A 115343-nucleotide genomic window follows, 5' to 3' on the forward strand; every position below is an offset into this window, starting at 1 on the left:
CCACAGGGCTTTGATTGGCGCTTGTGCCACAGCCTTAAAATTTAGGCATAGCGCAGCCAATACGACCAACGTCGTTATTTTTTTGAACATAGTTTTAATAGTTTAGATGGTGTTCAAGCTAATTTTGCTAAAGCAAAATTGATTTGAATATCATTTTTATAGATTTAGTTTGGTTTTGAAAAGTTGATTTTCCTTCGTATGGCTATCTTCCTCTTTATACTTGTGCTATTTCCGTCATTGCGAGGTACGAAGCAATCTCTAAAAAACAAACGGCAGCTAAATTCAATCTTAACCGCTGCTCAAACCGCCGCCGTTTGCCCCTTTCCTCTCTCCTTTTCAAGGAGAGATGCCGAAGGCAGAGAGGTTTAGCTCTTTCTACAAGAACCAATGCATAGCAAACTCATTGATATAAATAAAATATCATACTACACATCAATAAATGCCGAAGGCAGAACTTGCTCCGATTCGGAGGAGGTTTACTCCGGATTACGCTTCACCAAACTGATCAGTGCGGTGTACAAATGGATAAATCTGTTTTTCATAGCCCATATTTAATATCCTTGCGCTCAAAAATTCATTTAAAAAAGACAAAAAAAGCCCCTAAGCACCCATTTTTTAAGGGTACTAACGGTAAACCGTATTGCTTATTAGGAAAAAGTTGCCTACCTTGGGAATTGCGAAAACACCATACGTAGAAGCAGCACTTTTGCCTGTAAGCAACAGGGGCTGCCAAGCTAAATATAACCTTCTGGATTCAATGTGCGCTCTCTTCACATTGCCTCTTTTTTTGTGGCCTATATCAGCTTGTATTTTTTTCTACGTAGGGGAACGGATCACGTTCTTTAACAAGAGTAATTGGGAATAGCCACGGCCTACCTCCTGGAGGTAACGGCACTGGGCGGCATTAAATAGTTTCGTTTTCATAAACGGTTGATATTTGGTGGTGTAAAACGAAGCCTACCCTAAGGCAAAAGAAGATAACCTGATTGGTAAAAGCCAATAAGGCGAACTCTACTGCTTTCGAAACTAGTACCGCTAAGAACCTGCTTAGAAATTAATCTAAGTTCCCCGAAAGACTTCCGTAAAGCTCGCCCTATTGAATAAGTATGCGAAGATACAAAATCCAATAGAAAGCGAACTTACGATCAGCTCATGGGGAAATTAGCGGTTTCGTTTCATGAGTGACATCGTTAAAGCAAGGCTTGTACCCTACTCTTTTTTGTCGCTATAAGTAACTGATAACAAATATAATTAATTGATTATTAAAATCAAAATATTGACTAAAAAAATCATCTATGAAAAATTTTAACAGAATAAAAGTAGTATTGGCCGAGAAACAGATGTCTAATAAGACGCTTGCCGAAATGCTTCAAAAAAGGGGCGAAACGGTATCTAGGTGGTGCAACAACAAGCAACAACCCTCTATTGAAGAATTGTACAATATCTCGGTTTGCTTAGATGTGGATATTAGGGATTTGTTAAATAGTACGAAGTAATTTTTGTTATTTGACACCTTTGAAATAATCTCAACTTTAAGGATACTTTCCTTTCTGATCTTGATAAATCCTACCATAAGAAAACTTTTCTTTTGATGCTAATGCTCTTCAAAAGAAAATTACTTCATTGGGTTCCATCCCTTAAATTCCTTATCTTTAGGTAGCATTTACATCGCCTTTGGATGAGGCACTTCTCATGAAAGCTTATGTCATTCCTAAAGCAAATTAAGGATATTACCATCACCAATGGGGATTGGTCCATCATACGGACTGATTTGTTAACCTTGGAGGGTTTGGTGCAGCAGATAGAAAGCCTGCCTTATACAGGTAAAGGTTTAGTAAAGGACGAAGTAATTGAAAACACCTGTTTTCCTCCTTTTTTACAGGTATTTTATTACCTTGTTTTTCAGTTGCGGCGCATTCCCGATGAAACGTTATTTTTTGAAGAGTACCTTAAATGGTTAGCGCCTACCGAGCTTACAGAAACCACCTTTACCTACAATGAACAAATATATAGCCGCAGTGGCTTACAGGCCAGGGCTTTGCGTACCTACCCTTCTTTGGTCAGAGATCTCCATTTTTATTATTTCTTATTGGCTTCGGGCAAATTCGAAAGTGTAGATTTTTCGATGTGTGCCGATTATGGCGAGGGTTTGGGTGTTTTGGTGACAAAAAACAAGGTCAGCTATGCGGTGTCTATATTGATCGATACCGATAGAGGGGCTGCATTTAAGGAAATAAAGGAAGGTCGACATGATTATCGCCATGTGACAGAAATTAAGCTTGCGGTTGGTTTTAATAAGCTGGTTAAAAAGGGGAATATTTACCTGTTGGGGGAAAAGCAATTGGCGTATTTGCTGGAGGAGATCAAGCGGATAGCAGTTGGCAGATAACAGTTTTCAGTTACCACTTTTCAGTTAGCACGTTTCAGTTACCAGTTTTCAGTTACCAGTTGACCAATAATCAGTTAAACAAATCACCAATCTTCAATAAACAATTAACCAAATAACCAGTTAAGCAATTAACCAATCACCAATCTTCCAACCAATGAACCATTGAACCAATGAACGCACAAACCTTCCAAACGCACTGCTGGCTTCTATTCCCATTTTGAGTAACACAGGGGAGAATTTTCATCGAAATAAATTGAGATTTCAGCAAAATGTCACGCCAAAATAAAGTTAACAGCCAATTAAACAAGCAGATACCTAAATCCCTATATTTACGCATAACATTTGCGCTGTCTTAAAGGATAATGCGAGAGGAATCATGGACATCAACTATCTTATCGAAAGTGGCTTATTAGAGCAATATGCCAAACATGAGTTAAGCGGCGAACAAGCCGTAGAAATTGAGGAACTTTTACAAACAAGTCTAGAGCTTGGAGAAGCCTTGGAAAAAATATACCTCCGACTGGAGCGCAACGAACACGGGGAAAATAATGATTAATGGTTAATGATCAAGGTTCAATGAACAGTTAGATAATTAACTAGCACATCCGAGAGGCGTGCTTGGGAATGGAATGCTGTAACAACAGTTAACCAATTAAACAAATCACCAGTTAACCTACCTGCATAAAGATCCTTCGTTACACTCTGGATGACAAATAGTCCAAAGTTCTTACTTCGCAGCTGCTTCGCGTTTTGAACGGAATGACTAATTCCCAATGAACTAATGAACTAATCCCTAACCACTTACTGCTAAAAAATAATTTAAAAGTGCAACAGGAGATCCTTCGCTGCGCTCTGGATGACAGGTAAACAGCGTTCCCGTTAACTAACCACTAGCTACTAACCACTAGCTACTAACCACTAGCTACTAGTTCCTAATTCCTAGCTCCTAGCTCCTAGCTCCTAAAAAAACACAAAAGGCCACGAAATTCGCAGCCTTTTATGTTTTTGTCTCGGTGGGTTGTTATTTTAAGAGCATGTCAATTTGTATGGGTAATTTTTTCTCGAGAATGGCCCCTTCAAAACCAATGGTCCTGAATTGAAGCTTACCTTCCTGATCCAACACCGCAATGGTAGGGATCACGGTAAAGCCCACCTTCTCTCCTATGTTCTTATCATTATTAAAATAAATAGGGAATGTGTATTGCGTATTGTCTTTGGCCCATTTTTGGGCATCTTTAATCGTATTATTGGCACCGCTATTCACCACCATAAACTTTACTTTAGGGTGGTCCTTATAACGATTGTATACCTGTTGGAAATAAGGCATTTCCTGCATACAAGGCACACACCAGGTGGCCCAAAAGTTCAAAATCACTACCTTGCCCTTTAAATCGGCAGCAGTAACAGCTTTGCCTTGTAAATCTACCAAACCAGTCAGTTCGGGCATAGGCTTGTTCAATACCTTTTTGCCAATTTCTTGGGTAAGTTGTTGCAATTCCAACTGCTCCAATTGCTTTACCTTTTTTTCAAACTCGGCAAGTGGTTGGTTAGCGGCTAAAAAATTCTTCTTGGCGGCTTTAAGCGCTACCGTGTCCGAAGGGTTCTTGAGCAATACCTTCCAAAGCGCATCAAAGGCCTGTTGCGGTTGCTGCGTACTTTCCAATACTTGGGCAGCATTTAGCAAGGCCGTGCGGTCGTTACCAGTATTTACAGACTCCTTAGCCAACTGAACGGCTGCAGCACTTTTACCCAACCTCAAGTTATTAATGGCTGCTAGCGCCAACAGTTCTGCTTTAGCATCGGCCACAGCTTGCTCACGTACCGTATCAGCCACAAAAGAAGGGATATAACCATACTCAGGGAAGAACCTGATGATGCCTACAGGCCATTGGTTCACCTTTGCCAAAGATTGTTGGATATAACCCAAAGCGGCACCAGGCGCCAATTGCTTTTGGGTAAGGGTTTCGGCAATTTCCTTATAAGTTTTGGGCAAATATGGACTTTCCTGCTTCAGCATTTTGTTGGCGTGGTAAATGGCCTTGGCCGAGTCGCCAATGCTCACATAAGTTTCAAACAACGTACTGTGTATGGCGTTAGAGCCATCCTTTTTAGGATCATCGCTTTGCCCCAATAAGGCCTGTAACTTCTGGATTTTTACTTTAGGATCCTTCTCTCTGGCAATGATACTCACGGTAAGGTCTTTACCCAAATCAGATTGCGGAAAACGTTCTCTAATCACCCTGCGTACCGAATCCACACGGGTTTTCTCGCCAATCATCAAATAAGCCATGGTTACCGAATTCATATTCCCTTGGCTGGTTGGATCTGACTCGAGCTTTTGGGCAATAATTTTATGGGCTTCTTCCCGATAGGCCAATCTTTTCGCAGGATCGGTATCGCTGTTCATCAGCACATTTAAACGGGCTACTTTAGCTTCGTAGTTATCGGGATAGTCACTCAGCTCCTTGTTCAGCAAAGCCAAACGCAAAGGTGCCAAGGGCACCGACTTTGGCTTTTGAGCCGAAAGGCTGTAGGATTCGTGCAGGTAACCACTTTTCACCCTTTTTTGGTCATCGGCATAAATCGCCAAATGGTAATGGGTTTCTTTATCAGGTTGGTCAATTTGGGTACCACTTTGCAGGTAAAAGGTAGCAAAGGTGGCATAACGCTGTACCACAAAACTGGCTTTCCAAAGGTTCCCCTCTTTTTTTAAAAGCATGCGCCAAGGCAGGTCGTAAAAGGTAGAATAGGTAAACACGGCCGTGATGTCCTTGGCATCAGCGCCAATCAGCGCACCTTTGGCACTAGGGTCATAGGTAATGGTCACCGTTTGTCCCCTTTGGGGCTTTTGAGGGCTGATTTGTACCGCATTTTGTGCTTGTACCTGCGCAAAGGCAAGTACAAGGAACAATATATTTAAAATAGATTTCATCTGAACAACTATTGGTTATAACCTGGGTTTGGGGTGAGGTTCACGTTAGATCTGATGGCTTCCGTTGGAATAGGAAACAGTTGAGCGGTAGATTTCCAAGCAGGTTTGGTTAACGGTAAGATATCATCGGCACGGGTTTTTCCAGCAGCACCAGTAGTACTTGGCCAACGCTTCAAGTCAAACCAACGGTGTCCCCATTCACAAAACAGCTCTACCCTACGCTCCTGCTCCACTTTGGCCATGCCGGTAGCAATACTAGTAGGACTGGCAAGGTCAGTCAATCCTGCCCTGCGTCTAATGACGTTCAGGTCATCCCTACCCAAATCATATTTCTGTTGCTGGATACGGGCTTCGGCACGAATTAAAAAGGCTTCTGAAAAGCGCAACACCATCGAATACTCGGTAGCCGGCGAACCTACGGTACCTACCCTTACTTTGTATTTGTAGGGATAGTATAAAATATTGGTTGGCGTGGCGGGTGCCGCATAGGTATTGATCCAGTAGGCTAATCTTCGATCACCTGTTTCGAAAGCAGGGATAATGCCATAGGTATCTTTGGTCATGCGGTACAAAGGCGAACTTACGGGCACAATGGTATTGCCTTCCCAAGTGTTACGGCCCAAAGAGAGATTCACCACCTGCAATTGCCAAACGGTTTCGTTGCTATTCTTTAAAAAAGCTTTAGAAAGATGTGCGGCATTAGCAGGATCGGCATTGTCCAACAGGCTGTAGCCGGTAGTGGCAATCACGTTACTGGCTTCAGTTTCGGCCAAGGCATTTTGTCCAGTGTACAGGTAAGCCCTGGCCAACATCAACGTAGCCGCAACTTTGTTAGGTCGGGTACGTTCGCCATTGCCAGCGTAGGTATTCACCAAAAGGTCTTTCGCTAACTTCAAATCATTAATCACCGAAGCATACACCTCGGCTTTAGGCGTTCTAGGCAGGTTGGTGTTTTTTCTTACATCAGCGGTTAAAATCAAAGGCACATCGCCAAATAAATTCACCAAATAAAAATGGCAGAAAGCCCTGATGAAATAGGCCTCACCCATTACTTGGTTTTTCACTGCTGGCGATAACTCGGTAGATTTCCCTGCACCTTCGATAATGGCATTGGCACGATAGATATAATTGTAAGGCTGCGACCAAAAGGTAGCCACATAGGGATTACCAGGTTGGATCGCATTGTTCTTAAACTCATCAAAGTTGGCAAAGGTAGCAGCGTAAACGAAATCATCAGCACTCATCGAACCTAAAAAGGTAGTGAGTACGTTAGCAAATTGATAGTTCACGGCATTCATATCGGCGTAAATCCCTACTACTGCAGCCGTTGCCGTAGCATCACTGGAAAATACAACTTTAGACGCCAATTCATCTTTAGGATCTGCTACCTCTACAAACTTCCTGCAGGCAGAGAGGTTAAGTAACAGAGCGATGGTTGATATATAATAAACGAATTTCATGTTCTTAATGTTAAAGGTTAAAACGATACTTGTACACCAGCGGTAAGGGTACGCAATGGCGGCAAGGCATAGCCCTTGGTTTCTGGATCGAAACCGTCATAATGGGTAATGGTAAACAGATTTTGTCCCTGCACGTAAACCGAAAGGTTACTGATGAACGATTTATGGAGCAGTTGACCAAAATTATACTTCAGGGAAACATTTTTTAACCTGATGAACGAGGCATCTTTCCAATTGGCGCTCGATAAGCGATAGTAGCTTTGGTAGGCATTGTAAATGGCCTGGCCCGAGGTAGCACTGGCTCCTGGAATATCGGTAAGGTCACCTGGTTTTTGCCACCTTTTTAAAGCGCTCTCGTCTTTGTTGATGCGCACCCCGTTGGAATAGCTTAAGTAGCCATAATTAATGCCTGGACCTTCTTGTTTCACAAATTGCAGGAAGAAATCTAAGCTGAAGTTTTTATAGGTAAAGCTATTTTGAATACCACCAAATGCCTTAGGTGCGGTATAACCTAACATTACTAAATCGGCAGGATCGCTAATGGCATTATTACCGTTTACATCCCTAAATTGCGGCACGCCATTTTGTGGATTGACACCTGTGTACTGAAAACCCCTTACGATGCTTAAAGGCTGCCCTATCTCGTAAACGGTTGCATAAGCAGACCCCTCGAAATCAGGATATTTCAGCAGTTTATTTTTAGAGAAAGTTAAATTGAACGAGGTATTCCAAGTAAAGCTTGGCGTATGGATGTTTTTAGAAGTGAACTCGAACTCAATCCCTTGGTTTTGTATTAAAGCTGGCAAGTTAGAAATGAAACCCGTAAAACCTGATTGTGGCGAAAGACGAAAAGGGATCAATTGATTACTGGTTCTGTTTCTGTAGATATTAGTGGTGAGCAAAAAGCGGTCTTGCAAGAAGCCCAACTCTAAACCTAACTCTGTTTTTTTGGTCTCTTCCCACACAAATAAAGGATTGGCAAAACGGGTTGGACTGATACCGCCTGAGCCGCCATAAGGATATCCAGTAGGGCTCCAAGTATCCAGGTAATTGTAATCGCCAATTTGATCGTTACCTACAATACCCCAGCTGGCACGCAATTTACCAAAGCTTAAAAATTTAAGGTTGTCGGCTACAAAGCCTTCATTGCTAAATAACCAAGCACCCCCAATAGAACCAAAGTTTCCGAATTGCTTTTGCGGACCAAAGCGAGAAGAACCATCTCTACGGAAGGTACCGTTAAGGATATATTTTTGATCGAAGTTATAAGTTAACCTACCGAAGATGGAGTTGTAACGGTATTTGGCATAATTGTAAGTTCTTGGCGTAACTACGGTAGCAGCTGTAATGTTTTCCAACATGCCATCGCTAATGTAACCACTACCATTTACCGATTGGCTTTCGGTAATGCTGTGCTGCCAAGTAGCACCTGCTAAGGCAGTTAACTTGCCTTTACCAATGTTTAAACTATACTCTGCCTGTGGCTCTATAATGTAAGAGTTTTGGGAACCATTGCCATAGTAGGCCAAACTGCCAGTGTAGGTTTGTGGGTTAAAGCTCAGCTTTGGATAAGTTTGGATCTGATTGGTATTATAGCGGTTAAAACCTCCCGTTACTCTTAAAGTAAGGTTGTCTAACACCTTGTAACTTAGGTTAAGGTCGGCCAAAATATTTTGTGACTTAAACTTATTGGTACGGTGCAAATAGGCCATTGGGTTTTGGTCGTTACCATACCAGTAATAAGAACCATCTGGATTATAGATTGGATAGTTAGGGGCAATGTTAAAGAAGCTCGTTAAATCGGTTGGCAGGGTGTTGTTCTCGTCGGTAAGGTATTTTACGGAAGTAATTAACTTCAATTTTTGATCTACCGAACTGTGGTTTAAGGCTAAGTTTAAAGCACCTTTGGTATAACCTAAATCGTTAGGAAGCACCGTTTTCTCGTTCCTAAAAGTTCCGCCAATTAAAAAGCTGGTTTGCTCGGTACCGCCTCTTACGGAAGTACTGATTTCGGTTAAGGGTGCCGAATGACCAATCAGTTTATCCAACCATTTTTGATCAACGTTTTGGTCCCATACCAATAAATCGGGTGCGTTAGAAGTAGTTGGGGTAATGTTATCGTTCACAAATGCTTCTCTGCGTAGTTGCAGGTAATCGGCAGTGCTCAACATTTTTACGGGGTTATTGGTTTTAGATACCCCCGTATAAGCATTTACGCTGAATTGTACCTTGCCTGCTTTCCCTTTTTTAGTGGTGATGAGGATCACCCCATTGGCGGCTCTTGACCCATAAATAGCGGTCGCATCGGCATCTTTTAAGATATCAATCTGTTCAATATCTGCAGGGTTAATGCTGTTTAAAGGACTTTGGTTGCCGTTGGCGCCGGTATATTGACTTAAGGAAGTTGAAATAAAAGGCACCCCATCTACAATGTACAAAGGATCTAATCCTGCTCCGATAGAGTTCTCGCCACGGAGTCTTACTTTATAGCCAGAACCTGGGTAACCTGTTACGGCAGAAATGTCTAAACCTGCGACCTGCCCTTGCAAAGCAGCCAATGGATCATTTACTGGGCGTAGGCCAATATCTTTGGCACTAATGGTACTTACCGACCCTGTATTGGCTCTTTTGGTCGTAGTTCCATAACCTACCACCACCACGGCATCTAAAGTACCTACATCTGGTTTTAAGGAAACATTCAGTTCGGTTTTACCAGCACGTTGTTCTACAGGGGTATAACCGATAAAACTGAACACTAAAATATCATTCGGATCGGCATTAATGGTAAAACGTCCGCTCTCGTTAGTCACCACGCCATTGTTGGTGCCTTTAATTTTTACGGAAGCTCCTGGAATAGGCTGTCCGTTTTCATCAGTTACTTTACCGCTAATTTGTTGTTGCTGTGCGGTTTGGTTAAGGGTCTTCGCTTCTTGGATCAGGATACTATTATTGACCTGTTTGTAAGTCAATCCAGTACCTGCCAATAACTCATCTAAAGTTTGGGCTACAGTTCGGTTGGCTTCGCTCAGGTTTAGGTTTTTAATGCTGGCTATTTCCGCTTTGCGGTAAGCAAACCTAAAGTCTGTTTGTCGTTCTATTTTGCTGAGTGCGGTTTGCAGGCTGGCATTGTTAAGGCCTACCACAATCACATCAGAAAGACGCTGTCCATACACCCACGATGCTTTTAGGGAAGTAATGGTGAGCAGCGCAGTGATTAATATTAAGGTATTTACCTTCATAAGAAAGACTAGTTTTTTGAAAAATATAGGAGTACAGCGCTCCCTTACGCGGTTTGCAAATGGCGTAGAATTATAATACATTGCGTTGGTTTTAGTAGTTAGAAAAAATTGATTAAGACCGTTTGATAAGTCCTGGTGGCCGCCAGGGCTTATTTTTTTATCTTCTCTAGTGGTTTAAGGTGGCGAGTGTAGGTATTTCATTTGCTGGTTTAGGTTAATAAAATTAGTTACAGCCTGCTCCGCTGAGGGTCAGGGTTTGCTGGGCGTTAACGGTTAGTTTGGTATTGGTAATATCGCCGATCACATTAAGCATCTGCGTCAGTTCGTTGCGTTCTAAAAAGGCGGCCGTAAATTTACATTGGCGCAAGGCTGGATTATCAAAATGCACCTTTAATTGGTAGCGTTTGGCCAGCAGGTTGGCAGCTTCTTCTAAAGTCACATCGTCCATAATGAGGTCGTCTGCTTTCCAAGCAATGGCTACCTTAGGATCGATATGGTCTTGTTTTAGCAAAGGCTGTATGGCATTGGCTTTCCAAGAGAGTTGTTGGTTTTGGGTTAGTAAGCCCAAGGTTTGCCCCTCTTTTTGCACTTTTACCTTGCCACGGGTTACCGTTACGGTTATTTGCGATTGATCTGCCGAGGATTTGATGTTAAAGGCAGTACCCAATACGGTGACGGTTAGCTTGCCTGTACTGATCACAAAAGGCTGCGCTTCTTTATGTTTTACGTCGAAATAGGCCTCACCTACTAGGGTTACTTTTCTTTCTTTCAGGCCTTCAAAACTATCAGGATAATCGATGCTACTGTTAGCGTTCAATTGTACCGAGGTACCATCAGGCAATTTCACCCATTTTTTGCCTGTTTGGGCAAGGGGCTTACTTTCTGCCTTGTTGATGACCACTGCTTGAGGTTGTGTTGAAGGGTTGTTGGAGCGTTGCAACCATAGGCCTACACTGGCTACCAATAAAATGGCAGCAGCACTATAGGCCCACCAGCGTTGGTTTGATCTCGGCTTGAATTGGCCCGCTTTACGAATGCCCTGATAGATGTTGGCTTTGTGCGACTCACTTAAATTGCTTTCGAAATGGTTTTCTTGCTCTGCAAGTTCCATTGCTGCCAACCATTCACTATCGTTATGGCCATCCTTAATCAAACTGATCACCTGCTCAATTTCCGCTTTGCTACACTGATTAAGTATATATTTCAGGAAGAGTTGTGTAATGGTGTTGTTCACTGTGTTGGAGGTTATTTAAAGTAATACACTTTAAAAACTCCTTACATTGACAACCTTTTAAGAAAAAAATAAAAAAAAGCTGAACAGCAGGGCGCCACTTTTGGCCAAGTAGGCTTTGATATGCTTTAAAGCCCTTACCATTTGCGTGTTTACGGTGCTATACTTAATCCCCAATTTATTGGCGGTTTGTTGGTACGAGTGTCCTTCTTGATGGCACAGGTCGTAAATGATGCGTCGTTTTTCGGGCATTTGCGATACTGCGAGCTGTATGATGGCGGCCGTTTGTTTCTCTGCCACTAGTGCTTCGGTATTTTGTGATAGATCGATGGCCGATTGGGTAATTTCTTCCGTCAACTCCTGCTCCTTGGCTACCCTCCTCAACGCATTTAGAGACTTATTTCGTGCAATGGCGAATAAATAGGGTTTAAGCGGTTTCGTGGGATCAAGCAAATCAGCAGCAGTCCATAATTTAATGAACACTTCTTGTACTACATCATCAGTTAACGGGGTTGATTTTAAGATGCTGAGCACGTAGGCATAGACTTGATTGACGTGCGATTCGTACAATACAGCAAAGGCCGACTGGTCTTTGGCTTTCAGTCGGGCAATAAGCTCTGGTAATTGTTGGTGGACGAATCGCATACTCTACAAATTTAGTAGATTATTCTTAAAAGAGGTTAAGGTAGTCAATTTTAGTTAAAAACAGGTAGCATTTAACATGAATCAACAAATTTTGACAATTACCATGAGGAATATAAACTTCTAGTATGCTATGATCTTCACCCCTTTTCTTCATCAAATCTTTATCAAAGAAAAGCCTTTGCATAGTGCAAAGGCTTTCTGTTTTGACGCCACGGGCGGATTCGAACCGCCGTAAAAGGTTTTGCAGACCTGTACCTCTCCACTCGGCCACATGGCTATATTGCGTTGTATTCATACAAAGATAGAAATAAATACGACTAATTTAGTAGTCTTTTATTTTTATTGATGTTTTTTGGTGTCTGTATGGAACGAGGAAACAATGATCAATTACCAATCATCAATTAACAATGATCGTCAGTGGGGACAACAACTAACCAGTTAAACGATTTAAACAGTTAACCAGCATTGGAGATCCTTCGCTACCGAAGCGTCGGTACAAGTAACGCTCTGGATGACAAGCAATGTCCAAATATCCCTCCACTCCTATCGGGATGACGGTGTAGGAACGGAACGAGTAATTAACCGATTAAACAAATCAACGACTAACCAGTTAAACCATTAACCAGTAAAATACACCCCGCCCGTTGGGCACCCCTTTAAAAGAGGGGAATTTAGGACACTAGTTATCTAAATACGAACTACTAGTCGCTAAACAAAAACACCCCATAGACAAAACCTACAGGGTGTTTTAATTTAAGCTAATGCTTATGATTATGATTTGCTTACAGCAGTTGCTTTATCAATCAAGAATGACAATGAAGCTCTGTGCGCTTTAGTTTGTTCGTCGGTGCTGGTAGCGGTAGCTAACTGACCTTTGATTTTTTGTAAGGTAGATAGTGCAGCAGCTTTGCTGGCATTATCGTAACCCGCTGGCGCTGCCACAATCGCGGCAGCAGCTTTAACGTATTCTGTTTGTAGGTTTTGACGGTATAGATTCACGTTTCCTTTCAAGTCAGCAGCGAAGATATCATCCGTTAAATCATTCAATACGCTTGCCACCGAGTAGGTGTTGCCGTATAAACCACTGTTGTTGATTCTGCTTAAGGTACTAGGGTGTAACAATTGGGCCAAAGTGCTTAATTGCAAGCCTAAGAAGGTGCTTTGCGGTTTGATATCCTCGTTATTACCAAAGAAACCAAATCCTCTACGTTGAATTTGCAGGTAAGGGAATAAAGCTTTATCTGCATCAAAAGCATTAGGGGCAAATACATAAGTACTCAACAATGCCAATGCTTTCTTTTGGTAAGCTTCTGGTACTGGTGTAAAAGGAGCCGTAGTGGTTTCTTGCCCTACAAAGCTACGGTCTACATATACCCCGCCAATGTAACGGCTTAATGCGGCGGCCATACTGGCACGCTGACCGTTTAACTGCTGATATTTACTGCGCAGATTTTGGTAGCTCTCCCCTGGTTTTGCAAATCTTTCTTTCAATTTAGGGATCATGCTATTGATCAATTTGAAACGATCTTCGCCATAAGTTACCATATCGTTGGTTTGGTCGTTCACGTTCACTCTTGGATCAATACCACTGCCTGGGCTACGCATATCATCTGCATCGTTACCAAAAGCCAATTGTGGATCGGTACTTCTACTTAATATTTTGTTCAAGCCAGCCTCTTCATCTTTCTCTTCAAATGGTGTATAACCATATTCTATCGCCCATAAATCGTAAGGACCTGCTTTGGTAGTGTAATAATCACCTTGTTTGCTACGGTCGCTGCTTACGTTAATGGCTGGATAATCCATTACCGAACCTTGTAAACCAATTTTACGGGTTAAGGCCTTATCGTTCATTTGTGCTGGGCTCAACATTTGGCTAGCTTTCATGTTGTGGTTTAAGCCTAAGGTGTGGCCCATTTCATGCATGATCAAATAGTATAAGAACTGTTTGTGCATTTCTTTAACGGTTGCTGCTCTAGCGGCTTCAGATACGTTGGCATCCAACACCTCAATAGCGGCTAAACCCGTTTGGTATTGCATGCTTAATTCTTGTGCCAAAGAACAAAAAGCCATGTGGTTTTTATCATTATGGTTGTGTGCTCCTTGTTGGGTTAAGGCTAGTGCTTGTACTGGGTTTTCCCAAGGCAGGTTCATGGCCATAGATGGTCCACCGTTGTACAAGTCATCTTGTACGGCAGTACCTGCACCAGATTTCCACTCTACGGTAATATCAGCGCCTAAAATTTGTCCTGTTAAAGGGTTGTAAAAGCTTGGGCCAATAGCACCATAAGACGGATAGGCAGAAGAAACCCAACGAATGACATTATAGGAAATATCAGAAGGATCCCAAGTGGCATTATCAGGCATTTGTTTCATGACCACCGCATTTTTGAAACCCGCTTTTTCAAAGGCCTCGTTCCATTTTTCGCCAGCTTCTTTAATGATCGAGCGGTATTCTACAGGCGTGGTATTCTCAATCCAGAAAACAATTGGCTCTACAGGTTCACTTAATTTTGCGTTAGGATTTTTCTTTTTCAAATACCAACGGCTGATGAAATCTTTGTACGGTGTAGCACCTACAGAAGTCAGGTTATCTACCTCGGCACCAAAATAACCCACTCTAGGATCATCTTTACGAGGTCTGAAATCATTTTGAGGAACTTCTAAGAAAGAGTGCTGCATTTTCACGCGAACATACCTCGCATCGGTAATATCTTTACCACCACCATTAAATGGCATTGGGTTATCGTAGGCAAGGTCTACTACCACATCGGTATTGCCGTTAAAAGATTTTACGGTTTGGTATTTTGATTTAGCAGCGTTTAAACTACCCAAAACAAACATGGCACCAGGAGGCACACCGGGAGGCGTTGTTGGTTTTACTGGATCAAGCTTGTCGCTCAAAAACAGGCCATCTACCGAAATAAGGTAACCGCCTTCGTCTTTTGCACTAAATTTATCGACAAAAAACACGGCATCCGATACGTCTACGTTGGCCGCTTTGCTTACTGGATTGGCAGGATCGTAATAGAATGCGGTATTCTTCTCCAAAAACTCGATTTTGTCATCCACCTGTTTAATGCTGAACAGTTTGGTGTTTCTGATCATGTTTTGGTTAAGGAACAACCTGGTAGGACCACCCATCGAAAAACTCTGATAGATATAATCTTTGTTCAGTTGATCTTTTTTCACATACAGTTGTAGGCTACCTGTAACGGTGTCTCTGTACAGCGTAAACAGTCCGTCGATTTTTTTGCTCGATTTGGTTTTGTCTGCTACGGTTGGTTTTGGAGGGGTTGGTGGTGTGGTCACCTTTTTGGTGGAATCGGCAGGTTTGTCTGCCTTTTTTGTTTCCTGAGCACTAGCGGTGAAAGCAAATAGCGCCGCCGCAGGAATTAACCATAAATGTTTCTTCATTTTTAAGTTAGTTAATGTGTGTTGATTAAGCGTGAGCAGAATTGTTTTAATTACAACTTTTCTGATTAGCAAGTTAATTAATTAGCGGCAAATATTAAATATCAAACACTAATTATATTGTAGAGTGGTTAAACCGCATTACTTAAGTTCAAATTCAGAAAAGATCAAAAGTATTGTTTGGCAGCAACGGTTTTCTTTAAATTGACTAGGCATAATCACAAAATGAGATATTTTTTCATCAAAATAGTTTTAGCTATCATAATGACGCACTTTATTTTAAAGCCTTGCTTCGCCTAGTTTTATTGATTATCATTCAGCAGCTCGTATATTTCTGCCAAATGGTTGGGCTTTGTATTAGAAGTTACTGAACCCGTTGATGAGCAACTGAGTGGCGATAGAAAGGTGCAAAATTTACGGTCAACTATCTTACGACAAAATTCTCATTTAACCATTTGAGCTGGTTATAGCCTTTGATAAATTTTAGCCGAAGTTCTAAGATTTTTTCTTGTGCATCTATCAACTTATTTTCCCTACTGTTAATAAGGAACAATGAGCTTTCTCCGTTATTATACTTGGCTTCTTCTGCCTTTACCAAGCGCTGATAGTTGTCAATATTTTGAGTCGCAATCTCTATTTGGTTACGATAATTGAGTACTTCATTTTTATAAGTATTTAGCTTTGTATCAACTTCCTGACGCTTATAAGCAATATCCAACAGGTTTTGCTGCACTTTGCTTTTCGCAATTCGATAATCGCCCCTAGCCTGTCTTAAAAAAATAGGTATTTCTAATTTTAAGCCATATTGATAGTTGTTTTGGAACAATGGAAAAAACTCAGACCTGTAGTTTTCTTTATTAAAGAAATTATAGGTAAAATCTAATTTTGGTAAAAGACTTTGAAATTTAAGTCGTCTTTCGCTTTCCAAAAACTCCTGTTTTCCTAAATAGTATATTACCGATGCATGGTTACCTACAGACTGTCTATTCAGTTGGCTCAACAACTGGGCATAGTTGGTATATGCTATGTTGTTCAACAATGTTTCTTTAGGGATAATACCTTCGGATATGTCATAAGGTTGCTGATTTTCTTTCCATAAAAATAAAGATAGCTCTTGGGTGGCTTTTACAAATTGTAGGTAAGCATCTTTTTGTTCTAATTCGAAACTTTGTAATTGGGATAAAGCCTCGGTGGTATCTATAGCTGCACGCTCTCCATATTGGTAAGTCTTTTTGGTTAGTGCTAAACGATCTTTGTTGATATTAACCGCCTTGCTTTGCAGCATAAATATTTCATATTCCTTTACCCAATTCCAATAAGCATTGTCAGCAGCTAAAAGCAAATCGTTGGTAAGCACTAGCTGCTCCGCCTGGGTCATCTGCAAACCAATTTTGGCTTGGTCAAGCAGTGCTCGACGTTTGTCATAAAGAAAATTTTTGGCTAAAGGAATGGTTAGTCCAAACTGGTACAGTCCACCACGGGTATCGCTGTTGTTGAGCTTTTGCCCATCAATATAATGATAACTTCCGTTTACCTCAATGCCATACCAAGTAGGAATGCCCAAACCTACATTGGTTTCTTTATAGTAATCAATTCCATCAATAGTTTTAGCACCTTTTTTAGCCTCCACTACGGGATCAAAATTGCCTCTAGCCTTACTGATCTCGGCTTTAGCTATTTCATTCTGCAAGCGATACCTAAAGGCTAGTGGATGGTAGCTTTTAACTGCAGCTAAAAACTCTTCATGCGAAAGTTGCAGGGCACTTTGACCGAAAGTAGATTTAACTACACAAATTACCAGGAAAAATAGGATAAATCTATATTGTATCTTCATTTCTACTTTGTAGTTGTTTCCGTTTTGGCTACATAATAATCGGGAGGAAAGCCGTTGATATTTCGCCAAAGTTCGTACCAAATGGGCACATCATTCAAAATGGCAATACCTTGTACACCCGCACCCATTTTTATTTGGGGCGGCCAAGGCTTTTGCATTTTATCTTCCACTACCAATGCCTTGAATAAGCCATTGACACTGATATTGTTTTCTATCGCCACTAACTTTCCAGTAAATGTTCCGTAGCTTGTATTTGGCCAGCCTGAAAAAACAATTGCTGGAAAGCCGTCGAAAATACACATGACACGTTGGCCTTCTTTAAGCAAAGGCAAATCCACTGGTTTCACGTAAATTTCCACGGCATAATCTACTTTTTTAGGTACGATTGTACCTATACTTTCTGTTTCTTTCAGGATTTCGCCAATACCTGCTTTATTGAGCTGTACCACTTGTCCATCTTGTGAGGCTAAAACAAAATATAGGCCTTTCCTAGCCTTATAATTAGCTGCCTGATTTTCAAGCTTGGCGATATCGCCAGTACTTCCCTCAATTTGGCCCATACTTTGATAACGTTCGCCCTGAGTTTTACTCAATTTTTCAGTGTAATCTTGTATAGTCGCATTTTGCTCAATGTTGGTGGCTACTATTTCTTGCCTGGTTTGAGCCAATTTGTTTTGTGCAGCCGTTTTTTTAGCTAATGCGTTCTGATAAGATACACTGCGCTGCTGAAATTGAGTAAGTGATACTAAACCATCATCATACATTTTTTTCTGTCTGTTGTATTGGTCTTCACTCAATTTCAATTCATTATCTGCCGCGATCAGCTCGGCTTCTTCAGCTGCTAACTTGTTATTTAATTGGCCAATTTTAACTTTAAGCTGACTTATTTTTAGCTCTCTGGAAGCTTTTAATGCAGTTAACTGACTATCTGTAGCACCTACTTTTGCTTCATAATAGCTACGCACACCTTTTTTGGCCTTTACTTGCTCTTGGGTACGTTCTAACAATAATGGGTCTAGATAGTCATCTTTTACTTCAGTTAACTGAATAATGGTATCTCCTTTTTTCACGTAATCACCATTTTTTACGTACCACTTAATAATTTTACCAGGAATGGGCGAATTAAGTTGCTGTGGGCGTTGATCTTGATAAAGTGTGCTTACATTGCCTCTTACTTTGATATTTTGGGTCCAAGGTAAAAACAGCACCACTATGCCAAAAACCAAAAAGATATAAAACCACCTTTTTACGCGTGAGTCTCGATTAATGTGATAAATATTATCGATAGATTGTAATTTCATTTTTATATGCGATTAGGTAAGTTGCTGGTTACTTTGCCATCTTGTAGGTATAGTTGCTGGTCGGCAATGTTCATCAATTCTGGATCATCTGATACAATGACTATCGTTGTTTTTTTCTTTAATTCCTGTAAAAAAGCCAACATTTTCAACTTAAATTCTCCATTCATTCCATCCAAAGGATCTTCTAATAGTAAGAGACGATGGTTGCCTAAAAGTGCCCTTAAAAGCAATATCTTCTTCTTGGAGCTAAATGATATTTCGGTGTCTGTTTCGCTAAGTTCAGTATAAAATCCATTGGTAAATTGACTAGATAGGTGCTCAATCCCCATCTTTTCTGATAGCTCCAAAATATCTTCTGTGCCTAAATCCTTGCGTCCCAGTAAAATATTTTCTTGAAGTGTGCCTTTGATGATTTTCATATCTTCCATATAAAGACCAATCAGGTTTCTGAGCGAAATTTTGTCTAGGTTTTTTAGCGGAACTTTATCAAAAAGAATTGACCCAGTTATCGGGTCATAAAATCCAGCCATCATGTTTAGTAGTAATGACTTTCCAGCACCCAATTTCCCTAATATCATATTGATGGTGTTTGGAGCGATATCAAAATTTAAAGCGGATAATATGGGTTTATTGTCGTTGAACGAAAAGCCGACATCGGCAAAGGAAATCTCCATACCAACGTTCTTCTGTTCCAGAACAATATCGGCATTATGCTCATCTGTAAGTTCTGTGACCTTTTCAAGTTTTACTAAAGAGGCAATGACATCATAATAGCTTTCTAAGCTTTTAATTAGTTTCTCAACGGCAGTCATCATGGTTAATACCACAATTTCAGTGGCAATGAATGCACCAATATTCAATTGTTGGTTCACTAACAAGTAGGTTCCTATGGCAAGCATCAACAACGTCATGATTACCTTAAAGCCAATTATTGCCTTATATTGAAACTCCAAGACTTTGAAATGCGAGGTACGATGACTTAAATATTTCACTACCCGCTCATCGGTACCTGCTAGGTGAACCTCGGTTTTAGAGTTGATTTTAAAGGTTTTAATGGCACCAGCAATGTCTTCCAACCAAGATGCAACTTCATACTTTTTATCGCTTTCTTCAACGCTCGACTGAATGCCAGAATCCATGGTATATCGGAAAATGAGCACTACAATTACAATGACTATTCCTCCAAAAACCAAAAACCAAGGGTGATAAAATGACAGCAGTAATATTCCAAATAAGATCTGTATTAATGCGGTGGGAATTTCGAGCAATATTTTTGATATTCCTTTTTGCAGGTTTGGCGCTTCAAAAAAACGGTTCACCAGCTCTGGTAAATAGTATTTTTTGGTACTTGATAAATTAATGTTGGGTAATTTTTCTGCAAATGCAATTGCATATTCTACAAAAATTTTCTGCTGAATTTTTTCGATGATCTGCATGACCTTAATCCTGAAAAAACCCACCAAAAAAGTACCCAATACCACCAAGGCGATAAGTAAATATAGCGAGGTAACCATGGTAGCTCCCATTACAAAACTTACAATAGCTTGTATGCCCAAAGGAATACTGAGCTGTACCAACCCGCTTAAAATGGCATAGATATAAATGGCGGTTACATCACTTTTTTCTTTTGTGATGTATCTGAACAACGCCCTACTACTTTTTGTATAATCCTGATTTTGTGCCATATTATTTAATTACTGAGAAAGCCAATACGTTGAGATATGCTAGTACATAGGCTTTGTGTGATGTGTTGCTACGGTTGTCTGTGAGTTTAGGCAAATGCTCACTAAAAAACTGCTGGTCATGGGCCGTTTCCATTAATGTACTTGCTAAAGATTTTGGATAACTAAAATTTGGGTTTATTTCTGAAATGACCTCCCCTATACATTGGCATAAACTTTTAAGTGGGTTAAAAACCAGCTCCTTGTTAATTTCGTCTACCTCTTTAACTAAGTAAGATTTGCTACTTTCTGATATGACGATACTATGCAATTTTTTCAAGTCGTATTCTTGCATTTCGTAACTGTTAACGTCGTTATGTGTAATAATTTCTAGAAGTAGTTTAAGTTTTGCAGTGGCGTCCGTAATTTGCTGCATACGCATTTTTGCGACAAACTCTAAATAGTTCCAATACCAGTTTAAAATATAGGTAAGCAGTTTATGCTTTGATGAAAAATATCGATAGATCGTTGTTTCTGTGGATTCTATTTTCTGCGCTAGTTTTTTAAATGTAAATCTCTCAAAACCAATATCATCAATCAAATCAATGGCATTGCGAATTATCGCTTTTCCCAATTCACTTTTTTCTGGATCCCTTAGATAGAGATGATCGCTTAGCTTAAATTTAAGCAAAAATTGCATCACAATGATTCCTTTACTTTTAAAAGTTAAACCTTCACAAATGTAAGTAACACTATCATTACAGCTTACATAACACTCATTAACGATTGTGGTTTTATTGACTTTTGACAGTGTGTAAACGTTTAGATTAAAATGAGATTAGAATTTGAGAAGCATCAGCTATTTCATTAGCCACCACCGATCGTTTTTCTATCGATATGTTGAAATAAAAAAGACTGCTTTTTAAAGGCAACTCCTTTTTCACTGTAACATAATCTTGTTTGTAGGCCTACCTTTTAATCATAACAATGAGCAACTTGAGTTATTTCAAAAGGCGACGGCAATACTAGCATCACCTCCGTAAAATAAACAAGCCGCTCATATTTAATAAATTAACTATCAACATTAGAAATAATCGGGTAAGATGTGATATGCAATAATTGATTAAAGAAAAATAGTTAAATTAGATATAGTTTACTTATGATGATGGTTATATACAATGCGATCTCTGATGAGGACCTCGTTTTGCTTCTAAACAATGGCGACCGACTGGCTTTTACGCAGCTATATGAAAGGTATAAGTACTTGCTATATGTGCATGCCCTAAGGAGATTGAGAAATGAGGCAGAGGCAGAAGATTTGATACATGATCTTTTTGCCACCATTTGGAACAGGCATGAAACACTAAACCTGAAAGGACGCTTACAGGGGTATCTTTACACGGCGGTTCGTAACCGTATTTTTAAGTTGATGGCCCACAAGAATGTCGAATCTGAATATATTTCATCATTTCATCAGGCCATTGAGCCAACCGCCAATATTACTGATTATTTGGTAAGAGAAGCTCAAATGGCTGCCATGATCGAAAAGGAGATTGCGGCCTTACCCCCTAAAATGCGTGAAGTTTTTGAACTTAGCCGAAAACAGCATCTTTCGCATAAAGAAATTGCCGAACAGCTCAATATTTCTGAGCAAACGGTTTCGAAGCAGGTTACCAATGCGCTTAAAATCCTTAAAACAAGACTTGGCCTACTGTTCTATTTAATTTTTCTGATAAAGTAAGGATATTTTCATTTTTTTTTTAGTCATCTACCTGTTGCCGCACAGTTAAAGGTCTATACTATTAATTGGCAAAAATAGACCCAAACGGTAATGAATAAATACCAACTAAAAACCCTTTTAGAAAAATTTGATGCTGGTACCTGTACAGAAGAAGAAATTTCACTGCTGGAAAGTTGGTACCTGAACTGGCAAATTGATGAACCATTTGAGTTTGATGTGGCGGCAACAGACCAAAGCCTGGAAAGAATTTGGACAAGGTTACAGGAAGAGGAAAGAAAACCAGTAAAATTATACTCACGTAGTTGGATCACATGGGCCGCAGCAGTTATCCTGATTGCTGGCATTGGCTTGTTATTTTACAAAACCGATTATTTTAATGACCAGGAAAACAATCGTTACGCAAGTGAAATTAAGCCAGGCAGCAATAAGGCATTCCTTACGCTTTCAAATGGCCGTATCATTAATTTAAGCGCTTCAAAATCTGGATTAAGCATCACTGAAAACCAGCTTAGGTACAACGATGGAACCGAATTGAAAACTGCACAGGTTATTTTGCCTGAGCATGAAAATGAAATCACCATTCATACGCCAAAGGGCGGAACTTACCAAATCACCCTACCCGACGGCACCAAGGTTTGGCTAAATGCCTCAACCCATTTAACCTATTTAGGCCAATCAGAAAAAAATGATAAACGGCAGGTTAAACTAAGTGGAGAAGCTTATTTCGAAGTAGCTAAAGACCCAACGCGACCATTTATAGTACAAACCAATAAGCAGTATATCGAAGTGCTGGGAACACATTTTAATGTGAGCAATTATAACGACGATGATATTGTGACCACAACTTTATTAGAAGGGCGTGTTAAAATTAACAAAATGATCCTTAGCCCAGGCCAGCAATCGGTACTTGCTAATGGGCAAGCCAAAATAGTTGAAGCTGATTTGGAATCGGTGATGGACTGGAAAAACGAAGATTTTGTATTTAAAGGCGAGGATTTTAAAACCAGCATGCGCAAAATTGCCAGATGGTACGATGTTGAAATTGTATATGCTACTGATATAAAAGAAGACATCAGACTTGGTGGATGGGTTTCAAGAAAAAGCAACCTTTCTGACGTGCTCAAAAGAATAGAAATAACTGAAAAAGTTCACTTTAAAATAGAAGGGAGAAAAATTATAGTAGAAAGATAAATACGATGATTAAAAAATCCAGAAAAGTCAGAAGTATGGCTAAATACTCCTGACCTGATTTGGTTGAGATAAATAAATTAACTACACGCATAATGCCGAAGCTTGGAACCTAAAGGCAGTATGCTCACCAAAACCTAAACAAATGTATAAAATTTATAACTATAAATTATTGCGCATTATGCGACTAACCATCGTCATGCTTATCGCAGCAATGATGCAGGTAAGCGCCGCCAGCTTTGCCCAGCGGGTTACACTTAATGAAAAACGAGCTTCTGTTGAGAAAATACTCAAGAAAATAAGGGCTCAAACTAATTACGATTTTTTATTTGAGGATGACCTGTTAAAGGCTGTTGGAGAGGTAGCTATTAAAGTGAGTAATGTGCCCCTTGAGGAGGCATTGCAAACACTTTTCAGCCAAACCTCACTTACTTATAATATTGAAGGTAAGATTATTGTCATACTGGCCAAAAAGAAGCCCCTACCCCAAAATAAAGTAGCATTATTTGGCGAAATTGATGTAAAGGGAAAGGTAGTTGATGAGGCGGGCCATCCTTTGGTGGGGGCAACAATAAGTATCCTGGTTCAGGAATCTTCTGAGGATGAAAAAACTGGAGATTTTTCGATGTCTATTAAAGGCAGGAAAGCCATTACTGTAACTAATGCGGCGGGCGAATTTGAGTTGAAAAATGTAGCAGAACAAGCTTATGTCATTATTTCCTATATCGGTTATCAGGATTACTCCATAAAAGCTGCAAAAGATCTCGGTATTATCAAAATGAAGCTTTCTGGAAAACTGCAAGAAGTAGTTGTAACTACTGGTTATCAGCAAATTTCAAAAGAACGCAGTGCAGCTTCATTTGCTAAGCCTGATATGAATGTTGTAGCAGATCGTGCCACCAGCAACAACATCATCCAGCGATTGGACGGACTGGTACCTGGATTGGTCATCAACAATTCGCCTACTAGCGGAAAGCAACAATACCTTATTCGTGGATTAAGCACACTATCTAACGTACAAAATTATGCCAGCGCCACGCCTTTATTTGTCGTAGATGGAATACCCATTGCAGATATTTCTTCGATTAACCCGCAAGATGTGCAGGACATATCGGTATTAAAGGATGCTACAGCGTCCTCTATCTGGGGAGCGCGGGCGTCTAATGGTGTCATTGTGATCACCACCAAAAAAGGCAGTAAAAATCAGCAACTAAGAATCAGTTATAATGCATTTACCAACTTTCAGGGCAGGCCAAACATCAGTTATTTTCCAATGATGAATAGTGCACAATACCTACAAGCTTCCAAAGAAACCTTTGATCCGATCAACTACACCTACAGCCCCATTTATACCCCTGTTTCTGGTAATACAGGCTATTCTCCAGACCGAAAGATCGAATGGGACTTCGCCAAAGGCTTAATCTCGGCCGCCGTAAGAGATGCCAAGCTGGATAGCCTTGCTGGTATTGATAATCTTAGCCAGATGAAAGATATTTTTTACCGCCCACAGGTATTGATGAACCACACCCTTTCTTTATCGGGCGGAACAGAACGTTATGTCAATTATACCTCAATTTCGTATCACAATAACCAAAGTTATATTCCTGGAAATAGCGACAATACCTATAAAATCAATACCCGACACGATTACACTTTTAACCCAAATATTAAAGCCTATTTTATTGCCGACCTGACCAACCAGCGCACCGCTTCAAGCCGTGCAGTTACTCCTGATAATCGTTTTTTACCGTATCAATTATTTCAAGACGCTTCGGGCAATAGTATAGATATGTCTTACTTGGGGTATACGCCCATAGAGGCCATTGCGGCATTAGAAACTTTAACTGGTAGAAGTTTGCGGTATAATCCTATTGACAATCAGCGCACGGGTATGAGCGACAGTAAAGCTTTTACAGCGCGTCTCACATCTGGCCTTACGATTAATCTTTATAAAGGTTTACGCTATGAAGGTGTGTTTGGCTATTTAAGGGGTGCCAACCGTTCAACAAGCTATGACGACAATACGAATTACAACCAGAATATACAAATTCTACAGTTTGCACAAAATAATGGCGGTACCATTAAATATAATTTGCCCAATATTAACGGGAAATATGGCACTACCAATTATACCGATGAGAACTGGACGATTAGGAATCAGTTGGTATATGATTATACGTCAAAAAATCGACTACATGAGCTCAGTATATTGGCCGGTTATGAAGCGCAAGAGCAAAAAAATATTGCCACAAGCAGCAGTGTTTTTGGATACAACGTAACTGCCCAAACATCTACCCTAATAGATTATAATACATTAACTGCAACGGGTATAGCTGGGGGGATTATCCCTACCTTAGGTGGCAATGCAAGATTGAGTGAAACACCATTTACACAATCTGAAGCACTGCAAAGGTTCAAATCATTTTATGGAAATGTAGGCTACACTTTTGATAAAAGATATACCTTAAACGCCAGTTGGAGACAAGATAAAAGTAATCTTTTCGGCATCAACAAATCGGCACAGCGTAAACCTGCATGGAGTGTGGGCGGAAAATGGACCCTTAGCAATGAACCATTTTTAAAAGGTAATGCAACGGTGAATACCCTTGCTACGCGAATCACTTACGGTATTGGCGGAAACTCGCCAACCCCTGGCAAAAGTGCCAACCAAGATGTACTTGTCGCCTCTACAAATGTTAATGTGCCAGGTGGGCAGGCTTATAGTGTTCAAACCCCAGGAAATAAAAACCTAACTTGGGAACAAACCCGTACGCTAAACGTGGGGCTCGACTTTTCTTTATTCCATTCTAGACTTAGTGGTTCTTTAGATTTCTATCAAAAAAAGTCATCTGACCTGATTGGTCCATTAAGTGTAAATCCTTTTACAGGCTTTCCAACCATTGTGGGCAATGTGGGTAACATTTCCAATAGCGGAATGGAAGCTTCTATTCAGTCGGTTAATATTAATAGTCATGATTTCAAGTGGAACAGCTCTTTCACTTTATCTTATAACAAAAATAAGGTGACCAAAATCAATCTGTTAACTGCTGTGGTTACTGGAAGGGATCAAATTAATGCACAATACCTGCAAAACTATCCTGCGTTTTCGGTTTTTGCCTTTAATTATGCGGGCTTGGATGCCTCTGGCAATCCATTGGTACGGCTTGCTAACGGCAGTGCCTCATTGGGTATGACCAATGCCACTACCCCACTGGCAAATGATGCATTGTTTAAAGGGGTATTTCAACCTTCGTGGAACGGCGGGTTATCCAACACATTCGGTTATAAGCATATTTCACTCAACATCAACATTATTTATAATCTTGGCAATGTTATGTTCAGGGATGTCAACACGATATACACCGAAGGTCTGCGTGCACCTGGTTTTATTGGTAATCAGAATTTTCAAAGTGGCAACCTTCGAACTGATTTCGCTAATCGCTGGCAAAAGCCTGGCGACGAATTTATTACTGATATTCCAAGCTACAGAAACCTTACAGACCATGCGAAGAGAAATACTGACTATTACCGATATGGGCATACGAATATTGTTAGTGCTGCCTACATGAAAATAAGAGACTTGAGCATTGCTTACACATTTTCTAAAACCCTTCTCAGTAAGCTTAAGATTGAGGGTTTAAGCCTGCGTGCGGGTATGTCTAATATCATGCTTTGGAAAGCGAACGATTACGGCATTGACCCCGAGTTTCAGGATGCTCGTTTTGGCAACAGAACGCTTCCTACAGCACAAAACGCATTTAACCTGGGTATACGTTTAACCTTATAATGATAAAAGCCATGTTTTACAATAAATATAACAAGCTAAAATTAATACTCTTTGTTGGTTTAGCTGCACTCGTGTGGGGCTGCAAAAAAGACTTTCTGGAAGTTGTTCCAAAAGGCGTAGCGGTTGCCACCAAAACTTCAGATTATGAACTTTTATTGAATGACAGGTCTTTGAATGTCATTAATATGGCTTCACAAATCGTTATGTCGGATGAACTGGCGGGGTTTAATCCTTCCTATAGTGTTGGTACGGGAATTAGCTTAGTTAGTGACCAAAAAGCATTTGAATACCAGGATGATATTTATTTATCTGGGGATAATACTTCTGAGTTAACCATACTCGAACGCCAGTTATATTCCTATAACAAAATTATCAACGAGGTGATGGGATCCAAAGAAGGGAATGATGCGAAGAAAAAAGCGTTGAGGGCCGAGGCCCTGGCTGGCAGGGCCTGGGTACATTTTATGATGGTTAATTATTACGGAAAACCTTATCACGCGGCTACTGCTGCTTCGGATATGGGTATCCCTTTGGTTAAGGTGGCTGACGTGACCGAAACTAACTTTACACGTTCTTCGGTACAGGATGCCTACGACCTGATTATCGCAGATTTAACTGAAGCAATCCCGAACTTGCCAGCTCAAATTATCGCCAGGCAGCGCATGTCAAAAGCCGCAGCAGAAGCCATTTTGGGCAAAGTTTACGTTAACATGCAACAGTTTGACAAAGCACTGCCGCTATTTACCGCTTCTATTAACCATCTTTCGGGGTCTAGCGTTCCAATAGGGTTATATGATTACAATGGAGCATTTAGTGTTGGGGGTGTTTTCTATCCAGTAAATCCAATTACCGGTCCCAACCGTTTTAATTTAGCTATAGATAAAGAAGTGCTGTATATTAAACAATTCATCAATCTTTATAGTTATTTTTTTTCAGCTTTCCCTGTTCATCCGCAAACTGCGGCCCTATTTACCAAAGCGGATCTTCGCCTCAATTTCTTCAGCAATGCACCTTTTCCGCTTACGGCACCTGCGTTTCCTAAAGGTATGCTTAGGTCTTATGGCAGATACAGCAATGCAGGCATTAGTGTTCCTGATATTTATCTGCTAAAGGCGGAGTGCGAATCGCGTACAGGAGATTTATCTGCTGCTGTGACAGATCTGGTTGCTTTTCGTAAAACGAGAATGGATAAAAATGTAGCAAATGCTGCAAATATACCTACCGATATCGCATCAGATAAAATCGCTTTAACCAAATATATTTTGGAAGAAAGAATTAGGGAGTATGCCACCCAGGGCGAACGTTGGTGGGACATGCGGCGCCTATCGGTTGACGAGACCTACAAGTCTACGGTGGCCATGGTGCATCACATTTATGATGCGAGCGGGAATATCATCAAGTCTATTCCATTGAAACCAGAGCGGCTAACGTTTCGCTTCCCTCCATATATTATGAATGCGAATACCACAATCACACAAAATCCATAAACCATATTTAATTATAAAACCATGAAAAAACTATTGATGTTGGTTTTGCTAAGCCTTTATGCAGGCATGGCATTAGCACAAAAAGAAGCTACAAAAGTTAATATTGAAATTACTGGCATTAAACCCGACTCCATTTGGGCGACTGGCAATAATAAAGCTTTTTTTACCAAACCAGACCAAAATAACCGTTATGTATTGCATTATAGCCTGGATAAACCCTTGCAGGTAAGGGTAGGCTTTGACAAACCTGTAAAAAGAGAGCTAACGCTATATTTGGAAAAGGGAGCTCAACTAAATGTAATTTCGGACTTTGATCAAAATAGCTCATTCTCTGGTAAAGGAGCAGAAGAGACGAAGTTATTAAATGAGTGTATACAGGCGTATCAAACAGCCTACCAAGCTAAACAAAAAGAGATCGGGAATACAATTCTGAGTATTGAAGACGCGATTAAAACCTATTGTGATTTAGGGCAAGTAAAATTGAATATGCTGGAGGCCAATCGGCAGAAAGTGAGTGCAGCATTTTATGAAGAATGCAAGATCTCTTTTATATCAGATAAACTATCGCTGCCCATTATATTCCCAAGATACTATGTTACGCCTGAAAAAAAACTTTCAGCATGTATTCCGCCAAGCTATTGGACATTGGGAAATGAAGTAAAAATAGACGATAAGTTTGTTAGTTCTGCTAACTACGTAGCATTCATGGCACATGTTTTCCCTGTGTTTTTAAGTAACCGCGAAAGGTTTGAACAGGGAACACTGGATCAGGCATTATCGACTGAGGAGGACCTTAAATTTAAAATCGCACTTTTAGAAAAAACATATCCCGAACATTTAAAGCGCATTGCTCTTTTTGAAATGATAAAGTATACTATTGGCAAAAGTAAAGACTTAGCACAGCTCAAACCATTTATGGACGATTACATTGCCAAATATGCCACTGAAATCCAAAAAAAGGAATTAACGGATGCTTACCTTAAAATGGATAAGCTCTCATCGGGCAAGATGGCACCCGAATTTACTTTAAAAAGTTTGGAAGGTAAGGATGTTTCGCTGAAAGACTTTAGAGGGAAAGTTGTGTACATTGATTTTTGGGCAAGCTGGTGTAGCCCATGCAGGTATGAAATGAAAAACGGCAGCCCTAAATTGCATGCTAAATTTAAGGATAACAAAGACGTTGTGTTTTTGTATATCAGCGTTGACAGTAAAATAGATGCTTGGAAAAAAGCAATAGCCGATGATAAAATAGAAGGCATTCATCTGCTTTCGCAAGCTAAGTCAAGCTCTGATAGTCCGATAGCCAAAGCGTTTAATGTATCGGGTATTCCACATTATGCCATTATAGGCCGAAACGGTAGGATTTTCGATAATGATGCCCCAAGACCAAGTCAGGATATTACTGTAACCAGAATAAAGGAAGCCTTAAACCAGGCTAACTAAAAAATGCAGCAAAGCTGGTCTTTTCTATTACTTGGAAAGACCAGTTTTTAAAAACACCAATAGTGATGTTTTTATTGAAATCATCATGAAGTGTGTAAAGGATGATCTTGGTGAACACGCATCACCATTGCTATAATAACAAATATAGGCTTGTTTAAGCCTCGGTTGGCATCCGTTAACGCTCCGTTGGCATCGGCGATGACTAATTTGGCATTTTGTATGGCTCGGTTGGCATCCGCGATGACTCCGTTGGCATTTCATATGGCAAATTTGGCATTTTGTATCACTCGGTTGGCATCGGCGATGGCTAATTTGGCATTTCATATGCCAACGGAGGCTTAAACAAGCGGATCGGAGCGTTAAACAAGCCGACGGCATCGTTAAAAGAATAGTCGGTGACACCAAAACAAAGGTCCGTAGGTTAAAAATAACGCTACGGACCTTTCAAATACATGAACCGAGGCTTTACTTAAGCTTCTGGATCTTTATCTTTTTTAATTTTAGCCTTGCTAAAGAACTGTTTAAGCTCTTTCATTTTTACTTCATAATTCTCCGCTCCCGAACCTGCCATAAAACTGGTATAGTTGTAGTCGTTAAGGGATGCTTGATAGTTATCAAAATCGTGGAGAATTTTAGCGCTCTTTAACTTGGTGAGCAGGTTCCTTAATCTAATGATCAGGTTTTCCATTAGCTGACGGCTTTCATAATCTCTGTCAAACTCGTCCCAATCAAATTTATCGGAACTCAATTCGGGCTGGTTTTGGTGGTAGTCGTGCACCTTGTTCACAAAGAGCTTGTTTTGCTCATTAATGCGTCCGTACTTTTTACGCTCCTTTGAAGACAAGGTAACCGTAATTACGGCTAAAGCGGTCTCTAATTGGCTAACGGCCTGTTTTGCTGCAGTGGCTTCCGCAGTCGACAAATGGGTGTTGTTCAAATTGGTAATTGCCATAATCTGGAAATTTTAAGGTAAATATTTGGTTATTTAATTTTTGCAATGGAAGATGAATTTGAGGGAAGCATCGGCTGAAGCAGCACAGTAAAACGGAACGTAGGCCATGAGCCAAACGCGGATAGGTAGTAAAAAAAGGAAGGGATAAAATGCTGCTTGTATACGGCAGTGGCTAGCTGAGTAGCCATTGGTTGATTGTTTTTCATAATTTCAGGTTGGATGTATCTCAAATTTAATAGTTTGATTTTGAGATTCAAATAGGTGGAAGGATTTTTTTGAAAAAAATTAGGTAAATATTCCCAGTTGGGACAATCTTTGAATTGAGTCGTTATCGTCAAACCAAATGTAAATGATTTGCTAGAATAAGTTTGTGTACTATTTTAAAATAGATTTTTTAAATTCTTAAAATGCATTCACATTTCGAAAAATCAAAATAACATGAATTTAGAAAATAAAAACAGAATGAGGAATTAGATGATGATCCCGAAAATGATGATTTGCGCAAGAGAATGAACGCCCTATGAGTGATTTAGCTGCATTCAATTTTATGAAATCTTTGGAAGAAAGTATAAGACAAGAAGGCTCAAGAAAAAATAAATCGCAGTTTATAAAAAGATCGTGAATGCCCTTGATGACGTCAAGGGCTTTTTTGTAAAGAAAAATGACTACCTACTAGAGATGTTGATAAATAAACAATTTTTTTCAAAACACACTTTATAACTTGTAGAAAATTAAATACTTAATATGAAATTAAAGGAAGCTAGGCAGAAAAGAAATGATTTCAGATTTATCATTGGAACAACGTTGGGAGAGGAATTTGTTGAAGATATTGCCATAATACCTAAATCGAGTAATGTTGGAGGTCAAATTTATTCAAGATTAAATATGGGTATGGATTATAAAGATTTATTGAGCGGCTATGATGATTTTGATTTAGTTGTAATTTATGACTATAACAATCTAAGGCTTGGGGGATTTTTGATGACTGATAATTTGGATAAGGTAATAAAGCAATTTAATTTGACAGCAAATGGAAGAAAAAAGTAATCTAAACCATGTTCCCATTGAGGAATTAAATCTTCCTAAAACAATATACAAATTCAGGGACTACGAAAACCCATATCATTTACGATCTTTATTAGATAGTGAGATTTATATACCATCAGTTAATGAATTTAATGATCCCTTAGATTCCAAAACACCTTTCAGATATCGTGAAGAAGATTTAACAGAAGAAAAAATTTATAAAAAGTGTTTATCAATTGCAAAAATCAACTATCCAAATAGATCTGAACAAGAATATCAGCAAATCGCATATGATATCCAGCAGAAAAGTTTAATTATTGATGAAGAACATATAGAAAAATTTGATCGGATGAATTACAATCAAATTTGTAATGATTTCGGTGTATATTGTTTAACTCCTGAATACGATAATTTCTTAATGTGGTCTTATTACTCAAATTCACATAAAGGCTTTTGTATAGGCTACGATTCAAGTGTAATAATAGACTGTGGAATTTTTGGAATGGGCGGTGCGGTAAGGTACAAGAATGAATTTCCCAAATTACCGTTATTCCCATCAGAAGATCATCAACTATTTTTAGATATATTTTTCATAAAGTGGGAGATTTGGCAGCATGAAAAGGAGTTTAGATTGTTGCACCAATATAAAAATGGCAAAATTCAAAAACTCCCATCTAATGCGGTTTCAGAAATAATATTGGGTTGCAATTTCCCCGAGAAAGAAAAACATTTTTTTTTACAACTTATAATCAATAAAATACCAAATGCTAAAGTTTTCCAGATGGAATTAATTCCTTGTGAATTTGGAATTACCAAAAAGCTAGTCTACGATGAAAGTCTTAATATCATAAAAGCTAATCAAATCTTAGAATAAACATTGTTTAATTATAATATTATAATCAGTTAAGTTTATTATATTTTCTAATAGCTCTATCAGTCTATTTAAGAACTTATTGTTGTCTAACATTACCATCTCAAGATTATGTAATCTCTGATTAGCTTATTCAAGCTCATTATTATTGGCGGTATTCCAAGCTGTATTGACCTCAATCATACCAGAAGAGCTGATTATTTCATCAAATTGTTCTTCTTCTATAACGTTGATATATTGTTTTCAACCTATGGTTCGTGTTATCACCAACCAAAAAACTGGCCTATCCAACATCTTAATGAACAACTCTTTAGATAAACCTATTTATTTTAAGAGATTTTAAAGGTTTAGGTTTTGTCTCTTCAGACTCAAGCTGCTTTTCGATCATATAATTCATCTTCCATCCTGATGTAAATGATGGTTGAAATAAATAATCGTCGCCACGATAGTTTTTAACATCATATACAGCATCAATAGGTATTCTGCCCACGACTTCATAAAGTTCTGCGTATGCTTTAAAATAAAGATCTGGCATATACCAAGTAACTTCTGGCTTATCCTCCCAACTACCAAAATTGCAAATTAGTACTTCCGAATTTTCAAAGTCCTTAAGAGTAGGTTTCGTTAGTTGATTAATTCTTGTTGTAGCTACTAAATTGTAAGCTGTTTCTGGATTGTAATCAGCCGCTAAAACCACAGCGCCACCGTAATTGCCATTAGACATTTTAAAGCACAAACAATCACCTGCGGCAAATATCGGTACTCTAAGCCTAATTCTTTTTCTTGGCTTTGCTTTAGGCCTATCCGATTTTAATTTTTGTAAAAATTTCTCCAGCGCAATTCTACGTTTTTTTATGTCTATCTCACTAGCGCCCAACTCAAGCCAGATAGCTAGCTCTTCACCTGTATTAATAACACTCTCTATTTTTTTTAATATTTCTGTGTCAAGTGATTTTGTTTCCCATAGTGCTTGGCCAAGGGCAAACCAAAGGCTATTTTTTTCGTGCTCTATTTCAAGAATCTCCCAGTGTGTTTCAATTATTTTTTTCGAAATGTATTCGGGGCGAGCTCCGCTATTGTATTGGTCAAAGAATTCGCTATAAATATCTGCAAATACATCATTGTCTTTTACACCTGTGCCCCAATTGCCCATTTTGATTCTTCTTTTGTTTCATTACACTTATTAATAGATAGGTATCCAACACCTATAGCTTTTCAAATTGCTCTTCAACATTATGAAACTTTTCAATAGAAAACAAAAAAGTCTCTAGCTATTCGCTAAAGGTTTTTCCCGAACCCAATACTTGATGATATGCGGAAATAGCTTACTTAATCAATTTTTGAGAACCTAGTGGAACTAAGTTTTAACTAAATTAGCCTCAGTTCGTATATTTAAACCCATCATGAATACGCTCCCAAAATCAACTGCTGCTATTTTGACTTACAAGTCACTCAACAGAGATGTAGATAAAGAGTGGATTGATTGGGCCGTTGAAATGCTGATGAATGGTTTTGATTCGGAGCACTTAGTCATCTTAGCGGGCATCAGTCCGCCTTATGATCAATTTGAACTACAATCGTTAACCCAAAAAGTATTTCAAGAACTAAAATTGGATTATTCTGACCAGAAAATGGTGATTAGAAACTATGTATCACACCTATTCACGTTCGAAATTATGGAGAATTCAGATATTCAATCCCTTTTAAAAAGCTTAAGATTGCTAAGAGACATTTATTATGAATTAGATTACGGTAGTTATATTAGCCCATTTTATAAATTGTATTATGGTGTTGAAGATCTGCAACATGATGATGTTCAATGGTACATCGATGGATTAGATCGATCTAATATTCGGGAAATCGTGAATGGTACTTTTACTAAATGGCTGGCAGAAAATTAGAATTGATTAGATGGAAAAATGGCTATTTCTTTGGCAATTGGAGCTTCCTACATCCTATCGAACAACTCTCCAAATAAACTTTCATATGAAATAGGTTTCGGAAAAAGCTAATTTCTAGACATCAACTTTTTAATCACCTCATTGTCTATCTAAGTTAGCATGCATGATATAGTTTTTAGCCTGAAATAAACTATTATTGATCCTCACCCAGAGCAAAAACCCAACACCAACCATCAAAGCAAGTAAACTTAACAGTACAGCATGGTGCATCGCAAAAGGGTTCAAAATATATAGCATCATTAAATTAAAAAATAGGAGAATAAACATGATCATTTTCCCTAAACGCTCCTCTTTTTTGTACTTGATACTATAACTTATCTTATAACTGGTTATGGATGCGTGCAGCAATTTGTCGGAAAATGCTACTGAAGGAGTATCCAACAGCTCTGGTTTAAGCAAAGAAGTCAATTGGTCAGCATTTTTTATTTTCTTATGTTTTTTCATCATAAATCTTTTAATTCGTCATTTAATAAAACACTTAATAACTCCTCCAATTTTTTCCTGCCTCGCATGAGCCTCATTTTAATTGCAGATTTTCCAAGCCCAAGTATTTCTGCAATCTCAGCAACGCTTTTTTCTCCAAGGTAATGAAGTGTGATCACGATTCTTTCCTCTTCTACCAGTTGGGCAAGTGCCAAATTGATGTATTTTTTTCTGTCGGCCTGTACTAGCCCAGCCACTTCTCTCCTTTCGTTTAAGATATATTCAGCGGCACCCGTTTCCTCGTTAAGCTCTACATGGTTTTTACGTGTGGAATTTAACTTGGTTATCGCGGTGTAGTAAACAATCTTGTAAAGCCAGGTTGAAAACTTGGAGGCGCTTTGAAAGGTAGCCAATGCCTTAAAAGCCTTCATAAACGAATCTTGTACCACCTCTTCCGCATCTTCGTTATTTACACAAATTTTAAGGGCCACAGTGTACGCTAAGTTTCGGTAAGTATTAACAAGATATTCAAACCCTTCCCGTTCGCCCAGAATTGCTTTCTTTAGGTAATAGTCTTCTTCCTTGCGGATTTTTCCGAATAGCATTGTTAGGGCTGTAATTAATTTCCTTTTACTTCAATACTTAGACTACGCTTTTAAAAGAAAGGTCACATTGTGACCAATGTTAATTATTTCAAGTCTTATGAGTAAATAAGATAAACACAATAAAATGGAAAGTACTTCTGCTGCACTATTTATATCCATATGCCTAGTGATATTTGGAATTAGCTATTACTATTTCACTACCCGACATAAGGAGCGTATGGAAATCATTGAAAGAGGCCTCGATCCCCATCATTTTAAAGGCCAGTCAGAATTTTCGTCATGGTTATTGATACTGGGAATTGTAAGCATAGGAATTGCGCTGGGCATTGCAACAGGCACTTGGCTAAGTCTGATATTTCCCCAGCAAAAGATCGCTATTTTCTGCTTTTGTATTTTCTTAGGTTTGGGCCTAGCGCTAATTTCTTGTGGTGCACTGTTAAAAAACATGCGAAAAAAAGATTAGTGTAACCGCCAAAACCATTATCCGTTTAACCTTATCATTAAAAAAAATGAAAACATCATTAAGGGCATTGCTATGCCTTAGCTTTTCTATGCTAGCTCCAGCAATTACAAATGCACAGGTAAATACAAACATCATTGACTCATTGGTGGCAACTGAAGGGCTTACCAACAATGCTCCTGGTACTGTTATCTATCTTTCTAGTGGCGATAAAGTACTTTATCAAAAAGCCTTTGGAAAGGCGAACGTTGAGCTTGATGTGGACATGAAGGTGGACCATGTTTTTCGCATTGGCTCGATTAGCAAACAGTTTACGGCTTGTGCAATCCTTAAACTCATGGAGCAAGGAAAATTATCGCTTGGTGACGATATCCGTAAATATATTCCAGGTTTTCCGCAGAAAAATGAAATCATCACCATTGAAGCGCTGTTAACGCATACCGCTGGAATAATTAACTATACTGGTTTATCTGGCTTTACGGAAGAAGTGAAACGAAAGGATTTAAGCCCTAAACAACTGATTGATTTTTTTAAAGATGAACCGCTAGCATTTAAACCAGGTACGGCTTATAAATATTCTAATTCGGGATACGTGCTTTTGGGCTATATGATAGAAAAGCTTACTGGCAAAACTTATGGCGAATATATTGACGAGGTTATTTTTAAACCTTTAGGGATGAAAAATTCATATTATGATAGCCCTACCAAACTAATTGCGGGCCGGGTACCTGGATATGTACTAAGAAACGGGCAATACCGTAATGCAGATTTCCTTAGCATGACTTTGCCTTATGCCGCGGGCTCGCTGGTTTCTAATCCTGCGGATATTCAAAAATGGTATCATGCTTTGCATAACGGTCAGTTTTTAAAGCCCGAAACGCTAATAAAAGCATTCAGTTCCTTTAAACTTAACAATGGGACTTTAATTGGTTATGGCTATGGTTGGGAAGTGGGCAATGTACAGGGAAGTGCAAGCGTTAAGCATGTTGGGGTAGTAAATGGCTTTTTTACCTATGCAGCCTATTTACCACAGGAGAATTTGTCGATATCCATTTTTAGAAACTGCGACAATGCTGCCGAATTGGATATTATCGCATCGAAAATACTGGCCTTTGCGTTGGGAAAGCCCTATCACTTTAGAAAAATTACCTTGACAGCGTTGGAGATGGAGCATTACCAGGGCGTATACAAGCTAGAAAATGGTGGTGAATATACGATTAGGTTAGAGGACGGCAACCTGATGTATTATTACCAGGGTGGTATAAAAACCCCTTTGAACGCCTACGAGAAAGGACATTTCACACTAGGAAACACTTTAACTAGTTTTCATTTTATTAAAGATAGCTTTGGGAAGATAAACGGTTTCACTATTGATGGTACAGGGCTAGCTTATAAAGCTAGTCGTAAAAACATAAAGGTTGAAGCGCAAAAGAAAATGAGTATACCAACCAAGTTGCTACAGCGTTACACTGGTAGGTATCAGTTTAGCCCTGGGCCTGTTTTTGAAGTTGTATTAGAAGGTGATAAGCTATTTGGTCAGGTAGGAAATGACAAAAAGGAACTTATCCCTTTTGCAGCACATCAATTTTTTGCCCGATACTTAGATGCATCAATCATTTTTAATATGGATGCTAAGGGTAATGTAATGGGCCTTACAAAAATTCAAAATAGTGAAATGATCGCTAAAAGACTCCAATCTCCTCTTTAGATTAGGTTGAAAGCACAAATTAGCATTTGCTATGCATATAAATTACCAAATAGAAAAAGCCTTTAGCGATTTGCTAAAGGCTTTAGAGTTGTACCGTTCAAGATGACTATTTTGAACACCTAGAGCGCTTTTGCAGACTATTAGAACCGATAATTGAAGACTTGAAAAGCAAAGGCTTTATAGAATAAGATTAGTTTTTTAGAAAATAATTTGAATTGGATCAACCTCTATCGGACTACTTTAGAACCTTTAATTTGGCAATATCCAAATAAAATAGTTTAGAATTGGTTGTGGGAAATTTGCTGGGAAATTAATGAATATTGTGAGTAATTGTAGATTTCGGTAATAGTAGCCAGTCCATTCCGTTCCAAACTGTCCACTCCAACTGATCATTTTTGTTTTTCATCCCGACTGCGTTTCTCACCCACCACTTACATTTTCCGATCCAGACACCACAAGTAAACAAGCTCCCATACCTGCCTTTTGCGTAGCAAAAGCATCGGAATAGCTCCCTGACATCACTAAATAACCCTACGTAAATTTAGTTTAACAAACCACATCGAAACTTCTTGAAAAAACCGATTATAAAGCGATCAGAGTCGTTAAAACATAGCGCCCGAAACATTATCCCGAAACATACCAACACACGATCAAACAAGCTTAAAATCAGTCGACTGGACACTTTCAAGCGAAATAGACTGGACACTTTGGAGCGAAAAAAGTGGCCACTTTGAAAAAAAACAGGTGGCCACTTTTAGGATATCCTCCAGTATGGCAGCTTATTTCTGTCTTTCAGGAGGATTAACGTTTCTTCAATAACCTTAGGTATCCTCCATCAACTAAGTGGCAAATACAAACACAAATTTATTCCTATATTGCAGCACATTAAATATTCATGAGAAAATTAATTCTCTCCGCTACGGCACTATTGCTGGCAACAGTGACCATTTCCTGCAAAGACAAGAAGACTGAAGGTATCGAAAAAATGACCGATACAATCAATAAACACATAGACGACGGACTGTTCAAGGAGAATGTGACCACGACACTTCGTGAGGTCACGTTCCTATCGGTAGATACCCTAACCGAAAATACGTTGGATACCCTACGTCAAGTTAAGAACCAGGAGAAAATAGATAACTTCCTATCGGAGACTAGACAATATCAATCCCTGATGAAAAACGAGCTTTCGCAGATGAGATTACAGAAAAGTCTCGGTTGGACAGTACTTTTCAACAATACCAAGAACGATTTCGAGGAACATCAGGGAAAAGCGAAAGCCCTACTTGATTCGATCAACGCTTATGAAAATACGAATCAAAAAATAAAAAATCGCATCAAAACCAACAAGAACCCGAAACCGGTCTATGAAATGAAAATGCTCATCAAGTTGACGATGAACAAAGGCAACGAAAGCCACAACCTTCTGGATACTTCCTTTTATCATTTTAACGAATCATTCGTGATGCTAAGACAGTAATGTAATATCGACGGTCAGCTTTTCTCTACCAAACCGTATCAGATATGTTCATTGGAAAGGTTTACCCACCTTCCTGAGATGACAACATTTTTATAGTCAATTTTTTTGACAAATTACTTATTGTCAACTCTTTCCAGAACCGTTGGGACCCGCAAAAACGTAGAGCTGTGCCCTGGCCATTATAGCACCCTTAGGGTAACCGTACTACCGCTGTCCACATCGACCCTTACCAGTTCCCTGCGGTCACGGTAAGCTCGGATGAACAGGTCATTGGAAGTACAGAGTTCATTACGATAGAGGTTATAGAACCCGCGGCGAAGATTATCACGCTTCACCTCCACGATACGTGCCCGTACCATTCCCGCCTGTTCCTTCAGCGAACGCTCAAATAAAGGTATGAACTTAACTTTTGCCATATCGATCTACAGTATCCACAAATCTATAAGAATGCGTAAAAAAAACTGGCATCCTAAACGCTAAAAGCGACTCATTGTTCATTTTCCAAGTTCTTTAACCTTTTATAGAGCAAATCTCGCATTTTAAAATTCACACGTTCTACCTTTTTGAACTGTTCAGCAGTAGCTTCCCGGTATTTCTTTTGTATTCCAAGCAACTCTTCATTCAACTCGTTACGGATTCTTGCCAATTCTAGGGGTTTATCTTTTTCCACTACCATCTCTATTTCTGTTTTTGAGAAAGCGTAGAATAGCTTGTAGGTGGTATCTAAAACAACCTTATGTAGCTCGATAATGTGGCTAAACAAATCTCCTTTCAATACGATAAACTCGCCATCATATACGAAAAGTTCCAAATGTGCAGTGGCCAGTTCGAATTCGTATTGTCGCTGCTCAATTTCCAGATATTTACGCGTATTCACCTCTTTATAATTCTGCAATTCGTAACCGTAAAAAGAAAACCTCATCAGGGAATATATCCACACGGATTTTTGCTTGTTAAAATCAAAGATGGCATCCCGCTCAGAGTTTTTGAGATTGAGCCTATGTTGGTTATCTAGCGAACGTTGCGCTTTCAACATTTCAGTTTGCTGCGCAAGATCAGATTTTATGTTCTCTACGACTTCTGTTATTTCACCGATATCTTCCTTTGTAGCTTGATTAGCGGCCTTTGCTTCAAAATATTTCGGTAAATAGTTCTTCAGGACATAGAATACGGACAACGATAATATAATTACGAGCCCTTCAATAAGGTATTTTTTTTCTTCCATCATCCCGCTGTTTATCAAAAATCAAGTTGGCATGTCCCTGTTAGAAACTATTATCAAATGCCAGTTCAAAAATCAATTTCTTTCTAATTGCCATTGTCTGAAATCATCCTCTAAAAACGCAAATTTTTTCTCAAAAAGGTGTGCAAGACGCGTATTTGCTGTTGCGAAAAATATCTGTTTACCAGATTTCAGCGCATTCAGTCTCAGATAATCCAGAAAAGACAAAGCATTCAAATCATCAATGAAAGCAACCGGGTCATCAAACATGATGATGTCAGGACCGTTGGTAAGCTTGTTGTTCAGCGACAAGAAAATTGAAAGCGCAAGCGCTGATCTCTGCCCAGTGCTGATTTCCGTCACGAACCTGCGCTTTCCCTGCTGGTCAATCAAAACCAGCCTGTCACTCTCAAATTTAAGATCTGAAAATTCTTTGGGAACGTGAATAGACTTGAAGATATCGATGATCTCACCTAGATTACCAACAAAGAACTCTTCAATTTTCTTAGCAGCTCCATCGGAGGTCAATTCTGTCAAACGCTCAAATGCTTTACGGAAGCGTTCCAGCTTTTCCGAGTTGAGCGCTATCATCTTGTTGTTTTTATCCAGCCGTTCCCTAGCCTGTTTAACCACTATTTCACCACTAAGGGTATTCCTAAAGGACTGAATAGCCTGTTTCAGCACGTCAGAATTGTTCTTGATCTCCGAGAACTTACTGGTATCACCGATAGCTAAAAGAGATGTTAGTTTGGCGGCATATCCGGCGAATAACGCTAGCTGTTTATCCTCCTCTTCCAATTTTCTAGCCGCTAATTTGGCATCAGCTTGTTCTTCTGGCGGTAGACCAAGTAGCAATTTGACATCTAACCCTTTCTTATAACGTTCATCAGTATTTCTTTCCAGTTCTGAACTGTTAGCTGAAAATTCTTTACGTAGAGCAGATAGCTTGTTAGTAATGCCAGTTACATTCAGCACATCCAATTTCAGTTCGTCATTAAAAGCCTGGGATATCCTCACTTTCAGCTCGGCAAGCTCCACCTCAGATTTTCCCGAAAGGTTGCCAAAAGCGATAGTATCGTTCAGTCTTTCCAATTCATTTGCGACGTCTGTCGATTTGCCAATAATTTCTGAGACTTTTAGCAAAGTCTCATCAAAGGACATGATCGGTGCATCTAATCCAAAATAGCTCTGATAGGCATCTTTGATTTTTGCGATATCAGTTAATTTCTTTTGGATATGAGTTGACTCTTCCGTCCATGCAGAGACCTTCTTATTTTTCTCATCGAACCTTTCGCTTCCGTCGATTTCCGAACTGATCAATAAATTGATGCTATTTTCTAGTTTCGAACGCTCGAAACTGGTTTCACATAATGGGCAACTGGTAGCTTCCGGCGCGACCTCCAGATAGAGCTTCCCTTTGGTCTTTAGCTCCTTGATCAGTCCCTCGACCTTGCCCATTTTGTCCAGTTCCCGTTGTATCTCCTGTTTAACTGTTTTAATATCATTTTGTATTTGCTCATCTCTACTCTTTTCCGCTAACACAAAGGCATCAATATTTTGTGAAGAGCGGTAGGAAGAAGTGTCAATTTGTGAAATGGAGGCCGCAACAAAATCCGTTTTATTTTTGATCAGCTGTTGCTCCCGTTGTTTAACGGTCACCCCCTCTAGCTCCATATACCTGCCTTCGGCTAGATATTCCATCCCCCTCTCAAGCAGCTGTATTTTTTTCTCGAGGTCTTTTTGGAGACCTTGGATAGTAGCACTTTTTTGTGCCAGCGCTTTGACTTGATCGATCAGTCCGTCAAAGGCGGCTTTTTTACCATCAAACTTGTCCCTGGCCAATTGGATCGCACTCAGCGTATCATAAAAGAAATTGTCATCGGCAAAATTCTGCAACAGCACACCCAACTGGTTATTCAGGTCTTCAATCGCCGTCAGCTCTGTATCCACATCCAAACCCTTTTTGTGAAAACCGACGTTCTGCATGTCCTGTGCTACTTTCTCACGGATATATTTCAGGTTTTGGGGCTCTAGATACGCACCGACCACCTTGTTGTCTAAAACAATTTCATTTTTTGCCGCATCAAAGGCGTCCTTGAGCTTCCTGTACTCTGGTCTAATCCTTTCAAACATTTTATTACAACGTTCCTGTATATGATTGAACTCAGGTCCCAGAATAATACTTTTTAGTGCGTCCATGACTTCACCTTCTGTTTTACTGCTGGAAAAGCTGTGGGCCGCGTCCGCATTGAAATAGTTGAATCTATTGAAAGAATTAAACAGGGTGTTACCACGGTTGTAAGTAGTGGAATACCATTTGAGATCCCTGGCTTGGAATAATGCCTGATTAGTTCCCTGGTATTGTTCCATCTTGGATGAACCATTATAGATTGCCTCCAAACAGCCGTTCGGATTGACCTGGTGAACATTCCTTGCAGACCTACCGCAAAGCATCAGTTCTATCCCCTCAAAGACCGAGGTTTTCCCAACACCATTGATCCCCTTGAATAAATTTACCTTGCCAAAACTAAAATCCCTTACAGATTTTGGAAAAAGACGATAATTTTCCTTCAGCAACAACCTATCGATAAATTTCACCGTACCTACATCGCCAACCGCCTTCTTAACACTTGCAATAGCCTCCTTTCTAGTCTGATTCTGCGAAAAGCGATCCATTACACTTACATAAGTCTCATCAGTATAGACCTCCTGCAGATCAACTTCCTGTAACAATTTCTTCCATTCGGATACAATGTCGGGCTGTACCGTCTTTTCTGCAAGATCGATATGGAAGAAGTCGGTGAACTCCTTTTCATCGAGCACGTATTTCCGCGCATATTTATCGTCATTTTCGATATCGTTAACCTCTTCCTCTGAAAACTGGTCATTTAACAGGAACAGGTAATAATTCCACTGGAGTGCACCAGGATTGCTATAGAACTCGCTGGAAAGCAACTGTTCCTGATAATCTCCAAAATCTTCCTTTTTATCATTCAGCAGATCGATGAAACACACGCCGGCCACTTTATCTTCTATATTTAGCGTCCCCCTGTAGATTCCCTTGTTTATTTCTTTTAGATCGGGAAGAATTTTCTTCGCCGTATCGATAATTCTTATATTGTCCATCAGACTATTTCAAAAATGAGTTTTCGTTGCCACTTACTATATCCCTTATACTGCTACTGCTTTCGCCAGACTTTGCATGATAAGCTCCATCCCGACGATAAAATACCACGACCCTTTCCCTGTTTTTATTTTCTAGGTCGAAAAGGCTCTGAAGGGCCTGGAAAGTCCGTCCAATTACCTCGTCAGTCGCCATTCCGAGGTAACAAACCGTGGCCCAGACCATTTCACCTGCCGTATTCACTAGATTACACCTGAAATACTGTAATCCTACCAGTTTCTCCTTCTTATCATTTTTGTGGTGCGAATAGCCCAACAACAGTTCTTCTGTCTTGAGATTGGACAGACTGTTGGGCAGATAACCTGGGTTGCGAAGGATCTCAGCACCTAAAACCTCCATCAGTTCGACATACCTGTTCCTTATCCTTACGCTTTCTTCTTCCAAATCTTCTCCAACCGTGATGCGCCTATTGATGTCGGTATTATCCAAACTTTTCATCGACCAGACATGCTTCAGTTCCGACCATTGCTTCGCAGTTTTCTCGGTAATCTCTCCAGTGCTGAGGCAAGCCAAAAGCTCCTTCTCTATCACACAATTTTCGGGACTGTTCAAAAATACATTATGACATCCTACCGACTGCAGGTAAGCGATATGTTCGTCCGAAACAGTATCTACGGCCACAAGGCTATCTTCATGGTCGAAAACGTAGGTCGCTAACATATGGGGACCATTTCTCATCTGTTGTGGCGCTACACCGCTATTGATATTGACCGAGGTGTTGTTGAACAGAAAAGCATGTGCCGCACTATTTAAAATGAAGGCATGCTTATCCATACCATAGTAGTAATAATAAAGGCCAAGCTGATGATTATCCCTTATCCTCGCCAATTTATGAAAACCAAAATCGTTTGAGCGCATGTATACGCCACTTCGAGCTGATTTTTTGGCTAACAGCCCATCACGACCTAGCTTAGACTTATTGTTCCAGTTCAATCCGATCACCTCGGTGCGCTGCGCCGAGAGTACGAAACTCCTGAAATTTAGGAAACAGGGATGTGTGGGGCCTGGGTTTACCTGTGGATTCAATACGAGAAAAGGCAGGTCTCCCCAGAGAATCCGGTCCTTGACCTCCTTCGTCATCTGTTCAGAGAGGTTCATTGCCTCGGAGCAGATCACAGACATGAGATGGACAGAGTTCGGCCGATTGCGCAAGATATAGATTTCCCTTCCCGGAATCAGGTTGTCCCGTTCGACATCACCTCCGCTCCAAACACCCATATGAAAGTTCTTGAACTGCATCAAAAGGACAAGTTTTTCCACATCTTCGACCACTGTCCTAAACAGATAGACCAAAGGATCGACGAAATTATTAATGCCCTGAAGTACCCGCTCATCGAAATAGGAGATAATATCCTCACTCAAATTTGAGCGAAATTCCACAAGTTCTTCCTTGTTCAGGGATTCCATCCCGATAGTCCACAGTTTGCCCGCGTTAGGCCAGTGTTGCTTATCTGCAATAATCTCGTTCAGCGAAACAAAAGGACAGCAATATTCTGGAACAAGCCCAAGATCTGCACCGGTCTCCTTCAATAGAGCAAAGTAGGAACGAAGTTTAGTGGATACATCAGTACCATTTTTTATCGCAAGGTTGCTAGCGGACAGCACACCTTCATGTTGGTACAATAAAGTGTTGTAGGTGACTGTTTCCCTGTTGAGCACATTCAGGTCTAGAGCCACCCCGGGCAGTACTTCTTCTATATATTTAAATTCCATTTATGAGCGTAAACATTTGGTTGGTAGTAAAATTAATGAAATAAATTTTACCAAGCATCATGTGTGATTGGCCAAGTCATAGCCGCATCTCAGGAAACCACCTTCAGTTCGATGACTTCCCCCAATTTCTTTTTCGGATACACGATCGATGCCAACTTGAAGATCCCTCCGATGGCCGTCACCAAACCTGATACGTTGATGTAATTGTCCAATTTCAGGTCAAGGGTATGATCCTCCTTGTTCCTGATGGTCTTGATGGCAATGAAGAACTGGAATTCGATATCATCAATCTTCTGTTCGGTCTTACAGAACATCAACAGGTTATGCAGGTCAGGTTTCTTTTTTTCCTGTTTGATCCACTTCTTAAATGCGGGATCACTCTTGTAGTGCACGTTCAAAAGGTGTTCCATAATCTTTACCATATCCTCGATGGCATTTTCGGTCTGCCCTATCTGCAATAGCTGCAGCGCCTGCGCAAGTTCGTTGGATATCTTGACATCGACATCCCTGAACTCCTCGATCAGCTTTTCGATCTGGAACTTCATTTCGGCGCTCAGATCTGGGTTCCGCTTGAGCGAATCAAGGATCAGCTTAAGCTTATCCTCTTCCAGTTCAGCGATTTTCTTTTCCTTTTCTTCGTTCTCAAAATAGAGGTATACCGCTACAAAGATAGCAATCACCGTCGCCATAGCCATCCATCCGAAAGCCACAGTATTCTTATTCATTTTATGCATCATCTTTAAGCTTCAAAAGATAGGTCCCCATTAAGCTTTGTCGTTTTTACGGAAAAGTTACGCGCCTTCGAATCGAAACAGTCAAGCACCTCGTCATCCTGATGCCTATTGCCAGAATTATAGGCATGCACCGGGTTCATCAGTTCGGAAATTTCCTTAGAAATGTTGTTGTTTGAGCCATGATGAGGTATCTTCAGAAAATAAAGGTCCCTCAGTTCTCTTTCCCAATCTGGGATCCGTTTGAAAGAAGAGATCCCCGCATCCCCCGTAAATAGCAAACGCCCTTTATCACAGTCGATGGCAATAATAATGCTGGCGCGGTTAGTCGCCGTAATCGATGCCGTTTGCTCGTCCTTCAACTTATCGCAAGACTTCAAGCCCGCCAGTTGCTGAAACCTATTAAAGCCCTCAAACAGCACATGCTCGCGAAGCTCCTCTGACAACAACTCGTATGATTTTTTGTTGGGCGGAAAAAGTTCTTCGAAATATTCCCTTGTGGGCCCAAGCACCTTCACTTCAGGCCAATGTGCAAATTTAGGGCCATCGCCATGGAACACATTCCTAACCTTCCGCTCTGGCACCAAAGAAAGTAACTGTTTCAGTTGACCAATGGATTCGATTAAGAATTCAGCTTTCTCCTGAAGCATAGTAACGCCATTACTCCCAACCTTGGCCGCTGAATCCAGCACCAGCTCGTCGGCATGCTCCACCACCTGATCCATCAAATCTCGTCCATTGCCCAAGTCTTTCAAAACTTCCGGCGTTTCATGCACCCACACTTCCTTGACACCATCAATGTAATCTTCGATCAGGGGAATAAGTCCACCAATATGGTCACTGTCATAATGGGTACAGACCACGATGTCAGGTGCAGCCTTCCCATTGCGTTTCAGTACCTCCTGCAACTTCGGCTTTAATTTCGTTAAATAGTGGCCCACCATACCGCCATCGATGACCATGACCATTCGCTGGCCAGATTTTTCGAGTTCCACGATGATCGCATCACCATCGGAAACATCCAGCATATTGACTTTTACTTGCATCACAAATTTATTTGGTTTAGAAATCCAGCCCATCGATACATGCGCCGGAACCTGAAACATCAAAGGCGAGTACTTGCGAAAAAACAGCACGCAAAACTCATCAATGGCCAGTCGGGTATGATTAAGAGCCGAATAAATTTAATTGTTTTTTTTAAAACACAAAAACTTTTGAAAGATTGCCCAAACCCGAACCTAAACATACACAACAAACATTCCCAGACATTCTAACCTACATCCGATAAGTACGTTGTTATACGTTTCAACCAGACGGCATCCCTCCCATATCCGCGACGTTTGCTGTCGTCGACCTCAGCATGCTTTGAAATGAATTGGTACCGTACCATATCCTTTCCCTCAAATATTTGTAGTAGTCGATCCATGTAGTTTTTCCTTATATAGTATAACTTACAGCCGTCGGCCCAAATGTATTGGCTTACCCTGGCACCGGTTGACTTGTCATAAAAGCTCAAATCTTCAATCCTAAAACGTAGACCAAGCGCAGCGGAGATTTTCTTATCAAGAAAACGGAAATTGGGGTGTGGATACCTTTCGGAGGTATACCCTTGCCAACTGTAGTAGTTAAGCAGATCCATCAATCCCATTTCATCTGCATAATAGCCTTCCTCATAGAATTCAGCAAATTTGCTCCATGAAATCTCGCCCGCAAAAACATGATAATTACTACTAGTGTCCAAATGGAGTTTACCCTGCTTCACCTGTTCAGAGAAACTTTTTATCATAGGCATATCAATCAAAAAGCTCTGTATGCCCAAATAAAAATCGGCATTGAGTTCCGATGATTTTTGTTTGACTTCCGCTGAAATGAGTAGCCATTCCTCCCCATCGTCCAGTATAGCGCTATAAAAATCATCTATTATTGCCTCACCCTTATCCTCCAACCAGCTGCTTAACGTACTGGCGTCCCTTGGCAAAAATGAATCTGTGATCAATTGGAATTTTTTCGGCAGTACAGGAAAAGATGGATCAAAGACCAGATAGTCAGGCCGAAACCGGTGACCATACTCCTTTTTGAGCTTGCCGTCAAGGAACAACCTCCCTGTAAGGTCATGGTAGGCCAACCATAGATATTTCTCCCTGTAATCCAAAAATTTCCCATGCAACCCTTCGGCATAATATTGGTTACGGTTTTTAGAGATGTCCAGCTCAATGGTTTCAAACTTATTTTTGGCATAGCCCATCTTGGCAACAAGTTCTCGGATAATAGTTAATATCTGCGTTTCCGACAGCGTCTTTCTCTTAAAATAACTATCGGTACTGATGGAACGAACCTGATATTTGTTAAAGTCATAGATATCCATCCCAAAAAATTCCGGAAAACTGCCCGACCTGTCACCTGTAGCCCTAGGCTTATCCGGTAATTCGATGGGTAGTCTCCTAAAATCCAATTTTCCAAAATTGATACCCATTTGGCTTTTGGCATATTCGGACATGGTCAACAGATACTCTAAGACCAGCGCATCATTGGTTGCGAGCTTTGGAATAAACTCGCCAGTTACAAAAATCCGAAGCTCGTTGCCAAACGCCTTATCTTCCGATATCATCAGTGAGCCGAGCATCGCAGCGCAAAGCACCTGAAGACAATTCCCATCCTTTACCAGCATTGCCTTTTTTAACTGAGGGACCAGGTTTAATTTGCCAAGCTCCCTACATAGCAAAGTAAGGTTTTCCGTAGCCAGCGAAACAATAGACCTGTCGCTGGAAGTCGCGGACAAATAGTTGGTAAAGAACTCTTCCTCCAGCTCATAAGAATCAAATTTTTTCTTCCTGAAATCAATGTTCCGTTTTTCCAGATAGGCGTAAACCCTGAACCTGCTCTTCCTTATCAGTTCACTCCAAAAAAGATCAATATCTGCTTGTTTCAATGCTTCCAAAAGAGAAATGGTCAATTCTCCAAGGCCGTAAAGCTCTTTTAAATAAATATTCTCGAAGAGTTTTTCATAGATCAGCGCATAGTTTCTCTCTTTTTTCTTCAGCTTGGCAAGAATGGCTATAAATTTCTCCTGTGACTCTTTCCTATCAATTAGATAGTCTACATTGTTGATGCATTCGGAAATCACCTCCTCATTACTGGACACCTCAAATAAATCGACGCCGAATTGATGTGGGAGCAGGTGCACCAGGGAAATCAGGATATCCTGCCTCAATGGGTGCTGTTCCGTTCCCTCTCCGATCTTAGCCTGGACTTGTTCGGTTTTAAAATAAGCTATAAGTTCTGTAACATCTTTGATTTCGGCCAGCAGGTACTTCGCAATCAGACAACCGCCGACCAGATCGTAAGTAAACTGGACAGTTTCGATGTCGGAATGCAAATTTCTCTGGAAGCACAGCCCCTCGTCCAATAATTTTTCAGTCAGGCTACCTATCAACGTCACCGAACCCGGATCGATAACTTCATGAAAGTCCTGGAGATCGATTTCCCTGCTGTTGTTTTCCCAAATTACTTTTGTAAAACTATCCACCCCTTTCTTCAGTTTCCTTTTCATGATGGGATCAGTCCTTCCCTGCACTTTACAGACTTTTGATAGAATCTGATCGACATAAGCTTCAATACTGATGAATAGGTTCTCAATACTGATTGAAATCTGCTGTTTTCCCTCGTTGACCTGAGAAAATATCTTTAGCAGCAGCGGATTCCTGAACAATTCCTTATTGAAGTGCCAAGACTTCGGCCTAATAGTATACTTCTCAAAATATTTGGTGATTACCGCGTCCCTGTTATTCTGGTCAAAACCCACCAAAAGCTTTGTATTCTCTATTTTCTTCAGGTCCGTCTCTTCGAAAATCGCTTCCAGGTAACGGTCACGACAAGTCGTAACCAGGATTATGTGGTCAAACTTCCTGATATCTCTGATCATGTCCTTCAGATGTCCCTTCCAAATCTGATCAAAGGGGTTGCTTTCGTTCAGTCCATCTATGACGATAGGAACTTTGATCCCCTTGGCAAGGCCCAGATTATGTAGCGCCTGCAGAAAGTCCACAAAAGAATACTCCCTTTCGAGGCCCAACTGCTCCAGAATCATGTTCTGGGGAAGACCGGTTCCACGAAAATTTGAACCCAACATCAGCACGCAAGGTAGTTTCTTTCCGACCAACACATTACAGATGTTACAGGCGAGATTTGTTTTCCCATAGCCCGCGCTACTGAGGATGTGCATGTCTTTTTGATAGACCAGATCGATGAGCTCAGCGATAGCATCCATCTTCTCCCCGTCTTCATCCTTTGCGACAATATGCTGTTGGAGATCATTGATGGGGCCAATCAGGTATTCCCTGTGGTTCCATTCTTCATGATGATCTGTTTTGTTGAGGTCTTTATAACATTCTTTAGATTTCAGTTTAGCATTGAGGAAGTCTGCAAGCACCCTATACCTGGCATGGTAGTCGTCCAACAGTTCATCTATTGCGCTGATGCTTTCGATATCTAACCCAGCTCTTACCAAACCAACCACTTTTTTGCTAGTTTCGATGCAAAGGCTGACCAATTCTTTCGCTTTAGCGAGATAATCCGGATGGAAAGTCTTGAAATCTTTTTTCCTAAAGGATGTCCTTCGCTCAATATCATCCAAGGCATCCTGGATATGGCTTGCTTTATCCTCTATCCTGGAAATGACCGACTTATATTCAATAATTGCATTCAACTGCTCATCATAAACCGTAGGTGTATATAAGTCCACGTCGAACTTGTTTCTCAAATCCTCTATGCGCCTCTGCGTAAATTCCTTTAACAGATTTAGCCCAATGAACTTTTTTGCGAAATAATGATTAAATATAGCCGAAAGCTTTTCTTTATTAGCAAAGTAGAAGTTCTCGAAAGTGGCCTTGCTCCAATGGATGCAGCCTGCTTTCCCAGAAAGACCCCTAAGGGAACCTTGCAATTCTTGGAAGGCACTTTCTACGAAAGCGCCCGGAGTACACACAATCCAGGTATTTATATGAGGATGCCGATGTAGAGTCGTAGAAAAATTATCGACCAGTTTATCCCTTCTGGTTACAATCAGGGATGTGTTATCCTCACCGTCAAACCACCACTTCACCTGCCATCCGATTTCCTCACCCATCTTTCCCAAACCAGGACAATCTCGATCAAGTTTCAAGTAAAACTCAGACCCCGGAGTATTGTAAAAATGACTGAAACTGCCAAAGCTGCTATATAAGGTATATGCGACCTGATAACAGAAAGATTCGAAGCTAACGTCTTTCGCAGACTGGTTCTGTTCAAATTGTGCCCAGGAAATGTTCATATCAGCGATTCGGCGGCAACATCAGTTTTACAAAGGTTGATCTGACTGTAGTACGGACATCCACCCCTGCAACTCGAAGCATTCTGACAGCTTCTCTGGCAAGTATTGACCTGCGCACCGCGATAGCTTTCCCAATGGCCGTTCCAAATATCGGAAAACTGGTTTTCACGCAGGTTATAGGTATCCCTATTATGGTTGGCGAACGAACAGGGCTTCACATTGAGGTGCTCGTCCACATATGCCGAAAAGAAAGCACATTCGCAGGGCTCGATGAAATCTAGTGTAGTATTGGTAAAATGCATCAGCATCGGCATAAAGCAGGAGTCGAATCCGATGTTCAAATTGCAGTCATGCTTGTTCACCAGCTTGCAGAACTCTTTCAGGTCATCGTTAAGCTCAAGGCATAGATCCTCCTTTCCCCGTCCCATCGGCTTAAACGTGAGGAATATGATCGAATTAAAGCCCTCCAAAAGTCTATTATGCTTTCCCTGTAAGATTTCGATACCCTGCTTGATGCTTTTCTTATCCAGGATAAAATGGATGTTGGTCTTGATGCCTTCCTCTATAAAAATATGTGCCTTTGTCAACGGGATGCTTTTGATATTTGGATAGGATATCGCTACCGCACCGATGAGGGGCTTGATCTGTTGGGCGACATCCTTTGTAATATGCATGGCATTGGTCGTAAAATTAGGTACAACGTCATATTTCCTGGTAATCTCCAAAATCTTTATGAAATCGGGATGTTCCAGTGGTTCGCCCCCTCCAAGGGCGACCTGGAACACATTACCCCATCTGTCGTCACGCAACGAACGGATCACAAACTCGTAGTCCTCTACACTCATGAAAACATTATTGGGCACACTGTCCCTATAGCAAAAGGTACAGCCCTTGGTGCAATGGTTCGAAATGGATATATCCACCAGCTCTGGCAACGGAGCTCTCAAGGGATCTTCTTTGAAGGTTTTACCCCAACGCATCGTGATGCCGGTTTCCGTATCGGCCACAAAATTGTAGCCATCACTATGTCTTCTGATCAATGCCATATCAATAAGTTTCTACTTGGGTTGAACCAAATCCTACAATTTTCCCTATTTCACCTTTCATGATGTACTCTCCATAAATGTAGGCCCAGAGCTCCTGATCGCTCATTACCGCAACATCAACTTCCTTACCGTCATGGGCCATATATTCTCTGGTATTGATATCGCCATCGGTAGCGAATTTATACTTCTTGATGTACATCTCCTCGCCCTCGATATAGGCACGCGTCCCATTTTCGAGCAGATCGTCCTTTAGCACCTCCCTTACCTTGTCAAGCTCATTTTTTTCCGAATCGGCATACATTCTTCCAAAGAGTTCCACCATTTCCTTTTTCATGGTGATAATATAGCTCACAGAGCTGCTGTTGGAGACAAAATCATTTCTAATTTTCATACAAAATGTGATTATGTTTTATAAAACAAGATAAATATTATTCATTCAAATTCTGTGAGAACTTGTCAATGTTTTTTTGGTCACAGCTCTTGCAGACGTCCTAAAGTGTCCAATACCTGCTGCCTGAAGGACTTCATCTGCGCCCAGAGCTGGACGACGTAGGAGGACCTGAAATCCGAATTGGCCAGCATCAGCGTAGGCTTGGTGCTGAAAGTCCCGAAATTGATCTTAGGTTCCGGATAGTTGCCGCCCAGCCAGTAGTCCGTCCTGCCCCAATGGCAAATTGGCGACAGCGCATCCACCAGCGGTTTCATTTCCTCTGATTTGGTCAGCGCCCTTGGTTCGACCACCACACCATAATACACCTCCTGGTCGCTCCTTTCGATGAAAAGGAACAATGCATGTCCACGGTAGCTTCCCAGTTCGCACATCAGCCCATACCAAGGATTCCTGTTGCGGACCTGATGGACCACACTGCTGATCTTATTGTCACTGAATTTCTCCAGGTCCAGCACACGTACATCACGTTCCATTTCCCGCTCCAGCGCATTCCAGAAGTCCCACTCCGTATGCCACTTCAAATGGTTCCAGTTCTCGGCAATCTTCTGTGCCTTGACCGCATTGTCGCCCTGGCTCAGGAGCGACAGTATTTCATGTTTCTCTTCTTCGTTCATCGTTTTGCCCGAAACTAAATCAATCGTATTCCTATATTGTATCAGCACCTCCCTGAGACCAGGCCTATCGTAGCTGTGCTGCAGACATTTCTCCAGCCACGAGGAAATCGTCTCCCGGTAGGAAACCTGGCGGTAAATCCGCTCCGTCCAGCCCGCTAAGTCCACCAACCTACCCTTGCTCTGTTCAGAGGCATCCCCTCCGAAGGGCGTCAGGTAGACCACGAAAATTTCCGTTATGCCTTCTGCAAGTACAATATCGTAATACCTTTCCAACTGCCTTGATTGGTCACGTGCCCAAATCTTGTTCTCGATGATCACCGCCTGCGAGGAATTGCTGATCAGCAGGTCAATATCCCTATATTCCCGCCGCACATCGGCATCGGCCACATCGAAATCCTTGATACCGACCTGCTCCAGCAACAGTTTCAGGAAAAGATTGCCTTTCCCATGCGCCCCTGAAGGACACAGTACCGCATGCAGGAACTTAGAATGGACGTTCACCTCATCATGGTATTTGCCCAGCACCGTGAACACATTGAACTGTGCGGCCAACTTGCTCGACTGATATTTCAGATCGATCAAGGCCACCTTGCCCAAAAGCTGTTCGATAAAGTACGTTTCTATCTTATCCATCTAAATACTCTTAACGTACAGCTATTTCGACCGATATGCAATCATAACCAGCAGCAATACCAGAAAAAGTGGAAAAAAAAGTAAATACTGCAAGAAAAATACGGACTACGGAAGTCCCCGACAGGGAGCAGCTAGCCCCGTCCAATTTTTGAGAACGCATCATGTCAAGTTTGATTTGGTTTAAAGTATAAATATACTAGATTTTTATTTAATAATCAGTATGACACAACATTGACCAAATAAATCGCATAGTAGATCTGGTTGTCATTTTACCAAATCAGTTAACACAGCAAGCTAAATAAGCTCAAATCTAGATTGCTCCATATTTACCGGCTAGGTATTTAATAGTATCGTGCTAATTCTGGATAATTTTTAGCGACCCACCTTGATAATCTACCGGTATTATTATCTGCACAAAAAAAGCCATCTTTCGTTGTTACGGTCTGACATCTTATTGTCGCTAATGCGATAACCTGATGGTCAATCAGATAAACAAGACCTGTCGCCGTCAGGTCTTTGACAAACGAAACCTCATCGACTTTCAGGTTGTAGTCTCGCAGACAAGCATTGATCCTATTGACTTGCAAACGTCCGTTTTCGCACAGATACCCAATGACACGGAACTGCTCCCTATCTAGTTTCACGGGAGCCCAGTCACGATCCGCCGACACCTTTGAAAGCCGCTGTTTGGGAACACTGTAATAGTGGAAGTTCCAACTCCGTTGCCCGTTTATGTTGACCACATTGGTACTTATAAAAGTGTTCACACCTTTAACGGTCAAGTCTTCGCCGAAGATTTCCGGATTCAAACCGTACATATAGCACATTCTGGACCAAATAACTTCGATCAGATGCATCATTGGATTACCAAAAGTGGAAGTATAAACAATCCATTGGTCTTCCGTCATCGGCAATATATAGGGAAGTCCGTTGTTTTTGATGATCGAAGTATCTCCGCAGACGATCAGGTTGGGCAAATGTAAGGGACTGGAACCCCATACCCTTGTTTCGGCAGACTTGCCGTCCGGCTTAAGAAAACCGCAGAACACATTTCTCAGACCACCTTCCGTCTTATAGCCATTATAGCCCAATAAGATCCTCGCAGGCAGTACGGCTTCCCATTTCAACGCGTAGAACACTCCCTCCCTGGTGACGCTACTAAAGTGTTTTCTCAGTTTATTGCCAAAAACGAGGCTTTCGCCAGTAATGGAATGAAACGCACTAGCGTACATATCATGTTGATATTTTGTCGATACCCCCACATCCAACAGATCGGCTGTTTCAACAATATTACGGAGATTCAGAATGCCGTCCTTGAATTGTTTGGGATTCAAAGTCTTCTTGACCTGGATCACCGCAATCACCTGTCTGAGTTCCACTTCAAACTGTTCTTCCAGGTATGGGATTGGGGTACCTTCGCCCTCAATGACCATGATATCGAATTCTTTGCTCACCAATCCTGGAGCGAACCTGATAAAAGAATTCCTAACGACTTTAACGCCAAGCCCATCTAAGATGGTCTCGTTCAACATCCTTTGTGTCAACCCTTCGTACATTGCCCCGATGGTAGGTGCATGTTCAATGCCCCGCGCATCGATCACCTTACTTTCGGCATCGCGGATTTGCATGAGCAGGTCAGCTAGGGTATTGATGGTCATAAGTTAAATATCAGTCCATAACAAAGAATTGATTTAAATCTACGCTTTTAAACTCCAAATGTTTTCTTCTATGATTTGTTCAGCCTGTAGATCAGCGAGTAGTCACTCTGCGAAATTGCCTTTCTATTTTCTTGGACAGTCTGATAGGACTTAGCCAAAACGCTGGACAACAACGCAATCGAGGCACCTACTGTGATCAACGGCTTATCGCTATAGGCGGAGAACACAAATCCACCTAAACCTATCCAGGATTTCTGGTCTGCAAAGATCTTATCCTTGATGCTCCCGTAAGTTTTTGCATCTAGTTTAAGAAGCGCCTTAATGTCACTTTCAACATTAACCGATATATATTTAGCAATGTTGGATGTAATTACGCCGAGATCCTTTTCTCCCTTGAAGTTTTCCGCTAACTTCCAACACTTGTTCTTAAGCTTTATAACTTCCTCGTTTTGGTTCAGGATCAAATCAGCAGTCACGTCGCTCCTGATCTCCTTGTCTGTATCATCCAGGTAAGGTGAAATGATCTGGCGGAATATTTCAAATGAAACCACATCTATCCGATCATTGTAGGAGCTTGGCTCTATGTGGACTTCCTCAGCGTGCTGCGTTCTTGCAGTATCCAGAATTGGAATAATGTTGGTGTTGGAGAGCAGGATATCGTTGGCATTTCCCACCTTATAAAAGCGAAAGAAATAACAATTTACCAAAGCTTCCTCCAAAGAATATCGGTCAAAAAACCGATCGCAGTATTCGTAGAGCGCTCCGAAATCAACAATTCTCGGATCCTGATCTAAGACATTGTCCTTCGGCCCGTAGAGCTGCAAAAATATTTCAAAACACAGATGGGCCATCAACTCCTGATAAGCCTGATCGATATTGATCATCGAGAACAATTCCCTATAGGCGATATTGGTATCTTTCACGAAGGAAATCGTATCCCCCAAGGTCTTTTCCGTCCTGGAATAGGACAGCAATATGGTCTTCACCACGCCTGCGTCCTTCAACGGTTCAAGATGCTTAAAAGTATCGATAACGTCCTTAGAACTTTTTACCCACTCACTAAATATCTTAACGTAGATAGGCTGCCATTTCGGTTGCCTGGTCTGGATATAGCGCAAAAACTGGTATGGATCACATCCGCCGAAAGGCATAGATGCACTCGGCTGAAGCGTCAGCGCAACATGTTCTTTTTGAAAGTACAAAAAATTAGCAAACGAAATATTTTCAATGCTGTAAAGAGAGTCGGGAAAGAGCAGTTTCATTGGTTATCATCCTACATTAATCGAATGAAAATACACAATAAAAAACAAGAACGAAAAAGAAATCACTTCCCCCGCCCCTTTTCCCTAAAAGCCAGCGGCGTCATCCCACGCCAGCGTATAAAATACATGATAAAGTTCTGCGGCGTTACAAAACCAAGCTCATAACCGATCGCCTTCACCTCCATATCAGAAGAAAGCAACAAGAACTCCGCCTCCGAGAGCAACCTGCCCATCACCACCTCAAAACAATTCTTCCCGACGCCCCATTCCTCCCTGCACAACCTGTTCAAACGCTTCGGCGACATCGCCATATGCCTCGCATAAAAAGCCGTCCTACGCTGCGACCTATAATTCAAATCCACCAAAGCCATAAACTCAGACAACAGCCCCACCTTCACCTCCCTATCCCTCACCACCAACAGACCGACCGATCACCCACCAGTTCCAAGAGCAACAAAGCAAACAACTCCCACAACTCCCCAAAAACATTCCCACGAACCAAATCCAGCTCCTGCTGCAACTACGAAACCCGCTTCAGCGCCAACCACAGCGACTCCCCCTCCACCTGCAGCACAAACAAAGCCGAAAACAGCCCCAGCCCACGACCCAACGGATGGCGCACCAGAAAATGCTCCAAATAATAACGCTCCACCGCCACCACGAAACCAGACACCTCCATATCCAGCTCCAACCCACCCGAACCAATACCAGCACCCACACCAGAAAAACATTCCCCACGCAACTCCGGAGACAACAACAGCACCGTCCCACGGCCCACCGAAACCTCCGAACCCCCAAGCAACAAACGCCCAGAACCATGCTCGAACAGCACCAGCACATCACGCCCCGGAAACACCCCCACCTCCAACATCCCCAACAACGACCCCCCACCAAAACGACATAAACTCATACCCATCAAAACCTCCAATCCAGTCCAACAAAAAACAAGACCAACGAAAAATAAAACCTAAAAAAAATCATCACCTAAACAAAAAAACAGAGGCGCTAGCATCCGCCGCCTACCCCTGCTATCTTATTTAACTATCTAAACTTTTAACATTTACATTACTTTATAGCATACCTTACCACATTGTTATTGTCAACTGCAACGATGATTCATTCCGATATTACACAGCTGTTCATACTACGCGGCTAAGGCTGCTAAGTTTAAAAAACCGAGTGATAATTACTTTTCTGGCAACAATACCATACGGATGTAATTCTCCCCACTCAGGTACTTGCCTGCGGCAACCTTGGCTTCCCCAACCGTTACTTCGTTCACCCGGTCAGTATTATCCAACAACTGCTCCAGTGCAAAAGGCGTCAACGTTCTGTACCACATGGTAATCCCTGCCGACTACGCCCAAAACCTGCTCGGTATCGGTGCGTATGGTGGCATAATAATCGGATACTGCTATTTCGGGTATCATCAGTTCCGTTTCGGGGTCAGCGGTATAATTTTCGTTGTCATATGTAAATAGCGGACGTTTTTCTACCATAAAATCAAACCCTGCATGTTTGATGGCTTCACTACTGGTCGGATAATGCTCTATAATCGTACCCAGACTGTGCCACGCTTTTTGTTTGACACTAAAAAAGCTATGCTTTTCAGTCTTTTGGTTATAATTTAGGTTGTGTGCCATGATTGATATTTTTAAAGTTCCTTACCCTTGATAATAAAATCTCTGTTTCCAATACATTGACATTGGCAGTATCGCTAAGGGTCAGTTTCGACTGCGTTTCAATCTCATGTACTATATCTGATAATTGCTCATGGTCTGCGTGGACTGCCACACGTACCATGATAAAAAGTGTTTCGTACTTCATCTTCTTTGGTGCTGTTTTTTAAACTTGTCCAACTGCTGGTAAAAGGCTTTCGGATTTTCTTCCTCGAATTCAACCCCATAGCCTGGCCAGTACAATTGGTCTAAAAATTCTATAAATGCCTCGAACATGGTTTCAATAATTAAATGAAAAGAAATAACCGCCCCACCAATAGACGGGGCGGCATACGTTATTTAGCTGGGATGAAGATTTCGCCCTCGATTTCCGCCAACTTGTCCACGCAAAGCGTGTTGACCATCTTTGCAACCGCATTAATGATAAAAGGGTTTTTGGTCGTAAACTCTCTGCCTTTATCATCTTCAATCGTCAATTCACAACTTTGATAGTGGTTGTTGCCGTCCGTACCCTCTGCATCATCTTTTTGAGCAATCTCGAATTCTTCCAATGTGCCGATGGTCTCTAACAACTTGCCCCTTTGGTTGATACGGCGGTTCAAGTCCAAAGCCAATTTAATGGTAGCTTCTAGGTTCAACGCTGGTTTTTCTTCCTTCAACGCTTCCTTGATTTCCTTTTTGGTCGGCTCTGTTTTGGGTGTTTCCGCTACCACATCTACGGTTTTCTTTTCTTCCTTTGGCTGTTCTTGGCTCTTAACCGTATCAGTTTTTATGGTTTCAGCCGTTGGCTTCTCCTTATCGGGGTCAACCTGATTGGCATTTTCTTTTAGAGGTAATGCCGGACGGATTGCCGTTTTATCCGTTGATTTTGTGTTTACTGTTGCGTTGTCTTTTCCGTTTTCGATTACTGCTGTTTTCATGATTTCTAATTTTTAAGTTTTTAAGAATGAATATTTGTGCTATCTGCCCCAAAAGGGCGGCTCTGATTGGGCGCAACGCTGTTGGCGTTTCGCTAGGTAATTCGATGGGTGGGCTTCTGCCTTTGATTGTGCGCATGGGTTTTTTCCTTTTAAAATTCAGTCGGCTGAAGCCTCCTGCCTTTTTGTTAAAAGCCAATCACCTGACCACAATCCAGTGGACTGGCAAGACTTTGCGAAAAAAAATACTACCCGAAGCGAAGCGAGGTGTGGAGATTTTTTTTCAGCAAACCCAAAGGGGAAGTCTTGTCCAGCCCAATGGATTGTTCAGAAATTTTGGCACAAAAAGGTTGGGAGTAATTTTGTGCACTTAGCAGAGCTTAATGTGAGATTTGTTAGCTTTATACTTAATTGAAATAGCTAGAATTTATTCCGGGAAAATGAGACGAAAAGAAGACTATCATCGAAAATATAACAAATCAACGGGACTATCGATTGTAGAAGGTAGAACTGTCTGAAAATTTTAAAATAGGTAATTAATAATTCGAAATTTTGACAATAAATAAAATGCAAAAATTCTCAGAGTTCAAGTTTATATCAACTTATAACATCGCAGCAGGAGTTAGGGAAAAAATAATCAGCAATGAGCCAGAAGAGTATATTTCAGATTTTTTTGAACCTAGATATCAAGAGCAACAATATTTGAAACCGTCTAAAACTACTTTACTTCACGATTACATTGAACAGGAATTTAGTTTAGGTATTGAATATATGACCAAACATCTCGCTTATGAGGAATCTATTGAAGAACTTGTTTTTTATTTAGATAACTATAGGGTTCCATATTTAAGCTATGCTGAATTCTTGAGTGAACATAATTATTATACTGATGCAGAGCCAGATGAATTTCAATATGAATATTCATTATTCTTAGAAAAATTGGTTATACAAAAAATTTCGCCGTTTATATCGGACGAGGTGTTTTCAATTTTATTTAGGGATAGAAAGCTTTTAATGGAATTTAATAAGCTTCTTGCTGAAACAGTCGTTAAGATTAAATTTGTTGATTTTCCCAAACTCTTGGCAAAAGATGGTTTCGTTATTAGATGTAGTTATTGGCCAGAATGGGTTAGAAGAGCCTTAATGTATAGAGATCAAGGATCGTGTGCAATTTGCTTGAATGATATAAGCGGACTTCTAAAAGTTAATTTTGATAAAGCAATTGACCACATCGTTCCATTGAAATTGGGTGGAACAAATGATATTACAAATTTACAAATATTGTGCGAGGCATGTAATTTAAAAAAGTTGGATCATACCATTCAGACATCTGAAATGTACTCAAGATATTTTTGATTAAATTGGTTACGGATAAAGCATTATATCAATCTTATGTGTACTGTTTGGCGGTAAAAACCCGACCAATGCCTGTCTAAAAACTGCCGAATTTGATTGCATTTGGATAATCCATCTTTCCATATTTTTGATTTCATCAAGTTGATTGGTAATAATGAGTTGATCGGGATTGGAGGCTGTAATGCTCATCTTGCAATTGAACTTGAAAAGATTTTCGAGGTCGTTTGATTCAATGGAAAACACAAACTGTTTTCCATTAGAAATATCTCTTTGCGAAATATATTTAACATTGATTTCTTTTGAGAGAAAGCCGAACAGAAAACTCATCCTTTCCGACAATAAATTAAATCCTAATTTAACATTTAATGACTTAAACAGTTCGAAGAAAAAATTACTGATGATACTGTAATATGGAGATATAAACTTAGAGCGTATGCGAAGGATACGTATTTGCTCTTCATCCACATTTTCCCAGAATAATCCTCCATCACTGTTTTTGACCAAATCGTCCAACCACTCGTTCTTTTCCAATGAGAATTCCGCACCATTGTGCATAATTCTATTTCTAAGATACTGAAGCTCTTGAAGTTTATTTATCTTTGATTCTGTCGATGCTATATCTATTTCGGCTACCAATGAAATATATTCCATCATAGATTTCAAATAATCTGTCTTCTCAAACCTTTCAACAGTAAATTTCAACTTAAAAGAATTGTGTAAATGCCCACAAAGACGACGTAGCTCGGTTTCAAGTAAAGCATATAGGGTAACAAGTGACGATTTATTAAAGTGATCTGCCATTTCGGTAAAATCAGCTTTCATATCCTCATCTGCACTTGCGTAGTGATGGTCAATTTCTGCAGCTCCAGATGCATGCAAAGCCCAAGCATGTTTATCATCTTCGCTACCGTCAATCTCATCGAAGTGTTTTTTATATGCGACATTTGCTTCATCTGCTACTTTTTTGTGCTCGGCTTTAAGGTCTTTCAATTTGTCTGTAGCTTCCGTATGATATAGACCAATTGTCGTCTCTGCATGCTTTTTATATATAGAAATTTTCCCCTGCACTTGCACAAAGAACCGTTCGAGTGGCTCCAGTTTTGGAGGATCGAGAAAATACAGTGAAAATCCGAAATCAAAATCCATTTATATAAAGATTAGAATTGCAAAATTAAGAACAATAGTAAATATTATTGTTAGTCTTTATTATATAATACTTTTAAACAAAAAACCTGACCGTTTCCAATCAGGTTTCTCCCCAAAACAAGACTTCTATTTTGAATTTTTCTTCTCAGTGATTTCCTTACGGATTTCACCAGCAAGCACTTTCAAGTCCTGCATAGATTTACGTATTCTCGTGCCAGCGGCACCGTTCGACTTGTTGTGGAATTTGTCCACATCACTTTCCAAGTCAGCAACAAGCTGTTTCACTTTTTCAAACTTTTCCATGTTTTCTTATTTTATAATGAATAATTAATTTCTTCCTATTAGGGCGAATATATCATTTTCGGGCTAAACGCCAATGCCCTGTCCCTGTGCCACATCCTTTTCCCTGGACTGTTCCTGTTTTTTGGCAAAGGCTTCGCCCATTTCAAGGCCTGTCTCTTTTTGGAACTGCTCACGTTTTTCAGGCTTTCCATCCTCTCGGTAGAAATTCAGCTTTCCATAACGTACCGCTGTTTCGATGTACATTTTGGCTTCCTGCCCATCTTTTTCTACGGTAACCAGTGGACGGTGACCGTTCAATAGTGACGTTTCCAATGCCTCCGCCTTTTTGGGGTCTATCATTTCCTTGATCTTATAATCATCCAATATTGCCTTCACATCATAGCCATAGGCATCGGTAAACTGGCGGAAGGTCAGGTTGTTGTTACGGTCACGTTCCTTTTCGGTGTCCAATTGCATCCAAGCCTTGTAAGGGGTTCCCTCACGGCTCAAAAGGTCTTCACGGTAGACAGAACGTCCCTGTATCAGGTTTGCCGCCTGTTCCTTTGTAAAGCCCTTGCCATGGTCTAGCCAAAAGGTCTGTGGCAATGGGGGTGAATAGAAATCACGTTTGTATTCCCTGGACACATAATTGATCTTGCCCTCTTCCATATTGGCCACCATTGACTTATTGGCTGCATCCTTTCCTACGGCAAGTTCACTATTGCCCTTTTGCTTTTTGAAGAAATCAATGGCCTCTGCGAAGTTGGCCTGAACAACATCAATCAGGCAATATTCGACAGTAATATCTCGTTCGGAGCATTTTTGCGCCTGAACCGTACAACGAGAAACACACCAAAGCTATTCACATCATTTGGCAGGCTTCTATTCGATAAGAACAATCAAAAAACTGGTTAGTCTATCTGAAGGGGTAGAAACGCGACGCGATAATTATAACTATGATTTTTTCTTATCGTATTGATGGGAAGTTGCAAATCGTTGAATGACGTTGCAATTGATATTAGCATAAAAAAACTCGGCAGCTTTGTATAGCTACCGAGTTTCTCTTAACTCTCAATCATTTAACCAGTATTTTTCGCTTCATTATCTGCTTGAGCTGCCAATTGGATAACATATCCAACTAAAAATGCATCAACCAATGAAAGCGCATAGTCACGGTCTATGGGCAACATTTCGGGCTTTAATAATTCTTCGTCGATATAACGTTCAGCATTCCATAATTTGCGGGTCTTCTCGGGATGGTCGGGTTCGATACGGTTGAAGATCCGCTCGAACGACCAATTTGCTGCCTCGATAAATTCCTCACGATCTTCTTTCCCTAAAGGCAACGAAGAGATTTTTGGACCAGAATTGCTTATTACAGGGCGAGCTTGTTGCTCATCTTCGTCTGCTACAAATCTTTCTTCAGACGAAATCCTATAATCGTCGTAGTAGACTTCCTGTTCATTTTCCAAAAAGACCTCTTTAAATATCTGCAACCTAAAATCGTCATCAATCGTGACCTTGTTTTCGCTTTCTACGCCGAAGATATATTGTTCCCAGTCTCGAACCTCCACTCTGTCCATATTATCGAACAGAAGTATAGCTAACTCAATCCTGGCAGGAGATGCTTTCAAAAGTTCAATCCATTTGGTAAATCCGCATAATTTTGAAATGATGTGCTGTGCATTTCCGAGTTTGAAGCGTTCTTCATCGATTTTGAAATCATCGACCAGCATATCGAACCAAAAATATTTTGGCTCATAGCTGTACACTTTGCGTCCCTGTTTTGGGTCGAAAGAAGAGGTTTGGGTTTTGAAATCTTTGTGAAGATTTTTTGCTTGGAGTTTTAGATACTCAATAGGTGTCATAATACATTCCTGTTTAGACCTACTTAATTATCCTATGTAATTGCATCCGTAATCTTGTGTGGATAATAAGCAGGCAGGTTTGCATTATTAAACATTTAATTGGCTGAATAGATCTTTGCACGGACGAGCTAGCTTGCCAAAAGCATATACAATGATAGATAGAAATTTATAATTTGTCAATAGTTAGGAAAAAAAACATGACCTTATCGCATGATTATAATGCAGGAAGCGTTTTAAGGGATATAGATTTTACCTACCTAATTGGTCATTGGCATAGAAAAATATTATATTACAATTACTTGTATTATTAAAAAACTATTTGTAAATTACTGAATTACAAATAGTTAAAAAATATTTCATGAAAGCTATCGCATATATTAGATCAGCAACAAATGACAAAGATTATCAGTTAGAAGCAGGTAGTTTTCCGCAGGATAAAACGATTGAAAATTACTGTTATATCAATAACATCGAACTTCTACAGTCTTTCTATGATGTTGGTGTCAGCGGCTCTGATTTTAAAAGAAAGGGATGGGTGGAATTGGAAGATTTTCTCCTTCATAATTCGGTAGATTTATTGATAGTGACCGACTACTATGACAGGATTGGAAGTGATATTCCTGCTGTCAAAGCCAAAATAGCTGAAATCGAGCAAAAACGCAACTTACAGATATTGGCGTTGGCAAGACCCGTCATACCGAGTACTGAAGAAATTGAAAACCTTTTCAATCCGTAATTAAAATTTCCCTTTGGGATATACCAATGTTACTCATTGGCTCATTGCTAGAAACTTCATACTTGCTGAAAAAGGAGCATTATGATGTCAGATTTAGAGAAAACATTATTAACACCAATCACACTTCAAGACATAGAAAATGAACCTGACAGGGAAATCAATGAAAGTGAGGATGCCTTGCTAACACTGATTGCAAAAGTTATTGTAGATATTATTATTAAAGAGGAAGAACTATGAATGCTATAGGATATATGAGGCTTAGTTCCAAAGACCAGTCTAAATCTTTGGAATATCAGGAATCAACCATTAGGGAGTATTGTAAAAGAAATAAGCTGAACGTTTTGGGGATGTTCAAGGATAACGGAGAATCAAGCTATACTTTTGACCGTCCCGATTATCTTGCGTTGGAATCTTATCTAAGAACTTATAAAAGACAATGCCAGTACCTTATCGTACTGGATCATGATAGGTTTAGCAGAAACCTGCCAGAAGCTTTAATGAAAATTTCAGAACTGGAAAACAAGTACGGTGTAAAGGTACTCTCTACGAACGAACGCATCGACCTTGATACGTCTGATCCAGATGTATTTATGAAGAGGGCATTTGATTATTTGATGGCGAACAGGGAGCTTTTCAATATAAGGCACCGTACCCGACAGGGAATAAGAAATGCAAAGGAAAGTGGACGTTATTTGGGGCGTGCTCCATTTGGTTATCGAAATATCATCGATGGCACGAAGCAGAACACTATCGAGGTCAACGAACTACAGGCGCCGATTGTAAAAAAAATCTTTCAAGACTACCTTTTAGGGATTGCGCCCTATATTATTTACAAAGAAGCTAAGGCGTTAGGATTTAAGCATACTGGAAACAGTGCCATTTTTGAAATCTTGCATAACCCTTTGTATGCGGGGCTGATAAAGGTAGCCGCCTATAAAGATTTACCCGAAAAATATGTAAAGGGTCGTCATAAGCCCATAATCAGTGAAGATGAATATTGGATTGCCCAAAAAATGTTGAACAATAAACGTTCCCAACAGGTACAGCCTGCTGAGGACTTCCCGTTAAGGGGTGTACTGAAATGCTGGTGTGGAAAGAGCATGACAGCAGGTTGGTCAAAGGGCAAGAAGAAATATTATCTGTATTATCGATGCCTAGAGCATACAAATGTAAATATACCTGGGCAGACACTTCACGAATTGTTTGATAAGGTACTTATGGAGTTGAGCTTTCAACTGTACCAGATAAAAGCATTATTGAACAAGACGAAGGCAATGCTTGCCGAGCCTATAAAACAAAAGCAGGACAGGGCGAAGGAAAACATGAAACTTTTGGATGCTGTTAACGAAAAAATTTATACGCTTGAAAAAAGGTTCATGGATAGTGAAATAGAAAGTTCGACCTACAACAGGTGGTTTCAACAGTACAAGGAAGAGAAGGCACAACTTGAACATGCCCTAAGCGGTAAAGCAAGGTCAAAGGATAGTAGTTACGAGATTATTGAACGTATTCTGCCTTGGATGGCAAAGCTGTTTTTCATCTATCAAAAATGTAATATTTTCCAGAAGCATATTATCGTTAGAGGGGTGTTCAAAGACAATTTGGCCTTTGCAGGGGGTGCATTTAGAACACCTTTCATTGACAGAACCTTCGAGCATAATCTATTGACCCTCAAAGAGAAAGGATTGCTCTTTCGGGAGCAATCCTTTCGATATTCGGAGATAAATCCGATTAGTACCCCCAACAGGATTCGAACCTGTGACCTACGGTTTAGAAAACCGGTGCTCTATCCAGCTGAGCTATGGAGGCCTCCCTTAAGAAAACAACGATAAGTGGTTTCCCTTATGGTGGTGCAAAGATATAATTTCTACACCATAATCAAAAAAAGTTTAAAAATTCTTTTTCTAATAATTGCCTGTCACACCCAATTCCAATCCACGTAATTCGGCCAAACCACGCAAACGGCCTATGGCTGAGTAACCTGGGTTGGTTACCTTATTTAAATCATCCAGCATTTGGTGTCCGTGATCAGGTCTAAAAGGAATAGGTGCGGTACGTTTAGCATTCTCTGCCGTCACGACTTTCATTACTTCGTACATGTTTACATCACCTCCTAAGTGATCGGCTTCGTAAAAATTACCCTCTTCATCCTTGGTGACATTACGCAAATGCAAAAAGTAAACGCGTTCTTTTACGGCTTCAAAAATCTCAACCAAATTGTTTTTGTCGCCTGGACCCAATGAACCTGTGCAATAGCAAATGCCATTGAAAGCTTGGTCTACGCTACGCAAAATACTCACTAAATCTTCTTTAGTGCTTGCTACACGCGGCAAACCTAAAATTGGATAAGGAGGGTCATCAGGGTGGATGGTCATTTTAATGCCCAGCTCGGTACATGTTTCGGCAATGCCCTCTAAAAACCAAGTAAGGTTGGCCCTTAGTCCATCGTGGCCAATGGCTTTATATTCGTCAATGCTGGCACGTAAGGCCTCTAATTCAATTTCTTTTTCATTGGGAATACCCATTAATACATTGATGCGCAAGTCATCTAACTCGGCTTGGCTCATGGTTTCAAATTTGGTTTTGGCCTTTGCTGCTATTTGAGGTGTATAATCAGCTTCGGCTCCTTCCCTCTTGAAAATGAACAAATCAAAAATGGCCAGATCTGTCCAATTGAAATAAAGGGCTTTGGCACCGTTAGGCATTTCAAGATCCAGTTGTGTACGGGTCCAATCTAATACGGGCATAAAATTGTAGCAAATGGTTTTTATGCCACATTGTGCTAAATTCCTTAACGATTGGTTATAGTTTTGCAGGTAATGCTCGGCATTAGGTCTACGGGTTTTGATGGCCTCGTGTACTGGTACGCTTTCGACCACACTCCAGGTCAATCCAGCGGCTTCAATGATGGCTTTACGTTCTAATATATCTTCTACGGGCCAAACTTCGCCGTGTGGAATATGGTGCAGGGCACTTACAATGCCACTTGCTCCAGCTTGTCTAACATCTTGTAATGAAACTGGATCATTTGGTCCGTACCAACGCCAAGTTTGTAATAGTTTATGTTTTTGGTTGCTCATTCTATTTATATATGGACAGCCAATATTACAGAATTTCGCCTACAACAGCCCTAACAAGGGTTTAAAATAGTTACGGAAACGTTATCGTAAACAAAGGGATACTGGTTGATGACACTCCATAACAAGGAAAAAAAAGCCCGCCACCAGAGGATCATCAGATGATTAGAAAACACCAGAAGGTGACGGGTGCGACGGGATCAAACGCCGACTTTTCTTTCTATGAAAAAAGAAGATCAATCAAATCAAATGGGGTAAAATCCATTACCATTACAAAAAATGCCCGCCACCACAGAAATTAAATTAAACCCAAGATTATGTATAAGAAGGCGGCGGGCAAATCGGTAAAAAATGATGGTGGCAACAACCATCATCTTATATTAAATAACCAGTCCTTAAGGCATTATTACATGCCGCAGCGGAAAAACCGTATTGCTTATTACAAAAATTTACCTACCTTGTGTTTGCGAAAACCCCAAAGCAAGTACCCTAATTGTTAAGCTTTTAAGGACTGGTGCCAAGGAAAATGTAGCCTGCCTTTGATTTTTTCCACCTCTCTCTCATTGGGCTTACAGCTATTTTACTTGGAGTTTCTTATCGGCTTAACAGAAGGAACTAGCTACGTTTTTAAAAAGGCTTTTTTGGAAGAATTTCTGTTTTACCTCCTTGAGGTAAGCACAGTAAATGTTGATTTTTTTATTTTTCATTTCGGTTGAATTTTTGACCAAATGTTAAGCGGGCTATCTAGTACCGCTGTTAAATTTCAACAGCTTTTTCTAATACTTATGAAAGCCAATTTTACTTGTTTTCGCATTATGGTTGAACAATAGTACAAAAAGTTTCTCATTAAACGATAAACTTTTTGAAATATTTTTTTTCTAAAATGAAGAAAATTAATCGTTTAAGCGAAATACTGGAAGAGAAGGGCATATACAATAGGGAAATTGCTAAACTCTTAAATAAATCAGACCAGACGGTCTCTAGGTGGATTCATAACCATCGGCAACCTTCGGTTACCGATTTATATGCGATTGCTGAATATTTAAAAATTGATATCAGAAGTCTTCTTTATCCAACAGATTGGACAAAAAAGACTTCGAAGTAATTTGAGTCGATCAGTTTATCTTAAAACTTCGGCTACTATTTCGTAAGACCGTAACCTTGCTTGGTGATCATAAATGTGGGAGGTTACCATTAGTTCGTCTACTTGGGTGTGTTTTAGAAAGGATTGAAGTTGTTCTTTTAGTTTTTCTGGACCAGCAATAAAGGTGAAATCTAGCATTTGCTCTACTGCAGCTTCTTCTATATCGCTCCAAATCCCCTCCATACTGTCTACAGGAGGTTGTAGCAGACGTCGTTTGTTGGTTACAATGCCCATAAACAACATTTTTAAAGAGGTTGATAGTCTTTCCGCTTCTTCATCGGTATCCGCTGCAACAACGTTTACACAAGAAAGCACATAAGGTTTTTGTAAGACCTCTGATGGTCTAAAGTTTTGACGATAGATTTGGATGGCTTCAAAGAAATGGGTGGGTGCAAAATGACTGGCGAAGGCATAAGGCAATCCATAAGAGGCTGCTAAATGCGCACTCTCTGTACTAGAACCTAAAATCCAGATGGGTACATTGGTTCCTTCACCAGGAATAGCCCTTACCCTACTGTCGTAGTTATCATCGCCTAAATATTGTTGCAGCTTCCGTACGTCTTGTGGGAAATTTTGCGACGAATGAAAACGTTCACCTCTAATCTCGAAGGCTGTTAATTGATCGGTACCGGGTGCTCGCCCCAAACCTAGGTCTATCCTATTGGGGTAAATGGTGGCCAGTGTTCCAAATTGTTCGGCAATAATAAGTGGTGTATGGTTGGGAAGCATGATGCCGCCAGAACCTACCCTAATGGTTTTGGTATGGCCTGCAATGTGGCCAATCAATACTGAAGTGGCTGAGCTGGCTACGCTGATCATGTTGTGGTGTTCGGCTAACCAGTAACGGTTGTAACCCAGCTTTTCGGCATGTTGGGCTAAACTTACACTGTTGTTAAAAGTGTCGGCAATGGTATGTCCTTCTATAACGCCTGCCAAATCCAATACGGAATACGGCAGTCCTGATAATTTTTTTTCGCTCATGTTGTTCTTTCTATAAAGTGTCGATCAGGTTACCCAAAGTGGCAATGGTTTCTTCATTACGTTTGTAATAGGTCCACTGCCCTACTCGAGTGGCGGAAACGAGTCCTACCCTATGCAATGTTGATAGGTACTCGGAAATGGTAGACTGCGTAAGCCCTGATTTCTTTTGGATGTAGCCCACGCAAACGCCCACATCTGTAGAGCCGCAAGCAGGTTCATAATCTGGGAAATGTTCTTCTGGGGATTTTAACCAAGTTAAAATCTGCAGTCTAGTTTTATTTGCTAAGGCTTTAAATAGCTCTACCTGATCCATGGCACAAAGATATATCGACTTTTTCCGATATTCCAATTATGGGTAGCAGAGATGACAAACCGCAGATATTTTTAGGAACTAGGAACTAGGAACTAGTGGTTAGTGGCTAGTAGCTAGTGGTTAGTTGGTTCATTAGTTCATTAGTTCATTAGTTCATTAGGGATTGGTTTAATTGTTTAATTGTTTAATTGTTTAATTGTTTAATTGTTTAATTGTTTAACTGGTTAATTTTTTATTAGGGATTAACAGCTAACAACCTACTCATTATCACATTGGCTTATTATCAAATTATCGCATCCAATTGTCGCATTAGCTAATTGTTTACTACTTTTGGCGCCAAACCCTAATCTACAAGCGTATGTATAGAATTGGACTAGCGGAAGACGACCAAAAGATTGCCTTGCTGATTAAAAGTGGCTTAGCGGAACATGGCTACGAAGTGAGTACTTATCCTGATGGGCAAATTGCACTCGATGCTTTCCAATCTGAAACTTTCCAGTTGCTGATTTTAGATGTGATGATGCCTAAAGTTAGCGGCATTGCGATTTGTGAGCAGTTGCGTGAACAGCAAAACCATACACCCATTTTAATGCTCACCGCTTTGGGCACCATTGACGATAAGGTAAATGGACTGGCTGTAGGTGCAGATGATTATTTGGTAAAGCCTTTTCATTTTAGGGAACTATTGGCCAGAATTGAAGCGCTGCTACGCCGACAAAACCTCAATGGACCTGTTAAACAATCCATCAAGCAGCTACAGTTTGAAGACTTGGTCTTGGACATCCAAAGTAAAGAAGTAAGAAGGGCCGGAACGTTGATTGAGCTTACCGCTAAAGAATTTCATCTGCTGGAACTGTTTCTGAGAAATCCCAACCGCTTACTTTCCCGACCATACATTGCCGAGCAGGTTTGGGAAGTGAGTTTTGATACAGGCACCAATGTGGTAGATGTATACATTAACTTTTTACGCAATAAAATAGAAAAGGGTTTTGAGCGAAAGCTCATCCGCACCAAAATTGGCATGGGTTACATTTTGAAATAGCTCCTGCTCTACTCCAAACCTCTTAAAACAGGAATCCCTATCTTTGTTGTCCCCATCGTAACATGAAAATAAAAGATCGTTTAGCCCTTTACTTTACCCTTATTAGTACTATGGTATTATTGGCGGTACTGTTTGCGGTCTATTTTATCTTCATCAAGTTTCTGGAAAGCGACTTTTACGACAGGTTGAACGACAGGGCTTTTATCAACGCTAAATTATATCTGGAAGCGGATGAGATCTCTGCCGACTCCTTAAAGCGCGTGAAGATTGCCTACTTGGAAAGCCTAAACGGCGAGGTGGTCCGTATTTACGACAATCACAACAGACCTCGTTTCATTAAGGACCAGCAGCAATTTTGGACCAGTGAGGTGATTAACCAAGTGCGCAAAACTGGCAAGGTGAGATTTAAGGAAGGCATGCGGCAAACGGTTGGTGTTTTCTACAAGGATAATCAGGGAGATTTTGTCATCCTCGCTTCGGCTATTGATCAAAGCACCTATTCACGTATCGACAAGTTGCGCATCAGCATGATTGCTACCTTTTTTGTGATTGCTGTAGGCTTACTGTTATCCTCCAGATGGGTAGCCAATCGTATTTTAAAACCGCTGAACATATTCATTTCCGATGTCAAAAAGATCAAATCCAACAATTTAGATTATCGGGTACAGGAAGGCAGTAATAAGGATGAAATTAACCTGTTAGCACAAAACTTTAACCAGCTGATGGACCATTTGGAACAGGCTTTTATCCTTCAAAAAACCTTTGTGGCTAATGCCTCTCATGAGTTGCGAACCCCCATTACCAGTTTGCTGATGGAGGCGGAGATTGCTTTAAACCAACCTCGAAGCACAGCAGAATATCAAAAGGCCCTCCGCTCGGTGATTGAGGACGTGGATAAAATGAATGCCACGATCAACAGTCTTTTAAGTTTGGCACAAGCCGATTTGGAATTGGGCAATTTGCAAGCAGACGGCATCAGGATAGATGAGCTTTTGTGGCAGCTTAAAACGGAATGGCAAAGGAAAAATGCGAGTAAAGCAACACTTCATGTCCAAATGGAAAACCTGCCCTCGCAAAGTGAAAAACTGACCATTATTTTCAATCAACCCTTGTTGGAAATTGCTTTCAATAACATCATTGCCAATGCCTTTAAGTTTTCGAATCAGCAAGATGTGGTTTGTATTTTAAGTGCAAATGAGTCGGGGTTTGAAGTTGCCATTAGAGATCAAGGTGTAGGCATCCACCAAGACGATGCGTCAAAAATCTATCAACCATTTTATACTTCGAGTAAAGAAGATACACCCAAAGGAAATGGCATGGGTTTGTACATGGCCCATAAAATTATCACGCTCGCCAAAGGCGAATTGAGCTTTACTTCCACCGAGCAGGGCACTACCTTTTATATTCGGTTTGCTTATTCATAAAGCTACATCAAACTGTTTTTAATCGCTTTTTAATTTCGATTTAATTCGCGTTTAATTCCGTCGAAATAACTTTGGCGGCAATGAAAATAAAGTTACTTTTTCTATGCTGCTTTTTAGCATGCGCTCGTTTTGCAGCTGCACAGGATACGCTGAAGCTAAGTATTACTGATGCCGAAAAACTTTTCTTGGCCAACAATTATCAACTTTTACTGGCTAACTACGATATAGCACAGGCCAAGGCCGATGTGATTACCGCGAGGCTTTTCGACAATCCCGAAATCAGCCACGAAAACCTTTTCTACAATCACGAGACCAAGCGTTTCCTCGAAACTTCCTTTGCTACGGGACAGTTCAACACACAAATTTCGCAGTTGTTTAAGTTGGCAGGTAAGCGTAACAAGCAAATCAAGCTGGCACAAACCGCTGTAAAAATGGAGGAGTATGCTTATTACGATCTGATGCGCACTTTACGTTATCAGCTTCGTAGCAACTTCTTTAAGCTTCATGGCTTGCAACAATCGGCCAAAACCTACAGCCGACAAATTAAGGCATTAGAGCAACTGCTACAAGCTTCTAACAAGCAATTGACCTTGGGTAACATCGCTCAAAAGGACATCATCCGTATTAAATCGCTGCTGTACAACTTACAGGTAGAACGTCAGCAAATGCTTACTGAAATTGCGGAGTTAGGTACAGAATTGAAGCTCCTTACTCAAATCAGTCCAAATATGGTGATTGAAACGATTGTTGACGGCGATACTCAAAAACAAGCTACGCTCTCTACGCTCCTGCCCTATACTACCTTACTGGATTCGGCCATGAACAACAGGGTCGACCTTAAGAACTCGCAAATGGCCATTACCTATGCCCAACAAAACTTAAGGTTACAAAAAGCCAATGCCATTCCCGATGTACAGCTTTCTTTAGCTTACGATTTGAAAGGTAATTATCCCGAGAAATATACGGGTATTGGGATCAGCATGCCTATTCCTTTGTTCAACAGGAATCAGGGCGAGATTAAAAAAGCTAAAATCGCCATTGAAGCACAACAAGCAACACACCAGCAATTAGAAAACACTTTGGCTAACGAAGTATTTAAGGCTTACCAAAACGCCAACAGAGTCGAGGAACTGTATGCAGGCATGGATAATAATTTCGGTGCCGACTACCAAAAGCTCATTGATGAGGTGACCGTCAACTTCAGTAAAAGAAACATCAGTTTATTAGAATTCTTAGATTTTTACGAGGCCTACAAAGATCACGTCTTACAATACAACCAATTACTTTTTGAGCGCAAAAATGCCAAAGAGGAAATCAATTTTGTTACTGGAACCAGCATTTATAAATAACAGCATGTCTAATTTTACATTGTCAAAAAAATACTTCTTCATCCTTTCATTAGTAGGTCTAATGGCCCAAAGCTGTACAACCAACAACCCTCCTGCGGGAAAAGAGCAGTTCGAAATCACCGATTCGCTACTCAGCAAACTTATTATTGATACCGTGCAATCGGCCAACAACAGCACCGACTTAAACTTTTCGGCCAAAATTACGGCTAACGAAGACCTTCAAGCTTCGGTATACCCTATGGTAAGCGGTATTGTGGGCAATGTAAATGTAAAAATTGGCGACAGGGTTAACCGAGGACAGCTATTGGCCAGTATAAATAGTGCAGAAATGGTTGGGTTTGACAAAGAGGTGATTAGTGCTAACGCTGAACTTAAAAATGCGGAAAGGGCATTGCAACAAGCGGAAGAACTTTATAAAGGTGGCTTAACCTCGGCTAGAGAAATGGAAGAAGCACAAAACGACTTTGTGATTAAAAAAGCGGAGTTACAACGAGCTAAAAGTGTGCTAAAGCTAAATGGTGGCCATAGTAAAGGGTCTTATCAAATCACTTCGCCCATTAGCGGCTATGTGATAGAGAAAAACTTGAACAGTCACATGCAGTTGCGCCCCGACCATGAAGGGGTAGTTTTTAAAGTTGCCGATTTATCCAGTGTTTGGGCTGTGATCAACATTTACGAATCGGAACTTGGTATGCTTAAAGAAGGCGATGCGGTGGAAGTATCCGTATTGTCCTATCCAGAGAAGATGTACCATGGGAAAATTGAACGTATTTACCAAACGATAGACAACGAGAGCAAAGTCATCAATGCTCGTGTAAGTATCAGCAATAAAGATTTGAGTCTAAAACCAGGCATGATGGCGACGGTAAAGGTGATGGCGAAATCAGACATCAATCTGCCTTCTGTCAATCCACAGGTGGTTATTTTCGACGAGAATAAGAATTACGTGCTAGTGCTGGATGGTAAGCAAAAAGTGCGTATTCAAGAAATAGAAATTGGTCGCAAAACCAGCAACCGTTCCTATGTAAGTAAAGGTTTAAATGCTGGGGATAAGGTGATTGCTTCTAAGCAGGTATTTCTTTTTGAAAGTTTGAAGTAGTTGGTTAGGAATCCCTCATAATAATACGTCATTCCCTTGAAAACGAGAATCTTAACACTTAAGTCCATTAATTTTATTGCTTTAGGATACCCAATCGAGTTGGGTATGACGCAACACACAATGGTGCTATAAAAACGATCCAACATGAACAAGTTCATTAAAACCATTATCGGGTTTTCCCTGAAAAATAAATACTTCATTTTCTTTACTACGTTCATCCTCATTTTGGCGGGCTATTTCAGCTTCAAAAAAACCACTATCGAGGCTTTTCCTGACGTGACTAACACCAGTGTCACGATTATTACGCAGTGGCCAGGCAGAAGTGCGGAAGAGGTTGAGAAATTTGTAAGTCGTCCGCTGGAAATAGCCATGAACCCAACGGAAAAGCGTACCAGTATCCGCTCCTCTTCCCTTTTTGGTTTATCCATTGTGAAGGTTACTTTTGATGATGAGGTAGATTACGCTTTTGCCCGTGTACAAATCAACAACCATATTGAAGAAGCAGATTTACCCGATGGCGTACAGCCAGAAGTACAACCGCCTTACGGACCTACTGGTGAAATTTTCCGTTATACGCTGACCAGTGACAAAAAAACCGTCAAGGAGCTTAAAACCATTCAGGATTGGACGATTCAACGAGAATTATTATCTGTTTCTGGCATTGCCGATGTGGTCAGTTTTGGTGGTGAAGTAAAAACCTACCAAATTACCGTTGACCCTCAAAAAGCCATTCAATATAACATTAGTGCCACCGAGCTTTTTGAAGCGGTTTCGAAAAGTAACATCAACGTAGGTGGCGATGTGATTGTACAAGGCGGACAAGCTTATGTGGTACGGGGAATTGGCGTACTCAATAACATCGAAGAGATTAAGAATGTAGTGGTTGACAACTACAATGGTACGCCTATTTATGTAAAAACCATTGCAGAGGTGACTGAATCGGCACTTCCACGTTTAGGGCAAGTGGGTAGAGATTACGACCCCGATGTGGTAGAGGGAATTGTGGTGATGCGCAAAGGTGAAAACCCTAGCGAAGTCATTAAAAAACTTAAAGTAAAAATTGACGACATCAACAACAACATCTTACCCGATGATGTTAAAATCAAAGCGTTTTATGACCGCGAAGACTTGGTGAACTTTGCGACCCATACGGTAATGGGCAATATGTTCGAGGGTATCTTATTCGTTACCGTAATTGTGTTCCTCTTTATGGCCGATTGGCGTACTACGCTCATTGTATCGGTGGTTATACCGTTGGCCTTGTTGTTTGCCTTTATCTGCTTAAAACTAAGAGGTATGTCGGCTAATTTACTTTCCATGGGAGCCATCGACTTTGGAATCATCATAGATGGTGCGGTGGTGATGGTTGAAGGTATTTTTGTCGTCCTTGATCATAAAGCAAAAGCCGTGGGCATGGAGAAGTTCAACAAAATAAGCAAGCTGGGTTTGATCAAAAAGGCTTGTTTAGAAAACGGAAAAGGGATTTTCTTCGCTAAACTGATTATCATTACAGGTTTAATGCCCATCTTCACCTTTGAAAAAGTAGAGGGTAAAATGTTCTCGCCTTTGGCTTGGACCTTAAGCTTTGCTTTATTAGGCGCCTTGTTGCTGACCTTTACCCTAGTGCCTGCCATGGCCAGCATGCTCCTCAAAAAGAACGTAAGGGAAAAACATAATTTCTTTCTCGAATTCATTACTAAATACACTTTAAAAATATATGATAAATGTTTTAAATTCAAAAAAATAGCATTTACCACTTCAATGATCATTTTAGTTTTTGGCGTGATCAGTTTCAAGTTTTTGGGTAGCGAGTTTTTGCCGAATTTAGATGAAGGTTCTATTTACGTACGTGCTACTGGCCCACTCAGTATTTCTTTGGATGAAACCAAAAAGCTCTCCAACGAAATGCGTAAAATCTTCCTAAGTTTTGATGAGGTAAAACAAGTCCTCTCCCAAACAGGACGACCTAATGATGGAACTGACGCTACTGGTTTTTACAACATGGAATTCCATGTAGACATTTACCCTAAAAAGGAATGGAAGCGCAAACAAACCAAGGAGCAGCTAATTGAGCGCATGCAGGAAAAATTAAAAGGGTTTCCTGGCATCAGCCTAAACTTCTCCCAACCTATTTCAGATAACGTGGAAGAAGCCGTTTCTGGGGTGAAAGGCTCCATTGTGGTAAAATTGTTCGGCGATAATTTCGAATTTATTGAGCAGGAAGAGGAAAAAATCTACAACATCCTTAAAACCGTTGAAGGTATTGAAGATTTGGGAATCCTTAGAAACTTAGGTCAGCCAGAGTTACAAATAGACCTCAGTCAACGCAAAATGGGCTTATACGGGGTAAGTACCGCCGATGCCAATGCCGTAGTAGAAATGGCCATTGGAGGTAAAGCTGCCAGCCAAATTTACGAAGGCGAAAAGAAATTCGATTTGGTGATCCGCTACCCTGAAGACTTTAGAAATGATGAGACAGCGATTGCCAATTTACGAGTACCTACCATTTCGGGTTCGAAAGTACCATTGGGTGAAATTGCCCGCATCAAGAAAATTACTGGTCCCAGCATGATTTATCGTGACAAACATACCCGCTACGGCGCTATTAAATTCTCTATCCGTGGTCGGGATATGGGAAGTGTGATTGCCGAAGCACAACAAAAAGTAAACGCAGCCATTAAGTTGCCAAAGCCATACCGTTTAGAATGGGCAGGAGATTTTGAAAATCAGCAAAGGGCAAGCAAGCAGCTTTCCCAAGCGGTTCCTATTAGTTTATTACTGATTTTCTTTATCCTGTTCATTTTATTCGGCAATGCCAAAGATTCGCTCTTAGTGCTTAACAACGTACCTTTCGCCATGATTGGAGGTATCTTAGCCTTATTGGCCACGGGCATTAACTTTAACATCTCGGCAGGTATAGGTTTTATTGCGCTATTTGGTATTTGTGTGCAAAACGGTGTAATCCTCATTACTAAGTTCAAAAGTAATATTACCGAGCTTAAGCATCACCCCACATGGTCTTTTGCCGATGCGGTGAAAGACGGCGTGGCTAACCGTATGCGTCCCGTCATTATGACTGCTTTAATGGCTGCGATTGGTTTGTTGCCAGCAGCACTTTCTACAGGGATAGGCTCCGAAGCTTCTAAGCCATTGGCCGTAGTGGTTATTGGTGGTTTAATTACCAATACGTTGTTTAATTTATTTGTATATCCTATTGTTTTTTACTGGAGTTACAAAAAGAAGGTTAAACATTTACAGGAAGTGATTATTTAACGTTCTTGTCATTCTGAGCTTGCAAAGAATCTCTTTCATCGATTGCAGATGCTTCGATAAACTCAGCATGACAGCGTATTAATGGACAGTTAAAAATAATCGCAAAGAAAAAGAAGAGTGACGCAAAGAAAGCAAAGTGTTTCGTGTTTAAAAAGTAGTTAGTGTTTAATTTTTATTAAAAGCAGTGTGTAGCATTTCATATCAAACGATAGTCCTGCTGTGCGCTGCTATCTTTTTGTCACCCCTTTCATCCTAAGCCCATCGAAGGATGTTTCATCGCTTGCAGATGCTTCGATAAACTCAGCATGACAGCTTATTGATGGGCAGATAAAACAAAAAGGATATTCGCTACCATCAGGTTTAATGAACAACAAACTCTGCATCAACTATAGCGATACCCATCTTTGCGTTCTTTGCGAATACTTTGAAACTCTTTGCGGTTAAATTTTAACGCAAAGGAAAAAGATGAGTGTCGCTAAGGACGCAAAGTATTCACCACCATCCACAGGTATTTGACGAAAATCATTTATTCCTATGTAATATTTACCATATTTGCATATCTCATTAACTCACAACCATTAGTATATATAGATATGAAAAAACTAAGTTTACTGATATTATTTGCAAGTTTTGCCTTTTTTGCAAATGCACAAACCACTCCTAGCAAAGCATCAGCTCAAAAAATTGAGAAAAAAGCAGTAGAAGTTGCCTGTGGCGAATGTATGTTCAAGATGCCCGGAAAAGGCTGTGATTTAGCCATCAAAATTGACGGTGCGACTTATTTCGTAGATGGTAGAAAAATTGACGACTTTGGTGATGCGCATGCTGATGACGGTTTTTGCAATGCGGTTAGAAAAGCTGTGGCTACAGGCGAAGTCGTTGATGGCAGATTTAAAGCCAAATCCATCCAATTGGTAGAAGATAAGAAAGCTTCAAAACCAAAATCTTAATCATTATTGCCACAGATACACAGATTTTAGTTTCAATTTTTTATCTGTTCATCTGTGGTTAAACCCTATCTTTGCGGCATGACAAAGTTATCGGTTAACATCAATAAAATAGCCACTTTGCGCAATAGCAGAGGCGGTAATAACCCTGATTTGGTAAAAGTAGCGCTAGACTGTGAACGCTTCGGCGCACAGGGCATCACGGTGCATCCCCGTCCTGACGAGCGACATATCCGTTACCAAGATACTTTTGATCTTAAAGCTGTTATTGCTACAGAATTTAACATAGAAGGCAATTGCAAGGAACAAAAATTTGTAGACCTTGTATTGGCCAACCAACCCGCACAGGTGACCCTTGTTCCCGATGCAGAAGGTCAAATCACTTCTAACCACGGTTGGGACACCATCAAACATCAAAATTATTTAAAGGAAATGGTGGCTGTGTTTAAAAATGCAGGTATTCGTGTTTCTATTTTTGTTGACCCTGTGGTGGAAATGGTTGAAGCGGCTGTAAGTACTGGAACTGATAGAATTGAACTTTACACCGAGGCTTACGCTCAACATTATCATACCGATAGAGAAAAAGCCATTGCCCCTTACCTAGCGGCTGCCATTAAAGCTAACGAGCTTGGTATTGGCATTAACGCTGGTCACGATTTGGATTTGCACAACCTTCGATATTTTGCGCAAACCATTCCTAACTTATTAGAGGTTTCTATTGGCCATGCGCTAGTGAGCGACGCGCTTTATTTAGGATTAGAAGAAACTATTAAGCGTTATTTAGCGCAACTTAATTAGTAGTTAGGAATTAGGAGCTAGGTATTAGTTTTGACCGCTAAATACTAGTTCCTACCCCCTAGCTACTTATCACTCGACTATGTTAAGAGGCATTTTATTAGTACTATTTGGCGCTTGCAGCTTTGGTATTCTCTCTACCTTTGTAAAACTGGCCTATAAAGAGGGTTACACCCTTGGTGACGTTACAGGTACACAAGCTTTATTTGGCGTAATCCTCTTGTGGAGCATTTATTTTATCCAGCGTAAAACGCAAAGTAAAGACCAGCCAAAACCTGTTATTAAAACACACTGGCTTAAATTAATGCTCGCAGGCACGGTTACTGGCCTAGTGAGTTTAACCTACTACCAATGTGTAAAACTCGTTCCTGCTTCTATAGCCATTATTTTGCTCATGCAGTTTGTATGGATGAGCTCGCTATTAGAATTTATCTTTTTCAAAAAGAAACCTAGTAAGCTGCAAATACTGGCCATCATCTTCATTTTGATTGGTACAGTAGCAGCCAGTGGCTATTATGAAAACACGGGCGGTAGCCTAAGCTTATTGGGCATTGGTTACGGATTGGCTGCTGCGCTTTGCTATGCTACTTTCCTATTACTGAACGGGAATTTAGGCAATGAATATCCGCCTATCCAGAAAAGTGCCCTGATGATTACAGGGGCTTGTCTTTTAATCTTTTTGGTTTTACCTCCCCATTTCTTAATCAACGGTGCTTTAGGTGGCAGTTTATTTAAGTGGGGGTTGATTCTAGCCGTCTTCGGAACAGTGATCCCGCCTTTGTGCTTTGCTTCTGGCATCCCTAAAATAGGTTTAACGTTAAGTTCTATCCTTAGTTCTGCAGAGCTTCCTGTAGCGGTAAGCATGTCGGCATTGGTTTTACACGAAGAAGTGAGTTTGATTAGATGGGTTGGTGTTTTGATTATTTTATCATCAATGATTCTTCCAAATTTGGAAAATTTAAAGAAGGCGAATAACTTTAAAAGAAAAACTTAAATTTAGATTTCACTGTTACCTATTAGCGTCATTCCCTTCTAAATGGGAATACTAAAGAGCGATACACTTTTTATCAAATCAAGTTCCTCAATCGAGTTGAGGATGACGACTAAATGAAAGACAGTAAGTACTCAAATAAAAACTATGAAAAAGACCATACTAGCAGTATTACTAACCACTACCTTATTTGCTTGTAAAAACACTTCTACCATTAATACCGATGAAGCTGGAAAAGTAATTACCACTTATTTGAAAGGCAATCCTGAGTATAAAACCACCAAGTTCGATTTTGGCGAGCTGAAATTCAACAGCGAAAAGGAATACGCTGAACTGGAAAATTACCGTCAATTAGCGGATGATGGCTACATCACTTTAACCCTGCTGAGCTCTAAAAAGAAGTTTTTATCCAAAGACAGTAGTTACGTATACAGTGCCAAGCTTACCCAAAAGGCCAGTGAGTTTGTACTCAAACAGGATGCTAATCAGGCCACGGTTAAAGCGGTAACCTACGAACTTACTGACGAAAAACCTGTTGACTTCTCCAAAGTGAATGATGCTACCGCCAAGGTAACGGTATCTTTAAAAAAGACAAATACACCCTTCGCTCCTTTTCAAAGAAAACCTGAAGAGAATAGTGAGTTCTTAACTAAGACCTATCGTTTAAAATTTGATAAGCAAGAGGGTTGGAAAGTGAGGAAATAGTTTAGGAGCTAGTAGCTAGTAGCTAGTGGTTAGGAGTTAGTGTTAGAAAGCACAGTTCATAATTTCTATAGTCAAAATTTAATCGTTATAGATTGCTTCGTAAAGCTCGCAATGACGTTCCTATTTAATTTCTGCAATATTACCACCGAACTTTGTAAACCAAACCTGATAGCAACGGAAATACTTTTTGTTGAACTCGATGAACAAACCTCTTAGGTTTTAAAAACCTAAGAGGTTTAGGCGGATGCAATCACAAAAAGATTGAAGTGAATAGCAGGGCTACGGGAAGCGATAAAAACCTAAACCTGCTTTTCAAAACTATTTAAAACAAGAAACTGCCCTTTGCCTACAAAAACGATAGATTTTATCAGCTGTATTATGACTTTTATTAAGGATTTGTTACGATAATATCTCCTGCAAAATACTTACCTTTGCGGGCATTAAAAATGCTAGCATTCAATGAGCTTAAACATCCATTACCAAGAGAACTTTAAAGACCGCCATATTGCGCCAAATGAGGCCGATACTAAGGCAATGTTAGAAACCGTTGGCGTTAATTCTATCGACGAATTAATTGAGCAAACGATTCCTGCAACCATCAGATTAAAGCAAGGTTTAAACCTTCCTGAAGCAAAATCTGAAGTTGATTATTTGAGTAGCCTTAAGCAAACGGCTTCTTTAAACAAAGTTTTCAAATCATTTATTGGACAGGGTTATTATGATAACATTACCCCTGGTGTAATTTTACGTAACGTATTTGAAAATCCAGGATGGTACACGCAATACACGCCTTATCAGGCTGAAATTGCACAGGGTCGTTTACAGGCTTTGTTGAATTTCCAAACCATGGTGATTGACCTTACTGGAATGGAGATTGCCAACGCGTCTTTATTAGACGAAGGTACTGCCGCTGCAGAAGCCATGTTTATGCAATACAGTTTGCGTAAAAAAGAGCAAGGTAATAAGTACTTCGTTTCTGAAGCTATTTTTGCTCAAACTATTGATATTTTAAAAACCAGGGCTAATCCTTTCGGGATTGAATTGGTGATTGGTAACCACGAAACTTTTGAACCTAATGCAGAATTCTTTGGTGCCATTGTACAGTATCCAGCAGGCAACGGCGAGGTTTATGACTATAGCCATTTTGCGAATGTCCTACATGAGCAAAGTGTTAAATTAACGGTTATTGCCGATTTATTAAGCTTAACCTTGTTAACTCCTCCAGGTGAATGGGGTGCTGATGTGGTAGTAGGTACTACGCAACGTTTTGGTATCCCAATGGGATTTGGTGGTCCTCATGCGGCATTTTTCGCAACTAAGGATGAGTACAAACGTTCTATCCCAGGTCGTATTATTGGTGTAACCATTGACAGCAACGACAATTATGCTTTACGTATGGCGCTACAAACTCGTGAGCAGCACATCCGTAGAGACAAAGCGACTTCAAATATTTGTACAGCACAAGCTTTATTGGCGATTATGGCTGGCTTTTACGCTGCTTATCATGGTCCAAAAGGCTTAAAATTAATTGCTGAACGTACGCACGGCTTAACGATTTCACTAGCTGAATCGTTAAAAGCAATTGGCTACAAAGTAAATAACCAAGCTTATTTTGATACGATTGAAGTAGAACTTGGCGATTTAAAAGGCGCTATTCATAAAGATTGTTTAGACAACAACATTAACCTTAACTATAAAGGTGATAAAGCAACCATTTCATTAGACGAAACCACCAATTTTGAAGACGTTAGTTTATTGGTTCGTATTTTCTCTAAAGTAAAAGCAATTGCTACGGATAGCGTAGTGGTAGTAGATAATGTAAGCACTACTATTCCTGCTGCTTTACAACGTACTAGCGAATACTTAACTCACCCTGTGTTTAACTCGCACCACTCAGAACACGAGATGTTGCGTTATATCAAATCATTAGAGACTAAGGATTTATCGCTTTGTCACTCGATGATTGCTTTAGGTTCATGTACCATGAAACTTAATGCCACTACAGAGATGATTCCTGTCACTTGGCCAGAGTTTGGTAAAATACATCCTTTTGCGCCTAGCGACCAAGTTTTAGGTTATTATACTGTATTTGATGAGTTGGATAAATGGTTGAGCGAAATCACAGGATTTGCGGCCATGAGCTTACAGCCTAACGCTGGTGCCCAAGGCGAGTACGCAGGTTTAATGGTGATTAGAGCTTACCACCAAGATCGTGGCGATCATCACCGTAACATTGCTTTAATTCCTGCTTCGGCACACGGTACCAACCCTGCTTCGGCAGCGATGGCTGGAATGAAAATCGTCGTAGTAAAATCTACCGAAAAAGGTGAAATTGATGTAGAAGATTTGAAAGCTAAAGCGAAAGAGCATGCTGAAAATCTTTCTTGCTTAATGGTCACCTACCCTTCTACTCACGGTGTATTCGAAGAAAGCATTATCGAAATCTGTAAGGTAATTCACGAAAACGGTGGACAGGTTTACATGGATGGTGCCAACATGAACGCACAAGTAGGCTTAACTAGTCCTGCTAATATTGGTGCAGACGTTTGTCACTTAAACTTACATAAAACCTTCTGTATTCCTCACGGTGGTGGTGGTCCTGGTATGGGTCCAATTGGTGTGGCAGCACACTTAGTTCCTTATCTTCCTGGTCACGCTGTAGTTAATATTGATAAAGGAAAATCTATTCCTGCGGTTTCTTCAGCGCCTTGGGGTTCGGCCAGCATTTTGTTAATTTCTCACGCTTACATTGCTATGATGGGTGCTGACGGTTTAACCAATGCGACTAAATATGCCATTTTGAATGCCAATTACATGAAGGCTCGTTTAGAGCAACATTATCCAGTATTGTATGCTGGTGCGAATGGTCGTTGTGCACACGAAATGATTTTAGATTGCCGTGGGTTTAAAAACTTCGGTATTGAGGTAGTTGATATTGCAAAACGTTTAATGGATTATGGTTTCCACGCCCCTACGGTATCATTCCCAGTGGCTGGCACCTTAATGGTTGAGCCTACTGAAAGTGAGCCTAAACATGAGTTAGACCGTTTCTGTGATGCTTTAATTGCGATTAGAAGTGAGATTAGCCAAGTAGAAAATGGTCAACTTGATAAAGTGGACAATCCTTTGAAAAATGCGCCTCACACTGCTGCAGTAGTGACTGGAAACGAATGGAATCACGATTACAGCCGTCAAACTGCTGCATTCCCACTACCTTATGTAGCCGCTTATAAATTCTGGCCGTCGGTAGGTAGAGTGAATGATAGTCACGGTGACCGCTCATTGATTTGCGCTTGTCCTCCTTTAGAGAGCTATATGGAAGAGGAAGCAACTGCTTAATCTTCACATTAAATCATACAAAAGCCCGAACCTAAACCGTTCGGGCTTTTTTGTGTAACCTGATTTTCAGTTTCTGCGTCTCAGAAGTAAAACCAATAAGACGTGAAAAAAATATTACTACTTTTCGCTGCGATAGCGATGCTTTTATCTCCTACATACGCACAAATCAACAGCAAAAAAGTAGATAGCTTACTATCTGTACTATTTACTGACAAAGATGGTCCTGGCGGTGCCTTTTTAATAGCTAAAGCTGGACAACCTATTTATCAAAAAGCTTTTGGTAAAGCCAACATCGAGTTAGGTGTAGATATGACTACCCAAAATATTTTCCAACTGGGCTCCATCACCAAACAGTTTACCGCAATTGCCATCTTGATGTTGGAAGAGCAACACTTATTATCTACCCAAGATCCAATTTCTAAATACATTCCCGATTATCCCAACGGAGATAAAATTACCATCCACCACCTCCTCACCCATACTTCGGGTATTAAGGATTTTACCAAGATGAAATCCATTTCCCAAATTGCACAGAAAGACTTGTCACCAAAAGAATTGGTTGATTTCTTTAAAAACGAACCTATAGATTTTTTACCTGGGGAAAAATTTGAATACAACAACTCTGGCTACGCTGTGTTGGGTTATGTCATTGAACTTACTTCTAAAGATACTTACGAGCATTTTATCCAGAAAAACATCTTTGCAAAAGCTGGCATGACCAACTCTAGGTATGCAAGTGATGTAGCCATCATCAAAAAAAGAGCTTATGGCTATCAACAAAAAAACAATCAATATGTAAACAAAACGAGAATTAGCTTTAACATTCCTTATGCTTCGGGTTCCTTAATGTCTACCATAGGCGATATGTTAAAATGGCAAACTGCTTTAAATAAAAACACTTTACTCAAAGCAAGCAGTAGCAAAAAAGCTTTTACAGCCTACCAATTGAACAATGGTACCTCCATTAATTATGGATACGGTTGGCACATCAGCCAAATCAATGGCGCTCCTTCTCGGGAACATGGCGGAAGCGTATTTGGCTTTAAAACCATGGGTATTTATTTGCCTCAACAAGATATTTATGTGATTGGCTTGAGCAATTGCGACTGTAACTCTCCTACCCAGGTTACTAGGGATATTGCCAAATTGGTTTTAGAAACCTTTAAAGACTGAGAAGATGACTTCGCGAAGGGCTACTAAAATTACAGCTAGATTTCCCCAAAGCTAGAATGATAGCAATATTGAAGAGAGACTTACGAAGTTTATAAAACTTTGTAAGTCTTCTTTAAAGAACAATCTGAATCAGACTGATACTAAGGATAAAGCAGATATTTTAATCTCATTTTTTTATAGGCTTCTAAACCTGGCTCCCAACCTGCTCGTATGGTTTCGATAGGTACATCATCAATAATCTGTTGCCTAAAATCGCCACGACCAATTTGAATTTCTATGTTGTTCATTTGGTTGCTGAACTTAGATTCGAAAAATTTCTCTTTTTGAGGATGCGCTTTGTAGAGTTCCTTAATCCAACTGAAATTAATCTTTTTGCTCTTTCTTAAAAGTTCGGTATCGTAATTACGCAAGTCGATACCATAACAAACTTCATCCATAAAAATTGGTGATTCTGCCATCCCTTTGATACTTTTTGGTGTAAAGCTAAAGCTGTAAATTCCCTTGTAAGCTGGACTACCCAATACTGTAAAAGGGTTATAAGTTCCTCTACCGTGGTTTACGTAAACACCTTCAAACATACATACACTTGGATATAATAAAATAGCTTGTTGCGTATTCAAATTTGGTGATGGAGGCACTGGCAATGTGTAAGGTGTATCATGCGTATAATTGGCCACTGGAATAATCTTGATATCTGCTTTAACTTTATTGCTTAGCCAACCTTCACCGTTAACCATTTGCGCAAATTCGCCTACGGTTAAGCCATGTGACATTGGAATTGGAAACATACCAATACCCGATTTATATTTCATGTCTAATACAGGTCCATCAATTAAATAGCCATTTGGGTTTGGTCGATCCAAAATTAGTAGCGGCTTTTTATTGGCTTCACAAGCTTCCATTAATCTAGCCAAAGCATTAATATTGGTATAAAAACGAACACCAACATCCTGCAAATCATAAATTAAAATATCTACATCTTGTAAATCTTCATTACTTGGCTTGTTCTTTTTTCCATATAATGAGATGATAGGAATCCCAGTACGCTCATCTATGGCATCGGCAATTTTTGCGCCAGCACTAGCATTACCCCTAAAACCATGCTCTGGGCCAAATACTTTCACTATTTTAACGCCCAATTTCTGCAGGCTATCTACTAAATGGGTTTTACCAATAATTGAAGTTTGATTGGCTAATACGGCTACCCTTTTTCCTTTTAATAAAGGCAAGTATAATTCGGTTTGTTCTGCACCTGTTTTAATACTTGAATTAGCTATATCGGTTTTGGTTGCCTTAATTTTTGGCGAACACGAGAATAATAGTGTAGCAACAGCTAGCAAGGAAAACAATTTCATGGTTATTTATTTGATTGAATGATAAAGATAAATAAGAAATACAATAAACATAATTGATATTGCAAGTTTTTGCATGTTTATGCAATTATTTATGATAAAATATCCTATTTCCTTTAGATTGTTTTTATTTCAAAGGTATCCATCCTACCGTTCCATCTATAGTGCTAACCAATTGAAAGTCTTCAAAGTTTCCAATCACATTTACAGTTTTACCGACTGCCAAGCTAGCTTTAATGCCTGCGTTCACATTAGGGGAATCGAACAGTGATTGATTGTTTGATGTGATTTTAAGTGCCCTCATCGGCTTTGTTTCTACAAGAGATTTATTGGAAACATATCCAGATTTTCCGTTAGGCAATTCTATTTTATAATAACTGCTGGTTACGGCCAATACACGAGCTACGGTATTTAGTTTCAACGTTGCCGTTTGCTTTAACGGCAGACTATTTGAAATTTCGGCAGACCTGTTTATACGCATGGTCGTGTTTAAAGTGGTAACATTGCCATTAATATTAGGAACTGGAGGAATTAATGGGTCAATAAACGGAAGTGGGTCAACAGCACCACTGCTAGTATACACTCCAAAATGGAGATGTGGTGGAGTAGTTTTAGCATTTCCAGTATTCCCCATCAAACCTAGCGTGTCTCCTATCATTACGTCTTGACCAGGAGTTACCAATTGTTCATCTAAATGGGCATAATACAAGGTATAGTCTTTTCCTTTTGGCCTGAACCAAACCACCTTACCACCTAAATTATTTTCGTTAACACCTGTAACGGTACCTTCTGAAACGGCTATTACAGGTGTCCTGAAAGTTGAAAAGATATCTATTCCCTCGTGCCGCCGAGTGTCATTATCTCTACCCACTCCAAAGAAACTCTGAAGTTGCCTTCGATTCGCGACTTTTAAAGGATAGGCCAAGGATGGACCCACTGTCAATTCAAGGGTATAAGATCCACTGCCCAGAAGCTCTGGTTGTAAACGTAGGAAATAATCACCGCTTCGTTTTGCCTCCAACTGTAAATCCGAACCTAAGCTATCGGCAAAAGCCAATAGTTTAAATTCACTATTATCATTTTGTTCCCATATATCCATATAAATGGCGAAGCTATTTACAGATTGTTTGGTTAGCTTGGCAGTAAGCATTTGACCTCTTTCCAATTTAAATTTGAAGCTAGCACCGTCTAGTTTATCGGCAGCAAAATAGCCTGTTTCTTTGTAGGGAACTTTAACCTTGGAGGCGCTTTGCAACAAAGTATTGGCTTTGCTAATCCAACCGCTCCCCATGGTGCTTTGGTTAAGCCCAGCATTTAACAACTTTCGTTCATATTGTTGATGTGGCGAGGAAGGCTTTAACAGGTTGAAAGGTCCGCTTTTACATGCGGCCATTAAAGCAAAAGTACCTACCAATAAAATATATCTCCATTTTAAGCCCATTAATTTTAACTTATTTGGTTAGCAAAACTTCAATCATATGCGGTAAAACACCAACATCCCAAGTGTGCTGATTAGTTTCCATCAACTCGTCGTCCACATGAATGTCCTTAGTATCTAATTTGATTTTAAATTGATTTACGGCAATGGATTTAATTGGAAATTGCGGCTTTTTCCCTGCTACTATTTCTTCTAAGTATTTGATGATCAACGGACGCTGTTTGGCCTTAATCAAGATCAGTTCCAACATTCCATCACCTGGGTTGGCATTTTTAGCGAGTACCAACTTTGGACCTAACCTTGAAATGTTAAGCAGTTCGATCATCAAGAATTCATCATTTAGCTCCTTGCCATCAAGAAGTATCGTCGCTGGTATTGGCTGGTAATGTTTCGCCAAATGCAATAAGGCATTATGCGCTTGCAAAACTTCTTCATTAGGATCTTCTGAAAGCGTTTTAGGTTGTTCATCCATCCATTTGATTAAGGCTGGAAAAAGACCAAAACCAAAAGATTCGATAAAATACTTTTCCTCCTTACGTGTTGTGGCAACACCTATATCTAGCTTCTGTAATTTTTCCTGTTTCCACGATTCGGCATTTAACCTCAAGTTTTCTTCAATCCCTAGCGAACTAGCGATGTTATTGGCTGTCCCCAAAGGTAAGACCGCGAGCGGTCTTTTGTACTTCAATTTCTTATCCAACATAGTCAGTACTACCTTTCGCACTGTCCCATCTCCGCCAGCAACTGCGATATACTTTACATCCGTAGCAATTTTCTTCATGATTTTTTTCTTTGAAGAAGCATAACTGCAACGATATCCAGCTGCATTGAGCATTTCCATCAAATGCTCGGCCTCATGTTCTTCGGCCCCAGCTGTAGGGTTGTGTATTAACTGTATTTTCGTCTGATTGATTTTCATAACTACGCTATTTTCAAAGTCGTTAAGGCCATAAATCACCTTATTTTCATTTCTTGTCAACAATAAGAGGCTTACAATAGTTTTTAATACATCACTAAAAAATATTGGCAATGAATATATTGATCACCAACGATGATGGGATTTATAGCCCAGGGATAGCCGCTTTGGCACAAATTGCACTTGGTTTTGGTACGGTTAGAATCGTAGCACCCGATGTAGAACAATCTTCCATGGGACATGCCATTACCCATTCGAGACCGCTTACGTATAAAAAATCACCCATTACTTTCGAAGGCATTGAAGCCTTTCGCGTGAACGGCACGCCTGCAGACTGCGTAGCTTTAGGTTTGCACATGTATCCAGATACGCAAGTGGTGCTATCAGGCATAAATATGGGACCTAACTTGGGAAACTCTATGTGGCATTCGGGAACTTTAGCAGCAGCCAAGCAAGCGGTGTTATTAGGTGTAAAAGGCATTGCCTTAAGCACGCCCGTAGGAAAAACAGAACCAGATTTTTCAATATTGAAACCATTTGTGGAACAATGTCTTGAAATGCTTTTTGAAACCAGTGAAAGTGCTTTATACAACGTAAACTTCCCTCAACATCCTACACAAATCAAATGGACGAGGCAATCGGTAAGCTTGTATGATGGAACGGTAATTCCTGGCGAAGATCCAATGGGCAGAAAAAACTTTTGGATTTCAGTAAAGGCCCTAGAGCAAGCGGAAGAATATAGCGACAGATGGGCCATGGAACACAACTACGTATCCATCACTCCTTTAAGGCTAGATTTGACGGATGAAGTGAGGTTAAAGGAAAAAATTGGAAGCTAGTAGTTAGGGATTAGGAGTTAGTGATTAGTGATTAGTGGTTAGTGGTTAGTGATGGGCTGTCTGACTAGCTCCTAATCCCTATTTCCTAGACACTAACATATTTTACATATAGGCAACATTGAATACGCATTGATTTTGCAACTTTGATTTCAATTTTATTTAGAACATATGAGTTTAGAAAATAAGGTAGCCTACATTACTGGCGGTACAAAAGGAATTGGCTTTGGCATTGCCGAGGCTTTGGTTAAAGCAGGTTTAAAAGTGGCCATCTCTGGCAGAAAACAAACTGACGTAGAAAAAGCTAAACAGGATTTAGGTGGAGATAACGTATTGGCCATTGCCTCTGACGTTAGGAATTTTGAGGACGAGCAAAAAGCGGTGGAACAAATCGTTGCCACTTTTGGCAAACTAGATATTGTGATTGCTAACGCTGGCTTGGGTAAGTTTGCACCTATTGACCAATTGAGTTTAGAGGATTGGAACGCCATGATAGACACCAATTTAACGGGTGTTTTTCATACCCTAAAAGCGAGCGTTGAGCAGCTTAAAGCCAATAAAGGCTATTATATTTCTATTGCTAGTTTAGCGGGCACTAACTTTTTTGCCAACGGCGCTGGATACAACGCTTCTAAATTTGGCGTAGTTGGTTTCACGCAAGCTGCGATGTTAGATTTAAGAGAACATGATATTAAAACGACCACCATTATGCCAGGCTCGGTGACTTCTCACTTTAATGAGCACGAACCTAACGAGGCTGATGGTTGGAAAATACAGCCAGAAGATTTAGGTCAAATGGTTGTTGATTTACTGAACTTAAATCCTAACGTGCTTCCTTCTAAAATTGAAGTAAGACCAACTAAAACAAAATAGAATTAGAAAGCCACAGATGTACGGATTTAGACCATACATCTGTGGCTAAATCTAAGCTTAACCTAATTCTTCGACAGCACTAAATTGTTCCATTAAGTGTTGTTCGTACTTTTCTTTATAGTCCGCTATTCTTTCTGGAGTGGCATTTTTCTCCAAATCATGGAAATGAAACCCAGGAATTCGGGTCATTCCAGTAAATTGGTTCATTTTATGAAAGCCAAATAAAACTCCCTTGTCTACCGAAGTTTGGTCAAAAAATTCCCCTTCTAAAGTAAAAGCAGTTTCTGGCGCATTCCAAGTAGTGGTAACCATGTACTTTTTACCGTGCATCAATCCGCCAGTGCCATAATTGATTTCAGGGGTTGCTCTTGAACGACCGTCGCTGGCATAAATCCCGTTTTGGTGTCCCGCAGTAAACACTTCGTCGATATAGTGCTTTAATTTATTAGGTACCTGAAACCACCAGATTGGGGTATGATAAATGATCACATCAGCCCATTTAAAATTTTCTACTTCCACCACAGGCTCATAAGTGTCGTTAATATTGGTTGTTCTCACTTCATATCCATTCGATTTTAAAATATCTATGGTCCAATGAGTTAAAGTAGTATTGAATTTCCCGCCAGAGTGAGCAAAATATTGTCCTCCGTTGATAATGAATATTTTTTGCATGTCAATTGTATTTAAACTGATGCAAATGTCTTAAGTATTTTAATATAATTAAAATAAATTAAATTGTATATTTATATCATAATAATTATAGATATGCAATTAAATCTGGAATGGTTAAGAACTTTTAAGGCGATATACGAAACAGGTACGTTATCCGCTGCTGCACAGGCACTATATATTTCTCAACCTGGCGTAAGTTTGCATCTTAATTCACTAGAGGCTTACACAGGCTATAAATTATTTGATAGGGCTGCACGTAAAATGGTGCCTACCGAAAGAGGAAAAATCCTATATAATTTCATCATCGACCCCATTAAGAAACTAGAAACAGCAGAGCAGCATTTCCATAAACGCTCTCAAGCCGACCGCGCCACCATTAGTGTGGGCATGTGCTTCGAGACCTTTCAATACACCTTGGAAGAACATATTCCAGAACTCCCATTTAATGTCATCATTAAATTTGGTGAATACCCACAAATGCAACAGGATTTAGACAATGGGGTGTTAGATTTGATCATTACCCCACAAAAGGGCAATCAGAAAAACCTGTTGTATGATGCCTTTTCTAAAGAAAGAATTGTATTGGTCGCAGGCAAAAACACCGAGATAGGTTTCTTGCAACAATGGCTAATGGAGGGTAAATTTCAGGAAGCTACACAATTTTTAAAGCAACAACTGTGGTATAGCACTGCAGGCGACATGGAGCATCTTAAAAACTTCTGGCTAAAGAATTTTGGCGAACATCCCGATTTTCGTCCAAATTATATTGTGCCTAACATTAGTTCGATACTACGTTGTTTGAGCAATGCCAACGGTTTTTCTATCGTTCCTGATTTCCTCTGCAAAGAAGCGATTGAAAATAAAAAAGTGAAAATGGTTTGGCGGGGAATACAGCCACTGGAAAACACGCTTTACTTTGGTAAAAGGAAAAACACCATTTACCACCATGAGCTTGACCAGCTGGAAAATATCTTTAAGCAAAAATGGGAAACTGAATAAGGTTTTACTTCTCTTTCAACAATTGTTCCTTATAACCCGCCAAGGCTTCTACTTCTGCTTTTGGCAGTTTGGGAAATTGCAAATCCAGACTTTCTAGCTTTTCAGCAATAATTTGACTCACCGCTAATCTTGTATACCACTTTTTATCTGCTGGGATTACATACCAAGGTGCTTCATCTGTAGAAGTTTCATTCAAAGCTTCTTCATACGCTTTCATATAATCATCCCACAAAGCCCTTTCCTTGATATCTCCAGAAGAAAACTTCCAATTTTTGGCTGGATCTTCTATCCTATCCAAAAAACGCTTTTTTTGTTCATCTTTAGAAACATGTAAAAAGAACTTCAAAATTACTACGCCGTTGTTGGTCAAATGCCTTTCAAAATTTCGAATGCTTTCATAACGATTCTTCCAAAAATCCTCATCTATTTTATCTACCGAAGTATAATTGGGCAATCTTTCAGACAGGATATATTCAGGGTGCACTTTACAAACCAGTACATTTTCGTAATGTGAGCGGTTGTGGATGCCGATCCTGCCTCTTTCAGGCAGTGCTTTATAATGTCGCCACAAAAAATCGTGGTCATATTCTTCTGCATTTGGCGTTTTAAAACTATACACTTGACATCCTTGAGGATTTAATCCAGACATCACATGTGCAATCACACCATCTTTACCCGCTGCATCCATCGCTTGAAAGATAATCAGTACTGACCGCGAATCAGCGGCATATAAAACCTCCTGATACTTGGCCAGTTCTCCCTTTACCCTATCCAACTCGCTCTTACCAACCTCTTTATCCAGATGTCCATTATAATCTGTGTCAAAGTCAGCCATTTTTATTTTTTTGCCTGGTTTCACCAGATACTTGTCAGTATTTGTTTTAACAGTCATAATAATTAGTTAAATAGTCAAAAAAGAAGCGTTTGTAAGGATATTTTTAAAGATAGAACTAAAATTAAGAAAATTAAATACGTTAATTTGTATTGTTTGTTTTAACACTATTTAACAAGTACTTTTTTACGTTTTTTATCATCTTTATAGCATGTTTAAAGAAATCAAAAATAAATATCTCAGGTATTTAATCATCTTTATATATTTTATCATCCTTTTCTTTTGTGCGCTGCAAATCAACTTTTTATGGTTATTTGGCTACTCTCCTTCTTATGCCGACATTAAGAAACCTTCTCAACGTGTAGGTTCAGAGCTCTACACTTCTGATGGAAAACTGATTGGTCGTTACTTTAAGGAAAACCGCACACCAGTAGCTTTCAATGAGATTTCTAAAAACGTAGTGAATGCGCTGGTAGCTACCGAAGACGTGCGTTTTTACAAACACAATGGTATCGATATCCAAGCATTGGGCCGTGCCGTAGTGGGTATGGGTAAAGAAGGTGGCGCCAGTACCATCACCCAACAATTAGCGAAGAATCTTTATAGAACCCGCTACAACAAATCTTCGGGTTTAGCTAAACGCATTCCGCTAGTAAGAACCATTATTCCAAAACTGAAGGAATGGATGACCGCTATTAAACTTGAATCCAACTACAGTAAAGACGAAATATTGACCATGTACCTTAATACGGTATCATTTGGCAACAATACTTATGGCATTAAAACCGCTTCACGCATTTATTTCAATAAAGAAGCTAGTCAACTTAGCGTACCTCAAGCGGCTTTATTAGTTGGAATGTTAAAGGCAACGACTTCTTACAATCCTATTAAAAATCCTGAGAAGTCCTTAGAGCGAAGAAATGTGGTGCTTTCACAAATGAGCAAATACAATTATCTGCCTAAAACAGCGCTTGAGAAATACAAAACTTCACCAATAGGTATTGAAGCAGGAAATGATGATGAGAGTAGCGAAAATGATTCGTATTTAAGAACTGCCGTAGATAAATATTTGGAGAAATGGTGTGACGAGAACAATTATAATCTTTACGAAGACGGACTGAAAATTTATACGACCATCGATTCTAAACTTCAAGGCTATGCCGAAGAAGCAGTTAAAGATCAAATGCGTATTCTACAACGTAGATTTTACAGCGTTTGGGGAAATGAAGATCCTTGGGAAGATAGTGAACGCAAGAAAGTAGATTATCCCGACAGGGCTAAAAAATCCTTGCCTATTTACGCATTGTTGCAAAAGAAATTCCCTAATCAACCCGATTCAGTTGAAGCCTATTTCAACAAAAAGAAAAAGATGAAGATCTTTTCTTACAAAGGCGACAGAGATACGTTGTTTTCTACCATGGATTCGATTAGATACTACGGTAAAATTCTGAATACTGGAATGATGACCATGGAACCTAGAAGTGGAAAAATTAAAGTTTGGGTGGGTGGTATTGACCATAAGTTTTTCAAATACGACCATGTTAATCAGGCCAAACGTCAAGCAGGTTCCACTTTTAAACCTTTTGCTTATTTAGCGGCGCTGGAAAGTGGCATGAGCCCTTGCGATAAGTTCACCGATAAACCTGTACGCATTGCTTATCAGGATAAAGGTGAAACCAAATATTGGGAACCTAAAAATGCCGACTGGAGCTACAGTTATCAAGAAATGTCCTTACGTTGGGCCATGGGTCGCTCGGTAAATACCATTACGGCACAGGTAACTGAAAAAGTAGGTTGGGATAATGTAGTAAAATGGGCACATGAATGCGGTATCGACAGCCATCTGGAGTCGGTTCCTTCAGTAAGTCTGGGTTCTAATGATGTTACGGTATATGAAATGGTAAAAGCTTATGGCACCTTCTTAAATGAAGGCAACAAGGTTGACCCTATCCTAGTTGAAAAAATTACCGATCAAAACGATAATGTGATTGAAGAATTTACAGCAAAGGTTAAGCGTGCGTTGAGTGAAGAAATTGCCTGGTTAATGCTTTACATGTTTAGAGGCGGGATTGAAGAACCTAGAGGTACTTCACAAGCACTATGGGAATGGGATTTATTCAAGAAAAACAACCAAATTGGTGGTAAAACAGGTACTTCATCTGATTATGTAGACGCTTGGTATATGGGCATCACGAAAGATTTGGTGACCGGTGTTTGGGTAGGTTGCGATGAACGTACTGCACACTTTAAAAATGGCGAACAAGGTGAAGGCTCTAGAACTGCTCTTCCTATTTTCGCCAAGTTTATGGAAAAGGTTTATAAAGACCCTACCAGCGGCTACACTTACGGTCCTTTCCCTAAAGCCAAGGTAGAAATTACCCGTACGTACAATTGCCCTAGCCCTCGAATTCAGGTTGATACTGTACAAACCGATTCAATTTCTGTCGATTCGACAGCATTAGATATTCCAGTTATAGACCAACCAGAGCCTATAAAAATTGAACAACCTAAAGTTGAAGAGAAAAAACCTACAGAAAACCAACCTAAGCAAGAACCTGTAGCTACCGTTCCTTTAACCAGAAAAGAAGAAAGAGAATTAAAAAGAAAGCAAAGAAAAGAGCAAAAGGAGAAAGAAAAAGAGCAGAAGAATAACAATCAATAAGCTTTTTCTTAAATTTAAATACGCTCACGAAAATGCCAAAAGCCTTAAATTATTCATTTATGAACAATTTTTTAAAACAATCTATCTTTATCGCATTTATCATGCTGACCTTTGTGGTCACTGCAAATGCGCAATACTTCGGACAAAATAAGGTTCGATACAAGAACGAGAAATTTAAGGTGATGGAAACACCGCATTTCGAAATCTACTACTATCTTAAAAATGAAAAGATGGTAAAGAAATTCGCGCAGGATGCGGAAACTTGGTATAAAATGCACCAAGAGATTTTCAGGGATACCTTTTTAAAGAAAAATCCCATCATTCTTTACAATAACCATCCTGACTTTCAGCAAACCACTGCCTTACAAGGCGAAATTGGCATAGGAACTGGTGGTGTTACAGAAGCTTTCAAAAACAGGGTGATTATGCCTATGATGGAACTTGGAAGCCAAACCAGACACGTTTTGGGCCACGAGTTGGTGCACGCATTCCAATACCACCTTTTACTAGAGAAAGATTCGATCCCATTGGAAAACGTTGGACAAACGCCACTTTGGATGGTTGAGGGTATGGCCGAATATTTATCGGTAGGCAAAAAGGATGCCTTTACCTCCATGTGGATGCGTGATGCGCTTTTGAATAGAGATATTCCTTCCTTAAAAGATCTTACTAATTCCAATAAATATTTCCCTTACCGTTATGGTCAGGCTTTCTGGACCTTTGTAGGCTCTCTTTATGGCGATACCACTATTGTTCCGCTATTTAAAGCAACTGCCAGATTTGGCTACGAGAATGGGATCAGATATACTTTTGGGTACGATGACAAAACCTTATCTGGTTTGTGGAAAAATGCCATTGAGCAGCATTATCGTCCAATGTTAAGGCCAGATAGTTCTCAAATCAGAATTTCGGGCGCTAAAATTATCGACAACAAAAATGCAGGCAATATGAACGTTGCTCCTGCCATAAGTCCAGATGGAAAACATTTAGCTTTCCTTTCTGAAAAGGATTTGTTTGGAATTGACTTATTCCTTGCCGACGCTAAAACTGGAAAAATCATTAGGAAATTGAGTAGCCAAATATCCAATTCCCATATCGACGATTTCAACTTTTTGGAATCTGCTGGAGCTTGGTCGCCAGACAGTAAGAAATTTGCCTTCAGTATATTCAGCAAGGGTCGAAATCAATTGATGATTATTAATATTGAGAACGGCAAAGTGTTAATGAAAGAAAAAATGGACAAGGTTGAACAATTTGGCAACCTCACTTGGTCTCCAAACGGTAAAGACATTGCTTTTTCTGGGATGGTCGAAGGCCAAAGCGACATCTTCTCTTACAATTTAGACACGAAACAAGTTACTCAAATCACAGATGACGAATACTCCGATTATGCACCTAGTTATTCTCCTGATGGCACTAAAATAGTTTTCTCATCAGACCGTGCAGCTTTACAAGCTAAAAATCAAAATGCGGTAAATCCAATCAATTTAACCATTTACGACATTGCTACTAAAGCATTAAGCAACGTTCCTGTGTTTCCAGGAGCAAATAACCTTAACGCCCAGTTCTCTGGCGATAGCAAACGTATCTTCTTCCTATCTAACAGAGATGGTTTCAGAAATCTTTACGAGTACAATTTAGAAAACAGCAATTTAAAGCAGCTTACAGACTATTTTACTGGAATTAGTGGAATTACGGAGTTTTCTCCTGCCATTACCGTGTCTAGAAACGACGATATTATTTATAGCTACTATCGTTACCAACGTTATACACTTTATAATTCGGCTTACAGTAATTTTAAGGCAAAAGATGCAAATGCCAACGATGTGAATTTTGATGCAGCTATTTTACCTCCAAAAGAAAACGTCGGCGTAAATATCGTTAACTCTAACCTTGGCAATTTCAACAGGTTTGAGCGCACCCATCTTGATTCGTTAAAAAATATCCGTTATCGTCCAAAATTTAAGCTAGATTATTTAGCAAACAGCGGTGGTATTGGCGTAAGCACCAGCCGTTTTGGTACAGGTATGCAAGGTGGTATCATGGGGATGTTTAGTGACATCGTAGGACAAAACCAAATTGTTGCCAATTTAGCCATTAACGGAGAAATTCAGGATTTTGGAGGTATGGCGGCCTATATTAATCAAGCGAGTAGGATTAATTGGGGAGGTTCAGTATCGCACATTCCTTACATTACAGGTTTCTTTACTAGAGACATTACCAGAGAAAGTCCAACAGCTACCCCCTATTTAGTTGAGAGAACCAATATCTTAAGAACTTTTGAAGATCAGCTTCAACTTTTTGCGGCCTATCCATTTAACAAAGTACACAGGTTTGAATTGGGTGGTGCGGTATCTAGATACAGTTATCGCGTTGATCGTTTTAATAATTATTATCAACTAAGTGACGATGAGAGTCAAATTTTAGGTTACGCTGGCTCTGATAGAGAAAAGCTAGATAAAGATGAAATTACAAGCTACTTAGGAACTCCACTAAAGTCATTTAATATATTTCAAACCAATGCCTATTTTGTAGGTGACAATTCCATTTTTGGGGTTACTGCTCCATTAGATGGTTTTAGATATAGAGTTGGTGCAGAAAAATATTTTGGTGATTACAACTTTGTTGCGGTAACCGCAGATTTAAGGAAGTACTTTCGCTTTAAACCAGTTACGCTTGCAGTACGTGGTTATACTTACATGCGTATAGGTAGAGATGGTGAAAACCTTTATCCACTATATGCTGGTTATAACTACCTAATTAGAGGTTATGAGCCTAATTCATTTTATAACAACCAAAGCCTAAATAGTAGTAATTTCGATATCAATCAGCTTTCAGGAAGTAAGCTGGCGGTATTTAACCTAGAATTGAGGTTACCTTTTACGGGTCCAAAAAAATTGGCGCAAATTCCTTCTGGATTCTTGTTTACTGATCTTAACCTCTTTTTTGATGCAGGCGTGGCTTGGACAGAAGATTCTAAAGTGGTATTTAAAAGCCAACCTAGCAATTTACTATTGCCAGATGGACAACCTTATGAACGTGTTCCTGCTTTAAGTGCTGGTATATCCGTAAGGGTTAACGTGCTTGGAGCAATGATATTAGAACCTTATTACGCCTTCCCTTTCACTCGCAAAGATATCAAAGGTGGTGTGTTTGGTTTAACCTTTGCCCCTGGTTGGTAGAATCAAAATAAAGAAATAAAGATCATATATAAGGAGTACTAAGCTGATTAGTACTCCTTTTGTTTTATACCGTAAAAGGCAATAAAGATTGATTATTAATTTTCTGATGCATATACATGCTCTCAAAATCCAAACCAGCAGTTAAATCAATCCAATCTGGATTACAAGAACGTACCAGCCTTTCTTTTTGAGCTCTGGTAAATCTGCTCACCATTTTAAATCTACTTAAAGCCTGTTCCTCGGTTCTAAATTCTTCAAAATACACCAAGCGGGTAAGTTGTTGCGCACTATCAAAGAAGAGGTTTGGCATTTTCTTGTAAAAATCAAGGGTCTTCATCAAATCGGCACTCATACCTACATGTAAAGTGGTTCTGTTTCTGTCGGTAACGATATAAACGATCTTTTTCATAATTGCTACAACTAAGGGTTAAAAACTAATTATATTAGATAAAATTTGGCGATACAAATTATAATTACTAATTTTATTGGCACAATAATACTAACAATTTTAGTAAAAACAAATTTATTTTAAATTATTTTTATATGTCTAACATTTCAGCTAACCTTAAATACTTAAGAAAGAAAAACGGCTTAACACAGCAACAATTTGCTGATAACATGGAAATTAAGCGATCTTTGATAGGTGCTTACGAAGAAGACAGGGCCGAGCCAAAATATGATTTACTAAAAAAAATAGCAGAATACTTCGAGTTAACGATCGATGAATTCATCAACGAAAAGATAAACGACAACTGGAAACCCAAGCCAAAAAGCCAAGGCTCTAACTTAAGAGTATTGAGCATTTCAGTAGACAAAGATGATAATGAAAATATCGAACTGGTTCCTGTTAAAGCTAGCGCTGGTTATTTGAATGGTTTTTCTGATCCTCAATATATTCAAGAACTACCAAGATTCCAACTTCCTATTCCTTCTCTTAAACAGGGTACTTACAGAGCTTTCGAAATCAAAGGCGATTCGATGCTTCCTATACAGTCAGGCAGTATTATTATTGGCGAATACCTGGAAAATTGGAACGACATCAAAATTGGCGATACTTATGTCATCATTAGCAAAAATGAAGGCGTAGTTTACAAACGTGCTGGAAATAAATTCAAGGAAGACAGAGAACTGAAATTGATTTCAGACAATAAGGTGTATGATCCCTATGCAATTCCTGCGGAAGATATTCTAGAAATATGGAAAGCAAAAGCATATTTTTCTACTGCCCTGCCTGATCCAACACCAGAGCCAACCATTGAAACCTTATCTACCATGATGGCGCAAATGCAAAAATCTATTTCTCAATTAAATAAGAATTAACATTTTTTAACAGCAGACTATTTAAACCAATAGCCTGTCATTACATCTCAATAGTAAAATGAAACTTAATTAAAATTGAGATGAGAAAATTATTGTATACGGTAGCATTTGTTGCACTAGGTTTTGCAACAAGCTATGCACAAAGACCAACAAAGAGTAGAGGTACTGCCGAAGAGAGAGCAGAAAAAGCGGCAACTGCCATGCAACAGAAACTAAGCTTGAATGATGAACAGAAATCTAAAATCAAGCAAATAGAACTGGATAGATTTAAAGAGCACGATGCTTTGCGCCAAAAAGATGAAGCGGCAATGAAAGCGAAATTTGAAGAAAGAAAAGCGGACATGAAAGCACATCAAGCTAAAATTGATGCGGTACTAACTCCAGAACAAAAAACAAAACTGGCTGCTTCGAGGGAAGAAATGAAAGGCAAAATGAAAGAACGCCTTAAAGAAAGAAAAGGCAGACCTCATAAAGCTCCAAAAACAGAAAGCAATTAAAAATCAAACCTGTCATTCTGAGACCAGAAGGATTCGTCTAAAAGATTCTTCGCTACGCTCAGAATGACAGGTATATGAAAAACTACTTCAAATAACCACCCTTATTTAAAACCTCGGCCCAAACCTGGTAACCAGCAGGAATTAAATGCAAACCATCCTTAGTCAATTCAGCTTTTAATCTTTTTTGTTCATCTAAAAAATGAGGATAAAGATCGATAATGGTTACATTTTTTGCTGCCAACTTCCTGATTTCATCATTTAAGTAAAGGATATGTTCATCCTTACCATAATGGTTCTTAAACTTTTCGAAAGAAGCATTTACAGGCAACATCGTATAAAAATAAATCTGCGTTTTCTTAGACCCCTCTCTAATACGTTGAATCATCTTTTTATAATTCCTTAAGATTAAACTATCAGGAATATTCCGCGAAATATCGTTAATTCCAATCAGGATAAACACCTTTGCTGGTTTTCTGTCGATCACTTCCTGCAAACGTTCCAATACGCCAAAAGTAATGTCGCCAGATATGCCTCTGTTTTTTGCTTGAGGCAAGTTGAGCAACTTACTCCAATCGGTTCCAGCAGTGATGCTGTTTCCTAAAAAGATATAATCCTTTTTAGCAATGGGCTCTTCATTAAACTTCTGTACCAATTCTTTGTACTTACCCGGACGGTAGGTGGTATCGTAACTAAGGGTTTGCGCATTTGCGTTATTAAACCATAGTAAAGCGCTTAAAACAACGAGAACAAAAAATCTATTTTTTATAGTCATAAACATTTTCATTAATGAGACAAAGATGTAAGATTGGCTAAATTTTTCTTCTCTCTATTCCAAGTGAATGCCGTGAAGAAGATTGCTAAAATACTAGAAATAGCAATAGTGATAAAACAAGCATCCCATCCGTAGCTATCTACTAAGCCACCCAAGGCTGCATTTGCCAATAAATCTCCAATAAAATAACCAAACAATCCAGTTAAACCTGCTGCTGTACCTGCCGCTTTTTTAGGTACTAAGTCTATAGCTTGTACACCAATCAGCATTACTGGACCATAAATAAAGAAACCAATTGCCCAAAGAGAAAGATTTTGCAACAAATGATGATTTGAAGTTTTCCAGTAAACAATTACCCCTAGCAAGGTAAAAAACATATAAATGATGGTTACTGGCGCCCTTCTTCCCTTAAACAATTTATCGCTCATAATCCCACATAGCAACGTACCTGGAATAGCCGCAAGCTCATAACCTCCAGACGCCCAAGCCGCTTCAGCTTGCGTGTAGTTTTTCGCCTCTTGTAAAAAAGTTGGTGCCCAGTTGATAATTCCATTCCTCACTAAATAAACAAAAGCATTGGCTATGGCTATAAACCAAAGCAATCTGTTATTGAATACATATTTGAAGAAAATTTCTTTGGCCGAAAACTCTTTTTCTTGTGTCTTGGCATCGTAACTTTTAGGGTAATCGTTATTGTATTCCTCTATTGCAGGTAAACCGACAGATTGCGGCGTATCTCTAACGAATAAAAAAGCCACTAAAGCAAATATAATGGCAACCAATCCTGGAAAGTAAAGTTTGGCATGCCAATCTGCAAACAACTCGAAAGCTAAAACGGTTAGTGGCCCTACCAAAAAGCCGCCCACATTATGTGCTAAATTCCAAATAGACATTGCGGTACCTCTTTCTCTAATAGAATACCAATGTGCCACGACCCTACCACATGGAGGCCAGCCCATACCTTGCACCCAACCGTTAATAAACAGCAAACCGAACATTAATGCTATAGATGATGTTGCAAAAGGCACAAGCCCCATAAAAATCATCGTAAAAGCAGATAGCACCAGTCCGATAGATAGAAAATATCGAGCATCACTTCTATCGGAAATATTGCCCATTAAAAATTTACTAAAACCATAGGCTATTGACAGCGCAGAAAAGGCAAAACCAAGCTCCTTTTTACTAAAGCCACCATTTTCCCCCAATTGAAGATCGGGAATGGCAAAAGAAAAATTCTTTCGAACAAAATAATAAGCTGCGTAACCTACGAAAATGCCAATAAAAACCTTGATTCTTTCTTTACTGTATATCGACTTTACTTTATCATCGGGTAATAGCGGTTGATGCGCCGCTGGTTTTGGAAATATTCTAAATCCCATTGTTGGTTAGTGGTTAAGTTGGTTAGTAGAGAGCGTTGATTTAGAAGTTATAATAAATTGGTATAGTCTGTGATCACGCCATCGATTCCGAGTGATTTTAGTTGAGTGATCTCTTCGGCACTGTTAACGGTCCAAGGAATTACTTTTACACCATCAGCATGAGCGCTTTTTACAAATTCCGCATCCACCATTTTTGAATTAGGGCTTATGATAAAAGGCTTGAAGCCTAAATCGGCAATATTTTCTGCATATGTTTTCTTATTTGCTACTAAAAAAGAAGTTTTGATATGAGGATATTCCCTGTTAAGAATTTGGATGGTTCGCTTATCAAAAGACTGAATCACCACGTATTGCTCGATCTTTTTAGATTTAATCACTTCCATTAATAGTTTTACAAAAACTGCTGGTTCTGGATTGGTTACACCATCGCCTTTGGCACTACATTTTGTTTCAATATTATAGAAATATTGCTTTTTGCCCTTGACTTTAATCTCATGTTGAACACTATCGATCAAATCTGCCAAAAGAGGGATGTAGGTTTTCACCTTCTTTTGTTGAGGAAAATCCTTATGGAATTTAGTCCCGATATCAAAAGTTTTCAACTGACTATAATCCATTTGGAAAACGTTGTATTTTTTAGCATCTGACGCTGGAATTTCTTTTCCATCTGGCGTGAGCATAAAACCAGGGCTTAGATAATCATCATGGGTTACCACTACTTTACCATCTTTAGTAATGTGAGTATCCATTTCCAACGTGGTTACGGCAGGATAGCTCATGGCATCTTTCATTGCCAAAATGGTATTTTCTGGCACTAAGCCTCTGCCTCCACGATGGGCTTCGGCACTAAAATTAGGGAATTCCATTTTCTTAGCATTTGGTGTTTTTTGTGCGGAGCAGGCACTAAAGGCTGCAAATAAAACGCCTAAAGGGAAAACTATTTTATTCATTGGAATAGGTCTTTTATTTTGAGGTTTAAGATAACTTTTTTTCTACGGTAAACTGTTCTCCAAAACGGTCTGTCGCTACAATTTTTACGGTTTTCACGGAAGAGCCGCAATGTGTCATGAAGAGATGCTCGGTTCTTGTTGGTTCTGCAAAAGGTCTACTGGCAGGTAACTTATCACCTAAATACAACCTTACTGATTCAGGGTCAAAACCTTTCATCATCTCCATTGGGGTTAATACACCATCTAAAAAGCATTCCACTTTCCACTCAGGGTCATGGTTCCATACGTTGGCAATGATACGATTGTTGCCCGTTAAAGGCTCAATATCGACAGTTAATTGGTGCTTTCTGTCCAATCCAGTCCCTTTATAATACCATTTCAATTGCTTACCAGTCACTTCGTAAACACCATAACCTCTGGGAGCTCCATCACTACAAATCGGTCCAGTCCACCAAGCCCCGCAAACAGCTCCATGGTTATGCTCAAATACGCCGTCGCGAATAACGTTGCGATTGTAATGGGTATGACCAGACATTACATGCACATTGGTAAAGCTTTTAAGAATTTGATAAAATGCTTCATTATTTTTAACACTGTTGTGGATTGGAATATGTGCATTGATGATCACTAAATTATCCTTAGGAACATGCTGAAGGTCTTTTTCCATCCAAGCTAATTGCTCTTCGGTGATAAAACCATCATATTTCCTTTCTTCGCCCAAATACCTTACATCATCCAACACAATGTAATGCGCTTTGCCTCTATTGAAAGAGTAGTAAGTTGGGCCGTAGTATTTTTTAAAGGTTCTGTCGGAAGTTTCATCTCCACCTTGGCGATAATCCATATCGTGATTACCTAAACATTGGAAAAATGGAATACCCATTTGCTCCACTGCTTTATTGTAATCATCAAAAAGAGGAAGATTATCCCAAACTAAATCGCCTACTCCTATGCCATGAACTAGTTCTTTGGGTCCTATTTCTTTTAGCAAGCGCTTTACATCTGGCACAGAGGTCTCCATCATCTGGGCAACATCTTTTTTATTTTTAACCTGTGGATCAGCCCAAATGATAAAATGGTGTCTATCATCACTTTGCTTAAGTTTGGTTAACTTAAAATTGATCTCATTACGAGCTCCCAAGTTTTCATATTGTCTGTTAACACTGCCTACATCAGTTTTAAAATCATAACCAGAAGGCGTACTCAGGAATAAAAACTCTGATTTATCGTTGAGATGAATAGTGTAACGTCCGTTAGCATCCGTTTTCACGACAGCAAATCCATCGGACAACACCACGTCTGCAATAGGTTTCTTTCCATCGGTTACAGTTCCGTTGATACTGCCGCCATGGCTAAGGTTGTTAAATGCATTGGATTTTAAGCTCACCACCATTCCAGTGGCCAGTAATCCAAATCGTTCCAAGAATATTCTACGATTCATTGATATTTAGGATTGTAGTGTATGTTAAAACTAAAAAAAGATCAGAAGGAACTCATTCACCTTCTGTCCTATATAAATTGGCTTATTAAAACTTTGCGGACACGCTTGCACCAGCTTGCGAAACCTTGATGATATGTAGCGACTTACTTAAATTGATAGGAATATGAATTTGATTATTCCCCACACTTACTGTTTTTTCAATCGTTGTTACCTTGGCACCTGTAATACTATAGATGGCAAAAAGTGCTTTCCCGTTAGTGGCTGTATGATAAGCTACCTCAATAGAAGTTCTGTCCGCTGCAACAGCTACGGTTAGATTGTCGCTGTCCAAACCTACTTTAGCTACCGCAATATTAGAGAACGAGGATTTTCCGTCATAATCTACCTGCGTTAAACGATAGTAGTTTGCACCAATGATTGGATTAACATCGGTATAACTATAGTTCCTAAGTACATCTGAATTGTTATTTCCTTTAACCTCTCCTACCTTTTCAAATTTTTCACCATTAACAGAGCGTGTGATACCAAAATGAGAGTTATTTTGTTCTGAAGCTGTTGTCCAAGCTAGGTTTACGGTTCCTTGTTTGTTTGCTTTTGCAGTGAATGAAGTCAATTTTACAGGCAAGGGCTGATCGGTAATTTGCCCTCTCAATTGCAAACTGTACAAATTTTGATCTGCAGCAAATCTTCCTATTGCAAAAGTTCCTGTTGTAGTAGTGAAACCCCAAGCGTGCAACCTAAACTTAATCGCAGTAGCACTTGGTATGTTTTTCAAATCAGCAACGGCCGACAAGTCTATGGAAGCTTGTGCATAACCTTCATCAGATACCAACAATGTTATCGGAGTACCGATATCAACAAATGTACCGTTATCTTTACTGTAAGACCAAATATAGGTAGTAGCACCCCCTGAAGTTCTTCTTAAACGTGCATCAATAGTTGATAGCGTTAAATATTTATTCGAAACATTTGGAGTAACATCAAATTCGAAATATTCCCCATCTACTTTAGTACTACCAACGGTACCAATAGCACTAACGCCTCTTGGCAAGCTTCCGTTACCAAAACCATTTCTAACTAATGTTGAGGCGTTTAAATTTGAGTTTACATTCGTAGCCACTATGGTTGCTTCGCCACCAGTCGTAGCTCCTCCCGCAGCTGCAACATTCATATCCCAACCAAGTAAGTTAGCTGATCCGTTTAATTCACCATACAAAGCTAAAAAATGTGTAAGATCTGTTGCGGCATATTGTCCAAAAGCAAATGTCCCTGTACTAGTCGAAAAACCCCAGCCATACAAACGGAAGGTAACCTTAGTGGAAGAACTTAGATTTTGAAGTTCGGGGATTGAAGTTAGGTTAATTATTGGCTGCAGCACACCTGCCGTGTTCGTATCTCCAAAAGAGACATCAGCTCCAATATCCACAAAAGCCCCATCATTGATACTATAGGCCCAACGATAAGTATTAGGACCACCGCCAGTCCTCCTCAATCTGGCTCCAATACCAGAAAGCGACATGGTGCGACCAGCTTCTGCCTGTGCGGTAAATTGATAATACTCATTAGCGTTTCTTACCGTAGGGTTATTACCAGCCGAATAAGAGGCTGAAGTGCTCGAAAAAGATCTAGCTAATGTTGCAGGCAAAAGACCAGCCCCCCTATCCAAGGTTGAGCTTTCCATCCCCAAAGCCTTATAAATAGCATTGCTGGGGCCAGCTGGCTGTGTTGGAGCTGGATTGCTTAATTGCCAACCTAGCAGTTGACCAAACTGGGCATCTGCCTTAAAAAAGGCACTAAAAAATAGCAACGTGAGTAAAAGTTTTTTCATTATGATAAGCTTCTAAATGATTTATATTTTAGTTTTGAAAAACGGTGAAATCATCAACACTCAACCTACCATCCCTTACTCCAGACTCCTTTTTTGCAGCCTCGATACTTAACTTAGTAATTCTAAAACGTACAGGTTCTTTGATATCCATCACAAAGTCAGCTGTTTTTTGCTTAGCATTTGCATCAGTAATATCATTTCCCACCTGCTTCCATGTCTGTCCTTTATCAGTCGAATACTCCAACTTGATTACACTAGGGCTGTCCTTGTAGTAAACTCCATACATGAAGGTTACTCTAGAAGCGCCTTTTGGTAAATCAAAATTCATTTGCAGGTAACCAGAGTTTTCCTTGTTTTGGTGCATACGTACCGATTGCTTTCCATTGAAACGATCACGATTTTCAACAGCACCTAAAATTGCTTGATCAAAAGTCCAGCTACCTGTTTTCAGTTGAACATCCGCTTTCTTGTATTTGGCTTTAGCAGAAGTATCTGGCATTTCAAAATCTTCTGGGAATTTATCATAGATTCTACCTTTTTGGGCAAAAGCAGTAGCCGAAACCATTAGAACAATAATGGCTAAAAATATTTTCTTCATGATTCAAATTATCTTCTAGGAATAGTATAATAAAAATATGGCTAATACAATGTATTAGCCATATTCTTTAATTGATAACCTTTGTTACATCGGCCCTTCCTTCAATATCGGCCAAAGTTTTAGGCGTAAGTACAGGCTTATCTACACGTAGTGAGCCTACCCATTTTTTTGCAGTAGCATCATAAACACCTCCCAAACAACTAAAACTATTCACCCCTGGATTTGCCCCCACTTTATTACTTGTAGTATTAGTTCCCTGTCCGTAAAAAGGTTGAAAAACAGCACCGTTATACCTCTTATATCGATCGTTATCGCATATGGCATAACCAACACCATCACCAAACAAACTACCACCTCCAGCATAAAAAACAACATCAGAAGGAATAGTGTTCAGATTAACATTTGTAGTTGCGAAAACAGCGATTCCACCTGCGTTACCAGTGTTAGCTAACAAGTTTGAAGTCTTAGTTCCTATGCCATCATCACCATCCAAGTTGGCATATTGCTTGCTAACTACCCAATTAGCATTGCTAATATCAGTAGAGCCGTTTCCATTAATTACTTTATTCCCGCCAACATAAAAGAAAGTTCCCTTTGCCACAGTACCTCTGGTAATATTAAACTTATATGTCCTCAAATCACCTGTAACCCAACCATTAACAGGAAAACCAGTTGGCGTAGAAGCTCCAGCATTATTGGTAGTAATTAAACTAAAGTTCTTTTGCCTAAAGTCGAGATCTTGAGTTGCCATTAACTGTATGTATTCGAAATTAGCGTCTGTACTAGTTGGATCAGCAAAAAAGCCAGTAATAATAACAGGATTTGGACCCAGCGGTATGTTGGGGTCAACTGTAAGGCTGGTTGGGGTAAAATCGGCCTTAAAGCGTGGGTAAATTTGTTGAACACCTGAAGAAGATGGGATAATTAAACCCTTTATTATTGCTGAATATGGTAAAAATTCATTTTTAAAGTTTGCATTAGAACTTACGTTCATCTGCATATCCCCAGAGCCTTCATTAAATATCTTCACACCCTCCACAGTCTCAATTCCAATATTAGGTTCAAAATTACAGTTATATATTAACGCCAAACAGCTTTCAAATCGTTCCGGATTAGATTTAAGATTTGAAGTTGAAACCTGAACTACTCTTAAATTTACCCCAGATGCCTTTTTTTCAATTTTGGCCGCCGTTAAACCTGTAATTTGCAGGATCCCATTCACACGCTTAAGAACCCCTCCCTCTATATTTACATGAATAGAATCACCAGGGATATAATTGGCAGCAGCAGCGCCAATATTTATAGCAATTCCTCTTAGCGAATCAACACTACCTCCTAAGTTCTTTGCATTCTGTACAAATAGCAAGCCTTGAGGTAAATTACCAGCCGAATGATCGGAAATGACCTGGCCTCTCAGATAAATTGCTTCACGGGTAGCCTCCTTGGTTAACGTCACATCACTTCCCCTGTATATTCTTCGTAAATCTAAATTTGCGATATAAGGACTAGGTGTACCTTCTATGATATTAATTTTATCATCCCTCTTACAACTAGACCAGATTGTTGCCAACGCAGCAAGTGCAACTATATATTTTTTAAGATTTTTCATTACAATTTTTTTAATATTTAATGATGTGAAAAACTATGGCTTTTGCCACCATACTAAAGTATTAATATCGTCGGCGCCTTGTGCAGCTATAGCATTCTTGTAATTGGTAGGATTAGTTGACTGAGTAATTGTAGGATAAAACAACCTAGCAGGCATTCTACCTCCATTCACCAAACCAGCTCCTTTTGGTAGTTGAGGATGCCCTGTACGTCTATATTCAAACCATTGTTGAAAATCGACCAAAAACATAGCATAGTATTTCTGCAGATGTATCATTTCCATTTTACTATTATTGCCATAAGTAGCATCATCTAACGGCAATGCGGGATTCCACAATAAATTATTTACAGTTAAATAATTAATGAAATTGGCGTCGGATGTACTGGTCACAAAATTTGGTCTCCAATAATTAATAGCATCAGCTATACCTTTGTAATAAAAATTGCCTGCATCGCCATTAATCCAACCTTTTGCCGCCGCTTCAGCCTTTATAAAGCTTAGCTCGGCTACATTCATGATAATACCAGTATAGGCATCTCTTTGTAGATTGTATGATTTTTTACGAGGTGAGGTACCAGTACCATCTACATCATCATCAGCATTAAAATGTGCTAGTATACTTGTAATCGCATTTGGCACATAACCACTTGGAATACCTTCAACACCGTCAATACTCCAGCGCGATGTATAAGAAGGTGCTCCCATATTTATTACGCAAGGATGTCCCCAGCTCATCAGTTTACCTAAAAAGAAATCGCATAAACCTATAGCTCTAAAGTCATTAGGACGTATACTGGCCATAAAAGGTGAGGTATATAATGCCGCTGCAGAATTTGAACCAGTCCATAACAACCTGCCATTATCACCATTTGGATTGGTAGTACTTTGATCGTTATTTGTAATGACTGGATAGTTTGCTGGATTGATATCGATGATTTCCTTCATTTTAGCCACAGCAGCTGTAGCAGCTTCGGCCTTGCCAGAAACACGCAATAACAATCTTAGATATAGAGAATTTCCTAACTTACGCCACTTTGCAACATCTCCTTTATAAACGGGATCACTTTGAGGTGCAATTGCCTTTCCAGTTTTAAGTAGATCATTGGCTTGCTCCAATTTTTTAAATAAATCCGCATAAATATCTTTCTGTTTATCAAAAGCCGGCTGCAGGTTATTTTTTCCGTCATTAGCTTGTGTGTAAGGAACATCACCATAAGTATCGGTCAATAACGAATACACCCACGCTTGAACTATAAGTGAAATACCTTGATAGGATTCGTTAAGGGTCTCCGGCTTACTTGCAATGTCATAAATGTCTTTTATGTTGGTTAAATTAACATACCAACCATTCCAAGTATTGTCTGCCTGCGTGCGTCTAACGTCGTATCTAAACACTCTACCTTCAGACTGGCTCACTTCAACAGTCACCTGCATTAATTCGTTATTAAAATTACGATTACGCAACATATTTGTCGACATCAAGTTCACCAGTGTTGGTGCCAAAAGCTGTTCGGGAGTAGCCGTAGGTTTACCTAATGGGTCTGTATTAACTTCATTAAAATCTTTCGTACATGAGAAAGTTGACAGACCGAAAGAGGCTAAAAGTATATATATAATATTTTTTCTATTTATTTTCATCACCTTAATTATTAAATGCCCACAACTAAACGTAAACCAAAATTCCTAGTTGATGGCAACTGCCCAACCTCAAAACCTTGCTGAATATCAGATCCAGACAACGTACCAAATTCAGGATCGAAACCTGGCCAAGGTGACCATATAAATAGGTTACGACCATAGGCACTAAGCGTCATCTTAGTAAAGCCAATTCTTTGCAAAAATTTCTTATTAAATGTATAAGTAATGTTAGCCTCCCTAAATTTCAAATAATCTGTGCTATAGACACTTCCTTCAGCCTGATTATAACCTATCACTTCATAATAATTCTGTACATCAGTAGCTATTACATCATTCGGACGGTAGGTTCCTAGATATTTACCTGAAGCATCCTTGTTTTCCAAAACTCCTTTCCCCAAAATACCATTATTTCTGCCTGGTAAAGTAAGCGTAGATTTTCCAAATCTTACTAATTGAGTAATGGTCATAGAGTGCCCCACAGCTCCTACTTGAGCATCAAATAGTACATTCATACCAAATTGCTTATAAGTTATACCTGTACCAAAACTATACCTGAACAATGGCATAGTATTGCCCAAATATTTAACATTATTATCTATTCTTGGAGCCCCTGTACCCTCATCAAATACGACTTGCCCATCCGGTGAACGCAAAAAGCCAGTACCATACAAATCGCCCATACTACCTCCCACTTGAGCAACTATCTGGCCTCCGTTACTGAAGCCACCAGTACGTAACACTACCGCACTATCGGCCAATTCTTTGATTTTATTACGATTCGCAGTGAAGGTACCGTTAACCGTCCAACTAAAATTTTTAGTTTTTACTGGTGTACCATTCAATGCAATCTCAATTCCTTTATTATCTACACGCCCAACATTAAATACACCTATTGTATATCCAGTAGATCTGTCAATAATTCGATTAAGTATTTGATTTTTTGTATTGCCTGAGTAAACTGCAAAATCAAGATTTAATCGATTTTTAAACATTTTCAAATCCAAACCTAATTCTACAGTAGTAGTAATTAGCGGTTTAAGATTTGGGTTAGGCAGAATGGTTGGATTTGTTAGCGCATTCCCTGGATAAATACCGTTTGAAGCAATGAGGTAATTATACTCTGTGCGATAAGGTATAGTGCTGCCACTACCAACCTGAGCAATGGAAGCTCTAAACTTTGCAAGGTTTACAAACTTTGGCAGCTTCCAATAATCTGAAGCCACAAAAGCTAAACTAGCCGAAGGGTAAAAGAAACCCACATTATCTGTTCTCGTAATAGTAGCCAAGGTACTGTTCCAATCTTGACGAGCAGTTAAATCTAGATACAAATAGTTTTTATATGAAAAAGATAAGGCTGCGTAAAAACTGTTAATCCGATATCTAGCGGTATCTGGTACGTAAACCAAAGGATTTCTGTTATTATCCAATCTATAAACATTAGGAACTAACAACCCATCAGCACGCACCTCCAGTCTATCATATTGGTTACGCATTTGACTACCACCAACGCTGGCGTTAACATGAAAATCTTTGTTAATTTTTTTATCATATTTAACCATAAAATCAGCACTTATTTCATAAGAACGAATATTATTTACACGATAAGCTCCCTGAGCCCAACCTGTTCCATTAGCATCGAAAGGTCGCTTGGTTTCCCTTATATCCTTATTTAAATCTCCTGAAGCTCTAACCATCAAGCTTAAATCTTTTGTGAACCTATAGGTTGCCTGTATGTTACCTAGAAATCCATTACGGCGCTGGCCATTTAAATACTGTTCCGAAATGGCATAAGGTCCTTCAGGAAATGAAGTAGTTAAATTTGAAAACTGTTCAAACTCTTTACCTGGCGCCCAGTAATCCCTATACCAATCAGTATTAATATTAGGTTGCGAGAAAGCAAACCAGTACATTAAGGATTGATTTCCGAAACCAGTAGTAGGCAAATTATCCGCATGCCTATTACTGTATTGCGCTTTGATATTTATACTAAGTTTTTTTGTAATATTCGCATTGGCATTTAAAGCTACAGAAGTACGCTCTAGACCAGTATTTGGTACGATCCATTCATTCTCACCATGACTTGCGGTTAAACGCAAACCCACTTTCTTATAGGTACCATCTAAAGTAATGGAGTTTGTCTGCTCAAATCCCGTCACAAAAAAGGCATCTATAGGATCTTCGTAAGCCACAAATGGAGTAAGTTTAGTGCCAAGCGCTTTAGTTGTAGGATCATACTGATAGAATTGCAATCCAACTCCTAGAGGTGGACCATAAGCTGCACTAGTTGCACCTGTACCCCATTGGTAAAAGTTCGCACCATCGTTACCTTGGCCAAATTCGGTCTGTCTATCTGGTTTACGGTTAACTTGCTCCCAAGCGCTATTTGAAGTAAGCGTAATACCAACAGTTTTTCTATTTTTAGTAGCCGATTTAGTAGTTATAATAATTGCTCCATTAGCCCCTCTCTGACCATAAAGAGCAGAAGCCGCTGGTCCCTTTAACACCGTAACACTCTCTATATCTTCAGAATTCAAATCATTCAAGCCACTGCCAAAATCCACCGGCATAATATCACCACCTGTACCGTAAGCACCTCCGCCTGTAGCCGCAGTTCTTCTAGAGCTACTTGAAGCTACCACGCCATCAATTACAATCAAAGCTTCATTATCGCCCGTTAAGTTGTTCTCTCCCCTTAATATAATTTTATTAGATGCTGCTGGTCCACTATTACGAACTAAATTTAGACCAGCAACCTTACCTGAAAGCGCATCTGTCCAGTTACTTGCAATTGCATTTGTAATTTGGGTGCTATCAACTGTAGTAACCGCATACCCTAAAGCTTTCTCTTCACGC

The 115343-nt window shown here is 39.9% G+C and carries 93 protein-coding genes, 2 tRNA genes and 1 pseudogene (2 of these 96 only partly in view); 39 read left to right on the forward strand and 57 right to left on the reverse strand.

Going from position 1 to position 115343, the window contains the following annotated elements:
* Nucleotides 1-90, reverse strand: partial view of a TlpA family protein disulfide reductase gene (locus DUT70_RS04645; protein WP_113646105.1) — the 5' portion only. Its footprint begins 483 nt before the window's first position; 90 of the gene's 573 nt are visible here — the first part of the coding sequence; its start codon is at nt 88-90; its stop codon lies beyond the left edge, outside the window.
* 1205 nt (nt 91-1295) lie between these two features.
* On the opposite strand from DUT70_RS04645, the gene DUT70_RS04650 reads away from it, so the two are divergent.
* The 3 genes from DUT70_RS04650 (at nt 1296) to DUT70_RS04660 (ending at nt 2945) form a co-directional block, all read left to right on the forward strand.
* Nucleotides 1296-1496 (forward strand): helix-turn-helix transcriptional regulator, encoded by a 201-nt coding sequence (locus DUT70_RS04650; RefSeq protein ID WP_113646106.1) that lies wholly within the window; start codon nt 1296-1298, stop codon nt 1494-1496.
* 206 nt (nt 1497-1702) lie between these two features.
* Entirely contained in the window at nt 1703-2389 is a 687-nt protein-coding gene (locus tag DUT70_RS04655; RefSeq protein WP_113646107.1) for a hypothetical protein, read from the forward strand.
* 376 nt (nt 2390-2765) lie between these two features.
* Nucleotides 2766-2945, forward strand: a complete 180-nt coding sequence (locus DUT70_RS04660; RefSeq protein ID WP_113646108.1) for a hypothetical protein — start codon at nt 2766-2768, stop codon at nt 2943-2945.
* Nucleotides 2946-3410: 465 nt separating this feature from the next.
* Here DUT70_RS04660 and DUT70_RS04665 read toward each other — a convergent pair whose 3' ends face one another.
* The 11 genes from DUT70_RS04665 to DUT70_RS04715 form a co-directional block, all read right to left on the reverse strand.
* Nucleotides 3411-5321, reverse strand: a complete 1911-nt coding sequence (locus DUT70_RS04665; protein ID WP_113646109.1) for a TlpA family protein disulfide reductase — start codon at nt 5319-5321, stop codon at nt 3411-3413.
* Between the two features lie 8 nt (nt 5322-5329).
* Entirely contained in the window at nt 5330-6781 is a 1452-nt protein-coding gene (locus DUT70_RS04670) for a RagB/SusD family nutrient uptake outer membrane protein (RefSeq protein ID WP_113646110.1), read from the reverse strand.
* Between the two features lie 17 nt (nt 6782-6798).
* Nucleotides 6799-10020, reverse strand: coding sequence for a TonB-dependent receptor (locus tag DUT70_RS04675; RefSeq protein ID WP_240432023.1), 3222 nt, complete (start codon nt 10018-10020; stop codon nt 6799-6801).
* Between the two features lie 223 nt (nt 10021-10243).
* Nucleotides 10244-11254: a FecR family protein gene (locus DUT70_RS04680; protein WP_113646112.1), complete on the reverse strand. Its 1011-nt coding sequence runs from the start codon at nt 11252-11254 to the stop codon at nt 10244-10246.
* 57 nt (nt 11255-11311) lie between these two features.
* Nucleotides 11312-11896: an RNA polymerase sigma factor gene (locus DUT70_RS04685; RefSeq protein WP_113646113.1), complete on the reverse strand. Its 585-nt coding sequence runs from the start codon at nt 11894-11896 to the stop codon at nt 11312-11314.
* Between the two features lie 206 nt (nt 11897-12102).
* Nucleotides 12103-12173, reverse strand: a tRNA-Cys gene (locus DUT70_RS04690).
* 494 nt (nt 12174-12667) lie between these two features.
* Nucleotides 12668-15313: a zinc-dependent metalloprotease gene (locus DUT70_RS04695; protein WP_113646114.1), complete on the reverse strand. Its 2646-nt coding sequence runs from the start codon at nt 15311-15313 to the stop codon at nt 12668-12670.
* Between the two features lie 421 nt (nt 15314-15734).
* Nucleotides 15735-17144 carry a TolC family protein gene (locus DUT70_RS04700; RefSeq protein WP_113646115.1) on the reverse strand — a complete coding sequence of 470 codons (1410 nt, stop codon included), beginning with the start codon at nt 17142-17144 and terminating at the stop codon, nt 15735-15737.
* 2 nt (nt 17145-17146) lie between these two features.
* On the reverse strand, nt 17147-18445 hold the full coding sequence (locus DUT70_RS04705; RefSeq protein ID WP_113646116.1) for an HlyD family secretion protein: 1299 nt from the start codon (nt 18443-18445) through the stop codon (nt 17147-17149).
* Between the two features lie 2 nt (nt 18446-18447).
* Nucleotides 18448-20130 carry a peptidase domain-containing ABC transporter gene (locus tag DUT70_RS04710; RefSeq protein WP_113646117.1) on the reverse strand — a complete coding sequence of 561 codons (1683 nt, stop codon included), beginning with the start codon at nt 20128-20130 and terminating at the stop codon, nt 18448-18450.
* 1 nt (nt 20131) lies between these two features.
* Nucleotides 20132-20806 carry a TetR/AcrR family transcriptional regulator gene (locus tag DUT70_RS04715; protein ID WP_113646118.1) on the reverse strand — a complete coding sequence of 225 codons (675 nt, stop codon included), beginning with the start codon at nt 20804-20806 and terminating at the stop codon, nt 20132-20134.
* A 459-nt stretch (nt 20807-21265) separates the two neighbouring features.
* Between DUT70_RS04715 and DUT70_RS04720 the strand changes: the two genes are divergently transcribed.
* The 5 genes from DUT70_RS04720 (at nt 21266) to DUT70_RS04740 (ending at nt 29752) form a co-directional block, all read left to right on the forward strand.
* Nucleotides 21266-21847, forward strand: coding sequence for an RNA polymerase sigma factor (locus DUT70_RS04720; protein WP_317047811.1), 582 nt, complete (start codon nt 21266-21268; stop codon nt 21845-21847).
* 90 nt (nt 21848-21937) lie between these two features.
* Nucleotides 21938-23038 carry a FecR family protein gene (locus tag DUT70_RS04725; RefSeq protein WP_113646119.1) on the forward strand — a complete coding sequence of 367 codons (1101 nt, stop codon included), beginning with the start codon at nt 21938-21940 and terminating at the stop codon, nt 23036-23038.
* A 142-nt stretch (nt 23039-23180) separates the two neighbouring features.
* Entirely contained in the window at nt 23181-26822 is a 3642-nt protein-coding gene (locus DUT70_RS04730) for a SusC/RagA family TonB-linked outer membrane protein (protein WP_113646120.1), read from the forward strand.
* Between the two features lie 11 nt (nt 26823-26833).
* A complete protein-coding gene (locus DUT70_RS04735) occupies nt 26834-28309 on the forward strand; it encodes a RagB/SusD family nutrient uptake outer membrane protein (RefSeq protein WP_113646571.1) in 1476 nt (491 codons plus the stop codon).
* A gap of 21 nt (nt 28310-28330) precedes the next feature.
* The gene (locus DUT70_RS04740; RefSeq protein ID WP_113646121.1) at nt 28331-29752 is read left to right on the forward strand and encodes a TlpA family protein disulfide reductase; all 1422 of its coding nucleotides are present in this window, start codon (nt 28331-28333) and stop codon (nt 29750-29752) included.
* 469 nt (nt 29753-30221) lie between these two features.
* Here the strand turns inward: DUT70_RS04740 and DUT70_RS04745 are convergent, their stop codons facing one another.
* Entirely contained in the window at nt 30222-30704 is a 483-nt protein-coding gene (locus tag DUT70_RS04745) for a hypothetical protein (RefSeq protein WP_113646122.1), read from the reverse strand.
* Nucleotides 30705-31448: 744 nt separating this feature from the next.
* Here DUT70_RS04745 and DUT70_RS04755 point away from each other — a divergent pair.
* Complete coding sequence (locus DUT70_RS04755; RefSeq protein WP_113646124.1) at nt 31449-31751, forward strand: hypothetical protein; 303 nt, start codon at nt 31449-31451, stop codon at nt 31749-31751.
* Nucleotides 31735-32604, forward strand: a complete 870-nt coding sequence (locus tag DUT70_RS04760; RefSeq protein WP_113646125.1) for a DUF2971 domain-containing protein — start codon at nt 31735-31737, stop codon at nt 32602-32604. Before DUT70_RS04755 ends, DUT70_RS04760 begins: the two co-directional genes overlap by 17 nt.
* Before the next feature lie 307 nt (nt 32605-32911).
* On the opposite strand, the gene DUT70_RS04765 is transcribed toward DUT70_RS04760, so the two are convergent.
* Entirely contained in the window at nt 32912-33754 is an 843-nt protein-coding gene (locus DUT70_RS04765) for a hypothetical protein (protein ID WP_113646126.1), read from the reverse strand.
* 250 nt (nt 33755-34004) lie between these two features.
* Here DUT70_RS04765 and DUT70_RS04770 point away from each other — a divergent pair, with 250 nt between their 5' ends.
* On the forward strand, nt 34005-34502 hold the full coding sequence (locus tag DUT70_RS04770; RefSeq protein WP_113646127.1) for a hypothetical protein: 498 nt from the start codon (nt 34005-34007) through the stop codon (nt 34500-34502).
* Nucleotides 34503-34640: 138 nt separating this feature from the next.
* On the opposite strand, the gene DUT70_RS04775 is transcribed toward DUT70_RS04770, so the two are convergent.
* Together DUT70_RS04775 and DUT70_RS04780 are read right to left on the reverse strand one after the other, a co-directional pair.
* A complete protein-coding gene (locus DUT70_RS04775) occupies nt 34641-35009 on the reverse strand; it encodes a hypothetical protein (RefSeq protein WP_128353292.1) in 369 nt (122 codons plus the stop codon).
* Nucleotides 35006-35590, reverse strand: a complete 585-nt coding sequence (locus DUT70_RS04780; RefSeq protein WP_113646129.1) for an RNA polymerase sigma factor — start codon at nt 35588-35590, stop codon at nt 35006-35008. The genes DUT70_RS04775 and DUT70_RS04780 overlap by 4 nt, the downstream gene beginning before the upstream one ends.
* Nucleotides 35591-35714: 124 nt before the next feature.
* On the opposite strand from DUT70_RS04780, the gene DUT70_RS04785 reads away from it, so the two are divergent.
* The 3 genes from DUT70_RS04785 to DUT70_RS04795 all read left to right on the forward strand — a co-directional run bounded on the left by DUT70_RS04785 (nt 35715) and on the right by DUT70_RS04795 (nt 39238).
* A complete protein-coding gene (locus DUT70_RS04785; protein WP_128353293.1) occupies nt 35715-36053 on the forward strand; it encodes a DUF6249 domain-containing protein in 339 nt (112 codons plus the stop codon).
* Nucleotides 36054-36099: 46 nt separating this feature from the next.
* A complete protein-coding gene (locus DUT70_RS04790; RefSeq protein WP_113646131.1) occupies nt 36100-37758 on the forward strand; it encodes a serine hydrolase in 1659 nt (552 codons plus the stop codon).
* A gap of 895 nt (nt 37759-38653) precedes the next feature.
* The gene (locus DUT70_RS04795) at nt 38654-39238 is read left to right on the forward strand and encodes a hypothetical protein (RefSeq protein WP_113646132.1); all 585 of its coding nucleotides are present in this window, start codon (nt 38654-38656) and stop codon (nt 39236-39238) included.
* A 487-nt stretch (nt 39239-39725) separates the two neighbouring features.
* Here the strand turns inward: DUT70_RS04795 and DUT70_RS04800 are convergent, their stop codons facing one another.
* The 18 genes from DUT70_RS04800 to DUT70_RS04875 form a co-directional block, all read right to left on the reverse strand.
* Nucleotides 39726-40463, reverse strand: a complete 738-nt coding sequence (locus DUT70_RS04800) for a hypothetical protein (protein WP_128353294.1) — start codon at nt 40461-40463, stop codon at nt 39726-39728.
* A gap of 72 nt (nt 40464-40535) precedes the next feature.
* Nucleotides 40536-43586 carry an ABC-three component system middle component 1 gene (locus tag DUT70_RS04805; RefSeq protein ID WP_113646134.1) on the reverse strand — a complete coding sequence of 1017 codons (3051 nt, stop codon included), beginning with the start codon at nt 43584-43586 and terminating at the stop codon, nt 40536-40538.
* 4 nt (nt 43587-43590) lie between these two features.
* Entirely contained in the window at nt 43591-45357 is a 1767-nt protein-coding gene (locus tag DUT70_RS04810; RefSeq protein ID WP_113646135.1) for a hypothetical protein, read from the reverse strand.
* 89 nt (nt 45358-45446) lie between these two features.
* The gene (locus DUT70_RS04815) at nt 45447-46082 is read right to left on the reverse strand and encodes a hypothetical protein (RefSeq protein ID WP_128353295.1); all 636 of its coding nucleotides are present in this window, start codon (nt 46080-46082) and stop codon (nt 45447-45449) included.
* Between the two features lie 14 nt (nt 46083-46096).
* On the reverse strand, nt 46097-47134 hold the full coding sequence (locus DUT70_RS04820) for a ComEC/Rec2 family competence protein (RefSeq protein WP_162926566.1): 1038 nt from the start codon (nt 47132-47134) through the stop codon (nt 46097-46099).
* A 224-nt stretch (nt 47135-47358) separates the two neighbouring features.
* Entirely contained in the window at nt 47359-51396 is a 4038-nt protein-coding gene (locus tag DUT70_RS04825; protein WP_113646138.1) for an NACHT domain-containing protein, read from the reverse strand.
* Nucleotides 51393-52442 carry a radical SAM protein gene (locus DUT70_RS04830; RefSeq protein ID WP_113646139.1) on the reverse strand — a complete coding sequence of 350 codons (1050 nt, stop codon included), beginning with the start codon at nt 52440-52442 and terminating at the stop codon, nt 51393-51395. Before DUT70_RS04830 ends, DUT70_RS04825 begins: the two co-directional genes overlap by 4 nt.
* A 1-nt stretch (nt 52443) precedes the next feature.
* A complete protein-coding gene (locus DUT70_RS04835) occupies nt 52444-52833 on the reverse strand; it encodes a hypothetical protein (RefSeq protein WP_113646140.1) in 390 nt (129 codons plus the stop codon).
* A gap of 80 nt (nt 52834-52913) precedes the next feature.
* The gene (locus DUT70_RS04840) at nt 52914-54140 is read right to left on the reverse strand and encodes a PDDEXK-like family protein (protein WP_113646141.1); all 1227 of its coding nucleotides are present in this window, start codon (nt 54138-54140) and stop codon (nt 52914-52916) included.
* A 341-nt stretch (nt 54141-54481) separates the two neighbouring features.
* Nucleotides 54482-55798: a DUF6602 domain-containing protein gene (locus DUT70_RS04845; protein WP_113646142.1), complete on the reverse strand. Its 1317-nt coding sequence runs from the start codon at nt 55796-55798 to the stop codon at nt 54482-54484.
* Nucleotides 55799-55866: 68 nt separating this feature from the next.
* Complete coding sequence (locus DUT70_RS04850) at nt 55867-57060, reverse strand: hypothetical protein (protein WP_113646143.1); 1194 nt, start codon at nt 57058-57060, stop codon at nt 55867-55869.
* Between the two features lie 62 nt (nt 57061-57122).
* Nucleotides 57123-57431 (reverse strand): helix-turn-helix domain-containing protein, encoded by a 309-nt coding sequence (locus DUT70_RS21535; protein ID WP_128353297.1) that lies wholly within the window; start codon nt 57429-57431, stop codon nt 57123-57125.
* A gap of 149 nt (nt 57432-57580) precedes the next feature.
* Entirely contained in the window at nt 57581-57976 is a 396-nt protein-coding gene (locus DUT70_RS04860; protein WP_113646145.1) for a hypothetical protein, read from the reverse strand.
* Between the two features lie 270 nt (nt 57977-58246).
* On the reverse strand, nt 58247-58402 hold the full coding sequence (locus DUT70_RS21105; RefSeq protein ID WP_162926542.1) for a hypothetical protein: 156 nt from the start codon (nt 58400-58402) through the stop codon (nt 58247-58249).
* A complete protein-coding gene (locus tag DUT70_RS04865; protein WP_205529727.1) occupies nt 58353-58703 on the reverse strand; it encodes a DUF932 domain-containing protein in 351 nt (116 codons plus the stop codon). The genes DUT70_RS21105 and DUT70_RS04865 overlap by 50 nt, the downstream gene beginning before the upstream one ends.
* A complete protein-coding gene (locus DUT70_RS04870; protein ID WP_113646146.1) occupies nt 58681-58887 on the reverse strand; it encodes a hypothetical protein in 207 nt (68 codons plus the stop codon). Before DUT70_RS04870 ends, DUT70_RS04865 begins: the two co-directional genes overlap by 23 nt.
* Complete coding sequence (locus DUT70_RS21460) at nt 58884-59015, reverse strand: hypothetical protein (RefSeq protein ID WP_262512176.1); 132 nt, start codon at nt 59013-59015, stop codon at nt 58884-58886. Before DUT70_RS21460 ends, DUT70_RS04870 begins: the two co-directional genes overlap by 4 nt.
* A gap of 59 nt (nt 59016-59074) precedes the next feature.
* Nucleotides 59075-59659, reverse strand: coding sequence for a hypothetical protein (locus DUT70_RS04875; RefSeq protein WP_113646147.1), 585 nt, complete (start codon nt 59657-59659; stop codon nt 59075-59077).
* 564 nt (nt 59660-60223) lie between these two features.
* Between DUT70_RS04875 and DUT70_RS04885 the strand changes: the two genes are divergently transcribed.
* Nucleotides 60224-61012, forward strand: coding sequence for an HNH endonuclease (locus DUT70_RS04885; RefSeq protein WP_113646149.1), 789 nt, complete (start codon nt 60224-60226; stop codon nt 61010-61012).
* Nucleotides 61013-61021: 9 nt separating this feature from the next.
* On the opposite strand, the gene DUT70_RS04890 is transcribed toward DUT70_RS04885, so the two are convergent.
* From DUT70_RS04890 to DUT70_RS04905, 4 genes are all read right to left on the reverse strand, one after another.
* The gene (locus DUT70_RS04890) at nt 61022-62158 is read right to left on the reverse strand and encodes a hypothetical protein (RefSeq protein ID WP_113646150.1); all 1137 of its coding nucleotides are present in this window, start codon (nt 62156-62158) and stop codon (nt 61022-61024) included.
* A gap of 126 nt (nt 62159-62284) precedes the next feature.
* A complete protein-coding gene (locus DUT70_RS04895; RefSeq protein ID WP_113646151.1) occupies nt 62285-62461 on the reverse strand; it encodes a histone H1 in 177 nt (58 codons plus the stop codon).
* Nucleotides 62462-62524: 63 nt separating this feature from the next.
* Nucleotides 62525-63121, reverse strand: a complete 597-nt coding sequence (locus tag DUT70_RS04900; RefSeq protein ID WP_113646152.1) for a hypothetical protein — start codon at nt 63119-63121, stop codon at nt 62525-62527.
* A gap of 398 nt (nt 63122-63519) precedes the next feature.
* Nucleotides 63520-64308 (reverse strand): hypothetical protein, encoded by a 789-nt coding sequence (locus DUT70_RS04905; RefSeq protein ID WP_113646153.1) that lies wholly within the window; start codon nt 64306-64308, stop codon nt 63520-63522.
* Between the two features lie 358 nt (nt 64309-64666).
* Here DUT70_RS04905 and DUT70_RS04910 point away from each other — a divergent pair, with 358 nt between their 5' ends.
* The 3 genes and pseudogenes from DUT70_RS04910 to DUT70_RS21540 all read left to right on the forward strand — a co-directional run.
* Nucleotides 64667-65044, forward strand: coding sequence for a recombinase family protein (locus tag DUT70_RS04910; RefSeq protein WP_113646154.1), 378 nt, complete (start codon nt 64667-64669; stop codon nt 65042-65044).
* 81 nt (nt 65045-65125) lie between these two features.
* The gene (locus DUT70_RS21110) at nt 65126-65281 is read left to right on the forward strand and encodes a hypothetical protein (protein WP_162926570.1); all 156 of its coding nucleotides are present in this window, start codon (nt 65126-65128) and stop codon (nt 65279-65281) included.
* A gap of 14 nt (nt 65282-65295) precedes the next feature.
* A pseudogene (locus tag DUT70_RS21540) lies at nt 65296-66054 on the forward strand (recombinase family protein); the annotation flags it as partial.
* 725 nt (nt 66055-66779) lie between these two features.
* Here the strand turns inward: DUT70_RS21540 and DUT70_RS04920 are convergent.
* Together DUT70_RS04920 and uxuA are read right to left on the reverse strand one after the other, a co-directional pair.
* Nucleotides 66780-66853 (reverse strand) — tRNA-Arg (locus DUT70_RS04920).
* 95 nt (nt 66854-66948) lie between these two features.
* Nucleotides 66949-68124, reverse strand: coding sequence for a mannonate dehydratase (gene uxuA / locus DUT70_RS04925; RefSeq protein WP_113646155.1), 1176 nt, complete (start codon nt 68122-68124; stop codon nt 66949-66951).
* Between the two features lie 158 nt (nt 68125-68282).
* On the opposite strand from uxuA, the gene DUT70_RS21295 reads away from it, so the two are divergent.
* The 3 genes from DUT70_RS21295 (at nt 68283) to DUT70_RS04930 (ending at nt 69226) form a co-directional block, all read left to right on the forward strand.
* Complete coding sequence (locus DUT70_RS21295; RefSeq protein WP_205529728.1) at nt 68283-68423, forward strand: hypothetical protein; 141 nt, start codon at nt 68283-68285, stop codon at nt 68421-68423.
* 15 nt (nt 68424-68438) lie between these two features.
* Nucleotides 68439-68621 carry a hypothetical protein gene (locus DUT70_RS21300; RefSeq protein WP_128353298.1) on the forward strand — a complete coding sequence of 61 codons (183 nt, stop codon included), beginning with the start codon at nt 68439-68441 and terminating at the stop codon, nt 68619-68621.
* A gap of 383 nt (nt 68622-69004) precedes the next feature.
* Nucleotides 69005-69226 (forward strand): helix-turn-helix transcriptional regulator, encoded by a 222-nt coding sequence (locus DUT70_RS04930; protein ID WP_113646156.1) that lies wholly within the window; start codon nt 69005-69007, stop codon nt 69224-69226.
* A 15-nt stretch (nt 69227-69241) separates the two neighbouring features.
* Here the strand turns inward: DUT70_RS04930 and DUT70_RS04935 are convergent, their stop codons facing one another.
* The gene (locus DUT70_RS04935; RefSeq protein WP_113646157.1) at nt 69242-70246 is read right to left on the reverse strand and encodes an LLM class flavin-dependent oxidoreductase; all 1005 of its coding nucleotides are present in this window, start codon (nt 70244-70246) and stop codon (nt 69242-69244) included.
* Between the two features lie 10 nt (nt 70247-70256).
* Entirely contained in the window at nt 70257-70559 is a 303-nt protein-coding gene (locus DUT70_RS04940) for an ArsR/SmtB family transcription factor (RefSeq protein WP_113646158.1), read from the reverse strand.
* A 358-nt stretch (nt 70560-70917) separates the two neighbouring features.
* Between DUT70_RS04940 and DUT70_RS04945 the strand changes: the two genes are divergently transcribed.
* The 11 genes from DUT70_RS04945 to DUT70_RS04995 all read left to right on the forward strand — a co-directional run bounded on the left by DUT70_RS04945 (nt 70918) and on the right by DUT70_RS04995 (nt 86696).
* A complete protein-coding gene (locus DUT70_RS04945; protein ID WP_113646159.1) occupies nt 70918-71601 on the forward strand; it encodes a response regulator transcription factor in 684 nt (227 codons plus the stop codon).
* Between the two features lie 62 nt (nt 71602-71663).
* A complete protein-coding gene (locus tag DUT70_RS04950; RefSeq protein ID WP_113646160.1) occupies nt 71664-73025 on the forward strand; it encodes a HAMP domain-containing sensor histidine kinase in 1362 nt (453 codons plus the stop codon).
* 80 nt (nt 73026-73105) lie between these two features.
* Nucleotides 73106-74374: a TolC family protein gene (locus DUT70_RS04955; RefSeq protein ID WP_113646161.1), complete on the forward strand. Its 1269-nt coding sequence runs from the start codon at nt 73106-73108 to the stop codon at nt 74372-74374.
* Nucleotides 74375-74378: 4 nt separating this feature from the next.
* Nucleotides 74379-75473: an efflux RND transporter periplasmic adaptor subunit gene (locus DUT70_RS04960; protein WP_240432024.1), complete on the forward strand. Its 1095-nt coding sequence runs from the start codon at nt 74379-74381 to the stop codon at nt 75471-75473.
* Between the two features lie 144 nt (nt 75474-75617).
* Entirely contained in the window at nt 75618-78746 is a 3129-nt protein-coding gene (locus DUT70_RS04965; RefSeq protein ID WP_113646162.1) for an efflux RND transporter permease subunit, read from the forward strand.
* Nucleotides 78747-79339: 593 nt separating this feature from the next.
* Nucleotides 79340-79696 (forward strand): DUF6370 family protein, encoded by a 357-nt coding sequence (locus tag DUT70_RS04970; RefSeq protein ID WP_205529729.1) that lies wholly within the window; start codon nt 79340-79342, stop codon nt 79694-79696.
* 78 nt (nt 79697-79774) lie between these two features.
* Entirely contained in the window at nt 79775-80491 is a 717-nt protein-coding gene (locus tag DUT70_RS04975; RefSeq protein ID WP_113646163.1) for a pyridoxine 5'-phosphate synthase, read from the forward strand.
* 79 nt (nt 80492-80570) lie between these two features.
* Nucleotides 80571-81482 carry an EamA family transporter gene (locus tag DUT70_RS04980; RefSeq protein ID WP_113646164.1) on the forward strand — a complete coding sequence of 304 codons (912 nt, stop codon included), beginning with the start codon at nt 80571-80573 and terminating at the stop codon, nt 81480-81482.
* A 144-nt stretch (nt 81483-81626) separates the two neighbouring features.
* Entirely contained in the window at nt 81627-82184 is a 558-nt protein-coding gene (locus tag DUT70_RS04985) for a hypothetical protein (RefSeq protein WP_113646165.1), read from the forward strand.
* 459 nt (nt 82185-82643) lie between these two features.
* Complete coding sequence (gene gcvP, locus DUT70_RS04990; protein WP_113646166.1) at nt 82644-85523, forward strand: aminomethyl-transferring glycine dehydrogenase; 2880 nt, start codon at nt 82644-82646, stop codon at nt 85521-85523.
* A gap of 102 nt (nt 85524-85625) precedes the next feature.
* Nucleotides 85626-86696, forward strand: a complete 1071-nt coding sequence (locus tag DUT70_RS04995; RefSeq protein WP_240432025.1) for a serine hydrolase domain-containing protein — start codon at nt 85626-85628, stop codon at nt 86694-86696.
* Between the two features lie 140 nt (nt 86697-86836).
* On the opposite strand, the gene DUT70_RS05000 is transcribed toward DUT70_RS04995, so the two are convergent.
* The 3 genes from DUT70_RS05000 to DUT70_RS05010 all read right to left on the reverse strand — a co-directional run bounded on the left by DUT70_RS05000 (nt 86837) and on the right by DUT70_RS05010 (nt 90405).
* Entirely contained in the window at nt 86837-88051 is a 1215-nt protein-coding gene (locus DUT70_RS05000; protein WP_113646168.1) for an exo-beta-N-acetylmuramidase NamZ family protein, read from the reverse strand.
* 124 nt (nt 88052-88175) lie between these two features.
* Nucleotides 88176-89489 carry a M23 family metallopeptidase gene (locus DUT70_RS05005; RefSeq protein ID WP_113646169.1) on the reverse strand — a complete coding sequence of 438 codons (1314 nt, stop codon included), beginning with the start codon at nt 89487-89489 and terminating at the stop codon, nt 88176-88178.
* 10 nt (nt 89490-89499) lie between these two features.
* Nucleotides 89500-90405 (reverse strand): diacylglycerol/lipid kinase family protein, encoded by a 906-nt coding sequence (locus tag DUT70_RS05010; RefSeq protein WP_128353299.1) that lies wholly within the window; start codon nt 90403-90405, stop codon nt 89500-89502.
* 110 nt (nt 90406-90515) lie between these two features.
* On the opposite strand from DUT70_RS05010, the gene surE reads away from it, so the two are divergent.
* Both surE and DUT70_RS05020 read left to right on the forward strand, forming a co-directional pair.
* The gene (gene surE, locus DUT70_RS05015; protein ID WP_113646171.1) at nt 90516-91241 is read left to right on the forward strand and encodes a 5'/3'-nucleotidase SurE; all 726 of its coding nucleotides are present in this window, start codon (nt 90516-90518) and stop codon (nt 91239-91241) included.
* A 168-nt stretch (nt 91242-91409) separates the two neighbouring features.
* Nucleotides 91410-92111 carry an SDR family oxidoreductase gene (locus tag DUT70_RS05020; protein WP_113646172.1) on the forward strand — a complete coding sequence of 234 codons (702 nt, stop codon included), beginning with the start codon at nt 91410-91412 and terminating at the stop codon, nt 92109-92111.
* Between the two features lie 57 nt (nt 92112-92168).
* On the opposite strand, the gene DUT70_RS05025 is transcribed toward DUT70_RS05020, so the two are convergent.
* Nucleotides 92169-92783 (reverse strand): NAD(P)H-dependent oxidoreductase, encoded by a 615-nt coding sequence (locus DUT70_RS05025; protein WP_113646173.1) that lies wholly within the window; start codon nt 92781-92783, stop codon nt 92169-92171.
* Nucleotides 92784-92876: 93 nt separating this feature from the next.
* Between DUT70_RS05025 and DUT70_RS05030 the strand changes: the two genes are divergently transcribed.
* Nucleotides 92877-93782: a LysR family transcriptional regulator gene (locus DUT70_RS05030; protein WP_113646174.1), complete on the forward strand. Its 906-nt coding sequence runs from the start codon at nt 92877-92879 to the stop codon at nt 93780-93782.
* Between the two features lie 4 nt (nt 93783-93786).
* Here the strand turns inward: DUT70_RS05030 and DUT70_RS05035 are convergent, their stop codons facing one another.
* Nucleotides 93787-94674 carry a polyphosphate kinase 2 family protein gene (locus DUT70_RS05035; protein ID WP_113646175.1) on the reverse strand — a complete coding sequence of 296 codons (888 nt, stop codon included), beginning with the start codon at nt 94672-94674 and terminating at the stop codon, nt 93787-93789.
* A 151-nt stretch (nt 94675-94825) separates the two neighbouring features.
* On the opposite strand from DUT70_RS05035, the gene DUT70_RS05040 reads away from it, so the two are divergent.
* Both DUT70_RS05040 and DUT70_RS05045 read left to right on the forward strand, forming a co-directional pair.
* Nucleotides 94826-97276, forward strand: a complete 2451-nt coding sequence (locus DUT70_RS05040) for a penicillin-binding protein 1A (protein WP_113646176.1) — start codon at nt 94826-94828, stop codon at nt 97274-97276.
* 59 nt (nt 97277-97335) lie between these two features.
* Nucleotides 97336-100458 (forward strand): basic secretory protein-like protein, encoded by a 3123-nt coding sequence (locus tag DUT70_RS05045; protein ID WP_240432026.1) that lies wholly within the window; start codon nt 97336-97338, stop codon nt 100456-100458.
* A gap of 64 nt (nt 100459-100522) precedes the next feature.
* On the opposite strand, the gene DUT70_RS05050 is transcribed toward DUT70_RS05045, so the two are convergent.
* Nucleotides 100523-100867, reverse strand: coding sequence for a GIY-YIG nuclease family protein (locus DUT70_RS05050; RefSeq protein ID WP_113646177.1), 345 nt, complete (start codon nt 100865-100867; stop codon nt 100523-100525).
* A gap of 134 nt (nt 100868-101001) precedes the next feature.
* Between DUT70_RS05050 and DUT70_RS05055 the strand changes: the two genes are divergently transcribed.
* Nucleotides 101002-101778, forward strand: coding sequence for an XRE family transcriptional regulator (locus tag DUT70_RS05055; RefSeq protein ID WP_113646178.1), 777 nt, complete (start codon nt 101002-101004; stop codon nt 101776-101778).
* An 80-nt stretch (nt 101779-101858) separates the two neighbouring features.
* Nucleotides 101859-102275: a hypothetical protein gene (locus tag DUT70_RS05060; RefSeq protein ID WP_113646179.1), complete on the forward strand. Its 417-nt coding sequence runs from the start codon at nt 101859-101861 to the stop codon at nt 102273-102275.
* Nucleotides 102276-102357: 82 nt separating this feature from the next.
* Here DUT70_RS05060 and DUT70_RS05065 read toward each other — a convergent pair whose 3' ends face one another.
* The 9 genes from DUT70_RS05065 to DUT70_RS05105 all read right to left on the reverse strand — a co-directional run.
* Nucleotides 102358-103047 (reverse strand): GDSL-type esterase/lipase family protein, encoded by a 690-nt coding sequence (locus DUT70_RS05065; RefSeq protein WP_113646575.1) that lies wholly within the window; start codon nt 103045-103047, stop codon nt 102358-102360.
* A gap of 11 nt (nt 103048-103058) precedes the next feature.
* Nucleotides 103059-104426, reverse strand: a complete 1368-nt coding sequence (gene pgtP, locus DUT70_RS05070) for a phosphoglycerate transporter protein PgtP (RefSeq protein ID WP_113646180.1) — start codon at nt 104424-104426, stop codon at nt 103059-103061.
* Between the two features lie 47 nt (nt 104427-104473).
* Nucleotides 104474-105376: a glycerophosphodiester phosphodiesterase family protein gene (locus DUT70_RS05075; protein ID WP_113646181.1), complete on the reverse strand. Its 903-nt coding sequence runs from the start codon at nt 105374-105376 to the stop codon at nt 104474-104476.
* Between the two features lie 25 nt (nt 105377-105401).
* Nucleotides 105402-106817 (reverse strand): calcineurin-like phosphoesterase C-terminal domain-containing protein, encoded by a 1416-nt coding sequence (locus DUT70_RS05080; RefSeq protein ID WP_113646182.1) that lies wholly within the window; start codon nt 106815-106817, stop codon nt 105402-105404.
* A gap of 85 nt (nt 106818-106902) precedes the next feature.
* On the reverse strand, nt 106903-108645 hold the full coding sequence (locus DUT70_RS05085; RefSeq protein ID WP_113646183.1) for a hypothetical protein: 1743 nt from the start codon (nt 108643-108645) through the stop codon (nt 106903-106905).
* 28 nt (nt 108646-108673) lie between these two features.
* On the reverse strand, nt 108674-109243 hold the full coding sequence (locus DUT70_RS05090; RefSeq protein WP_113646184.1) for a hypothetical protein: 570 nt from the start codon (nt 109241-109243) through the stop codon (nt 108674-108676).
* 67 nt (nt 109244-109310) lie between these two features.
* Nucleotides 109311-110852, reverse strand: a complete 1542-nt coding sequence (locus DUT70_RS05095) for a DUF5689 domain-containing protein (RefSeq protein ID WP_113646185.1) — start codon at nt 110850-110852, stop codon at nt 109311-109313.
* A 33-nt stretch (nt 110853-110885) separates the two neighbouring features.
* Entirely contained in the window at nt 110886-112490 is a 1605-nt protein-coding gene (locus DUT70_RS05100; RefSeq protein ID WP_113646186.1) for a SusD/RagB family nutrient-binding outer membrane lipoprotein, read from the reverse strand.
* A gap of 11 nt (nt 112491-112501) precedes the next feature.
* Nucleotides 112502-115343, reverse strand: the 3' portion of a protein-coding gene (locus DUT70_RS05105; protein ID WP_240432027.1) for a SusC/RagA family TonB-linked outer membrane protein. The gene runs 470 nt beyond the window's last position; 2842 of the gene's 3312 nt are visible here — the last part of the coding sequence; its start codon lies beyond the right edge, outside the window; it ends in the stop codon at nt 112502-112504.

The sequence above is a fragment of the Pedobacter chitinilyticus genome (assembly GCF_003313385.1).
Classification (GTDB): domain Bacteria; phylum Bacteroidota; class Bacteroidia; order Sphingobacteriales; family Sphingobacteriaceae; genus Pedobacter; species Pedobacter chitinilyticus.

Bases quoted from the DNA above. Each gene is read 5' to 3' on its own strand.
- DUT70_RS04650 (WP_113646106.1), top strand. From the start codon at position 1,296: ATGAAAAATTTTAACAGAATAAAAGTAGTATTGGCCGAGAAACAGATG.
- DUT70_RS04655 (WP_113646107.1), top strand. From the start codon at position 1,703: ATGTCATTCCTAAAGCAAATTAAGGATATTACCATCACCAATGGGGAT.
- DUT70_RS04660 (WP_113646108.1), top strand. From the start codon at position 2,766: ATGGACATCAACTATCTTATCGAAAGTGGCTTATTAGAGCAATATGCC.
- DUT70_RS04665 (WP_113646109.1), bottom strand. From the start codon at position 5,321: ATGAAATCTATTTTAAATATATTGTTCCTTGTACTTGCCTTTGCGCAG.
- DUT70_RS04670 (WP_113646110.1), bottom strand. From the start codon at position 6,781: ATGAAATTCGTTTATTATATATCAACCATCGCTCTGTTACTTAACCTC.
- DUT70_RS04675 (WP_240432023.1), bottom strand. From the start codon at position 10,020: ATGAAGGTAAATACCTTAATATTAATCACTGCGCTGCTCACCATTACT.
- DUT70_RS04685 (WP_113646113.1), bottom strand. From the start codon at position 11,896: ATGCGATTCGTCCACCAACAATTACCAGAGCTTATTGCCCGACTGAAA.
- DUT70_RS04695 (WP_113646114.1), bottom strand. From the start codon at position 15,313: ATGAAGAAACATTTATGGTTAATTCCTGCGGCGGCGCTATTTGCTTTC.
- DUT70_RS04700 (WP_113646115.1), bottom strand. From the start codon at position 17,144: ATGAAGATACAATATAGATTTATCCTATTTTTCCTGGTAATTTGTGTA.
- DUT70_RS04705 (WP_113646116.1), bottom strand. From the start codon at position 18,445: ATGAAATTACAATCTATCGATAATATTTATCACATTAATCGAGACTCA.
- DUT70_RS04710 (WP_113646117.1), bottom strand. From the start codon at position 20,130: ATGGCACAAAATCAGGATTATACAAAAAGTAGTAGGGCGTTGTTCAGA.
- DUT70_RS04715 (WP_113646118.1), bottom strand. From the start codon at position 20,806: ATGCAATTTTTGCTTAAATTTAAGCTAAGCGATCATCTCTATCTAAGG.
- DUT70_RS04720 (WP_317047811.1), top strand. From the start codon at position 21,266: ATGATGATGGTTATATACAATGCGATCTCTGATGAGGACCTCGTTTTG.
- DUT70_RS04725 (WP_113646119.1), top strand. From the start codon at position 21,938: ATGAATAAATACCAACTAAAAACCCTTTTAGAAAAATTTGATGCTGGT.
- DUT70_RS04730 (WP_113646120.1), top strand. From the start codon at position 23,181: ATGTATAAAATTTATAACTATAAATTATTGCGCATTATGCGACTAACC.
- DUT70_RS04735 (WP_113646571.1), top strand. From the start codon at position 26,834: ATGTTTTACAATAAATATAACAAGCTAAAATTAATACTCTTTGTTGGT.
- DUT70_RS04740 (WP_113646121.1), top strand. From the start codon at position 28,331: ATGAAAAAACTATTGATGTTGGTTTTGCTAAGCCTTTATGCAGGCATG.
- DUT70_RS04745 (WP_113646122.1), bottom strand. From the start codon at position 30,704: ATGGCAATTACCAATTTGAACAACACCCATTTGTCGACTGCGGAAGCC.
- DUT70_RS04755 (WP_113646124.1), top strand. From the start codon at position 31,449: ATGAAATTAAAGGAAGCTAGGCAGAAAAGAAATGATTTCAGATTTATC.
- DUT70_RS04760 (WP_113646125.1), top strand. From the start codon at position 31,735: ATGGAAGAAAAAAGTAATCTAAACCATGTTCCCATTGAGGAATTAAAT.
- DUT70_RS04765 (WP_113646126.1), bottom strand. From the start codon at position 33,754: ATGGGCAATTGGGGCACAGGTGTAAAAGACAATGATGTATTTGCAGAT.
- DUT70_RS04770 (WP_113646127.1), top strand. From the start codon at position 34,005: ATGAATACGCTCCCAAAATCAACTGCTGCTATTTTGACTTACAAGTCA.
- DUT70_RS04775 (WP_128353292.1), bottom strand. From the start codon at position 35,009: ATGATGAAAAAACATAAGAAAATAAAAAATGCTGACCAATTGACTTCT.
- DUT70_RS04780 (WP_113646129.1), bottom strand. From the start codon at position 35,590: ATGCTATTCGGAAAAATCCGCAAGGAAGAAGACTATTACCTAAAGAAA.
- DUT70_RS04785 (WP_128353293.1), top strand. From the start codon at position 35,715: ATGGAAAGTACTTCTGCTGCACTATTTATATCCATATGCCTAGTGATA.
- DUT70_RS04790 (WP_113646131.1), top strand. From the start codon at position 36,100: ATGAAAACATCATTAAGGGCATTGCTATGCCTTAGCTTTTCTATGCTA.
- DUT70_RS04795 (WP_113646132.1), top strand. From the start codon at position 38,654: ATGAGAAAATTAATTCTCTCCGCTACGGCACTATTGCTGGCAACAGTG.
- DUT70_RS04800 (WP_128353294.1), bottom strand. From the start codon at position 40,463: ATGGAAGAAAAAAAATACCTTATTGAAGGGCTCGTAATTATATTATCG.
- DUT70_RS04805 (WP_113646134.1), bottom strand. From the start codon at position 43,586: ATGGACAATATAAGAATTATCGATACGGCGAAGAAAATTCTTCCCGAT.
- DUT70_RS04810 (WP_113646135.1), bottom strand. From the start codon at position 45,357: ATGGAATTTAAATATATAGAAGAAGTACTGCCCGGGGTGGCTCTAGAC.
- DUT70_RS04815 (WP_128353295.1), bottom strand. From the start codon at position 46,082: ATGAATAAGAATACTGTGGCTTTCGGATGGATGGCTATGGCGACGGTG.
- DUT70_RS04820 (WP_162926566.1), bottom strand. From the start codon at position 47,134: ATGCAAGTAAAAGTCAATATGCTGGATGTTTCCGATGGTGATGCGATC.
- DUT70_RS04825 (WP_113646138.1), bottom strand. From the start codon at position 51,396: ATGAACATTTCCTGGGCACAATTTGAACAGAACCAGTCTGCGAAAGAC.
- DUT70_RS04830 (WP_113646139.1), bottom strand. From the start codon at position 52,442: ATGGCATTGATCAGAAGACATAGTGATGGCTACAATTTTGTGGCCGAT.
- DUT70_RS04835 (WP_113646140.1), bottom strand. From the start codon at position 52,833: ATGAAAATTAGAAATGATTTTGTCTCCAACAGCAGCTCTGTGAGCTAT.
- DUT70_RS04840 (WP_113646141.1), bottom strand. From the start codon at position 54,140: ATGGATAAGATAGAAACGTACTTTATCGAACAGCTTTTGGGCAAGGTG.
- DUT70_RS04845 (WP_113646142.1), bottom strand. From the start codon at position 55,798: ATGACCATCAATACCCTAGCTGACCTGCTCATGCAAATCCGCGATGCC.
- DUT70_RS04850 (WP_113646143.1), bottom strand. From the start codon at position 57,060: ATGAAACTGCTCTTTCCCGACTCTCTTTACAGCATTGAAAATATTTCG.
- DUT70_RS21535 (WP_128353297.1), bottom strand. From the start codon at position 57,431: ATGGCTTTGGTGGATTTGAATTATAGGTCGCAGCGTAGGACGGCTTTT.
- DUT70_RS04860 (WP_113646145.1), bottom strand. From the start codon at position 57,976: ATGGGTATGAGTTTATGTCGTTTTGGTGGGGGGTCGTTGTTGGGGATG.
- DUT70_RS21105 (WP_162926542.1), bottom strand. From the start codon at position 58,402: ATGTGGTACAGAACGTTGACGCCTTTTGCACTGGAGCAGTTGTTGGAT.
- DUT70_RS04865 (WP_205529727.1), bottom strand. From the start codon at position 58,703: ATGGCACACAACCTAAATTATAACCAAAAGACTGAAAAGCATAGCTTT.
- DUT70_RS04870 (WP_113646146.1), bottom strand. From the start codon at position 58,887: ATGAAGTACGAAACACTTTTTATCATGGTACGTGTGGCAGTCCACGCA.
- DUT70_RS21460 (WP_262512176.1), bottom strand. From the start codon at position 59,015: ATGTTCGAGGCATTTATAGAATTTTTAGACCAATTGTACTGGCCAGGC.
- DUT70_RS04875 (WP_113646147.1), bottom strand. From the start codon at position 59,659: ATGAAAACAGCAGTAATCGAAAACGGAAAAGACAACGCAACAGTAAAC.
- DUT70_RS04885 (WP_113646149.1), top strand. From the start codon at position 60,224: ATGCAAAAATTCTCAGAGTTCAAGTTTATATCAACTTATAACATCGCA.
- DUT70_RS04890 (WP_113646150.1), bottom strand. From the start codon at position 62,158: ATGGATTTTGATTTCGGATTTTCACTGTATTTTCTCGATCCTCCAAAA.
- DUT70_RS04895 (WP_113646151.1), bottom strand. From the start codon at position 62,461: ATGGAAAAGTTTGAAAAAGTGAAACAGCTTGTTGCTGACTTGGAAAGT.
- DUT70_RS04900 (WP_113646152.1), bottom strand. From the start codon at position 63,121: ATGGTGGCCAATATGGAAGAGGGCAAGATCAATTATGTGTCCAGGGAA.
- DUT70_RS04905 (WP_113646153.1), bottom strand. From the start codon at position 64,308: ATGACACCTATTGAGTATCTAAAACTCCAAGCAAAAAATCTTCACAAA.
- DUT70_RS04910 (WP_113646154.1), top strand. From the start codon at position 64,667: ATGAAAGCTATCGCATATATTAGATCAGCAACAAATGACAAAGATTAT.
- DUT70_RS21110 (WP_162926570.1), top strand. From the start codon at position 65,126: ATGATGTCAGATTTAGAGAAAACATTATTAACACCAATCACACTTCAA.
- uxuA (WP_113646155.1), bottom strand. From the start codon at position 68,124: ATGAGCAACCAAAAACATAAACTATTACAAACTTGGCGTTGGTACGGA.
- DUT70_RS21295 (WP_205529728.1), top strand. From the start codon at position 68,283: ATGATTAGAAAACACCAGAAGGTGACGGGTGCGACGGGATCAAACGCC.
- DUT70_RS21300 (WP_128353298.1), top strand. From the start codon at position 68,439: ATGTATAAGAAGGCGGCGGGCAAATCGGTAAAAAATGATGGTGGCAAC.
- DUT70_RS04930 (WP_113646156.1), top strand. From the start codon at position 69,005: ATGAAGAAAATTAATCGTTTAAGCGAAATACTGGAAGAGAAGGGCATA.
- DUT70_RS04935 (WP_113646157.1), bottom strand. From the start codon at position 70,246: ATGAGCGAAAAAAAATTATCAGGACTGCCGTATTCCGTATTGGATTTG.
- DUT70_RS04940 (WP_113646158.1), bottom strand. From the start codon at position 70,559: ATGGATCAGGTAGAGCTATTTAAAGCCTTAGCAAATAAAACTAGACTG.
- DUT70_RS04945 (WP_113646159.1), top strand. From the start codon at position 70,918: ATGTATAGAATTGGACTAGCGGAAGACGACCAAAAGATTGCCTTGCTG.
- DUT70_RS04950 (WP_113646160.1), top strand. From the start codon at position 71,664: ATGAAAATAAAAGATCGTTTAGCCCTTTACTTTACCCTTATTAGTACT.
- DUT70_RS04955 (WP_113646161.1), top strand. From the start codon at position 73,106: ATGAAAATAAAGTTACTTTTTCTATGCTGCTTTTTAGCATGCGCTCGT.
- DUT70_RS04960 (WP_240432024.1), top strand. From the start codon at position 74,379: ATGTCTAATTTTACATTGTCAAAAAAATACTTCTTCATCCTTTCATTA.
- DUT70_RS04965 (WP_113646162.1), top strand. From the start codon at position 75,618: ATGAACAAGTTCATTAAAACCATTATCGGGTTTTCCCTGAAAAATAAA.
- DUT70_RS04970 (WP_205529729.1), top strand. From the start codon at position 79,340: ATGAAAAAACTAAGTTTACTGATATTATTTGCAAGTTTTGCCTTTTTT.
- DUT70_RS04975 (WP_113646163.1), top strand. From the start codon at position 79,775: ATGACAAAGTTATCGGTTAACATCAATAAAATAGCCACTTTGCGCAAT.
- DUT70_RS04980 (WP_113646164.1), top strand. From the start codon at position 80,571: ATGTTAAGAGGCATTTTATTAGTACTATTTGGCGCTTGCAGCTTTGGT.
- DUT70_RS04985 (WP_113646165.1), top strand. From the start codon at position 81,627: ATGAAAAAGACCATACTAGCAGTATTACTAACCACTACCTTATTTGCT.
- gcvP (WP_113646166.1), top strand. From the start codon at position 82,644: ATGAGCTTAAACATCCATTACCAAGAGAACTTTAAAGACCGCCATATT.
- DUT70_RS05000 (WP_113646168.1), bottom strand. From the start codon at position 88,051: ATGAAATTGTTTTCCTTGCTAGCTGTTGCTACACTATTATTCTCGTGT.
- DUT70_RS05005 (WP_113646169.1), bottom strand. From the start codon at position 89,489: ATGGGCTTAAAATGGAGATATATTTTATTGGTAGGTACTTTTGCTTTA.
- DUT70_RS05010 (WP_128353299.1), bottom strand. From the start codon at position 90,405: ATGAAAATCAATCAGACGAAAATACAGTTAATACACAACCCTACAGCT.
- surE (WP_113646171.1), top strand. From the start codon at position 90,516: ATGAATATATTGATCACCAACGATGATGGGATTTATAGCCCAGGGATA.
- DUT70_RS05020 (WP_113646172.1), top strand. From the start codon at position 91,410: ATGAGTTTAGAAAATAAGGTAGCCTACATTACTGGCGGTACAAAAGGA.
- DUT70_RS05025 (WP_113646173.1), bottom strand. From the start codon at position 92,783: ATGCAAAAAATATTCATTATCAACGGAGGACAATATTTTGCTCACTCT.
- DUT70_RS05030 (WP_113646174.1), top strand. From the start codon at position 92,877: ATGCAATTAAATCTGGAATGGTTAAGAACTTTTAAGGCGATATACGAA.
- DUT70_RS05035 (WP_113646175.1), bottom strand. From the start codon at position 94,674: ATGACTGTTAAAACAAATACTGACAAGTATCTGGTGAAACCAGGCAAA.
- DUT70_RS05040 (WP_113646176.1), top strand. From the start codon at position 94,826: ATGTTTAAAGAAATCAAAAATAAATATCTCAGGTATTTAATCATCTTT.
- DUT70_RS05045 (WP_240432026.1), top strand. From the start codon at position 97,336: ATGAACAATTTTTTAAAACAATCTATCTTTATCGCATTTATCATGCTG.
- DUT70_RS05050 (WP_113646177.1), bottom strand. From the start codon at position 100,867: ATGAAAAAGATCGTTTATATCGTTACCGACAGAAACAGAACCACTTTA.
- DUT70_RS05055 (WP_113646178.1), top strand. From the start codon at position 101,002: ATGTCTAACATTTCAGCTAACCTTAAATACTTAAGAAAGAAAAACGGC.
- DUT70_RS05060 (WP_113646179.1), top strand. From the start codon at position 101,859: ATGAGAAAATTATTGTATACGGTAGCATTTGTTGCACTAGGTTTTGCA.
- DUT70_RS05065 (WP_113646575.1), bottom strand. From the start codon at position 103,047: ATGACTATAAAAAATAGATTTTTTGTTCTCGTTGTTTTAAGCGCTTTA.
- pgtP (WP_113646180.1), bottom strand. From the start codon at position 104,426: ATGGGATTTAGAATATTTCCAAAACCAGCGGCGCATCAACCGCTATTA.
- DUT70_RS05075 (WP_113646181.1), bottom strand. From the start codon at position 105,376: ATGAATAAAATAGTTTTCCCTTTAGGCGTTTTATTTGCAGCCTTTAGT.
- DUT70_RS05080 (WP_113646182.1), bottom strand. From the start codon at position 106,817: ATGAATCGTAGAATATTCTTGGAACGATTTGGATTACTGGCCACTGGA.
- DUT70_RS05085 (WP_113646183.1), bottom strand. From the start codon at position 108,645: ATGAAAAAACTTTTACTCACGTTGCTATTTTTTAGTGCCTTTTTTAAG.
- DUT70_RS05090 (WP_113646184.1), bottom strand. From the start codon at position 109,243: ATGAAGAAAATATTTTTAGCCATTATTGTTCTAATGGTTTCGGCTACT.
- DUT70_RS05095 (WP_113646185.1), bottom strand. From the start codon at position 110,852: ATGAAAAATCTTAAAAAATATATAGTTGCACTTGCTGCGTTGGCAACA.
- DUT70_RS05100 (WP_113646186.1), bottom strand. From the start codon at position 112,490: ATGAAAATAAATAGAAAAAATATTATATATATACTTTTAGCCTCTTTC.